Below are 112445 nucleotides of genomic sequence, written 5' to 3' on the forward strand. Positions count from 1 at the left end.
CGAAGCGGCACAAATGGCCGGTGGCGATCTTCTCTGGCGAGAAGGACGTCAAGCCGTTCCTGGCGCACGAGCTGATGACCGCATTCCTCGACAAGCCCCGCGAGGACTGGTCGATGGAGGAGAAGCTGAGAGCGACAGCGTTCGTTCAACGCTACTTCCAGTTCATCGACTACGACGACTCGATGGAGGGCGATATCGACCTGAAGTTCGTCCTGGACACGGCGGCTGCCGCTGTCTTCCGGGACGGCGTGAAGCTGCTGATCATCGACCCGTGGAACGAGCTGGAGCACAGCCGGCCGGCCAGCATGTCGCTGACAGAGTATGTTGGAAAGGCCATCAAGCAGATGAAGCGATTTGCCAAGCAGTTCGGTGTCTGCATCATCGTGGTTGCCCACCCGACGAAGCTGGACCCAAAGGTGACGCCCGGCCTCTACAACGTGTCGGACTCGTCGCACTGGGCGAACAAGGCGGATCTCGGCATTGTGGTCGCCACCGATCCTGAGCGCGTAGATGAAGCTCCGAACGAGCGGCAGATCATCATCCCGAAGGTGAGGCTGAAGCGGATCGCCGGCATGACCGGCACCGTGGATCTGACCTTCGACGATCGAGCCGGACTGTTCAGGCGGGTCGATTTTTGAAAAAGCGTTTGCATGAATGCAAACGCTATGGTAGTGCAAACTGGAAAAAGGAGAGACCATAGATGGCAGGTTCCGTTAACAAGGTGATCCTCGTCGGCAATCTCGGCAAGGATCCCGAGGTCAAGCACCTCAACAACGACAAGTCGGTCGCCAATTTCTCGATCGCGACGTCCGAGCAGTGGCGTGATCGCGATGGCGAGCGCAAGGAGAAGACGGAGTGGCACAACTGCCAAGTCTGGGGCGATGGCCTGATCAAGGTCGTCGAGCAGTACCTGTCCAAGGGTGACAAGGTCTACGTCGAGGGCAAGCTGCAAACCCGCGAATGGGAAGACCAGGACGGCAAGAAGCGCTATTCGACCGAGGTGGTCGTCCAGAACCTGACCATGCTGGTGACCAAGGGCGACGGCGGCGGTCGCAGCAACGACGACGATGATCGCGGTGGCCGTTCGCGTGGCCGCGATGACGATCGTGGTGGTCGCAGCAGCAGCCGCAGCCGCTCGCGTGACGATGTTCGCGGTGGTGATGATGACCGCGGTGGTAGCCGCTCGTCGAGCCGCAGCTCGTCTCGCGATGATCGGGGTCGGGATGACGACAGAGGGTCCTCGCGCTCGTCGAGCCGCTCCTCGTCGCGCAACCAGGACCTGGACGACGACATCCCTTTCTAAGCGAAGGGCGTGACTTCCTCACCCGCCTGAGGTGCGGTGAGTTCTACTGAGCTTCCCCGTTGAGCGGGGAAAATGCGGGGGCGCCCCCTACTTGGTTGGCGTGCAGGGGGCGCCCCTCTGTCCTTCTATTTGCATGAATGCCAACGGGAGCACTAAACGCAAATGAGAATCTTCCAGGTTACGCCGGATGGCATGGCTTCGCTGTCCGACGCGCATCACGCACAGGAAGCTGCCGAGCACGGCGAGTGCTCCTGCCCGCCTGGCATCTGCCTAGACGGTGCAATGCCGGTCGAGCCTGGCATAGACGCCTTCAAGTTCATCGAGACCGTCGTCGGTGACATCATGAGCACGCTCTCTGATGACGATCTCGATGACGAGGACGAGGATGGCGAGCTGACCGTCGAGTTCGAGCCTGACTTCGAGTTCGACGATGAGGACGAAGGCAACACCCTCTCCCGCGCCGAGCAGCTCGACCAGCTCGGCTCCATCGTCGAAGACGTGACGTCGCTCGCCGGCCTCTACGCAACCATGGTCCACGAGGACCGCAGCCGAGGCGAGGACTGAGGCGTGGCTCGCACAGTCCTGGACGTCTCTCCCGGCGCCCTCTCGGACTACTACGATTGGCTCAAGGAGGCCGCCTCCGGCGACGTCCTGGTCTACTGGAGCGGAGACCTCCAGTACGACCGCCAGGTGGTGATCCCCGAGATGGACGTGCTGCGCGGCAACGAGCGGCTCCGTCTGGCAACCCTCAACGTTCTGGCCGATCGCGTTCTGGAGGACGCCAAGAACGGCGATCTCCTGCTCACGCAGAAGCGCATCGGCACGAACATCTTCGAATACCGAGCAACACGCCGCCGGCGGATGATCTTCGGCAGCGCAAACACGGGCAAGAAGATCACGCCACATGACTTCCTCCTCGCATGAGGATCGCGAGAAGGCTCTCAGCTGGCTGGCCCATGGTGGCCAGCTGGCATGGGACCTGAAGGGCGATCAATCAAAGCACAGCGACGTCATCTGGCAGCTGCTGGTCGAGGCGATCGATGTGATCGACAAGACGCCCGACCAGGAACGCCGCTGGCTCACGTCCGGCAACCGCTCAGGCGGTTGGAACATGATCGGCATGTCTCGTGCCGAGTTGCTCGTGATCGAGCGTATCCGCCTCCTCAGTGCGATGAAGCCCTATGACGGACAGACCAAAGTCGCTCCTCAGAGAGACGATGTTGAACGATCCCTTGGCGTTCTGGCGTGGATGCGGTGGTGCAACGCTGCTCGCCTCCCAGACCGTCTCGTTAAAGCTGCCATCGCGCTGGCTCGCGGCGGGGAAGCCGAGGTTGTCCATCGCCTCTATTGCCCGACGCGGAAGTCCCGCAACCGGCAGGCTGTTTACGAAATCAGACAACGAACGGTCGGCTTCATCCTGACCGGTTTCAAGAACGATCTCGGCGTCGTGCCGGGTGATGGACTTTCATTCAAGGAGTTGCGCCATGCTGCATGATCTGCCGCTGCCGAAGAGAATTAACGTCGACCAGATCGTCGAGCACTCGTTCAAGGACTACCACACCAAGGGCTTCGACTATCTCTGCCTCCAGCGCTCGCCGGAGGAGACGGTGAAGCTGTACTTCTTCGACGGCGACATCTCTAAGCTGCCCGAGGTCGTAGCGCCGCACAATCACCGCTACGACTTCGAGACCTACGTTGCTGCTGGCCTCAGCGAGAACGCCTGGTTCACGCGCTCGGCGATCCGTCCTGAGCATCAGGGCCAGATCTTCAACTGGTTCGAGTATCGGACCCCTCTCAACGGCGGCGACGGCTTCACCTTTGCTGGCGAGGAAGAGCTGTTCGAGGCCAAGCGCGGCCGGTTCGGCATGGGCGACTCGTACTTCATGCACGCCGAGGATCTGCACACGATCCGCATCGTCCAGAACGAAACCCTGCTGATGCTGGTCCAGTTTGAGGACATCGTTCCGCTCGACAAGCCGACCTGGACCTACTGCAAGGGCAACGCGCCCTCGCTGGATGGCCTCTACGCCAAGTTCACGGCTGACGAGGTGATCAGCCGGCTCCGCAAGTTCGAGGAGCGCACCGGCCTGCTGTTCAAGACCGCCGGCGCCCGTGACGCGGCCTGATCTTCAACAGCGCGTCGTCGACGCCATGCTCGCCATGGAGGCTGCCACCAAGGTGGTGGCCTCTGTGGTCCAGATCTTCGAGGCAAAGGTCCTCAACGGACCGCCATCGGAGATCGAGCGATACCGTGACGGCGCTCGCGATGCGTTCGACACCTTTCTGGAGCGGACGCAAGAGCTGATCGAGGCGCAGATGCGCGCCCGAGGAATCGATCCGAAAACACGAAGGTTGCTGTGAAGCGCGAGATCATCATCGACACGGAGACGACCGGACTCGATCGGAAGACCGATCGGATCGTCGAGATCGGCTGCGTCGAGGTGATCGATCTGATCCCTACGGGCAAGACGTTCCACAAATACATCAACCCGACGCACCCGGTGCATCGTGAGGCCCAAAAGGTCCATGGCCTCACGAACGAGTTCCTGAAGAAGTTTCCGACGTTCCGCCGGACCGTCAACCAGTTCCTCACCTTCATCGAAGGTGCGACTCTGGTTGCGCACAATGCCAGCTTCGACGTCGGCATGATCAACGCCGAGCTGGACCGCCTCGATCTCCCGCCGTTGGAGAACGGGATCGTCGACAGCCTGGCGCTGGCACGTGAGAAGCGGCCGGGTGCCAGGCACACGCTCGACTCGCTGTGCAAGGCGTTCGGCATCAACCTCGCCAAGCGCGACAAGCACGGCGCACTTCTCGACGCTCAGCTGCTCGCGGAAGTCTACTGCGAGCTTCGCGGCGGCCGGCAGATGGGGATGACCCTGGAGCTGTTCGCAGAGTCCAGCGAGGTCGCTCCCGTCGCCATCAGACAGCGGCCCGTGCCGCTTGCACCCAGAGCCACAGACGAAGACCGCGCCCTGCACGCGCAGTTCATCAGCGAGATGAAGGACGCGATCTGGAACGACTATCGCGATCCAAAACTCGAGACCGCAGCTTAGAGCCAATCAGGAGAGAACGATGAGCGCACCCGCCCTTTACCGGCGCACTGGCCACCTTGGCATGAGCGCCGAAGCCCGAGCCGCCCGCAAGACCTCGATCGGCGGATCGGACGCCAAGATCATCATGTCCGGCGACCAGATGGCGATCGAGCGCCTCTGGGCCGAGAAGCGAGGCGAGATCGCGCCGGAGGACCTCAGCGAGGTCATCCTGATCAATCTCGGCAATCTGACCGAGCCTCTGAACGCAGACCTGTTCGAGAAGGACAGCGGCTGGTGGGTGACCAACGAGCAGGACAAGGTCTTCTACGAGGACTGGGATAAGGCGCACGCCACCCTGGACGGTCTCGTTCGCGAGACCGAGGACGGCCCGGTCATCTCGATGGTCGAGTTCAAGTTCATGTTCCCGTTCGGCTTCTCGGTCGAGTCGGCGATCGAGAAGTACTACCCGCAGTGCCAGCACAACATGATGGTGACTGGCCTGCCGCGCTCGTACCTCTGCATCCTGACCGGTGCGGCGGCATGGCACCGCGTCGAGATCGAGGCGGACATCTTCTACCAGGTGAAGCTGCTGGAGGCCGAGAAGGACTTCTGGCGCTGCGTCGAGACCGGCGAGACCCCGGGCACGCCCGTGATCGAGGTGCCGCTCGTTGAGCGCGTGAAGGTCGTCGACATGAACGACAACAACGAGTGGGGCGCCCAGGCGGCGATCCTGCTCCAGACCGCAACAGCCAACAAGAAGTTCGACGCGGCGAAGAAGGCCATCAAGAAGCTGATGCCGAAAGACGCCATGCAGGCTGCTGGCAAGGGCGTGACTATCAAGCTGTCGAAGGACGGCAAGATGCTGATCGACTGCGACAAAAATCAAGTCAAGGCGGTCGACGAGAAGCAGGCCTGGTTCGCGCCGGAGCCGAAGGCCGAGAAGAAGACACGCGGCAAGAAGAAGGCCGCGAAGGCCGACAACGACAACAACGAGGAAGCAGAGGCGGCTTAACCGCCCCTGCCCTCACCCTTCACCAAGAGGAAGACCATGAGCAACGCAACCGAAAATCTCGCGATCTGGAACGAGGTCGAGCAGACTGACCCGGCATTCACCAAGGCGTTCAATCGCGGCGGCGGCTTCAAGGGTACGGCGACCAACGCCACGTACCTGATCAAGAAGGCCACGAAGATGTTCGGCCCGATCGGCATCGGCTGGGGTTGGAACATCGTCGAGGAGAAGATCGTCGAAGGCGCGGTCCACAAGGACCATACCGATCTGATCCACGTGCTGAAGCTGAAGCTCTGGTACAAGTGGGAAGATCAGCGCGGCGAGATCGAGCACTTCGGCCAGACTCAGTTCGTCGGAAAGAACAGCCGTGGCGTGTTCACCGACGAGGAGGCGCCGAAGAAGTCCCTGACCGACGCGCTCACCAAGAGCCTGTCGACGTTGGGCTTCGCCGCCGACATCCACCTCGGCCTGTACGACGACAACCGCTACGTCAACGACCTGAAGCAGGATTTCCGTGGCTCCGATGAGTTCGACAACGCCAACGACAATCAGGACCGCGGCGATCGCAGTGGCAAGTCGGACAAGAGTGGAAAGTCGGACAAGGGCGGCAAGTCCAAGCGCGGGCCGTCCGTCTCGGTGGAAGAGCAGGACAAGATCCTCGATCACTGGGAGGACCAGCTCGCCCAGGCCGGCTCCGTCAAGGAGATCATGGAGATCATCGCCGAGAAGTCCTTCGCCGAGGACCTCGCGAAGCTCCATGAGGATGACGAGGCCCTGATCCGCCAGAAGGCCAGCGACCGCTCTCAGGAGCTGAAGTCGGCCAAGACACGCACAAATGCGGGCTAAGGCACGCGCGTACGTCCAGCTCGCCTTGCAGGTCATCCAGCTCGCTGAGAGCGCGGATGATCTGCGGGCCTGGTGGGCGGCCGAGAGCGATCACCGCTACGACTACAGCCTGACGGACGATCAGATCGAGAGACTCAAGCAGGCGTGTAAGGAACACGTCCTACGCCTCGGTGGACAGCTACGGGAATGAGCAGATGAGCAAGACATCGAGCAAGTCGAGCAACCCATGGATCTATGTCGTCAAGAACGAGGATGGTCACCTTGTTCCCTATGCGCCGTACGATCGCGAGAAGTTCGAGGAACTGCCGGTCAACAAGCTTCTGCGCGTCAACATCGTCCAGCAGCGCAACGCGCCGCGACATCGGCTGTATCGGGTGATCCTGCGCCTGGTCGTCAAGAACACCGACCTGTTCGTGTCGGAAGACAGCCTGCATAAGACCCTCCTGGTCGGCTGCGGCGTGGTCGAGCCTGTCCTGAAGGTGCATATTTTGCCGGGCGCAGAAGATGACGGCGAGATCATCATGGTCCCTTCGTCGACCGCGTACGACGCGATGGATGAGGATGTGTTCAAAGCCTACTTCGACAAGGCCATGGGCATCGTCGAGAGCAACATCATCCCAGGCATCGACCTGTCGCTCCTGCTGAAGGAGGCCAAGGCAGAGGCGAACTGGAAGGAAGAAAAGGAAGCAGCGTGATGGCGAATGTCGTTGAAGGTGAGCCGCGCAACAGCCAGGAATGGCACGGCTCCTATCTGAACGAGGACGGCGTCGTCGCCGATGTTCTGCGTCGCGTGTCGGCCGACGAGGTGGCCGTCAAGCGCTGGCTAGATCCGGTGAGCTGGAAGATGCCGGCCATCCGATCGTTTCACATGGGGAAATCCGAGACCCCGGAGCACGCCGGCTGTCTGATGTTCGCCGGCATGGCGATCCGCAACTTCTATGGCATGTGGCACGCGAGCAATCCCCACACCGCATTCGACATCAATGACCTCAGCGTGGAGACCGATGATTTCGGCGTCGTGAACGATCCGCGTCATCCGGACAACCTCTCGCACCGCGTGATCGAGCGCGTGAAGGCCGAGCTTGCGAAGCTGTCGGAGGCCGCGTGAAGGTCTCCGACCGATCATCAGCCTGCCGACCGGCTTCTGGGGCGCAGAATGGATGTTCCTCGCCAAATCCGAAGGGGACGCCTTCCGGATGCTCAAACGGCGCATCGAAGACGGCAAGGTGAAATGGACGCCGCATGAACAACGCTGACGATTTGGCCCGGAGGTGTGTGGAGAACATCAACTTCTCCACGGCACACAAGTGGCCCATCGAAGAGGCCATGGTCCTGATCACGACTCCGAAGGGATGGAAGGCTCCGCCAAAGTTCCCTCGGAGCGAGATCGTGAACGTCAACCCAAACACGGGCACGCGGGTTCGTCGCATCTCCGCGATGCGGCTGCTCGCCTACCTGATCGGCAACAACCTGACCACCATCAAGATCGAGATGGACACCCACGCCGCAGCGGACAACGACAATGCCGAGAGCGCCAAGACTGTCTAAGGCCCAGGCGAGGTTCCTGGACGAGCATGCACCAGCCTACCTGTGCTGGCAGGAGGACGCTGGCACAGCGATCCCGGTCGCGCCGCATAAGGGCCAAAAACGCACCTTCGATGCGATGATCCGCAAGGAGTTCCTAACCCCGGATGGCCACATGACCGAGCTGGGGAAGACGACCTGGCTCAAGACATTTGCTTGACCATTTGCTTGAATGCAACTACGTAATGATGGAATGCAAACCGTCCTCGATCTTGCCCCCCCGAAGGGCTTCCGGAAGGCCATTCCGGACAAGGTGAAGCTGCAGGTCATCCTGCAGCAGAACGCCGCCTGCACGAAGTGCAGTGAGCGCCTGGGCAAGATCGAGGATTGCGAGTTCGACCACGTCCCCGCGCTGCAGCTGCGGTGCTGGGACGCAGAGGCAAAGGACACGACGCCGAGAGCGAATGATCCGGCGTTCATCGAGGCCAAGCACACAGACTGTCACGCGAAGAAGACGTTCGGTTCGCACGGCGAGCTGACGCGCGGCGACGTCACCGAGATCGCCCGCACCAAGCGGATTGCGAGAGAGACCGAGCATTTCAGGCGTCGGATGCTGGCGAAGGTCGACCCTGATGCGGAGGTCGATGAGCCGCCGCGGCGCCCGAAGAAGAAGTGGGCATCACGTCCTTTTCCGAAGCGGGGCAAGAAGCATGAAGAGGCACGTCAGAGAGGTCCAGCAGGAAGTTCAGATCCTGAAGGATAGAGGCGAGATCGAGGACTTCAAGCTTGGTCACAACACCAAGCACCAGACCGTCGACTTCATGTTCCGGGGCATCTGGTACTCGACCTCTTTCCCCTCAACGCCTCGTACGCCCTACGCCAACAATTTCGTTCGTCAGCAGATTAGACGGCGCATTCAGCTGCTGCGGACACTCTAGTCCACCAAAGAGAGGAAGACATGGACGCTACCGTACGAGTCGAAGACACGTCGATGGGGCTGATGAAGGCGCTGCACTTCATCACCACGCAGGAGCAGAGACGGAAGGTCAAGCCGAAGTTCAAGTACGCCTCGGCTGGCAGCACGACCCGCGCAACGCGGTGTCTGAACCGCTTTGAGCGCAGCAATGTCACCGAGCTGGTGCAGCAGCTGGTGCTACTGGATCCGAAGACGCAGCAGGATCAGGTCAAGGAGATCATGCAGCAGCTGTCGAAGCTGCCGGTCGCCTTCTTCCCGGTCAAGCGCGAGATGCGGATCGACTATTCCAAGTCCTATCCCTACCGGTCGACGAAGCGCGGCGGATGATCAGGGACGCGCACCTCACCAAGGCCCAGCGAGTGAGTATGCCATCTGGCGGCTTCTCGCTGCGCGGTGTGATCCACGGCGACAACACCGGCAAGTATCGCGACGGCTGGTTCATCTACACCTCCAAGGTCAAGGAGGAGATCGAGCCTGACGTCTTCAAGACCGCGACCGGGAACATCTACCGCATCGACAGCTGGGCGCCGCCGTCAAAGCCGACGTCCGAATACGAATCCATCCCGGCCGATTGGCCAATTTACCGCAAGACGAGTGAGCCGAATGAGAATTGAGCGTCGATACACGACTGCCGGAGTAGATCCCTACAGCATGATCGAGTGGCGCAAAGGCGTCAGCGAGATCAAGAACCCGGACGGCTCCGTCGTCTTCCGCATGGAAGGCATCGAGGTGCCTGCGGCCTGGTCCCAGGTCGCCGTTGACGTGCTCGCGCAGAAATACTTCCGTAAGGCCGGCGTTCCTGCCAAGACCTACCCGGTCTACGAGGACTGTGTTCCGGATTGGCTGCGCCGCCGCGCGCCAGGCGACATGTCGCTCGACCTGAAGACTGGTCAGGTCACTGTTGAGATGGGGTCCGAGACATCTGCCAAGCAGGTGTTCGATCGCCTCGCCGGCTGCTGGACCTATTGGGGCTGGAAGGGCGACTACTTCTCACCTGGCACCATGAGCCAGTTCGTCACCCGTAAAGATCTCGACCAGTCCGCCGAGGAGAACGCCCGCGCGTTCTTCGACGAGCTGCGCTACATGCTGGCCACCCAGATGTTCGCGCCCAACTCGCCGCAGTGGTTCAACACCGGCTTGCATTGGGCTTATGGCATCGATGGTCCGGCTCAGGGCCACTTCTATGTCGAGGAGCTGGACGAGACATCGGCTGAACTCCTCGGCAACCAGGAATACATCGTTGCGCCATCGAGGTCGGCATACGAGCGCCCGCAGCCGCACGCCTGCTTCATACAAAGCATCCAGGACAACCTGATCCAGGACGGCGGCATCATGGACCTGTGGGTCCGCGAGGCTCGCCTGTTCAAGTACGGTTCTGGCACCGGCACCAACTTCTCCAACCTGCGGGCCAACGGCGAGAAGTTGTCGGGAGGCGGCAAGTCGTCTGGCTTGATGTCGTTCCTGAAGATCGGTGACCGCGCTGCCGGCGCGATCAAGTCGGGCGGCACCACGCGCCGCGCCGCCAAGATGGTGATCCTGGACGTCGATCATCCGGACATCGAGGAGTTCGTTAACTGGAAGGTCGAGGAGGAGCAGAAGGTCGCCGCATTGGTCGCTGGATCCAAGGCGGCCAAGAGCCTGCTGTGGAAGGTCTGGCAGGCGGCTGATCCGTCCCCACCAGTTCCGCAGGCACCGGATGCCCTGAAGAACGCTATCTTGGCAGCCAAGCGCGCCTTCATCCCGGACAGCTACATCAACCGGGTGATCCAGCTCGCGAAGCAGGACGAGCCGTTCTACTTCGACGAGTTCGATGTCGACTGGCAGTCCAAGGCGTATGAGACGGTCTCTGGCCAGAACTCCAACAACACCGTATCGTTGTCGAACGAGTTCCTGAATGCGGTCGAATACGATCGCAAATGGAGCCTCATCGCACGGACCGATCGCAAGATCGTTCGGACCATCGATGCTGCCTACCTCTGGGACCAGATCGCTCGGGCGGCGTGGGAGTCGGCAGATCCAGGTCTGCACTTCAACACGACCATGAACGAGTGGCACACATGCCCGGCCGGCGGCGACATCCGCGCCTCGAATCCGTGCTCTGAATACATGTTCCTGGACGACACGGCGTGCAACCTGGCCTCTGCGAACCTGCTCAAGTTCACGGTGACGGATGAAGGGTTCGATGCCGACTCGTTTATCCATGCCTGCCGGCTGATCGAGATCGTGCTCGAAATCTCGGTTTACATGGCGCAGTTCCCGTCCAGGGAGATCGCCAAGGTCTCCTACGAGTACCGCACCACCGGCCTCGGCTACGCCAATCTCGGCGGGCTGCTGATGACCATGGGACTGCCGTACGACTCGGAAGAGGCTCGGGCTCTGGCCGGCGCAATCAGCGCGATCATGACCGGCGTGGCCTATCTCACCTCCGCCGAGATGGCCCAGGAGCTGGGTCCGTTCGTCAAGTTCGAGGAGAACCGCGAGGCGATGCTGCGCGTGATCCGCAACCACTATGCGGCGGCGGAGAATGGCCAGACGGAGTTCGAGGGACTATCGATCGAGCCGGTGTCGCTGGATTGGGACAACTGCCCGCAGGCCGACCTGCCGGCGCGTGCGTCCTCCATCTGGTCACAGGTCGTAGACATGGGCGAGGCTTACGGCTTCCGTAACGCCCAGACCACGGTCATCGCACCAACCGGTACGATCGGCCTGGTGATGGACTGCGACACCACGGGCGTGGAGCCGGACTTTGCACTGGTGAAGTTCAAGAAGTTGGCCGGCGGGGGCTACTTCAAGATCATCAACCAGGCGGTACCAACGGCTCTCGAACGGCTCGGCTATCGGTCGACGGAAATTCCGGCAATCATCACCTATGCGACTGGCACGGGCACGCTGCCGAGCAAGTTCGAGCTGGCGCTGCGCTCAACCGGCACGTTGGACGAGAACGCGGTACGGACAGCCTTCGATATCCGCTTCCTGGCGGACTGGAAGAAGCTTGGCTTCAGCGACGAGGAGATCGAAAAGGCCAACATCCACACCTGCGGAACGATGACGTTGGAAGGCGCTCCGGTCCTCAAGCCTGAGCACTATGCGATCTTCGATTGCGCCAACAAGTGCGGCAAGCATGGCACTCGGTTCATCTCGACCGAAGGCCACATCCGGATGATGGCTGCAGTGCAGCCGTTCATCTCGGGCGCGATCAGCAAGACCATCAACATGCCCTCGGACGCCACGATCGAGGACGTGAAGAAGGCCTACATGCTGTCGTGGAAGCTGGGGCTGAAGGCCAACGCGATCTATCGCGACGGCTCCAAGCTGTCCCAGCCCCTGTCGTCAGCGCTGATCGAGGACGAGGAGATCGAGGAGACCAAGCCGGAGACGGTGGTCAAGGTGGTCGAGCGGATCATCCGCAAGCGGGAGAAGCTGCCGGCCAAGCGCCGCGGCTACACCCAGCGGTCAGTGGTCGGCGGCCACAAGGTCTACCTGCGAACCGGGGAGTATCCCGATGGTCGCCTGGGCGAGATCTTCATCGACATGCACAAGGAGGGCGCCGCCTTCCGGTCGATGATGAATGCTTTCGCCATCGCCGTCAGCATCGCCTTGCAATATGGCGTGCCGGTCGAGGAGTACGTTGATGCGTTTACATTCTTCCGGTTCGAGCCCGCAGGGTTCGTCCAGGAGCACGACCGCATCAAAAGCGCCAGCTCGATCATCGATTTCGTCTGGCGGGACCTCGCGATCAACTATCTCGGTCGCGATGACCTGGCTCACGTCACCCCTGAAGAGAGCGGTCACACCGCAATGGGAGATGGTGTCAAGGGGCAGGCTACCATCACCATCGAGGTGAAGGAGTCGGCAGTGCGAAGCGTGAGCGATACGCGCTTGATGGGAGATATCAAGCCTGACAAGCGGTCGATCGCCAAACTGAGCGGATACACCGGGGACACCTGCGGCTCGTGCGGCAATGTCACCATGGTCCGCAACGGCACCTGCCTCAAGTGCGACACGTGCGGCGAGACCACGGGATGCTCATGAGGTGGCTGAAGCGACTGCTCTGCGTCGTGTTTGATCACAAGCGGATCAGCGACAACCGCTGGGGCGGGTACGGATGGACCTGTCCTCGCTGCGGGAAGAACGACTATGGCATCCACGATATGTGAGCCGTAGGCGACGAAAACGGAACGGATCCACGGGTCCGTTCGCTTTTTTGCTTGCTTGAATGCAAATCATGACGTAATGCAAATCAACGCAGGCGGGCAGCCTGCAACCGAACCAAAGGACTGAAACATGGGCTTCCTCTCCAACCTCCTGAACCAGGCCGAGAAGGCGATCAACAGCTACACGGGCGACAAGCTATTCCTGGCTGGCGTTGCTGCTGCGGCTGCCAACGTTACCGCGGCTGATGGCTCGATCGATGACGCCGAGATCAACGCGGCCATCTCCGGCATGCTGGCGAATCCGATCGTGTCTGCCTCCTACACCGCATCGCAGATCGAGGAGGCTCTCAACGCCGCTCTCGCCCGCGCCAAGAGCCGCGCCGGCCGCATGGAGAACAAGCGCGCCATCGAGGCACTGATGACCCGCGATATCTCGGTCCGCCAGGACGTGTTCCTGATCGCCGCGGACGTCGCCGACCAGGACGGCATCGGTCAGCAGGAGCGCGTGGTGCTCGCCGACATCGGCAAGGCACTGAACGTCGACGACAACAAGCTGCTCGCCGCCTGATCGGCGCTTCGCCTGAACGGGGCGGTCCTTCGGGGCCGCCCTTTTTCTTGAACTGGAGATTTTTCATGGACCATCTGTTCTGGGCTGGGCTGTTCAGCATCCTGTGGGTTGACGTGCTACTATCCGGCGACAATGCTGTCGTCATCTCACTGGTGAGCAACCAACTCCCGCCAAATCAGCGGAAGTGGGGCATCATCGGCGGCACTGCGGCGGCGATCGTCCTGCGGGTCGTCATGTCGTTCTTCGCAGGCCTCCTGCTGAACGTCCCTGCCCTCAGTCTCCTCGGCGGCGTCTACCTCCTCAAGGTGGCGGCTGACCTCCTGATCGGCGGCGACGAAGCGGGCACACCGGATGTGGCCTCGACCCTGAAAGCGGCCATCATCACCATCGCGCTAGCCGATGCCAGCATGAGCCTGGACAACGTCATGGCGATCGCCGCGCTGTCTCACGGAAACATGCTCCTGATGGCCCTCGGCGTTCTGCTCTCGATCCCACTCGTGATCGCCGGCAGCGCCATCATCTCGATGGTCATCGGTCGCTTTCCGATCCTCACCTGGGCCGGCGCCGCTCTGCTGGGTTGGGTTGCCGGCGGCATCATCTCCGCCGATCCTCTCGCGAGTACCTACCTGAACCACCACGCGGCTTCGGTCGTGGGCCTGCTGATCGTGCTCGCTGTTGGCTGGTTCTACAGCCGCCGGGAGGAAGCCGAAGCGGTTGCCTGATGTTCACCGAGCTGGAGATCGTCGAGCGCTGTCTGCTGATGTTCTCCAAGCCTGGGCGCTGGACACAGAAGACACTCGCAAGGGACCGGCAAGGCAAGCCGGTTCCTGTATTCAGCGAGATGGCGCGGTCCTTCGACATCGAGGGCTGCATCAGAAGAGCCGCTGGAATCGAAGACCGAGGCGCGTACGCGCGCTTCGTTCCCCTCATCAAGAGCCAGGTCGGCAAGCAACCGTTCGACTGGAATGACCAGCGAGGCCGCATCCAGAAGGAAGTGGTCCGAATGTTCGAAGACCTGGCGGACGAACTGAGGTTTGGAAATGGACGTGGCGGTTGACCAGCTCTGGGACGCCCTGAAGCAGGTGTGCGGATCAAACCCGGACAAGTCGAAGATCAAGTCGCTCGTCGTCGTGCGGCGCGAGCACATCAAGGCCGCGATGGCCATCGTGAAGGAGAAGAAATGAGCATCGTGAATACCAATATCGACACCAAGGAGCCGATCAGAGCCGAAGAGCTGATCCGCGGCTTCGACCTCTACCAGGAGCAATCGATCAAGACGATCGCCTATCCGGACGACATGAAGCTCTGGTATCCGGCGCTAGGTCTCGGCGAGGCCGGAGAGGTCCAGAACAAAGTCAAGAAGATCTTCCGCGACGACGGCGGCATCCTCACCGAGGAACGCAAGAAGGCCATCGTCAAGGAGATGGGCGGAAACCTCTGGTATCTCGCGGCGCTGGCCCACGGCATGGGCATGAGCCTCGGCGAGATCGCCCTCGCCAACATCAGCGAGCTGCGCGGTCGCGTCGATCGCGGCACACTCCAGGGTGACGGCGACGACCGTTGACTTTTCGCTTGACCATTTGTTTGCTTGAATGCAAACAACCGTCCTGCAAACGAGGAGATGAACTTGGACGCGCAACAGGCGGAACGAAAGGCCTTCGAGCTGATCTTCGGCGAGATCAGCTTGCAGAATGAGATGCACGGCGAGGTCGACACACGCGCTGGCGACCAGAACGGCGAGCTGTTCGAGGCCGGCATGGGTCAGCTGGACGCTGTGTTCGACCGCCGCAATGGCGACGAGACCGCGTTCGACGAGCCCCCGATGATCTATCCGGAGAATTGGGACAAGCGCTGGTTTCGCAGCTACGGCGGCGACATCCCCAACATGGTCGTCGGCGTGACGTTCATGATCCAGGAGATCAAGCGTTTGCTGATGAACAGCGAGGACCCCACGCGCCTCGCTCGACAACGCCACCAACTGATCGAGGTCTGACATGCCAGTATTCGGTGTCTTTCTCGCCAACCACGTTCTCGATGCCTGCGGCCTCTATTTGGTCGTGACCGCAGCCGTCAAGATCTCCCGCGGCTATCCGATCAGCCGCTGGTTTTTCTAACGTTCAGGCGTTTGCTTGAATGCAATTTGCAAACGGAGGAAGTATGAAGAAGATCTATCTGCTCGCTGCCGTCGTGATGGGCGTCATGGCTGCCAGCTCGGCCCAGGCCGCTGAGAAGTTCCGGCTCTGCACCGGCAATGCCAAGCTGAACTACTACGCCGCAGGTCAGTACCTGAAGCGCCACGTTCCCTCGGTGGACGTCATCGAGTCCAAGGGTTCGCTCGACAACCTGGACAAGGTCACGGCCGGCGAATGCGACGGCGCCTTCGTGCAGTCCGATGCCCTGCTCGTCTATTCGGGCAGGAACGCCAAGGCGATCTCGGCGCTGCAGCGCTCCGGCGTGCTCTACCAGGAGCAGGCCAACCTGATCTGCAACCGCAAGGCCTACACCTCGTCACGCATGGTCGATCTGAACTCCAACTTCACGGTCGCGATCGGCCCTGAAGGTTCGGGCGCCAACACGACCTGGGCAGCCTTCGTGGCAGCCGACAAGGCCCGCTACGGCAAGGTCCGGACCTCCGACCTCACCGGCACGCTGGCGATCAGCGCCGTCGCCGATGGTTCGGAAGTGCAGTGCGCACTGATCATCACCGCGCTGAACGCTCCGTTCCTCAAGAACGAGGCGCCGAAGTATGCCAGCAGCGTGACGCTGGTTGCGACCGACGACCGGGATATGACGAAGAACGCCAAGGATAACCGCGGCAACCCGGTCTACACCTACGGCGAGATCCCGGCCGGCACCTACAAGGGCATCCAGCCCACCGGCCTGCTCGGCGGTTCGAAGTCGGTCGACACCATCCAGGTCGATGCCGTGTTCGTCGCCAACCGCGACTGGATCGCTGCCCACCAGGGCGACTTCGAGAAGATAGTCGACGGCTTCGCCAACGCCAAGCCGGACATCGAGAAGCTCGTTCAGCCGAAGTAACCGTCTAGCAATCGACGGTCGCCTACGGGCGGCCGTCCTCTTTTCATTTTGTCCGTTTTCGACGCGCGGAGCGAGGCATGAGCAGGTCTGGATACAGCGAGGATTACGACAGTGAGGACCGTTGGGGCTTCATCAGATACCGCGGCATGGTGGCAAGCGCCACGCGCGGCAAGCGCGGACAATCTCTCTTCAAGGACATTCTGATCGGCATGAACGGGATGATCTGCAAGCGCCTGATCGCCGACGAGCTGGAGCAGGAAGGCGCGGTCTGCGCGATCGGAGCTGCCGGCAAGGCGCGCGGCGTCGACATGTCTAGCCTCGATCCTGAGGACTACGACATCGTCGCCGGCAAGTTCGACATCGCCGATTGCCTCGCCCGCGAGATCGTCTGGATGAACGACGAAAGCGGCACGACCGGAGAGTGGATCGAAAACGAGCGGCGCTGGCGCCCCGAGAGCCCGGAAGAGCGCTTCATCCGGATGCGCAGGTGGGTCCGCTCGCAGATCAACGACCCGTTGTTCGACGTGGTCTGGTGCTGAAGGGGGAGGCCGTGAGCACGACGATCATCAAACACCTACCGGCTGAAGAGGTCGGCGAGGATCAGGCCGGATGGTGGATCCTCCACCTCGACATGAACGCCGATGGCACCGAGGCCGGCTGTTACGACGCTGCCGGTCCCTATGACAGCAAGAAAGAAGCTCTGCATTTTGCAGGTCCATTTATCAGGGAATATCAGGAGCAAGCCACAGCATGAAGCAATATCACGACCTGCTCCAGAAGATCCTAACCGAGGGTGTTAGGAAGGGCGACCGCACCGGCACCGGAACGCTGTCGATCTTCGGCCACCAGATGCGCTTCGATCTCAGCGAAGGCTTTCCGCTCCTGGCCACGAAGCGTCTGCCGTTCAAGGCCATCGCGGTCGAGTTGCTCTGGTTCCTCCGCGGCGACACCAACATCAAGTTCCTGCACAACCACGGCGTGACCATCTGGGACGAGTGGGCTGATGCCAACGGCGATCTCGGACCGGTCTATGGCAAGCAGTGGCGCAGCTGGCCAAATCCGATCGCGGTAATCAAGAACAGCGGACCTGAACTTCTCGACCGTCCGATCGACCAGATCGCCAACGTCGTCGAGCAGATCAGGCACAATCCCAATTCGCGTCGCCTGATCGTATCTGCTTGGAACCCGGCTGAAGTCGACGAGATGGCGCTGCCTCCGTGCCATTGCCTGTTCCAGTTCTACGTGGCGAACGGCAAGCTGTCGTGCCAGCTCTACCAGCGCTCGGCCGACGTCTTCCTCGGCGTGCCCTTCAATATTGCCTCCTACGCGCTGCTCACCATGATGGTGGCGCAGGTCACCGGTCTGAAGCCGGGTGAGTTCGTGCATTCGTTCGGCGACACGCACCTCTACCTCAACCATCTCGATCAGGCGCGACTGCAGCTGACGAGGGAGCCGCGCCCGCTACCGAAGGTCTTTCTCAATCTGAAGGTCAACGACATCTTTTCCTTCACCTACGATGATTTCGATCTCTGGGAATACGATCCTCATCCGGCCATCAAGGCGGACGTAGCTGTATGACGAGGGTCGCCAGCGCATTCTACGCTGCGGCGGTTCCTCACCCGGACACGGACGGTCTCTATTACTCGACCTTCGGCATTCCAGGCGATCCGCCGCAGTGGGTAAATGGTCAGGATGGCAAGCGTGACGTCTTCCGCTCTCACGACGCGGCTGTCCTGGCCGGTTTCAAGGTCATGGTGGCGAAGCTCAATCGAGCGCGCCAGGAGCAGACCTTCCAGGTGAAGGGGCATCCAGGGCCAAAGACCAGGAGCTGGACGGCACCGGTCGATACCCGGGAGCCGACCATCGAGCAGGTGTTCGGGAGCAAGAAATGAGCGCTCTACCAAAAATCGATGGGGTCGGTAATGTCGACCTCATCGGACCCCACACCCCGCTGAGATTGGAGACGGCAGCCAGACTTGCCTTTCCAGATGGGTCGATGAAGTTGGCCGGTCTGCGCCGAGAGATCGCTCGCGGCCGGCTCACCTATGAAGTTATCGCTGGCAAGCACTACACCACGCTCGCCAACATCGAAGCCATGAGAGAACTATGTCGCGTAGCAGCAAAGGCCCCTACCTCTACAAGCGGCCTGCCCGACGAGAGGGCGGCAAATTCAAGCCGGCAATGTGGGTCGTCCGAGACAAGCAAAAGGTTGTCTCCACAGGAATTGTTGCGGCAGCAACTGAAACTTCACCGCCAATCGAAGCGGAGCAGTTCCTCGGCAAATACATAGCCGAGAAGTTCGATCCGACTCGCCGCGCCAGGGACATCGCCGTGATTTTGATCGGCGACGTGCTCGGGATTTACTACCACGACAAGGGTGGCAAGAACTGCCCTGACCCCAACCTGATCGGGCACATCAACCGCCTCAACGAGTTCTGGGGCGACAAGACCTTGATCCAGGTCAACCCAAAGACCTGTCGGGAATACGTGGCCAGCCGCCCTGGTCAGGGCGGTGCCCGCCGCGATCTCGAAGTCCTGCGCGCGGCCATCAACAACCACTCGAACCAGAACCTCCACTTCGGCGAGGTGAACGTCACGCTGCCGCCGAAAGGTGCGGCGCGTCAGGAATGGATTACGCGCGACCAGGCCGCCGCCATTATCTGGGCCGCTTGGCGCTACCGCGAGGTGCAGACAATCCACAGCGGCCCACGGAAGGGCGAGGAGGTGGTCACCGAGAAGCGCTCTCTTCGTCACGTCGCCCGCTTCCTACTGATCGGCTGCTATACCGGAACCCGGGCCAGCGCGATCGCCTCAGCCTCGATCAAGAAGGAGATCGGCAAGTCGTTCGTCGACCTGGATACAGGCCTGTTCTACCGGCTCGCTATCGGCAAGCTGAGGACCAAGAAACAGCAGCCAACCGCCCCGCTGCCACCTCGGCTGCTCGCCCACATGCGGCGCTGGGTCGACCGTGGGATCGTTAAGGAGAACTTCGTCGAGTACCGCGGAGAGCCGGTCAAGCGCGTGAAGAAGGGCTTTGCCAGCGCGGTGCGTTTGGCCAAGGTCAACATCAAGGTCACGCCGCATACACTGCGCCACACGGCTGCGACCTGGCTTATGCAGGCCGGCGTCGACGAGTGGGAGGCTGCCGGCTATCTCGGAATGTCAGTTGAAGTGCTGCGTGAAGTCTACGGGCACCATCATCCGGACTACATGAAGGGCGCTGTTGAGGGAATTACGGCGAAGAAGCCGAAGGCTGCGAAACAGCCTCAATCTGTACCCCAATCTGTACCCCAGAAGAAGGCGAAGAAATCGGCGTAACAGAAAACACTATGTTTGCAGGGGTTTAAATGGTCGGAGCGGCAGGATTCGAACCTGCGACCCCTGCGTCCCGAACGCAGTGCTCTACCGGGCTGAGCCACGCTCCGACTTGGGAAGCCGGCTTATAGCGTCGGGTTTCGCGCTTCGCAAGGCGCTCGGCTCGCGAATTCTCAAGTAAAGCGTTGGTGGCGAGGGGCGAGTTAAGCCCTTGCCGCATTGAGGCTTTACCAGAAGGCCATTGGAGCGGACGCCGCGAAAGAGTACGGTCCGGCCGAAATCCGGCCCCCTCACCCGATTGGCGCCGCCGATCCATGCATCATCGGCACCGATCGACCTCTCCCCAACGATGGGGATAAACCCAGCTTGCGGAACAACCGCTGTCCACCATCACGCCCATTCATGTCGCCATCCGAAACCATTGCCCTCGAAACCAAGGTCCTGTCCGCCAATCCCGCCGGGATCGACGCCGCCGTGGCGACACTGTCACGTGGCGGGCTGGTCGCGTTCCCGACCGAAACCGTCTACGGGCTCGGGGCCGATGCGACCCATGCGGGGGCGATCGCACGGCTCTATGCCGCCAAGGGCCGGCCGGCATTCAACCCGCTGATCGCCCATGTCGCCGACCTCGCGGCCGCCCGGCGGATCGGCCGGTTCGATGCGACCGCGGAAAAGCTGGCGGCGGCGTTCTGGCCTGGGCCGCTGACCCTGGTGCTGCCGCAGACGGCCGGATGCGCGGTCGCCGATCTCGCCACCGCCGGGCTCGATACGGTCGCAATCCGCGTGCCGGCGCACCCGACTGCACAGGCCCTGCTCGCGGCTTTCGGCGGGCCGGTGGTGGCGCCGTCGGCCAATATCTCCGGCCACGTGTCGCCGACCATGGCCATCCATGTGAACGCTGACCTCGCGGGGCGGATCGACCTGATCCTGGACGGCGGACCCGTGCATGTCGGGGTCGAATCCACCATCGTCGGCTGCTTCGCGCAGCCGACCCTGCTGCGGCCCGGCGGGGTGCCGACCGAGGCGATCGAAGCCATGCTCGGCGAGAGGCTCGCGCGCCCCTTGGCGGAGGCAGCGAACGACGACGACCAGCCGGTGGCGCCGGGCATGCTGGCCTCGCATTATGCGCCGCGCGCCGCGGTGCGGCTGGACGCAAGGTCGGTGGCGCCGGGCGAGGCGCTGCTCGCCTTCGGTCCCATCGACCTGCCGGGCACAGACCGGGCGGCCGCGGTGCTGAATCTGTCCCCTGCCGGCGATCCGGCGGAGGCGGCGACGCATCTTTTCGGCTATCTTCGCGCGCTCGACGCAAGCGGCGCGCGCGCCATCGCCGTCATGCCGATCCCGCATGAGGGGCTCGGCGAGGCCATCAACGACCGGCTGCGCCGCGCCGCCGCGCCAAGATAACGCCGAGCTAACACTGGAAACGATCATTCGATGAACATCAGCCAGCCGCCAGCGCCGCCCTTGCCGCCCGACCTGATCGCCAAATTCGCCGCCATCGTCGGCGAGCGTCAGGCGCTGACGAGCGCTGCGGATATCACGCCTTACGTCACCGAAGAGCGCAACCTGTTCCACGGCCGCTCACCGCTGGTGCTGCGTCCGGGCTCGACGGCGGAAGTGGCGGCGATCTGCAAGCTCGCGAGCGAGCACCACATCGCGCTGGTGCCGCAGGGCGGCAACACGGGACTCGTCGGCGGCCAGACGCCGCACAATGGCGAGGTGGTGGTGTCCTTGAAACGCATGGACAAGATCCGCGAGATCGACACCGCCTCGAACACGATGATCTGCGAGGCCGGCGTGGTGCTGCAGGTGGCGCAGCAGAAGGCGGCCGAGGTCGAGCGGCTGTTCCCGCTCTCGCTTGGCGCAGAGGGCAGCTGCACCATCGGCGGCAATCTCTCCACCAATGCCGGCGGCACCGCCGCCCTGGCCTATGGCGTGGCGCGCGAGATGGCGCTCGGGCTCGAGGTGGTGCTGGCGGACGGCCGCGTGCTCAATGCGCTGTCGAAACTGAAGAAGGACAACACCGGCTACGATCTGCGCAACCTCTTCGTCGGCGCGGAGGGCACGCTCGGCATCATCACCGCGGCAAGCTTGAGGCTGTTTCCGAAGCCGCGTGCGATCGAGACCGCTTTTGTCGGCGTGAAATCCCCGGATGACGCGCTGAAGCTGCTGGCGATCGCGCAACGCGAGGCCGCGGGCAGCCTGACGAGCTTCGAGCTGATCGCCGAGATCGCGCTCGATTTCTCGATCCGGCACGCCGCAGGCAACCGCGCGCCGCTGTCGGGCCAGCATCCCTGGTACGTCCTGATGGAATTGTCGTCGTCGCGCGAGGACGCGCGCGCCACGCTGGAGACCATCCTCGAACAGGGCCTGGAGGACGGCATCGTCGACGACGCCGTACTCGCCGACAGCCTGGCGCAGCGCATGGCGTTCTGGAAGCTGCGCGAGGACATCTCGGCGGCGCAGAAGCCGGAAGGCGGCTCGATCAAACACGACATCTCGGTGCCGGTCGCGGCGGTGCCCGCCTTCATCGCCGAGGCCAATGAGGCCGTGGTGAAGCTGATCCCGGGCGCGCGGCCGGTGCCGTTCGGCCATCTCGGCGACGGCAACATCCACTACAATGTCAGCCAGCCGGTCGGCGCTGAGACGGCCGTCTTTCTTGCGCGCTGGCATGAGGTGAACGCGGTCGTGTTCGAGATCGTGCTGCGGATGGGCGGCTCGATCTCGGCCGAGCACGGCATCGGCGTGCTCAAGCGCGACGAGCTGCCCGACGTGAAAGACAAGACCGCCATCGCGCTGATGCGCTCGATCAAGGCACTGCTCGACCCGCTTGGCATCATGAATCCGGGGAAGGTGCTGTAACACATAGGCTCGCTGCCGCTGCTGACAGAAACCTGTCAGAAATCTGCGCTAAACACGCGCCTTCGATTCTGCGAGAGCAAGAGTTCCCATCATGAACGTGCCGGCAAGCCTGACGATTGCAACGATCGCCGACGACGACGTGCCCCCCATCATCGAGCTCTGGATCCGTTGCGGCCTGACGCGTCCCTGGAACGATCCGGGCTCCGACATCGCGCTCGCCCGCCGCGGCGACAATGCGACCGTCCTGGTCGGTCGGGAGGGCGGGAAGATCGTCGCCACCGTCATGGTCGGCTATGACGGCCATCGCGGCTGGGTCTATTACGTGGCTGTCGATCCCGATCATCGCGGCCGCGATCACGGCCGGACCGTCATGGCGGCCGCGGAGGACTGGCTGCGCCAGCGCGGCATCCTCAAGCTGATGCTGCTGGTGCGCGCGGACAACTTACAGGTGCAGGCGTTCTACGAGACGCTGGACTATGCCAAGCAGGACCGCGTTCTCTATGCCAAATGGCTCGACGGCCGCGAGGCGACACCGTAGCGCAGTGGCCCGACAGGATTTCTCATGAGCATTTCCGATCGCATCCGCGTCGAAGACGTCCGCGTGCTGTCGCAGAGCTACGGCAGGCTGACCGACAACAGGATCGCCTGGCGGCGCGATGACGGCACGTGGCAGGATCAGCATCGCGAGGTGTATGATCGCGGCAATGCGGCTGCGATCCTGCCCTACAATCTCCAGGCGCGGAGCATCATCCTGGTCAAGCAGTTCCGATATCCGGCCTTCGTCAACGGCCATGACGATCTTCTGATCGAGGCCGCAGCCGGTCTGCTCGATGAGGCCACGCCGGAAGAGCGCATCCGGCTCGAAGCGGAGGAGGAAACCGGCTACCGGCTCCATGACGTCAAGTTCGTGTTGGAGGCCTTCATGAGCCCGGGCGCCGTGACCGAGAAGATCCATTTCTTCGTCGCCGAATACGAGCCGCAGATGCGCGTCAGCGCCGGCGGCGGGCTCGCGCATGAGGGTGAGGAGATCGAGGTGCTGGAGCTCCCGATCGACGACGCGCTGGCGATGATCGACGACGGCCGCATCGTCGATGCCAAGACCATCATGCTGCTGCAGCACGCCGCGCTGAAGATTTTCGCGTGAGCGGGCCAACTCACTGGTCGCGCGCCCCGTTCCTCAGTCGTCACCCGCGAAGGCGGGTGACCCAGTATTCCGGAGACACCATTTCAATACGACAGGCCACGGCGTACTGGATACCAGCCTTCGCGGGTATGACGACCTTCTTGATTGAAACATCCCGCTTCAGAACAGGCTCCCCTGCCCGTCGTCTTGCGGCGGTGCTGCCGGCTTGCGCGCGGCCGGTTTCTTCGCAGGCTTGCGCTGCGCCTCTTCCGCCGCGCGCTCCTCGTCCGTGATCGGCAGCAGCAATTGCGCATCGTCATTGGCAGCCGAATTGACCCGCGTCGACACTTCGTACCAGATGAAGGTGCCCTTCTCCGGGCCCCTGAGCAGCGTCATCACCTCATCGACATCATGCGCGTTGCAGTCCAACCACAACGTGAAGTCCGCAGGAGTGATCGTCACCGGCACGCGGTCATGCAAGGTGGCGAGATCGGCGCTCGCCGCTGCCGTGACGATCGCGACCGTATCGACCTCTTCGCCATTGGGGCCGGCCCAGGTCTCAGCGAGCGCTGCAAACCCCATCGGCGCACCATCGCGGCGATGGATGAAGTACGGCCGCTTGCGCCCGTCCACGCTCTGCCACTCATAGTAGCCATCCGCGGGAACCAGGCACCGACGCCGCTTCAGCGCGTTCTTGAACGCGGGCTTGTCGCGCACGGTCTCGGCGCGCGCGTTGATCAGCAGCGTGAAATTACGGGGATCCTTGACCCAGGCCGGAACCAGGCCCCAGCGCAACAGACGAAAATGCCGTGCGCCATTGTCGAGCATGATGACGGGCACAGGTTGCGTCGGTGCGATGTTGTGGCGTGGCGGAAAATTCGGTAGCTCCTCGTAACCGAACATGTCCCGTAGTGCTGCGGGTGGTGAAGTAATGACGAAACGTCCGCACATAATCTCACTCAAATTATTTGCCCGTTCAGGACCTTTTAACCCCAAACGCCAACACTGCGGCCAATGACAGCAGCGGCTCTACCACCCGTGCAGACCGAGCCAGCGACGGGCGCCGTTGATCCGGCCCGCGCCGCCTTGATGCGCGCCGCCAACATCAATCCCCGCACCGGGCTCGCGACCGACTACCTGAATCACTTCAACGAAGCGGTGATGCTGTTGGAGATGATCCCGGACATGCCGGAATGCGCCGAGGACTTTCTGGCCTGGAAGCCGCTGTCCTATGAAGAGCATTTCACCGCGACCAATTTCAAGGCCCGCGATCTCGTCATCGAGGCTTATGAAACGGCGGATCCGGTGATCCGTGAACGGTTCGATCATCTCACCAAGTCCATGACCGAGATTCTGCTCGCGGTCGGCGCCGCGATGCGCGAAGCCAAGCAGGACGCGACCCGCACCAGGCTGGCCACCCAGGCCACCGGCTGGCTCAAGCCCCTGATCGCCCAGGCCGGCGGCATGATCAATGGCGACCTCGAGCCGGAACCTGTCCCCGACGAGGGCGAGGTCGACGAGGTCGATGCCGTCGACGCCATCATGGCCAGCTTCTGACCGAAGCAGGTTTGATCGAAGCAGATTTGGACTGCTTCCGGCATCGCGTAAGATCGCGGTACGCCGCTCCGGAGCTCTGCCGCAATGATCCCGACCGTTTCGCCCCGCCATCCCCAGCTCGCCGTCAGCGCCGCCATCTTCCGCGACGGCAAGCTGCTGCTGGTGCGGCGCGCCCGCAGCCCCGCCAAGGGCGTCTATACCCTGCCCGGCGGGCGGGTCGAGTTCGGCGAGCCGCTGGAGGAGGCCTTGCGGCGCGAGGTCGAGGAGGAGACCTCCCTGGCGATCGACATCATCGGGCTCGCCGGCTGGCGTGAGGTGCTGCCTGAGGCGATCGGCGGCGGCCATTTCGTGATCCTGCCCTTTGCGGCGCGCTGGCGCGGCGGTGAGATCAAGCTCAATGCCGAGCTCGACGATTTCAAGTGGCTGGCGCCGGATGCACTTGACGGCCTCACGCTGACGGCGGGCCTGCCCGAGATCATTGCGGCAGCCGTAAGGCTGGTCTGACAGACCCCTGTTCCGCCTTGCCTCCCGCACCATGCAAGGGCATATCACAAACCCTGATGTCGAAACGTGTCCTGGCCGTCCTTCTCGTCATTGCGGCGTGCGCCACTGCGCCTGTGCGCGCGCAGCAGGCGGCTGCGCCGTTCGATGGCGACCTGCAGCGCCTTTCCGAGATCCTCGGCGCCCTGCACTACCTCCGCGGCATCTGCGGCAGCAACGAGGGCGCCAAATGGCGCAACCAGATGCAGTCGCTGATCGACGCCGAGACGCCCACGGGCGATCGCCGCACCCGCATGATCGCGGGCTTCAACCGCGGCTATAACGGCTTTCAGCAGACCTATCGGACCTGCACGCCGGCGGCCATGGTTGCGATCCGCCGCTACATCGACGAAGGCTCCAAAATCTCGCGCGACCTCACCGCCCGCTACGCCAACTGAGGCAGAGCACTCTTGCACCTCTCACCCCGTGGGAACGGGAAGAAGGGAATGGGCGGTCGGCGCACGCCTGCACCTGAGGAGCCTGCACCTGGGGATTCGTTACCGCCGTTAACCTTTCCTAAAGAACTGGCCTAGGCGCGCGCCCATCGCGTGGTAAACAGCACCGGTCCGGCGCGCTTGCCCGGAGCATTGCACCAAAGATCCTGCCGACGTCATTCATTCATGAGCCATCCCGTGCCCTTCAGCCCCGTCCACGCCACCCTGCCCGATCACGAGCAGAAGCAGGCCGCGCTCAGCTATCTCAACGAAGCCTGGGCGGAAGCGCGCCATGACGGCGTCGACGGCGATTGTCTGGCGCAGGCCAGCCTGTTCGCCGCCCTCGCCGAGTTGGTCGGTACCTACGGTGAGGATGCAGTCGGCAAGTTTGCGGAAGGGCTGGCGACGCGCGTGCGCAATGGCGAGTTCTCGCTCACCCGCGCGACGCAGTAGAACTCCGCCGTCATCGTCCGGCCTGACCGGAGGACCCAGTACGCCGAGGCTTCTCGGATACCGACACCTGTCTCTGGAATACTGGATCGTCCGCCTGCGGACGATGACAGCGAGAGAACTCACGCCCGCAACGTCTCCAAGAACTGCACCGGCTCACCCGTGGCTGGCGTCAGCAGGTCGCCCTGCCACATCACGCGCTGGCCGCGCACGAAGGTCCCGACCGGCCAGCCGGTGACGCGCAGACCATCGTACGGCGTCCAGCCGGCGCGCGAGGCGACCCATTTGTTGGTGATGGTCTCGCTGCGCTTGAGATCGACGATGGTGAGATCGGCGTCATAGCCGGCGGCGATGCGGCCCTTGCAGGCGATGTTGTAGAGCCGCGCGGGGCCGGCGCTGGTGAGATCGACGAAGCGCTGCAGTGAGAGCCGGCCAGCATTGACGTGGTCGAGCATGATCGGCACCAGCGTCTGCACGCCGGTCATGCCAGAGGGCGAAGCGGGATAGGTCTTGGCCTTCTCCTCCAGCGTATGCGGCGCGTGATCCGAGCCCAGGATGTCGACGATGCCCTGCTCCACGCCCCACCAGATCGCATCGCGATGGTCGGCCGAGCGCACCGGTGGGTTCATCTGCGCATACGTGCCCAGCCGCTCGTAGCATTCGGGCGCAGCCAGCGTCAGATGATGCGGCGTCGCCTCGGCCGAGGCGACATCCTTGTGATCGCGCAAATACTCGATCTCCTGCTTGGTCGAGATGTGCAGCACGTGGATGCGCTTGCCGGTCTCGTGCGCGAGATTGACCAGCCGCTGGGTGGCGAGCAGCGCCGCCTCCTCGTCGCGCCAGACGGGGTGCGAGCGCGGATCGTTCTCGACGCGCAGACCCTTGCGATTGTTGAGACGGTATTCGTCCTCGGCGTGGAACGCCGCGCGGCGGCGGATCACCTGGAAGATGCGGCGCAGGCTGTCATCGTCCTCGACCAGCAAAGAGCCCGTGGACGAGCCGACGAACACCTTCACCCCGGCGCATCCTTCGGCGCGCTCGAGCACCGGCAGCTGGTCGACATTCTCGCGGGTGCCGCCGATAAAGAAGGCGAAGTCGCAATGCATGCGGTGCCGGGCCGCCTTCACCTTGGCGGTGAAGGCCTCCTCGGTCACCGTCAGCGGATTAGTGTTCGGCATCTCGAACACCGCGGTGACGCCGCCCATGACGGCGCTGCGCGAGCCGGTCTCCAGATCTTCCTTGTGCGTGAGCCCGGGCTCGCGGAAATGCACCTGGGTGTCGATGACGCCGGGCAGGATATGCAGGCCCTTGCAGTCGATCACCTCGGCGGCCGAGGCGGCACCCAGCGCGCCGATCTCGGCGATCCGCCCACCGGTGATGCCGACGTCACGCACGCCCTCGCCGTCCTGATTGACCACGGTGCCGGATTTCAGAATGAGGTCGAAGCGCTGGCTCATGATCCCTCGTAGGATGTCGTTCTCCACATGGCGAACGGAAGCAAACATTCATGCTTCATGCCTGCCCATTTGCTGGTCTGCCGCGCGCAGTTCAACTTCATCTTTAACATGAAGCCACCCTGCGACACCGTTTCCGCCTTGTGGTTTAGGCCAGGGCGGCTTACGTTTCGGTGCGGCGTGTCGCAAGAGGTTTTTGCAGAATGAAAGCGACCTTTCTCCCCGACCGGGGCGTAGTCCAGGTCAGCGGCGCCGACGCACGCAAGTTCCTGAACGGCCTTGTCACCACCGACGTCACCAAGCTTCATCCGGGCGCGGCGCGGTTCGGCGCCCTGCTGACGCCGCAGGGCAAGATCATCGTCGATTTCCTGATCACCCAGGTGCCTGCCGAGGACGGCGAGCGCTTCCTGCTCGACTGCCCGCGGGCGCTGGCCCAGGCGCTGACGGACAAGCTCAAGCTCTACAAGCTGCGGGCCCAGATCAGCATCGAAAATCTCTCGGAACAGGTCGGCGTGATCGCCGCCTGGGACGGCGCGCCCGCGGCTCGGCCGGCGCTGAGCTTTGCCGATCCCCGCCAGCCCGAGCTCGGCTGGCGCATCATCGCACCGCAGAGCGCGCTGCCGGGCGTGGCGTCCGAGCTCGGCGCCGAGATCGCCGATGTCAGCGCCTACGACGCCCACCGGATCGCCCACAGCATCCCACAAGGTGGGCTCGACTTCGCCTATGGCGATGCCTTCCCGCACGAGACCAATATGGACCATCTGAACGGCGTCGACATCGGCAAGGGCTGCTATGTCGGCCAGGAGGTGGTCAGCCGGATGCATCATCGCGGCACCACGCGCACCCGCGCCGCCCAGGTGGTGTTGGAGGGCTCGGCGCCCGCGCCGGGCACGCCGGTCATGGCCGGCGACAAGACGGTCGGCACCATGGGTTCGGCGGTCGCGCAGAAGGGCATCGCGCTGTTGCGCATCGACCGGACCACCGAAGCCATCGCGGCCGGCACCCCGCTGACGGCGGACGGTCGCGCCCTTCGTGTCGCTGATCTCGACGCCCTGCAGAGCGCGCCCAAGCAAACCGTGGCATGAGCCGAGCTGCGCGTCTTCACCCCGATGGCCTGACACGGTGCCCATGGCCGGGCGACGATCCGCTTTACGTCGCCTATCACGACACCGAATGGGGCGTGCCGGAATATGACGACCGCGCGCTCTATGAGAAGCTGATCCTGGACGGCTTCCAGGCCGGGCTGTCCTGGATCACGATCCTGCGCAAGCGCGACAATTTCCGTCGCGCCTTCGACGATTTCCGCCCGGAGAAGATCGCCCGCTACACCGACAAGAAGATCCATGCGCTGATGAACGATGCCGGCATCGTCCGCAACCGCGCCAAGGTCGAGGGCACGATCCTCAGCGCCAAGGCCTGGCTCAAGATCCAGGAGGACGGCGACGGGTTCTCGAAATTCCTGTGGGACTTCGTCGACGGCCGGCCCAAGGTGAACCAGTTCAAGACCACCGCAAGCGTGCCGGCCTCGACGCCGCTCTCGATCAAGATCTCCAAGGAATTGTCGACGCGCGGCTTCAAGTTCGTGGGGCCGACGATCGTCTACGCCTTCATGCAGGCGACCGGCATGGTCAACGATCATCTCGTCACCTGCTTCTGCCATGAGACCTGCAGCGGCAAGCGCCGCAGCCCCCGCCTCAAAGCCCTATGAGCACCCAAAAGGCTTCATCCGGCCAGACCCGGGTCTGGCAACGCATGCTATCGGGCCGCAGGCTCGATCTGATCGATCCATCCCCGCTCGATATCGAGATCGCCGACATCGCCCATGGGCTGGCGCGCGTGGCGCGCTGGAACGGCCAGACGCGCGGCGCGCACATCTTCTCGGTGGCGCAGCACACGCTGCTGGTGGAAGCCGTGATGCGCGCGCGCAATCCCAACATCGACGACCGGCTGCGACTCGCCGCCCTGCTGCACGACGCGCCGGAATATGTCATCGGCGACATGATCTCGCCGTTCAAGGCGGTGCTGGGCGTGGACTACAAGACAGTCGAGAAGCGACTGCTCGGCGCCATCCATATCCGCTTCGGCCTGTCGGCGGAGCTTGCGCCTGAGATCGAGCGCCAGATCAAGGCGGCCGATCGCGGCGCAGCCTATCTCGAGGCCACAGAGCTCGCGGGCTTCTCCGAGAGCGAGGCCAAGCGCCTGTTCGGCCGCGACCCGGAGCTGCCTGAAGCGACGCGCGTCGACTATCTGACGCCCTGGAACGCCGCGAAGGCCGAGAAGCGGTTTCTCGCGCGCTTCAATGCCGTGCTGGGACAATGATGCCATGCCGCTGACGCCCGACGATCGACGGAACGAGCGGCTGAAACTGCTGGCGAACTGGGCCAATACGCTGGCCACGGCCATCGTCTCGGTCGGTGTGTTCGTCCCGATCGGCCAAGAAATCTATGGGTTCCTGCCCCAGAGCACCGATCCGACCCTGGTCTATATATCGGCCCCCATTTGCTTTGCGGCCGGTTTGCTCCTACATTTAGGGGCGCAGTGGCTTCTGGGAGGCCTCCGATGACGATCGGCCAGATCTATGCTCTGAGCATGCCGTTGGCGCTGGTGGCCATGGTGTGGCTCGTCGCGCTGTTCGTTCGCCGTCCCTGGACCGAGAAGCCCGTGCAGCTGCCAGCCCAGCCCGCCCCCGTCAAACGAGAGCGGCTCCTGGATCGGCTTGAGCGGCTGAATGCCGAGATCGAAGGCAACGCCCAACTGGCGCGTCAGCAGCTGCGTCAGCTCAAGCGGCATCGGCGATCCTAAACCCGACGATTTTTTTCACGGATGATCCACGTCTGCTCGCTCGCCGCCCTGCCCGACACTGTCCGCCGCACCCGCGCCAGCCATGTGCTCACGGTCATGGCCAACGTCGATCAGGTGCTGACGCCTGAGACCATCCTGCCGCACAACCATCTCAAGGTCTCGGTGGACGACATCACCGAGGAGATCGAGGGCTTCGTCGCGCCTTGCGACCGCCACGTCGCACAGGTCCTGAACTTCGTCCGCGGCTGGGATCGCAATGCGCCGCTGGTGGTGCATTGTTACGCCGGGATCAGCCGCTCGACCGCCAGCGCCTTCGCCGCGGCCTGTATGCTCAATCCGCACCGCGATGAGCTTGCGATCGCGAAGGCCATCCGCGCCGCCTCACCCATCGCTTCGCCGAACCGCCTGATCGTCAGCCTTGCCGACGCGGCGCTCGGGCGCCAGGGGCGGATGATCCGCGCTGTCGAGGCGATCGGGCCCGGCGCGATGTCGATCGAGAGCCAGCCGTTCCGGATCGATCTGGACTGAGCGGATTGCGGCCGCCACGCTGCTCCGGGCCCCGATACCCCCGCAACGCCGTTTGAACTTTTGCCGGGCGGGTCGACACTTACGGGAACCCGCGATCGCCAGGCTTGCCGTGGTGTCCCTGGGACCGATGCGGGGCGGCTGACCACCGCGGTAACCACCGGCTCGCCGGTATCGCTTGCGGAAATCAGACCATGTTCGACTGGCCGATTGACTGGATTGCGCTTCTGATCGCGATCGGTGTGCTGCTGTTTGCCCGCAGGACCGCCGAACAACTTGCGCACCTGCGTGCACGGCTCGAACGGCTCGAGACGCGTGCCGCCGGGTCTGGCACCCCAGCAACTGCCGTGCCGCCGCCATTGACGCCCCTTGAGGAGGCGGTGGCCACGCTGGTGCCGGAAGCGACCATCGCGCCGGCGGCCGACCAGACCGACATGGGCGCGGCAACGTCCGATACGACGAGCCTTGCGGCCGAGGGGATCGACGACGAGGCGGGAGCTCCGCCACCGCCCCTGCCCCCATCTCCACCGTCGCAAGCCGCAAACTTCGAGGAAACGATCGGCACCCGCTGGGTGGTCTGGATCGGCGGACTTGCGCTCGCGCTCGGCGGCTTCTTCCTGGTGCGCTATTCGATCGAGGCCGGCCTGATCGGCCCGGCCGTGCGCGTGACCCTGGGCGGCCTGTTCGCGCTGGCGTTGCTCGGCGCGGGTGAATGGACGCGGCGCAAGGAGAGCGTCGCACAGATCGCGGCCTTGCCGATCGCCAACATCCCGGCGATCCTGACCGCGGCGGGCACCGCGGTGGCATTCGCCACCGTCTACGCAGCCTACGCGCTCTACGACTTCCTCGCGCCCGCCAGCGCCTTCGTCCTGCTCGGGATCGTTGCCCTCGGCACCTTGGCCGCCGCGCTGTTGCACGGTCCCGCACTCGCCGGCCTCGGCATCGCCGCCGCCTTCGTGACCCCCGTGCTGGTCTCCTCGGACCAGCCGAACTATTGGGCGCTCTACGTCTATCTCGCGGTCGTCACCGCCGCGGCCTTTGCGCTTGCACGCGTGCGGCTGTGGCGCTGGCTCGCGATCACCACGATCGTGCTCGCCTTCCTCTGGACCCTGCCGTGCCTGGATTGCGGCCTGCCAATGGTCGCGCCGCACGTGTTTCACGTCGTGACGGGATTCGTGCTGGCAGCCCTGATCGTGGTGTGCGGCTTCATGTTCGGCCCCGACATGGCCGACGACCAGCTCGAGCCGATCTCGTCGGTATCGCTTTCGATCTATCTGTTGGGCGCGATGCTGATCGTGCTCGCCAGCCTGCATGACGGCGTGGCGTTGATCGCCTTCACCGCGCTGGTCGCAGGCACCTTGATCGTCGCCTGGCGCGCGTCGGCAGCGGTCGGCGCCGTCGGCGCAGCAGCAGTGACGGTGTTCGTCGTATTTGCCGAATGGGCGGTGCGCGCCAATCTCGATATGCTCGTGCTGCCGGGCGGCGCGTTGCCCGAGATGGGCCCGAGCCCGACCGGGGAATCCGTCACCTCGCATCTGGTCATTGCGGCGATCTTCGCCGCGGCGTTCGGCGCCGCCGGATTCCTCGCGCAGGGCCGCAGCCGCAACGCCATCGTTCCCGTGATCTGGTCGGGTGCCGGCGTCTTCACGCCCGTTACGCTGCTCGTCGCGCTCTATGCGCGCATCGCCCATCTCGACCGCTCGATCCCGTTTGCGATTCTGGCCGTGCTGCTGGCAGCGGCTTTTGCAACGGCAACGGAAGCGCTGTCGCGACGCGAGCCCAGGCCGGGACTGTCGGTCTCGATCGCGCTGTTTGCGACCGGCACGCTTGGCGCGCTGGCGCTCGCACTGACCTTCGCCTTGGAGAAGGGCTGGCTGACGATCGCGCTCGCGCTGACATCGCTGGGCACGGCCTGGATCGCCACGCAGCGGCCGATCCCGTTCCTGCGGACGCTGGCGGCTGTCTTTGCCGGCCTCGTGGTGGCCCGGATCGCCTACGAGCCGCGCATCGTCGGCGACGACGTCGGCACCACGCCGATCTTCAACTGGCTGCTATGGGGCTATGGCGTGCCGGCTGCCTCGTTCTGGGGCGCGAGCTATCTGATGCGCCCGCGCGCCGACGATGCACCGCTGCGTGCGATCGAGGCGGCCGCGATCCTGTTCACGGTGCTGCTGGCCTTCCTGGAGATCCGTCACGCCGTCAACGGCGGCGACATGCTTGCCGTGCCGTCGCTCGCCGAAGCAGGTCTCGACGTCTCTGTCGCGCTCGCGCTTGCGATCGGTCTCGAGCGGCTGCGCCTGCGCAGCCGCAGCATCGTCCACAATGCCGGCGCGGTGCTGTTGACGGCGTTTGCCGTGCTCGGCAGCGTGTTCGGGCTGCTGTTCCTGGAGAACCCGATGGTCTTTCATGGCGAGATCAGAGGCAGCGTTCTCAACCTGCTGCTGCTCGCTTACGCCTTCCCGGCCATTCTGATGCTGCTGTTGTCCTACGCCGTCGCCGGTCGACGCCCGGTCGTCTATGCCAACAGCCTGGCCGCCGGTGCGCTCATCCTCGCCTTGAGCTACCTGAGCTTGGAAATCCGCAGGCTCTATCACGGCCCCAATCTGATCCTGGGCGGGACCAGCGGCGCTGAGCAATACACCTATTCGATCGCCTGGCTCGCCTTCGGCGTGATCCTGCTCGGGATCGGCATCCTCGTGCAATCGCAACGGGCGCGACTTGCTTCGGCGGTGGTGATCGCGCTCACCATCGGCAAGGCCTTCCTGATCGACATGTCCACGCTGACCGGGGTCTATCGCGCGCTGTCGTTCATCTGCCTCGGCCTGGTACTGGTCGCGATCGGCTGGCTGTACCAGAAGATCCTGTTTCGCAGGCGGCCACCGGAAGCAGCCGCCCCGACAGCGTGAACGTCAGGCGGCGCGCACGGACTGCAGGAACTGCGCCACCTCGCGTTTCAAGCGATCGCTGTCCTGCGCCAGCGACTTCGCCGCACTCAGCACCTGCGAAGAGGCGCTGCCGGTCTCGGTGGCGCCGCGCTGCACGTCGACCACGTTCGAGGAGACCAGCTCCGTGCCTTGGGCCGCCTGCTGGACGTTGCGCGAGATCTCCTGGGTCGCAGCCCCCTGCTCCTCGACCGCGGCGGCGATCGCGGACGCGATTTCGGACAGCTTTTCGATCGTGCCTGAGATCGCCTTGATGGCGCCGACCGATTCCTGTGTCGCGCCCTGAATGCCCGAGACCTGCTGACCGATCTCGTCGGTCGCCTTGGCGGTCTGCTCGGCGAGCGCCTTGACTTCGGTCGCAACGACCGCAAAGCCCTTGCCGGCTTCACCGGCCCGCGCTGCCTCGATCGTGGCGTTCAGCGCCAGCAGGTTGGTTTGACCGGCAATCGTGTTGATCAGTTCGACGACGTCTCCGATGCGGGCGGCGGCCTTGGTCAGTTCGCCGACGCGCTCATTGGTCATGCGCGCCTGCTCGACGGCGTCATGGGCCATGCGCGCGGAGTCCTGAACCTGGCGGCTGATCTCGGTGATCGACGAAGACAGCTCTTCCGTTGCGGACGCGACCGACTGGACGTTGGTCGAGGCTTCCTCCGACGCGGCCGCAACCATGGTCGAGATCTGCTGCGAGCGGTTCGCCGTTGACGACAGCGAGGCGGCGGAGTGCTCGAGTTCGGTCGAGGCCGATGAGACCGTGTTGACGATCTCGCCGATCGTAGCCTCGAACTGGCGGGTGATGCTGTCGACGCGACGGCCGCGCTCGATCTTGGCCTCGGCATCGTGCGCAGCAGCCTCGTCCGCGGCTTTCTTGGCGATCAGCGCCTCCTTGAAGACCTGCAACGTGTCGGCCATCGCACCGATTTCCGTCGGTTCGCCACGATTTGTGATCTCGGCCGAGAGATCGCCATTGGCGAGCTCCTGCATCGGCTTGATGACCGAGGCGATGCCTTGCGACACGCTCCGCACCAGCGAAACTCCGACCGCGATCCCCAAAATCATGGCGACCCCGATGATCATGAGCACGAGCCAGAATGCCTTGGCATAGCCGTCGGCCGCATCCCGGGTCGCCTGTTCCGCGCCCTTGTCGTTGAGCTCGATATCCTGCACGAAGTATTTGTCCGCGTCGCGCGCGATCACCGCGACCTGCTTATCCAGAAGCTCGGTCGCTTCATGCGGGATCCGGCCGACGCTCTTGTGCGACTCGTCCATGACCTGCCGGACACCGACGATGTATTTGTCCCACGCCTTCGACCAGTTGTCGTAGATGGCACGCTCTTCCGGCGAGGTGACCAACGGCTCGTATTTCTTGCGGTCTTTTGCAATCGTATCGAAGATGCCTGCGAGCCGCTTGTCGGCGGCCTGCTTGGCCTCCTCGGTTTCCGACATCACCTGGGCGCGCAACGCGATGCGCAGGAGATTGATATCGGCGCGCAGTTCGCCGATAGCACGTACGCTCGGCAGCCAGTTCTCGGCGATGTCGACCGTGTGCGCATTGATCGAACGCATGCTGTACACTGCGAGAAGCCCGAGGCCCGACATCGTGGCAAGCATGAAGACGATAACGGCGATGATCTTGGCACGAATGGACAGTTTGGCCATGTGGTGTCCTCACCAGTGAGTGCAGTCCGCTCCGGAGCCCCGCGACGACGAATGGCGCGCTGAGGTGCACGGTAACGGAGCACTCAAAATGCGAATGATACGATTGGAAATTCCAATCACCACACTGGGCCGGTTCCACAAAGGGTTCCTTAACCGACCCCCCCGGTCTACTACGGACAACACCGCGATACTGATCTGCTCACGGTACTATTGGGTAGCAGCGGTTTGCGCGACCTGCTGTCCGCAATGGTCCGATGGCAAGACCAGTTCGGCAGATATGATCTTGAGTGGCGCTCAGGCGCTGCACGGCTATCCAATGGACTCAGCCACCAACCGGATTCGAAATATCGGCTGCTTGGCTTCGTCCAGCAGTTCCATCCGCCACTCTGCATCCTCCTGCAGGGTGCGCGAGATACCGCCAATCAGATCAGCACAGACCGCCGTTAGTTCGGTCCACGCGGACTCGCGATTGACGAATTCGTAAGGCTGATCAGCCGCGCCCGAATAGCGACCGTGGCTGATGCGAAAAAAATAGAGCGACATTACGGACCCTTTCACGTGGGCCACCCCCCTCCTGCCAAACTGGATTGGAGTTGCTACCGCGACGTGAATCTACGCGTCCGGAAGACTACGGCGCAATGATGCGACCAGGCTGCGGGAACGTGAGATTTGTTGCAGAACGTTAAGAGGTCGCACCGCGGGCGTGCCGCTCCGGTCACCTCCGCGCAACGTCTGCTGGCTTCCGCTTGCTCAACGGCGCGGTGAGTCTTAGTCCGTCGAGCGGCGCAATTCCGGTGCGCCCTCTGACTTACCGGGCTGCCCTAGGCTCTCGCTCCTGACCGGCTCTGGCTTCACGGTCTCGGATTTGATCGGCTCGATCTTGCTGCTTTCGACGCGCGGTGTCTCGACCCGAGCGGTCACCTGCGACGCGTCGGTCCCAGCGGCGGCGCGGCGTCCACCATGCGGGCGTGCCACCGCCCGCGCCATCAGCATGGTCGCACCACCCTGGTGCTGGAAGTCGCAATAGGCAAAACCGAGGCCGGACACCGATCCGCGAAAGCTGCGGTCGTCCTTCTTGTCGAGATTGAAGCAGGGCTCGAACGGCAGACCCTTCAGCGAGGCGCAGACGTTCTCGCCTCGGATCTGCAGGGTGTTGCTGGGCAGACGGATGTGGCGCACCGGCCCCGAGCCGGAGAACTGCACCGCACCGGCGGCACCCATGTCATCAAGAATGCGGCCGGCTCCGCGAGTGCCATCAACGCAGGTGAAGGCGAACACCTTGCCGGCGACGAACCGGCGCGCCTCATCGGCCGACATCGACCCAGCGAGCGCGGGTGCAATGATGGCACCGACGGCGGCGGCTCCCAATACAAAACGCGCAAGCATGCTGAAACTCCGACAAACCCATGCAGCTGCAAGGCTAGTGCCCAATTCCAATCTGAAGTCCCGAAGATATCTCGCCGCGGCTGGGTCGGGGGCTTCAAATCGGCGGCACTAGGCTTTTACCCGATGCTTACCATACCAACCGTGGCAACATTGGAGCAGCTTGGTTGGCAAAGTCTGAACGTCCTCAGGATATTTTTACCACCACGCGGCCCCGGACCTGGCCGGCGAGGATCTGCGGGGCTAGGTCAAAGACCTGATCGAAGCCGATTTCCCTTGTTATTTCAGCGAGTTTTGCCCGATCCAGATCGCTGGCGAGCCGATTCCAGGCGGCCTTTCGGGCCTCCACCGGGCACATCACCGAATCAATGCCGAGCAGGCAGACGCCACGGAGAATGAAGGGCGCGACCGAAGCCGGCAGGTCCATGCCGGCCGCGAGCCCGCAGGCCGCAATGGCCCCGCCATATTTTGTCATCGACAGCAGGTTGGCCAGCGTGGTCGAGCCGACGCTGTCGACGCCACCGGCCCAGCGCTCCTTGGCGAGCGGCTTGGCCGGCGCAGACAGCTCATTGCGATCGATCACCTCGGCCGCCCCCAGGCTCTTGAGGTAATCGGCCTCCGCCGCCCGCCCGGTCGAAGCGATGACGTGATAGCCGAGCTTGGCCAGCACCGCGGTCGCCACCGAGCCGACGCCGCCGGCCGCTCCCGTGACCACGACCGGACCGCGGTCCGGGGTGAGGCCGTGCCGTTCCAGCGCAATCACGGCCAGCATCGCCGTGAAGCCCGCGGTGCCGATCGCCATGGCCTCGCGGGCCGATAATCCTTTCGGCAGGGCGACCAGCCAGTCGCCCTTGACGCGGGCCTTTTCGGCATAGGCCCCGAGATGGGTTTCACCCATGCCCCAGCCGGTACAGATCACCTGATCCCCCGGCTTCCATTGCGGATGCGACGACTGTTCGACGGAGCCCGCGAAATCGATCCCGGCGATCATTGGAAAGCGCCGGACCACCGGAGACTTGCCGGTCACCGCCAGCCCGTCCTTGTAGTTCAAGGTCGACCAATCCACCCGAACGGTGACGTCGCCATCCATCAACTCGGCTTCGTCGAACTGCACAAGAGCGGCCGTCGTGCCCTTGTCCGCCTTGTCGATTCTGATCGCCTTGAATGTCGCCATGGCGGCTCTCCCTGATCCGATTAACACCTTTGCCGCATGTTTAGCCGATCAGCCGGCCGGCGCAAATCAGGTTGCGGGCACGGCCCGGGCGACCGGCTTCTCCACGATCGGCAGGTTGATCAAGGCCGAGAGCACCCCGAACAGGATCGAGAGCCACCAGATCGGCGTATAGGAACCGAAGCGCTCGAACACGATGCCGCCCAGCCAGACGCCGAGGAAGCCGCCGACCTGATGGCTGACGAAGGCAAAGCCGTAGAGCGTCGCCAACCAGCGGGTGCCGAACATGATCGCGACCAGGGTCGAGGTCGGCGGCACCGTGGACAGCCAGGCGAGCCCCGAGACCGCGCCGAAGGCGACCGCGGAGAAGGCCGTCACCGGAAACGAGATGAAGGCGAGCGTGGCGAGCGCCCGGGTGAAATAGATGAAGGACAAGATGTAGCGCTTCGGCAGCCGGCTCTGCAGCCAGCCGACGCTGAGCGAACCGATGATGTTGAACAGGCCGATCGCCGCGATCACCCAGCCGCCGACTTGCGCGGACAGCCCGCGATCGACCAGGAACGCCGGCAGGTGCACGGTGATGAAGGCGAGCTGGAAGCCGCAGGTGAAAAAGCCGAGCACCAGCAGCACGTAAGAGCGATGTCCGAAAGCTTCCATCAACGCGGTCGTGAACGACTGCTGCTCGGCGTCCGTCGGCTTCGGCTCGGCCGCCGGCGGCGTTGCGATGGCGAGCGACAGCGGCACGATCAAGAGCATCAGCGTCGCGAACACCATCAGCGCGCTCTGCCAACCGAACTGACCGATCAGCGCGACACCGAACGGCGCGAACAGGAACTGGCCAAGCGAGCCGGCCGCCGTGCCAGCGCCGAGCGCGAGGCTGCGGCGTTCCGGCGGCAACAGCTTGCTGAACGCCGACAGCACCAGGTTGAACGAACAACCGGACAGGCCGAAACCGACCAGCACGCCGGCGCCGATGTTGAGCGACAGCGGCGTCGCCGAATAGCGCATCAGGACCAGACCGCCGGCATAAAGCAGCGCGCCGACGCACACCACGCGCAACACACCGAAACGGTCCGCGATCGCTCCGGCCAATGGCTGGCCGAGGCCCCACAACAGATTTTGGATCGCAACCGCGAGCGCGAACACGTCGCGGCCCCAGGCGAATTCGCGGCTCATCGGCTGCACGAAGAAGCCGAGGCTGGAGCGCGGACCGAAGCTTAAGAGCGCGATGGCGCAGCCGCAGACGATGATGACCAGCGGGGTGCGCCAGCTCGCGGCCGTGGTCGGCGAACCGAGTTCCGTTGTCTGGACCGACATTGCGTTTCCTTCCCTGCTCGCCATCGAGTGAATGCATTTGCATGAAATAGACCGAGAAGGCCAATTAAAAAAATCGATGCAGCTGCGGGGTGGTGATCCTCGATCGCGGCACGTGGTTGGACACGTCAAGATTACCTAAATACCGCAAAAACATCCTCTCGCGCGAAGGTCAAAACAGGTCCTCGCCCGATGCGCGAGCGACCATCAGGAAAGCCGCGTTTTGTCGCCAAAGACGCTTAAACAACGAACCTTGTTTCTGAAGAACGGCTAACCCGCGCTCCGTAGTCATAGGCAGCCTGCGCAAGCTGCGCAGACGAACGCTAAGGCGAAGCGGTTTCCCATGGACGATCGGGCTCATCATGTGATCGAGAGCAACGGCGATGTTGTGATCGTGGGTGGGGGCGTCGCCGGCCTGCTTTGCGCCCTGCAACTGGCGCCGCGGCCGGTCACTCTGGTCTCCGCTCAGCGCCTCGCCGACCAAGCTGCCGATTCGTGGATGACAGGCGGTCTCGCGGCCATCGGCAAAGGCGACAGCGCGGAGGCACTCGCGGCGGATATGATCGCGGCCAGCGGCGGCCTGGCCGACAGCGACATGGCGCTCGGGGTCGCACGCGAAGCGGAGCGGCGGATCGACGAGTTGCGTCATCTCGGCCTCGACCTCGATTGCGGCCGCGAGGACCGCCATGGACGCATCCGCGCGGTCGCCGCGCCGGTTCGGCGCCTCGTCCCGATCGGCGGTGACAGGACGGGAAGCACGATCCTGACCACGCTGAGCCGAGCGGTGCGCAACACGCCATCGATCCGCATCATTCAAGGCTATCAAGCTGAAGCGCTGATCATGGACGGCGATACCGTAGCGGGCGTGCAGGTGCGGGCCGGCGACGATGCGGCCGCACCGCCGGTCATCCTCGCAGCGCGCGCGGTGGTGCTGGCGACCGATGGCCTGGGGCGTCTGTACGCAACCACGACGAATCCGGCGCTGGCCAACGGCACAGGCCTTGCGATCGCCGCGCGTGCCGGTGCGGTCATCGCTGATCCCGAGTTCGTGCAGTTTCATCCCACCGCGATGATGATCGGCCGCGATCCGGCCCCAGCCATCACCGAAGCCCTGCGCGGCGCCGGCGCCATTCTGGTCAATCGGCGCGGTCAGCGCTTCATGCTGCCGCGCCATCCGCTCGCCGATCTCGCGCCACGCGACATCGTCGCGCGTGGCGTCTTTGCCGAAATCGCCGCCGGGCGCGGCGCCTTCCTCGACGCGCGCGACGTGCTCGACGACGATGTCGCTGCCGCCTATCCGATGCTCGATGCGAGTTGCCGCGCAGCCGGTATCGACCCGACCCGCCAACCGATTCCGGTGGCGCCTGCGGCCCATATCCACATCGGCGGCATCGCCGTCGACGCGCGCGGCCGGAGTTCGCTCAAGGGCCTGTGGGCGGCGGGCGAGGTCGCCGCATCAGGCATTCACGGCGCCAACTGCCTCGCCGGCCACTGCCTGCTTGAGACCGTGGTCATGGCGATGCGCGTCGCCGAAGACATCGCAGGCCAGATGCCGGCGCCCCTCCCTGCCCTGAGCGACATCACCATCGCGGAGTCGAGCGGGCCGCTGCCGCCCTTTGCGGAGAAGGCGTTGCGCGAAACCATGACCACCCAAGTCGGCGTGATCCGCGACGAGGAGCGGCTCGCCGAAGCGGTGGTGACGATCTCCACGCTCGAAGGCGAAAGCCCAAGCCTCGCGCTGCGCAACATGGCGACCGCGGCGCTGTTGATCGCCACAAGCGCCTGGAGCCGGCGCGAGAGCCGCGGCGCGCATTATCGCGCCGATCATCCGGCCGACAATCCGGCCTGCGCCCAACGCACCATGACCACGCTCGCCGCCGCACGAAAGGTGGCGGAGGAGATTGCGGCGAACCCGCCAAGCCGCAAACCGCGCGTGGCGAGTGCGTAGCTCGCCGGCCGAACGCATAAAGCTTGTGGCATCGACCTCTCAGCGTCATTCCGGGGCGATGCGACAGCATCGAACTATGGTGCGCAATTGCGCACCTGGGAATCTTGAGATTCCGGGTTCAGCCCTAACGGGCTGCCCCGGAATGACGGCGTTTATAACGAAGTAAGGCTAGCGCCGCGTCCAGTTCGGATTGATCTCGGCTTCGCTCTTGGCCTCTTCGGCCAGCTCTTCCGAGATTGCAGCGGTCTGCGCCGGCGAACCCCAGCTCGGGGCGTCGCTGCCGTCACCCCAGGCCTTCGGCCGGTAGAAGGTGTGGACGCCGAATTTGTACATCCGCTTCATCTCGGACACCCAGGACGGCCGCACCCAATAGGCGTGATAGTGCGTGGACTTGCCGACTTCCGGCAACCAGATCTGGCCATCGAGCATGGCCTTGGCGATTTTCCTGGCGCGCTCCCACATATCGGGTTCGCGGATCACGTCCGGCGTGCCGTCGCAGGCGAAGGTGAACTGGCAGGCATAGTGCCGGTACTTGTTCTGATACACCACCCCGCAGACCGTGGTCGGATAGTAGCCCGAGAAGGCGCGATTGAGCACGACCTGCGCCACCGCGATCTGGCCACGCACCGCTTCACCGCGGGATTCGAAATACACCGCTTCAGCGAGGCATTTCTCCGACTTCGCGCGCGCCTTGTCGTCGAACAGGCCGAGCCGCTCGGCGGGCGTCTTGGCGCGCTGATTGTCGGCATTGACCTCGCCCTTCGGCGCGATGCTCTCGCCGCTGTCGGGACGAGCTGCGGCATCGTTCGAGGTCGGTGGCAAAGCCGCCATCGGCTTCAGGTCGGGATCCGGCAGCACGATCAGCGGCGCCTCGCCCGGCTGCCAGCTTTCGATGCCGCCGGCGCTGCCGCCGAGCGAGGTCGTGCCAAAATACAGATTGGCCGTTTTGATATTCAGGCCGTCGTAGGAGACGGCGCCGTCGTCGGCAGGCGCAACGGCCGCGGCCTTGGTCTCGTCGGAGGGCTGCGACTGCGGGGACGAAGAAGCGCTGTATTGGGTCAGCGGCGGCGCGCGCAGCGCCTCCTGCAATTCCGGATCGAGCGTGGTGCGCGGCGCGACCGGCGTCTCAACTGGGGCTTCCGCCGTCTTTGCACCGAACACTGAGGAGTTGGAATTGGCAGGCTGCTCGGACGGTGCGCTTTGTGCCGGGGATGTCTGATCTGTGGGCGCCGCGTTCTCGGCCGGTGCTGCAGGCGGCGTAACCACGAGACGATCGCCTTTCAAGGTGCGATCGACGGTCGGGAAGTCGGAGGCCTGATAGCGCGGCGGCGTCTGCAGCACCGGATTGCGCGGCACCACCGTCCCTGTGACGTCCGCCTCGCGGCTGACGAGACTCGCAAGCTGATAGGCCGCGCTCTGCGGCGCAGAGGTGCCGATCGGGCGGCCAAAACTGTAGGTCGCGAGCTGAATAGAGGCCGCGGCGGAGAACACGCGCTTCTGCCAGCGCTCGGCGACGCCGGGCTGCCGGGCCAGCAGGGAGGCGATGTCTTGGTAACCGGTCTCCGTCGGCATCAATGCGAAGACGCAGAGACCGAATCCGAAGGACGCACATCGCGCGCCCTTCGGACCGGGACGCAGAACTAACATCGATACGCTCAACGCAACGCTTACTCAGGAACGACCGAACACAGTTCGTCCGTGCAATTCGATCGTCTTTCTTCGTAAACGGTTTAGGTTGCTGAGGCGTTAAAGCACGTTGCAGGTGTGAGACAGGCAAGCCGAGAAGTTGTAGCTGGTGTCGCGATCAAATGGCTTGGTAAACAGGGCGGCGACGAAAACAGTAAATATCAGGTCAACAAGCGCGGTGAAGAAAGTTTGTAGATCGCGGAAGTTCCACCATAGAAGGGAAGGCTATCGCATATGCATCTGAGGTTCGGGCCAGCACTCTTTCCACGTCGTCGTGGCCGGGCTCGTCCCGGCCATCCACGTCTTTGCTAGCTCTGAAAAGAAAAGGCCGGCAAGTTATGCCGGCCTGTTCGGAATGACTTTCAGTGGAGGACTTATGCCTGGCTCGCGATCTCCTTGCCCAGCGCGGCCTGCGCCGCGGCAAGGCGCGCGATCGGCACGCGGTAGGGCGAGCACGACACGTAGTTCATGCCGATCTGGTGGCAGAACGCGACGGACGCTGGATCACCGCCATGCTCGCCGCAGATGCCGACCTTCAAGGCAGCGCGCGTGGCGCGGCCGCGCTCGACGCCGATCTTGACCAGCTCACCGACGCCGGTGCGATCGAGCGAGATGAACGGATCGATCTCGAGAATGCCCTTGCTGATGTAGGTGCCGAGGAAGCTCGCGGCATCGTCGCGGCTGATGCCGAAGGTGGTCTGGGTGAGGTCGTTGGTGCCGAACGAGAAGAACTCGGCGGCCTTGGCGATCTCGCCGGCCAGCAGCGCCGCACGCGGCAGCTCGATCATGGTGCCGACCTGGTATTCGAGCTCGGCGCCGGTCTCGCGCATGACCTCCTTGGCGCTCGCATCGATGCGCGCCTTGACCAGATCGAACTCGGCCTTGGTCGCGATCAGCGGCACCATCACCTCGAGGCCGACGGCCTCGCCGGTGCGCTTCTCGGCCTCCACCGCCGCCTCGAAGATGGCGCGCGCCTGCATCTCGGCGATCTCAGGATATGCGATCGCCAGGCGACAACCGCGGAAGCCGAGCATCGGGTTGAACTCGGAGAGCTCGCGGGCGCGGTCGGCGAGCCGGCGCGGATCGGTGTTCATCGCGCGCGCGACTTCCTCGACCTCGGCCTGGGTGTGCGGCAGGAATTCGTGCAGTGGCGGATCGAGCAGCCGGATCGTGACCGGCAGCCCCCTCATGATCTCGAACAGCTCGACGAAGTCGGCGCGCTGCATCGGCAAGAGCTTCGCGAGCGCCGCGCGGCGCTCCTGCTCCTCCTCAGCGAGGATCATCTCGCGCACGGTGCGGATGCGGGTCTCCTCGAAGAACATGTGCTCGGTGCGGCACAGTCCGATGCCTTCGGCACCGAACTTGATCGCGGTGCGCGCATCCTCGGGCGTGTCGGCGTTGACGCGCACGCCGGTCTTGCGGACGTCATCGGCCCAGCCCATCAAGGTGCCGAACTCGCCCGACAGCTCCGGCTCGATCATCGGCATGCGCCCGGCAAGAACCTGACCGAGCGAGCCGTCGATGGTGATGACGTCGCCGGTCTTGAAGGTGCGCGGGCCGACGCTCATGGTGCCGCGGCCGTAATCGACGCGGATATTGCCGCAGCCGGAGACGCAGGGCTTGCCCATGCCGCGCGCGACCACCGCGGCGTGCGAGGTCATGCCGCCGCGGGTGGTCAAGATGCCTTCGGCGGCGTGCATGCCATGGATGTCTTCAGGCGAGGTCTCGATGCGGACCAGGATCACCTTGTGGCCGTCGGCCTGCAGCTTCGCAGCCTCCTCCGACGAGAACACGATCTCGCCGGACGCAGCTCCGGGCGAAGCCGGCAAGCCGGTGGCGATCACGTCGCGCTTGGCCGAGGGGTCGATGGTCGGATGCAGCAGCTGATCGAGCGAGGCCGGCTCGACGCGCAGCACCGCATCGTTCTGCGAGATCAGGCCCTCATTGGCGAGCTCGACCGCGATGCGCAGCGCAGCCTTCGCGGTGCGCTTGCCGCTGCGGGTCTGCAGCATCCACAGCTTGCCGCGCTCGACCGTGAACTCCATGTCCTGCATGTCGCGGTAGTGCTTCTCGAGCAGCTTGTAGATCCGCGTCAGCTCGGCGAAAGCGTCGGGCATCGCCATTTCCATCGACGGCTTGTCGGAGCCGGCCTCGCGCCGCGCCTGCTCGGAGATCTCCTGCGGGGTGCGGATGCCGGCGACCACGTCCTCGCCCTGCGCATTGATCAGGAACTCGCCATACAGCAAGGCTTCGCCGGTCGACGGGTTGCGCGTAAAGGCGACGCCGGTGGCCGAGGTGTCGCCCATGTTGCCGAACACCATGGCCTGCACGTTGACCGCGGTGCCCCAGGATTCCGGGATGTCATGCAGCTTGCGATAGGTCACTGCGCGCGCATTCATCCAGGATGAGAACACCGCACCGATCGCGCCCCACAGCTGGTCGTGCGGGTCCTGCGGGAAGTCCTTGCCGGTCTCGTGCGCGACCGCTTCCTTGTACTTGCCGACCAGGTGCTCCCAGTCTTCGGCCGTGAGATCGGTGTCGAGCGAATAGCCCTGGCCGTCTTTGTAGGTATCGAGGATGTCCTCGAAATGGTGATGCTCGAAGCCGAGCACCACATCGGAATACATGGTGATGAAGCGGCGATAGCTGTCATAGGCAAAGCGGCGGTCGCCGGAAAGCGCAGCCAATGCCTCGACCGTCTGATCGTTGAGGCCGAGATTGAGCACGGTGTCCATCATGCCCGGCATCGAGGCGCGGGCGCCGGAGCGCACCGAGACCAGCAGAGGATTCTCGGGATCGCCGAACTTCTTGCCGGTCAGCTTGCCGATGTAGTCGAGCGCCTTCTCGACCTGCGAGGTCAGCTCCTTCGGATAGGTCTTGTCGTTGGCGTAGAAGTAGGTGCAGACCGAGGTCGGAATGGTGAAGCCGGGCGGTACCGGAAGGCCGAGATTGGCCATCTCGGCGAGGTTGGCGCCCTTGCCGCCCAACAGATCGCGCAAGCCAGCTTTGCCCTCGGCCTTGCCGTCGCCGAACGTATAGACCCACTTGTTGGGCTTGATCGCGCTGGCGGCGCTCTTGGCAACGGACTTCGCGGCGTTGGCAACAGACTTGGCTGCCGTCTTGACGGCGGACTTCGGAGCAGCCTTTGGCGCCGTCTTGGCTGCACTCTTCTGTGTGGTCTTGGAAACGGGCTTCGCCGGCGGCTTCGCGACCGACTTGCCAATCGGCTTGGCGACGGATTTCGCCGGGCCTGCCTTCAGAGCCTTGCGCGCGGGCGCCAGCGGCGCAGCTTTTGCCTTGGCCTGCTTGGAAGGCTTTGATTTCGCTGCGACTTTCTTCGACTTCGCTACCGCTTTAGCCATGAGGTGCTTCGATCCGCAAGTAAGGAGGAGCAATCGCGCGCCTTACACCACTTTGGGGGCTGCGGCGCAAGCGAAAGGGTTCCAGAATCCGGTGTTTAGAGATGAATCCACTTCAACAGGCCGAGCCCGATCAGGCCGTTGAGGATCAGGAAGATCGCGACGATGAAGTTGAGAAGACGAGGCATGATCAGGATCAACACTCCGGCAATAAGCGACATGATCGGCGACACATGGGCGACGGTGAGGGTCATGTGAGACTCGGATTTTTGGGATGTGATGGCGGGACGAATCGAGCGGCTCAGACTTTATCCTTGCTCATCGTGGCGGAATAGAAGACGCAGGCGGGAACATTGGTTCCCGCGCCCGCCCAAATTGCTCAAAAAACCTGCCGATCAAACCGCGCTGTTCCCCGGAACGATGCGCCGCTGGCTGCATTGGGGAGGCATGTGCCGGCGCGAGCCGGCCTCACTTTGAAGGAGTTCGATCCAATGCGAAACCATCTCATCGTCGCGGCATTGTTGGCTGCGGTCGCGACGCCGATGGCTGCGCAAGCGCAGTCGTATGGCGTGGTCGTCGACGACGATGCGCCGCTGATCGCGGTGGAACAACGCCCGGCATTCCGCGAATATGTGGTGCGCGAACGCGTTCCCAACTATGTGATTCCGGATCGCGTGGTTGTTGGCGGCGTTCTGCCGGAGACTGGTGTTACTTACTACGACGTTCCGCAGCGTTTCGGTCCCACGCAGTATCGTTACACCGTCGTGAATGGCGAAACGGTGCTGGTCGAACCGCGAACCCGGCGGATCATTCAGGTCGTCGAGTAGTTATAGAGCTGCATTCGGTCGCCGACGCCCCCGCACGCGGCCGGATGTGAAGGCCCTGCCCGGTCCCCCCCGCCGGGCGGGGCTCTTTATTTTTGGAACACTGCTTCTCTCGGATAGCCTGCGCGGGTCAGCCGGCTTTTTTCGCGACCAACCGGTGGACGGTCTTGCCCGAGGAGATGCTGATCAACTCTTCATCGAGCAGCAGCTGGGCCGGCGACAGCTCGGCCAGCACGGATGCGGTATCGACGGAAGCGTAGAGCCGTCCCTGCGGATCGCGGACGTCATCGCCTGTGGTGACGCGCCAGCTCAGATAGAGGACACCACCGGGCCTTGCGATCGCCAGCATGCGCCGCACCGAAGCCGGCACAAGGGTGCGATCGAGATGCATGATCACGGTCTCACACAACACATTGTCGAAGGAGCCGTCCGCGATACCCGAGAGTGCCGGCAGTTCACTGCGACTGAATGCAAGGTGCGGATAGCGCGCGCGAGCTTCCATCAAGAGGCCCTCGGACGCGTCGAAACCCTGCGCCGGATAGCCATTGGCCTCGAGCCAGGCGACCTCGCGTCCACTGCCGCAGCCGATGTCGGCGGTGCGGCCTCCGCTGGTGAAGAAACGCGTGATAATGTCGTGCAGATCCTCGGGAGCTGGCTGGGTGTGCCAATCGGTCGCAAACGCCGCAGCAGCCTGATCGTACGCGGCGAGCGTCTGCTCGTCGGCCATCTTAGCCCTCGATCTTGGAGAAGTCCGCAACGGCACGCGTGGCGCTGCGAATCTCGTTCAGCAGCTTCAGGCGGTTCTCGCGAATCTTCGGGTCGTCGTCGTTGACCTTGACCTTGTCGAAGAAGGCGTCGACCGCGGGCCGCAGCTTCGCCATCGCGCTCATCGCGGCGGCGAAATCTTCCTTGGCAACAGCGGTGCCCGCTTCCGCCTTCACCTCGCCGATCGCTTTCGCCAGCGCCTTCTCCTCGTCGAGCCTGTAGAGCGAGGCATCCGGCGCGCCATCGAACGCGCGCTTGTCCTTTTTCTCTTCGATCGCGAGGATGTTGGAGGCACGCTTGGTGCCGGCGAGCAAATTCTTGCCGTCATCACTATCGAGGAATTTGCCGAGCGCCTCGACGCGGCGGACCACCATCAAGAGATCGTCCTGCCCGCCGAGCGCGAACACCGCATCGACCAGATCGTGCCGCGCGCCCTGCTCGCGGAGTTGGACCTTGAGACGGTCTGCGAAGAAGGAGAGCAGATCTCCAATCAACGCCGCCAGCTTTTCGCCGGACGCAGACGGGTGCTTCTGCAGGAACGAAGAATTAGCTCCCGGATTGCGAACCGCAGCCAAGATATTCTCGAACTGAGAGTCAGTGCCTCGCATAATCTGCAGGGCAAGTGCAGCCTGGAAGATCGAAGTCAGGGATACCCGCGTATTCTGCTCCAGCAGGATCCTAATCACGCCCAACGCCGCACGCCTGAGCGCATACGGGTCCTTCGAGCCCGTCGGCTTCTCGTCGATCGCCCAGAAGCCGACCAGCGTGTCGAGCTTGTCTGCGAGTGCCACAGCGACTGATACCGGGTCGGTCGGCACGCGGTCGTTCGGCCCCTGCGGCTTGTAGTGTTCTTCGCAGGCCGCGGCGACGGAGGCGTCCTCGCCCTGGGCCAGTGCGTAGTACTTGCCCATCAGGCCCTGCACTTCCGGAAACTCGCCGACCACCTCGGTGAGCAAGTCCGCTTTCGCAAGCTTGGCGGCGCGCTTCACCTTTTCGACATCAGCGCCCACGAGCGGCGCGATCTCGGCAGCAAGTCGCTCGATGCGTTTGATGCGTTCGGCCTGGGTGCCGAGCTTCTCGTGGAACACGATCTGCTCGAATTTCGGCAGGCGATCCTCGAGCCTGGTCTTCAGGTCGGTCTCGTAGAAAAATTTGGCATCGCTCAGGCGCGCGCGGATCACGCGCTCATTGCCGGCGATGATGGTCTTGCCACCGTCGCTCGCTTCGATATTCGCAGTGAGTATGAATTTCGGCGCCAGCCCTCCGGTCCTGGGATCGCGCACCACGAAGCACTTCTGGTTGTTGCGAATGGTGGCGCGGATCACTTCAGCCGGCGTCTTGAGGAAGTCCGGATCGAATGAGCCCATCAGCACGACGGGCCATTCGACCAGGCCTGCGACCTCGTCCAGCAGCGCGGGGTCTTCCACCAGTTCATAACCTTGCGCAAAGGCGAGCTGCTTGGCGTCGGTGACGATGGTGTCCTTGCGCCGATCAGCGTCGAGCACGACCTTGGCATCGAGCAGCTTCGCCTCATAGTCCTCGAAGCGGCGCACCGAGATCGCTGACGGCGCCATGAAGCGGTGGCCGAACGTGGTCTGGCCAGCTTCGATGCCGTCGACCGAGAAGCTGACGACGTCAGGCTCCTCGGTCTCGAGGCCGAAGGTGGCCGTGATCGTGTGCAGTGGCCGCACCCAGTTCAGCGCGCCCGGTCTTTCCGAGCGCCGGCCCCAGCGCATCGATTTCGGCCAGGGGAAGGTTCTGATGATCACCGGCAGCATCTCGGCCAGCACATCCAGCGTGGCGCGGCCCGGCTTTTCGATCAGCGCGACATAGAAATCGCCCTTCTTCGGATCGCGCTGGATGGTGGCTTCCTCGATCGAGGCAAGGCCGGTGGCTTTCAGAAAGCCCTGGATCGCCGCATCAGGCCCGCCAACGCGCGGGCCCTTGCGCTCGTCCTTCAGGTCGGCCTGACGCGCGGGGATGCCGTGGACAGTCAGCGCCAGCCGCCGCGGCGTCGCGAAGGCCTTCGCGCCTTCATAGACGAGGCCTTCGGCGACAAGTTTGTCGGTGACCATGCGGCGCAGATCATCCGCCGCCTTCGCCTGCATGCGCGCGGGGATTTCTTCGGAGAACAATTCGAGAAGGAGGTCGGGCATTAGTGATGCTCTTTGCGAGGACGGCGCGGCTGGGTTGCGAGCGACCCTCCCCCTCAAGGGGAGGGTGAAGACACCCCGCCTGCCTCAGTATGCAGCCAGGCCTCGCCGCAGGCTTTGGCGAGCTCGCGGACGCGCAGGATGTAGCTCTGCCGCTCGGTGACTGAGATGACGCCGCGGGCATCGAGCAGGTTGAAGACGTGGCTCGCCTTGATGCACTGGTCGTAGGCCGGCAACGCCATCAGATGCTCTTTCCGATTGCCTTCACGCCAACCGGCGGCGAGATATTTGCGGCAGGCGTCCTCGGCCATCCGAAACTGCTCGAACAGCATCGTGGTATCGGCATATTCGAAATTGTGCCGCGAATATTCCTGTTCGGCCTGCAGGAACACGTCGCCATAGGTGACCTTGGCGTCGCCGTCGCGGCCGTTGAAGTTGAGATCGTAGACGCGGTCGACACCCTGCACATACATCGCCAGGCGCTCGAGCCCGTAGGTGAGCTCGCCCGCCACTGGCGCGCATTCGAAGCCCGCGACCTGCTGGAAATAGGTGAACTGCGACACTTCCATGCCGTCGCACCAGCATTCCCACCCGAGACCCCAGGCGCCCAAGGTCGGGCTTTCCCAATCGTCCTCGACGAAGCGGATGTCGTGCACGGCGGCATCGATGCCGATTGCGCCGAGCGACTTCAGGTAGAGCTCCTGAAGGTTCGGAGGCGACGGCTTCATGATCACCTGAAACTGGTAATAATGCTGCATCCGGTTGGGATTTTCGCCGTAGCGGCCGTCCTTCGGCCGTCGCGACGGCTGCACATAGGCCGCATTCCACGGCTTCGGCCCCAGCGCCCGCAGGGTGGTGGCGGGATGGAAGGTGCCGGCACCCATCTCCATGTCGTAGGGCTGCAGGATCACGCAGCCCTGCTCGGCCCAGAACCGTTGCAGGGCCAGGATGAAGCCCTGGAACGAGCGTTCCGGGCGCATATGCAGAGGCAGCGAATCCATCGTCAATTTCGGTCTTTTGCGCAAAGCGGGGAAAAAGCGCGCGGACCGTATCGGCGGGTGGACCAGGAATCAAGGCGGCGACGGCAAACGTCGCCGCCTTTCAACGGCGCGTCAGAGCGGGCGATAGGCGCCGGTGACGGGATCGCGACGAAGCGTCTTGATCTCGCCGGCGTGCGCGGCTTCCGCCATGCGCGACAGCCGCGCCTCTTCCAGCTCGTGATTGATCCTTTGTGCGGTCTTATAGGCCCAGCGGACCATGGCAAGCCCGCCCAGCACACCCGCAACGGCGACAAACGGCGGCATCGGTCGTTCCTTCATCCTCGTGAGGACAGCCACCCCCGGCGCAATATTCGCTGATCCGGGTTCCCCAGGCAATTGGGATTGCTGGGACGAAATGGCGCGGATCAACGCTATTTACAGCCCGAATCTGGCCCAGATCGCCCTGGTCTCCACCGCCGAGATCAATTCCTCGGCAAGCCCAGCCCAGCCGCCGAAGGACCCGCCCAGGCTACCGGCCCCGGGCGCGCGGCGACCGAGCAGGCCGCCCAGCATGCCGCTCGCAGGCATCACCACCGGTGTCACCACCTCCTCGCCGAACCGGGTGCGCAAGGTCGAGCGCAGATCGCCGACCGCATCCGCAAGCCCGAGTCCGATCGCGCTGTCGCCGGCCCAATATTCACCGGTGAACAGCACATCGTCGGCCCCCTTGAGGCGGACGCCCCGGCTCTCCTTGACCAGCGAGATGAACAGCGCGTGGATCTCGCGCTGGATCTTCTTCAGCCGCGCCACATCGTCAGGGTTTTCGGGGAGGAAGGGATCGAGCATCGCCTTGTGCTCGCCCGCGGTATAGAGCCGGCGCTCGATGCCGATCTTCTTGATCAGCTCCTGCAGCCCGAACGAACCGCCGACCACCCCGATCGAGCCCAGGATGGAGGACGGATCGCAGAAGATCTCGTCGCCGGCGCAGGCGATCATGTAGCCGCCGGACGCAGCAACGTCCTCAACGAATACGAGCACCGGCAGCTTCTTCTCGGCGGCCAGCTGGCGGATGCGCAGATAGATCTGGCGCGATTGCACCGGGGAGCCGCCGGGCGAATTGATCACGAGCGCCACCGCCTTGGCGTTGCGCATCGAGAACGCACGCTCCAGCATCTTGGCGACGCCGGCCAGCGTCAATCCCGGGCGCAGCGGGGTCACCGCGCCAATCACGCCGGACAGGCGGACGACAGGGACGACCGGCGCCCCCCTCAGCCTTGCCGGCAGCATCGCCTTCCATCGCTCGAACAGGCTCGGCGTGCTGTCGGCTTGGGTCAAACTGTCCACCATCGACTTACCTCGAATTAACCATTTTTTATCCCGCCGCTGCCATCCAATCGGCCGGAACAAACGTTGGAATTGTGTGGTTAGCAGATGCAGGGGCGGCGGAGGAACACATGAAGATTTATTTGCTGATGCTGCTGCTCGGTAGCCTCCTGACCGCCATCCGCTTCACCGCGACTCCCGAGCGCCGCTCGGAAACGCTGCCGCAATAACGCTGATCCCGATCCAGCGTTCACGGACGGGCAAGCGGCAAAGTCCCCCGCCCCGCCATCACAGCCTCGACCACCTCACTTGCCGGCCCGCTTGGTGCGTTCAGTGCAATCCCCTCCAGAAGCACGAGCGGGGCACGTCCCCCTTTGACGGCCCGGACCAGGATCCGGATCGCAGGCTTTCCCGCCTCGCCATGAACCGGCAGCAATGCCAGGCTGCCGAAGCCGCGCGACAGCGCCGATAAGACCTCGCCCAGCCCGTCTGCCCGCCAGATCAAGGTGAGCGCACCGCCTGATTTCAGGATCCGCCGCGCCGCGTGCACCCAGGCCTCCAACGTGCTGGGTCCGGCCATATGCGCCGTGGCACGCGCAGCAGCAGGCGACGGCCGATGCCGGCCGGCGTCATTGAACGGCGGATTCATCAGGACGACGTCGGCGCTGTCAGGCGCAAGCCCGGCAGCCGCGAAGGCACTCGCCTCGCTTGTCACATCGAGCACGACGACATCGGCGGACAGCGCATTCGCTGCGGCATTATGGCGCGCGATCTCAGCGAGATCCGGATCGAGCTCGACCAGCGTCAGCCTGAGCCCGTCGACGCGCACGGCTACCGCCAGGCCCGCGGCGCCCACGCCCGCGCCGAGATCGATCACGCGGTCACCGGGACGCGCAGCAACCGCCGCCGCGAGCAGGATCGCATCATGGCCGCAGCGGTGGCCTGAGATCGGCTGGCGCAGCCGCAACCGGCCGCCGAGAATAGCATCGTCTGAAAAAGCGGCCGCCTCATTCATCGGGGCGCAGCTCATGCGCGAGACCGGCCTCGGTGAGCAGCCGCCGCGCCTGCAGATTGTCGTCCTCGTGCACCAGGATACGCCGCGGCAGGATGCCGAGCGAGCCCTCGATGACGCTCATGTTCTGGTCGAGCACCAGATGATCGATATTGGCGCCCTGGAGCAGCGCCTCGATTGCCGAGACCAATACAATGTCGTTGGTTCGAACCAATTCCCGCAAGCGTAAGGCCTCCGTGTCCGGCGCGATCAAGGTTCCGTGTCAAGCCTTGCCGCGTTGCGCCGCAGTTTCTATGGTGCGGCCGTATCCCTTCGGCCCTGACGTTCGTATGAGCGCTCGCTGCCATATGATACGAATACCGGAGCCGGAATACCAGTTTAGCAGGAGCGGAGACCAGCGTGGCGGTGATTGTACCTTTCGAAAGCCCATCGAACGCTTCGATCGACGGGCTGGTCGCGCTGGTTGCCGCCGACATGGAACGGGTCAACGCCACGATTCTGTCCCGCACCGGGTCGGACGTGACGATGATCCCGGAGGTCGCCAACCATCTGATCTCCTCCGGCGGTAAGAGGCTGCGGCCAATGCTGACGCTCGCCATGGCCAACCTCGCCGGCTACAGCGGCGACGGCCATATCAAGCTGGCTGCAGCGGTCGAGTTCATGCACACGGCGACGCTGCTGCACGACGACGTGGTCGACGAGAGCGAGATGCGCCGCGGCAAATTGTCCGCCCGGATGCTGTGGGGCAATGAGGCGAGCGTGCTGGTCGGCGATTTCCTGCTGGGACAGGCGTTCCGCATGATGGTCGAGGTCGGCTCGCTGCGCGCGCTCGACATTCTCTCTGCGGCTGCCGCCACCATCGCCGAAGGCGAGGTGATGCAGCTTGCCGCCGCCAAGAACACGGCGACCACGGAGGACGAATATCTTGCTGTCATCCGCGGCAAGACCGCAGAATTGTTCGCGGCCGCTTGCGAGGTCGGGCCCGTGCTCGCCAACCGGCCCAAGGCCGAGCAGACCGCCTGCCGCTCGGTCGGCATGAATCTCGGTATCGCCTTCCAGCTCGTCGACGACGTGCTCGACTATGGCGGCAAGTCGGCCAAGCTCGGCAAGAACATCGGCGACGATTTCCGTGAGGGCAAGATCACCCTGCCGGTCGTGCTGGCCTTCCGCCGCGGCAGCGACTCTGAGCGCGCGTTCTGGATCAAGGCCCTGGAGCGCGGCGAGATCAGCGACCACGATCTCGACCATGCGATCGGGCTGATGAACAAGCACCGCGCGCTCGAGGACACGATCAGCCGTGCCCAGCACTACGGCGCCATGGCGGTCGATGCGCTGGCGCTGTTTCCGGCCTCGCCGATGAAGACCGCGCTGGAGCAGGTCGTGGCATTCTGCCTCGCCCGCTCGCATTAGCTCGACATAAACAAGCCGTCATGCCCCGCGCAGGCGGGGCATCCAGTACGCCGCGCACTCACGATGTGACATCGCCGTCTCTGCAATACTGGATCGTCTGCTTTCGCGGACGATGACAGCTTACTGAAAACTAGGCTGTAATCGGACGAGGGAAGCACGATGACTTGCAGCAGCTTCAGTCTGTTCCTGGCAGCTGCCCTTCTCATCGCCGCCGTGCCCGGCCCCGGAATCCTGTACGTCGCGGCCAGAACACTCGCAGGCGGACGCGCCGCAGGCATGGCCTCGACGTTCGGCACTGCGTTCGGGGGCTTGGTCCATGTCGTCGCTGGCAGCGTCGGTATTTCGGCGCTTCTGCTCGCCAGTGCGCAGCTGTTCACGGCGGTCAAGCTCGCAGGCGCGCTCTACCTGATCTGGATCGGATGGCAGAGCTTCCGCTCGACGTCATCTCCCAAAAAGATGCCTGAAACTGCGCCCGATGCCCGACGCGCGTTCCGCCAAGGCATCCTTGTCGAGGCATTGAATCCGAAGACGGCGGCGTTCTTCCTCGCTTTCATCCCACAATTCATCGACCCAACCTCGATGCATCCAGGCGAGCAGTTCGTGTTGCTGGGATCGATCTCGGTGGCGCTCAACACGTTGGCCGACGCGACCGTCGTGATCATGGCGTCCACTGTCCGCAGAAATCTGACGCAAAGACCGGGTCTGCTCCGTCGCCTCCATCAGGGCTCGGGATTGTTCATGATGGGGCTGGGCGTTTCACTTGCGCTGGCGCGCCGTCCCGCGGCGTCCTAAAGCGCGATGAGATTAGAACGAATCGTCATAGCGCTTTAGGTTATTGTTTGAGCATGATCTTTTCGGAAAACCGCTTCGCACTTTTCCGGATCATGCTCTAACTCAGCGTCCCCGCATACACCCACCATTCGGGGTGATCGGTGCCGATCCGTCGGCCGGCGGCCTGCGCCTCTGTCGTGCTGCCGAAGATGGCAAAGCAGGTCGCGCCAGAGCCTGACATGCGCGCCAGCAGCGCGCCTGGGCAGGTGCCGAGCGTCGATAGCACGTCGGCAATGACAGGCTGCACTTTGAGTGCGGGCTTCTCAAGATCGTTCGGCACCTGCTCAAGCGCGCGGACCCAATCGGCCGTCGACGCCCCCGCCACGGGCCAAGCCGGCGCCCGAATGACATCGGTGACACCGACCCGCAGGTCGCCCGGCCTCAAGCCCAGTGCCTGGAACACATCCTTGGTCGCCACCGGCATGCGCGGATTGACCATCACGCAAGGCAGCGCGGGGAGGTCCAGCGGCAACAGCTTCTCGCCGACCCCGGTCATGTCGCAGGCTTGCGAGGCCAGGCACACCGGCACGTCCGCGCCGGTCTTCAGGGCCACGGCGACGAGGCGTGGATCCTCGAGCGCAAGGCCGTTCAGGCGTGCGAGCAGCCGCAAGGCGGCAGCAGCATCCGCCGAACCGCCGCCGATGCCGGCGGCCACCGGCAGCACCTTGTTCAGCGTGAACGCGCCGAACTTGAGCCCCGGCACGGCCTCCGAGAGGAGCCGCGCCGCTTTCAACACCAGATTGTCGGTGGTCTCACCGCAGGCTCCCGCGAGCGGCCCGGTGGTGGCGAGCGTCAATTCCGGGCCAGGCTCCAGGCGCAGCTGATCGGCACAATCGGCAAAGGCCACGATGCTTTCGAGGTCATGATAGCCGTCGGCCCGACGGCCGACCACGCGCAAGGTCAGATTGACCTTGGCGCGGGCCTGATCGCTGAGCGCGTTTGTCGCGCACGCTGCGCTGGTCGCCGACATCGGCGGAAGCCCCCAGGAAAATCAGGAAAGATCGCCGACTAGCCGCCCTTGTCGTCCTCTTTCTTCTTGTCGGCCGAGGCATCCTTGTCGGCAGAGGCCGCAGCCGGCGCCGGATCATCGGTCAAGCCGTTCTGGATCTTGGCCTCGATCTTCGGCAGATCGTCCGGCTCCGGCTTGAGATCACGCGCGTGCGCCCACTGGAACTTGGCTTCCAGCTTACGGCCGACACGCCAATAGGCATCGCCGAGATGGTCGTTGATGGTCGGATCTTCCGGCTTCAGGTCGATGGCGCGTTCGAGGTTCTTCACCGACTCCTCGTAATTGCCGAGGCGATAATAGGCCCAGCCGAGCGAGTCGACGATGTAGCCGTCGTCGGGCCGCTGCTCGACGGCGCGCTTGATCATCTTCATGCCCTCGTCGAGATTGGTACCCTGGTCGATCCAGGAATAGCCGAGATAGTTGAGGACATGCGGCTGATCCGGCTGCAGCTCGAGCGCCTTGCGCATGTCGGCTTCAGCCTTGGGCCACTGCTTGGACCGCTCCTCGCAGATGCCGCGATAGTAATAATAGATGCTGTTGGCCTTGTCGTTGTTGGGCGGCAGCGAGTCGATCCCGAGCGAATAGGTCTCGGCGCAGTCGGCGAATTTCTTGCGTCCGCGCTCGATATTGCCGAGCGCCATGATCGCTTCCAGATCCTTCGAATCCTGCGCGATCACCTCCTTGAGGATCTTGATCGCGTCGTCACCGCGATCGGCCGAATCGAGATCGGTCGCGAGCTGGATCTGCGCATTGCGCTTCAACGGCGACGACGCCGGCACCCGCTCATAGACCTTGATCGCCATCTGCGGCTTCTTCACGGTCTCGTAGAGATCGGCGAGCGACAACAGCGCCAGCGGATGGTTCGGCTGCAGATGCAGCGCGAGCTGCAGATAAACCAGCGCGAGGTCCTCGCCGCCGCGGCGGGTCAGGGTCGCGCCGATGCCATACAGCGCCTCGGCCGCACCGGCCTGCGGCGAATCGATCAGTGACGGCAGCTTCTTGCCTTCCTTGGTCTCGCGCAGGCCCTCCTGCACCAGCGGGTGCCGCGCGAGCTTCTTGTCGAAGGCCTCATAGATCGCGGTCGCAGACGCCGCGTCCTTGTTGCGCGACAGCCAATGCGCGTAGGCTTCGGTGATCCGCAGCATCGAATCGTCGAGCTTGTAGGCGCGCTCGAACCGCGCGCCGGCTTCCTTCTCCTTGCCGGCGAACTCGTAGATCATGCCGGCATGCAGATCCTTGAAGATCGGATACCATTCGGGACCGGCGAGCTTGTCGATCGTGGCCACCGCGGTCTTGGCATCGCCCGCACCCGCCGCAGCCCAGGCCGACAGCAGCGTCGCGACAAGATCGGTAATCGGACCGCGCACCGACTGATTGATGTTGCTCTGCGCGGCCGCATATTTCTTCTGCTTGATGTCCTGCACGCCGACCACGAGACGAGCGATCTTGTTGGACTTGTCGACCGTCAGGATGCGCTCGGCGAGCTTGACCGCCTCGTCGATGTCACCATCGGCCACCGACGAGATGAAGGCGCGGTCGAGCAGTTCGTTGTTCTTCGGATCGCTGCGCAGCGCGGAGCGGTAGAACGCGGCGGCGGAAGCGGCATCGCGCTCTACGCTGGCATGGCGCGCGGCCAGATAGCTGCCCGAGGTGGTGAGCGACTTCAGGTCGTGGCTGGTCGGGAACTGCGCGGCGTTATCGGTCGGACGGTCCGGCGTCTGCGCCGCGGCTGCAACCGGAAGCAGCAGAGCGGCAAGGGCGACGGCAGTCCAGCGATTGCAACGAGTTGATAACATCACGGTTCGCTCTGGTTGGTGGAAATGAAAAGGTCGTCGCAGACTCGACCCCAATCGGCGGCGCTTTCGAAGCGCCGACAATGCCGCGTTTGGCGGCCAATCGCAAGGATGGCCGGTCGCTTCAGTCGGACGGCCCCGTCGGACGGCCAAAAGGTGCTGCCTGAAACGCGTTCACTATGGCCGTATCGTGGCCGGGGCCTCTGGTTTCGGGCGACGGCTCACGCAATCGTGCACTACATCGCCTCGTAGTTCGGCCCGCCGCCGCCCTCCGGAGGAACCCAGGTGATGTTGCCGTTGGGGTCCTTGACGTCGCAGGTTTTGCAATGGACGCAGTTCTGGGCGTTGATGACGAAGCGCGGGCTCGCGCCGTCCTCCACCCATTCATAGACGCCGGCCGGGCAATAACGGCCGGACGGCCCCGCATAGACGTCATGCTCCGAGCTCTTCTGCAGGGCCATGTCGGCAACCTTCAGGTGCACCGGCTGGTCTTCCTCATGATTGGTGTTGGAGAGGAACACCGACGACAGGCGATCGAAGGTCAGCTTGCCGTCGGGCTTAGCCGCCGGGATCGGCTTATGCGCCCTGGCCGGATCGAGCGTGGCGCGATCGGGCTTGCCGTGCGACTGGGTGCCGAACAGCGAGAAGCCAAGGGTGTTGCACCACATGTCGATGCCGCCGAGCGCGACCCCCAGCACGGTACCAAACTTGGACCATAGCGGCTTGACGTTGCGGACCTTGTACAGGTCCTGGCCGACCGGAGAGCCGCGCCAGGCATTCTCGTATTCACCCAATTCGTCATTGGAGCGCCCGGCCGCGATTGCGGCGCTGACATGCTCGGCCGCCAGCATCGCGCTGCCCATCGCATTGTGCACGCCCTTGATGCGCGGCACGTTGACGAAGCCGGCCGCGCAGCCGATCAGCACACCGCCGGCGAAGGACAGCCGCGGCACCGACTGATAACCGCCTTCGGTGATCGCACGCGCACCATAAGCGAGCCGCTTGCCGCCTTCGAGCACGGCGCGGATCGAGGGATGCGTCTTGAAGCGCTGAAACTCCTCGAACGGCGACAGATACGGATCGCTGTAGTTCAGGTGCACGACGAAGCCGACGGCGACCAGATTGTCGTCATAATGATAGAGGAACGAGCCGCCGCCGGTCTTGCTGTCGAGCGGCCAGCCGAACGAATGCTGGATCAGGCCTTTCTGGTGCTTGGCCGGGTCGATCTGCCAGACTTCCTTCAGGCCGATGCCGAACTTCGCCGGCTCGCTGTTGCTGTCGAGCGCGAATTTCGCGATCAGCTGCTTCGACAGGCTGCCACGTGCGCCTTCCGCAAACAGCGTGTACTTACCGAGCAGCTCCATGCCGCGGGTGAAGGACGGCTTCGGCGAACCGTCCTTGGCAATGCCCATGTCGCCGGTGGCGATGCCGCGCACGGCGCCCTGCTCGTCATACAGCACTTCGGTGGCGGCAAAGCCCGGATAGATCTCGACCCCGAGCGCTTCGGCCTTGCGCGAAAGCCAGCGGCAGACATTGCCGAGCGAGCCGATGTAGCAATGATGGTTGTCCATCAGCGGCGGCATCATGAAGGCCGGCAGCGGGATCGCGCTGCTCTCGGTCATCCAGAAGAACTTGTCGACTTTGACTTGCGTCTTCAGCGGACAATCGTCGTCGCTGCGCCAGTCCGGAATCAGCCTGTCGAGTGCGGCCGGGTCGATCACGGCACCGGACAAGATGTGCGCGCCGACCTCGGAGCCTTTCTCAACGACCACGATGTTGAGGTCGGCATTGAGCTGCTTCAGCCGAATCGCCGCCGACAAGCCCGAGGGGCCTGCGCCGACGATGACGACGTCGAACTCCATGGATTCGCGCGGAGGTAATTCTTCGGTGCTCATGGTTTACGATCTCAGCCCTTTTGCGAGCGTTTCTTCCCTTGAAGTTCGGGTTGTTCGCCCTCTTGTTTCCGATTTTTCCCGGAAGAACAACCGCGGAAATGCATTCCGTCCTGGGTCAAGGCGGCGTAGAGTGGCATGGACCGACCATCGCCATGACACCCGAGCCCATCCCCGACATCAGGCAGCTGCTCGCCTTCTACGTGGAGGCCGGCGTCGACTGCGCGCTCGACGACGCCCCGGTCAACCGGCTGGCGGAACCGGAGCCTGCGCCTTTGGCCAGCGCTCCTGTAGCCCGTGAAGCACCGCCGCCGCAACCGTTCCGTGCAGCGCCCGCGATTATTCCGCCGCGCGCCGAGCCGCCGCCTCCGCCCGATGCCGCGATTGCCTCGGCGCGCGAAGCGGCGCGCACCGCGCCAAGCCTGGAGGCGCTCCGCGCCCTGCTCGAGACCTTCGACGGCTGTTCGCTGAAAAATACCGCCACACGGCTGGTGTTCGCCGACGGCAACCCGGAGGCCCGCATCATGTTCGTCGGCGAGGCGCCCGGCCGCGACGAGGACATTGAAGGGCTGCCCTTTGTCGGCCGTTCCGGCAAGCTGTTGGACCGCATGATCGGCGCGATCGGACTCGATCGCAGCAAGGCCTACATCGCCAACGTCATCCCCTGGCGCCCTCCGGGCAATCGCACGCCGACGCCGCAGGAGACCCAGATCTGCCTGCCGTTCATCCAACGGCAGATCGAACTGGTGGACCCGGACGTTCTGGTCACGCTCGGCAATCCTTCGACGCAAGCGCTGCTCGGCACCCGCGAGGGCATCATGCGCACCCGCGGCCGCTGGCTCGAATACGACACCGGCAGGCGGGTGATCCGCGCGATGGCGACCTTCCATCCGGCCTATCTGTTGCGCTCGCCGTCCTACAAGCGGCTGTCCTGGCAGGATCTGCGCGCGATCGCAAAGGTGCTTAGCAATTGATCCCTGTCATTCCGGGGGCGATGCGCAGCATCGAGGCCGGAATCTCGAGATTCCCCGATGCGCAATTGCGCATCTGAGGTCTGGTGCTTACGCGCCATCCCGGAATGACGGCAAGCTACTTCCCTTTCGGCCGCACGATCGCCCAGCCGATCCGCAGCAGCGGCTGCCGACCGTTGATCAGCCAATCAAACGAGCGCGGCACCTCGGGGACGATGCCCGGAAAACGCTGCGCGATCTCCGGCGGCGGCGTGCCGATGGTGTCCGCCGCACGCCAGACCACGACGCCACCGGTCTCGGCGAACTGCGCCGGCGTTTCCCACGGGGTCCGTTGCGGGGTTGCGTCCAGGAACAGATGCGGCCGGCTGCGACCGAGCGCGATCAGGCTCGCAAGCTCGGGATCACCGGCGACCGCGCGCAGCGGCTGATTGGTGCGGCGGGCAAAGCTCTCGACGAAAAACTGCGCGATCTGGCGCCTCGGCATCGCGGTATGCACTTCGCTGCCGCCGATCCAAGGCAGCACCATGGTCGCCCCAACCACGAGCACTGCGGGGGCCGCAATCGCGGCCGCCCAGACCGCGCGCAACAGCCGCTGCCGCCGCAGGCGAATGATATCGCCCGACGCGACCACCACGGCCAATCCTGACATCATCAAGGTGACGCCGGCGCCACTGATCACGGTATCGCGGCCGAACAGACCGGAGAGCAGGCTGAAGGCCAGCAGTGGTGCGAGCGCGAAGCAATAGACGAAGTCGCGTGCGAGCGGCGCAACCGGAGGCCGATAGATGATCGGCGCGTCGGTCTCATCGCGGCTGACCCGGTTCGAATTGAGTACGACCAGCAACAGGATGGCGGCCATCGCGAGCAACAGCCCGCCGAGCAGTGAGAGCCAGAGCTCGGCGCGCGCGCCGAGCTCTGCCAGCGCCGGCAATGCGGGCCAAATGGTGCTGTCGGCACGCAGCACGAAGATCAGATAGGGCAGCGCCAAGGCCAGCACGACCAGGAGCGCGAACAACGGATCAAAGGATGTCAGGACGCGCCGGCCTCGCCCGCTGGAGGCAGCAAAGCCAGCAATCAACAACAGCAGGCCGATGGCGGCCGACGTCGTCAGCAGCAACAGCCCGGCTTCGATCGACCAGGCAAACCAGGCGTTGCGCCGGTTCTGTCCGAGGATCTGCCACGTGTGCAGCAACAACAGCGCCCAGAGCGGCCGGGCCAGAATATCGGGACCGAATTCAAGGGTCGGTGCGCCGAATGCGGTCACCGTCATTGTCAGCAGCACCGCGAGGACGGCGTGCTGGCTGCCGACGATCGCGCGGGCCAGCAGAAAGATCGCCCAGAACGTCACTGCCGAGGAGAGCACGGCCAACAGGTGCACGCCGACCATGTGGTTGCCCACCGCGCGGTAGGCGATGTCGGCCAGCCAGAACGACAGCGGCGGTCCGAGGTCAGTACCGACCTGATATTCCCGGCCGAAGGCGAGCAACGTGGCGAGATCGCTCGGCGGGCTGCGGTAGAACAGGACTGCGACCGCGAGCCAAAGCACCGCCTGACAGAGCACCACGATCACCACGACCAGCCTCGGCCGGGCGCGGATCAGTTCGACGACCAGGGATGTGAAACGCATGAATAGCTGGATCGCTTGCGATCGTCTCTCATTCGGGTAATGCCGCTTGTCCGCTACCGGCAATCGATACCGCGCGGGCAAGGCGACCGACGATCCCTAGCGAGGAGTGACGCTTCGGACTGGTTGGCTGATCTAGCTCATAAGACGGTGGCGCCGCCGAGGCAATCGGGATCAGAGGCCGACCGAGATTTCCGACGTGACCACTGTCGTCTCAGCAAACAGATCAGGCTCTGGCATCACCGTCCAGGGCTGATGCTTCTGGCGCGCGGCCACTACAGGCGCGAACAGGCTGCGGTGATGAACGGACGGCCCGAGGCGGTCGAGCGCCGCCAAGTGCTCCGGCACCGCGTAACCCTTGTGCTGCTCGAAGCCGTAACCGGGGCAGTCCTGCGCCAGCGCGCACATCAGCCGGTCGCGCGTGACCTTGGCGACGATCGAGGCCGCCGCGATCGACATCACCAGGCCGTCGCCGCCGATCACCGCCTCGCAGTCGCAGGCCACGTCGATGCGGTCACGGCCATCGACGAAGACGTGCTTCGGCGGCTCCGGCAGCGCCCTGACCGCGCGCGAGAGCGCCCACAACGACGCCCGCAGGATGTTGTCACGATCGATTCGCTGAGGCGATGCAAAGGCCACGGCAAAGGCCGAGGTCTTGCAGATCTTCTCGAACAGCGCCTCGCGCTCCTCGGCTGTCAACCGCTTCGAATCGTCCAGCCCTTTGGGAATGCGCTTGGGGTCGAGCACCACAGCGGCCGCGACCACCGGACCTGCCAGCGGCCCACGTCCCGCCTCGTCGCAGCCCGCGACCGGCCAGATCCCCTGCTTCAACAGCGCGCGCTCGCGGCGGAAGCTCGGCGGCGCCACGGCGATGACGCCCTTGGCCGGCTTTGCCTCAGCGACGTCACGCGCCTTAGACGCGGCCTCGGAGCCGCTCTTTCCGGCTTTGGCAGGCGCGCCCGGCTTCTTGGCTTGATCCCGAATCATGGCCGGGATCGTGCTCAACGGATACCGCCAACGCAACCAGGAACTGCGCGCAATTCCCGCTATTCAACGCTCTTGCACTTCTCATTCGAGAGAGATGGTAGAGGCAGGCGGCTCAACGGCTTGCCCCTCTTTCCAATCACCGGGTAGTTCCTGCATTTTCGACCGCAACCGCCAGATGCAGATAGTCTCCTGTGACAGGCGGTAGATTACTATCCCGGCATCACTTCGCACTGCAAGCGCGCACGACCTACCGCGGCCGTTTCAACACAGATGCTCCGAAATGCTCAAAAGAGGCTGAGTTGCTGACCGCCGCCTTTCGGCCGGACGAAATGATCCGTCGTCAGCTTCGCGCGGCGCTTGTTCAGCCCCAGCTTCTCGCAGGCGATCTCGAAGCGGCGTCCGATCATCCAAGCCATCGGCCCTGTCCCCTTCATCCGGGTGCCCCATTGCGAGTCGTAATCACGGCCGCCGCGCATATCGCGGATCAGCGTGAAGACATGGCGATAGCGGTCGGGGTAATGTTCGAGCAGCCATTCCCGGAACAAGTCGCGGACCTCCAGTGGCAGCCGCAGCAGAACGTAGGCGGCTTCCTTGACGCCGGCATGGGCCGCCGCGTCGAGAATGCGCTCGATCTCGCTGTCGTTCAGCGCCGGGATCACCGGCGCCACCATCACCGTGGTCGGGATGCCGGCCTTGGACAGAAGCTGCAGCGCTTCCAATCGCTTCGATGGCGTCGAGGCCCGCGGCTCCATGGTCCGCGCCAGCTTCGGGTCCAAGGTCGTCACCGAGATCGCGACCTTGGCGAGATTTTTCTTGGCCATCCGCGCCAGGATGTCGGCGTCACGCACAACCAGCGCCGACTTGGTGACGATCCCGACGGGATGACCGACCCGCTCCAGCACCTCGAGGATGCCGCGCATGACCTTCCGCTCGCGCTCGATCGGCTGATACGGATCCGTGTTGGTGCCGATCGCGATCATCCGCGGCTCGTAGCCGGCCGCCGAAAGCTCCTTCTCCAGCAGCGCCGGAGCATCCGGCTTCACGAACAGTTTGGATTCGAAATCGAGCCCCGGCGACAGGCCGAGAAAGGCATGGGTCGGCCGCGCGAAGCAGTAGACGCAGCCGTGCTCACAGCCCCGATACGGATTGATCGATCGGTCGAAACCGATATCGGGCGAGTCGTTGCGGGTGATGACCTTGCGCGAGGTGTCGGTCGCGACCGTGGTCTTGAACGGCGGCAGGTCGTCCAGGCTCTGCCAGCCGTCGTCGAAGACGACCCGCGCCTCAGCCTCGTAACGGCCGCTGGCATTGGATTGTGCGCCCCGGCCCCGTCGCCGGCCGCGCTCGATGGCGACCGCAAGCTCGGGCAAATCGGCCGCAGCTTGGGACGCACCCGCCGGCTCGGAGGGCGCCTTGACCGGCGGGTGCTTGAGGGCATGTGAAGATGCTCGGCTCATGGGCCAAGACATAACACGACCTCCGAACAAATCAAGAACAAAACACAAACAAAGAACAAAAGATCGAAGCTCTGCGCCAGCGCAAGGCCGGCTATCACAATCCCGTTCTATCCTACCGTCACGATGGAACGAGGCGGTCCGCCGCCACTCTTTCCGTGTGCCACCCGAAACGGAAGAGGTCAGCGAGGTCTCATGCAAATCACCCCCACCGAGCAAAACATCCTGGCTGACGACCTCGACCTGCTCGACCGCTACTGGCGCGCGGCGAATTACCTGTCGGTCGGGCAGATCTATCTGTTGGACAATCCGCTGCTGCGCGAGCCGCTGCGGCCCGAACACATCAAGCCGCGCCTGCTCGGGCACTGGGGCACCACGCCCGGGCTCAACTTCATCTATGCGCATCTGAACCGGGCGATCCGCGCGCAGGACCTCAACGTCATCTATATCTGCGGCCCCGGCCATGGCGGGCCGGGCATGGTCGCCAACACCTATCTCGAAGGCACCTATAGCGAGATCTATCCGGACATCGCGCGCGATGCCGACGGCCTACGCAAGCTGTTCCGGCAGTTCTCCTTTCCCGGCGGCATTCCGAGCCATGCGGCGCCGGAGACGCCAGGCTCGATCCATGAGGGCGGCGAGCTCGGTTACGCGCTGGTTCATGCCTATGGCGCCGCGTTCGACAATCCCGACCTGATCGTCGCCTGCGTCGTCGGCGACGGCGAAGCCGAGACCGGACCGCTGGCAGCATCATGGCACTCCAACAAGTTCTTGAACCCGGCGCATGACGGCGCGGTGCTGCCGATCCTGCACCTCAACGGCTACAAGATCGCCAATCCGACCGTGCTCGGCCGCATGAGCGACACCGAGGTCCGCAAGCTGTTCGAAGGCTATGGTTATGAACCCTTGTTCGTCGAAGGCGACGAACCGAAGGCGATGCATCGGATGATGGCGGATGCGCTCGACGTCGCGCTCGCCAGCATCCGCTCGATCCAGCAGAGCGCGCGCCAGTCAGGCGCAGATGTGCATCGGCCGAAATGGCCCATGATCGTGCTGCGCAGCCCGAAGGGCTGGACCGGGCCGAAGGAGGTCGATGGGCTCAAGGTCGAAGGCTTCTGGCGCGCCCATCAGGTGCCGATTGCGGATCCGCGCGGCAAGGCCGAGCATCTCGCGCTGCTCGAATCCTGGATGAAGAGCTATCAGCCGGACAAGCTGTTCGACAGCGAGGGGCGGCTGGTGCCGGAGCTGCAGGCGTTGGCGCCGCGCGGACCGCGGCGCATGGGCGCCAATCCGCATGCCAATGGCGGGCTGCTCAAGCGCGAACTCAAACTGCCGGACTATCATGCGTTCGAAGTCAACGTCCCCTCACCCGGTCAGGTCGTGGCCGAAGCGACGCGCGAACTCGGCAAGCTCCTGCGCGACGTCGTCAAGCTGAATGCGGACGCTCGACACTTCCGCATCATGGGTCCGGACGAGACCGCCTCCAACCGGCTTGATGCGGTGTTCGATGCCACCGACCGGGTCTGGATGGAGGGCATCGAGCCCTACGACGTGCATCTCGCCCATGATGGCCGGGTGATGGAAGTCCTGAGCGAGCATCTCTGTCAGGGCTGGCTCGAGGGCTATCTGCTCACCGGACGCCACGGCTTGTTCTCCTGCTACGAGGCCTTCATCCACATCGTGGATTCCATGTTCAATCAGCATGCCAAATGGCTGAAGGTCTCGCGCCATCTGCCATGGCGCCGGCCGATCGCCTCGCTCAATTATCTGCTGACCTCGCATGTCTGGCGGCAGGATCATAATGGCTTCAGCCACCAGGACCCCGGCTTCGTCGATCTCGTCTCCAATAAGAAGGCCGACATCGTCCGCACCTACTTCCCACCGGATGCGAACACGCTGCTGTGGATCGCCGATCACTGCCTGCGCACCTATGACCGCATCAACGTGATCGTCGCCGGCAAGCAGCCCTCACCACAATGGCTGACCATGAAAGAGGCCGCGACGCATTGCGAGGCGGGCATCGGCATCTGGTCGTGGGCCGGTACCGAGCCCGCCGACCAGGAGCCCGATGTCGTGATGGGGTGCGCCGGCGACATCCCGACCTTGGAGACGCTCGCGGCCGTCGACCTGCTGCGCAAGGAGCTGCCGGATCTGAAGATCCGTGTCGTCAACGTCGTCGACCTCATGACCTTGCAGCCGAAGGACCAGCATCCGCACGGGCTCAGCGATCGCGACTTCGACAGCATGTTCACCACGACCAAGCCGGTGATCTTCGCCTATCACGGCTATCCGCATCTCATCCACCGGCTGACCTACAACCGCACCAACCATGCCGGCATGCATGTGCGCGGCTTCATCGAGGAAGGCACCACGACGACGCCGTTCGACATGGTGGTGCTGAACGAGCTCGACCGCTTCCATCTCGCCATCGAAGTCATCGAGCGCGTGCCGGGGCTTGCCGTCTCCGCCGCGCATGTGAAGCAGAAATTCCGTGACGCGCTGATCGAGCACACCCGTTACGTGCGCCAGCACGGTGAGGACATGCCGGAGATCCGCGACTGGGTGTGGCCGAACAGCGCCGACGGCCGCATGCCGCAGGACGCGGGAGAATGAGCTGGAGAGCGACTAATATGACAGCAGGATGAATGATCTAGCGCAACAGCCGGATCGTCTCGGTCGGTAAGAGTGGAGGCATCATTCCTCTGAAGCGATGCCGCCATGAAATCGCAGATCATCAAAGAGCTCGGCCAGGCCGGAATTCTGCTGCCGCAGCTGGTCGCGGACGGTCTTGCCGCCAACGACCGCATCAAGGTGCGCCTGAGCGCACTGCAGGCCGCGAGCCAGCACGCACAGGCCCCCGAACAAGCCCCGACGGATTTGTCGCCTGAAAGCCGCGCCGCAGGCATCGCATCGGCCGATCTCGCCGCGCTGATCAGCGGCGCGCATCGCACGACAAACGGACGCCTGGCCGCGCCAGGCCTTCCCAAGCTGATCAAGGACATCGAAGAGGACGCGCGCGCGATGATCCGCGCCGTGGCGGGCGGCCGGCCTGCCGAGGGCGACGCGGCCGAGAAGCGGCTCGCCGCCATTCGCAGCGCAGGACTCCTCGAGGCCGGCAACGATGTCGAATTCGCCCGGGTCGCACGGCTCACCAGCGCACAGGAAACCGCGGACAGCCTGCATCGGCTGGTGATGGATCTGCACAAGGCGCTGAACCGGATGGCCGCCGACTGCGCCGAGGAGGTGCTTGACGGCGCTCATGTCTATGGCCTCACTGACGCAGACCGTCCGACGGTTGCAGCCTTCATGCGCGGGCTCAACGCCACGCGCGCCCTGAAATTCGATCATCCGGGCCTCGACACCATGGCGACCCGCTCGGGCGATCGGCTGCTGATCCAGAATGATATCGGCACCACCGACGCCCATGTCATGGTGATCGCGGTCAAGGACAACGCGGTCACGGTGACCTACACCGACGTGCATCTGGTGCGGGCGAAATTCTTCATCCAGCTGTTCGATAGCTTTGCCGCGCATTGGAGCGGCCTCGACAGGCACAGCGCCGCCGGTCTCGGCGAGGAGAATGCCTTTTTCCTGGTGACCGGCCAATTCGAGGTTGACGGCGCGACAGCACGCGACGACTTCCTCGCCGCGCTTGGCGCGGCGCTGGTGTTCCTGATCGACTGGAACAAGGCGCGCAAGCTCTTGCGCAGCTGGGTCGCCAAGGATGACGCGACCCGCATTCTCGACTGGGCCGCCCGCCATCGCGTCGGCCATCGCGCCTTTCTCCAGCTCGGCGGCAATGAGCTGCTCGGCTCTGCTGTGCGCAACGCCGCTCCTAACCGGATCGGCTTCGGCGAGCGGCTGGACCAGGCGCTCGGCCGCAACGCAGCCGTCGATTTCTTGAAGGGCGCGCTGCGCGCCTCGACCGAGGGCCTCATGGCAGGACGCTCGGTGCGGCTGGTCCGCGATCAGATCGAGGCCGATCTGGTGCGTCATCTCGACCGTGCCGATAGCGGCCCGCTCGCGATCGTGATGCGCCAGCTCGGGCTTGCCCACGACGTCGCCGCCGCATTGGCGCGTCACCTCGCCGCGCTGCAAGCCGGGCGTCCCAGCGAAGGCAAGCTGCTCGCGGCGCGCGCCGGCCGGATCGAGCAGAAGGCGGATCGCATCGCGATCGAGGCCCGGCAGGAGGTGACCCGGCTCAACGCCAAGCCTGTGATCGAAGCGTTGGTCGATCGCGCTGAGGAGGCGATCGACGAACTGGAGCAAGCGGCCTTCATTGCCTCGCTGGCACCGGACCACATCGGCGGCAAACCGCTCGACGCGCTGTGCGAACTCTGCGCCGTCGCCATTGCCGCAATCGAGGCAGCGGCGAGCGGGCTGGCCGCTGCGGCCGAAGTGCCCGAGGGGCGCCAGGCCGATGCCGAGGATGCGCTGGCCGCCGTCGTCCGCCTGATGGATACCGAACACGCGGCAGATACCGGGGAGCGCGCGATCACCGCGCTGGTCTTCGCCGGCGGCTTCGACGTCGCGACGTCGTTATCGGTGCTGGAGCTGGCGCGCGCCATCGAGCGCGCGACCGATCGCCTCGCCGGCTTCGGTCATCTGCTGCATCAGCACATCATGACCGATCTCTCAGCGTAAGGACCTGCTCATGCCTATCGTCCGCATCGGCGGCATCGCAACCGAACAGCATTCGGCCGATATCATCGGCGCCAAGGCTGCCAATCTGGCACGAATGGCCGCGCTCGGCCTGCCCGTGCCGCCGGCGTTCGTGCTGCCGGTAGAGCTCTGCGCCGACATCATCGCCGGCAAAGCGCAGGCCGAACGGGAGCTGCGCGACGGATTGAAAGCCGGCATCACCTATCTTGAACAGGCGACAGGCAAGAGCTTCGGCGACCATCGCCGTCCCCTGCTCGTCTCGGTACGCTCCGGCGCTGCGCGCTCGATGCCGGGCATGCTCGACACCGTGCTCAATGTTGGCTGCACGTCGGCCGCAGTGCGTGGTCTGATCCGCGCCACCGGCCGACCGCGGCTCGCCTGGGACTGCCGCCGCCGCCTGATCGAAAGCTATTCGGAGACCGTGCTTGGCCTCGATCCGGCACCGCTGGCGGCCCGCGTGAGCGAGCTCATCGCGCGCGAAGAGGTCGCCACCGATCGCGAGCTCGACAGCGCGGCGATGGAGCAACTCGCGGCAGAGGAGCAGACGTTGGTTGAGATCGGCAGCGACGATTGGCTGGAGGATGCCGAAGCGCAGCTCGAGGCCGCCGCACGCGCGGTCTATCAGTCCTGGATGAGCGAGCGCGCACAGACCTATCGCAAGCTGCAGAACCTCGATCATCTGCGCGGCACGGCCGTGACGGTGCAGGCGATGGTGTTCGGCAATGGCGGCCTCGCCTCCGGTGCCGGCGTCGCCTTTTCCCGCGATCCCTCGACCGGCGCACCGCAGCCGATGGTCGATCTGGTGCTGGACGCCCAAGGCGAAGACGTCGTCTCCGGGCGCCGCACCCCCGACACCGAAGACACGATCGCGCGCGCCCTGCCCAAGCTCACCGCCGAACTCGGCACGGTGCTGAAGCAGCTCGAGCAGGCCTTCGGCGACGTCCAGGACGTCGAGTTCACGGTTGAGGACGGCAAGCTCTGGATCCTGCAGACGCGCGCCGCCAAGCGCACGCCGCGCGCGGCGCTGCGGATCGCGATCGATCTCGTGCACGAGGGCCTGATCGCGCCGCACGAGGCGCTGACGCGGCTCGCCGAGATCGACCTCGACGCCTTGGTCGAGACCCGGCTCGCCGGTGCCGGAGAGCCAGCCGCAACTGGCATCGGTGCCTCCGGCAGCATCGCAGCCGGCCGTGCCGCCTTCGACGCGGTCAGTGCGCAAAGGCTCGCCGCCGGAGGTGAGCCTGTCATCCTGATGCGGCCGGATACATCGACCGCCGATGTCGCGGGATTTGCGGTGGCCGCCGGCATCGTCACCTCGGTCGGCGCACGCACGTCGCACGCCGCATTGGTTGCCCGGCAGCTCGGTAGGCCCTGTATCGTCGGCTGCGAGGCGATGGAGGTCGAGCCCGAGGCCGACCGCGCGCGGCTCGGCGCAACCCAGATCGTCGGCGGCGACTGGGTCACCATCGAAGGTGATACCGGGCGGATCTATCTGGGTCGGCTTGAGATCGTCACCACCAGGCCGGAAGCCGAACTCGCGGAGGTCGCACGCTGGCGTAATGAGGATCAGGAGTCGACACTGACGCGGCAATCGGCGTGAGCCATCGCTCCGCATTTTTCGCGCCTGCCGCAAAATTCTGCAGCGCAGCGGGCTGTTTTGATTGTGACAAGGTGATAACAAGCCTCAACGGCGCTTGAACAACGATGCCAGCACCATGTTGAGTGTGATCATTCCGACGGAGGGGGTCGAGCAGCCTGCGGTCGCCACTCTGTCGGCGCTGGTCCCGGGCGCAGCGGCCGGGGTCATCAGCGAAGTCCTGCTGGTTGATCGTTCATCAGATCCCAGCGTGATGGAGCGGGTGGCCGACGTCGCCGGCTGCCATTTCCTGCAATTCGAAGGCTCTCACGCCGCCGCACTTGCTGCCGGCGCAGCCCAGGCCAAGGCACCCTGGCTGATGTTTTTGCCTGCAGGCGCCGTACTCGATCACGGCTGGATCGACGAGACCACGCAGTTCATCCAGAGCGTGGCAGCCTCGGGCCGGTCACGCGCCGGCGTCTTTCGCTATGCCCGCTCCCCCTATGCCGAGGTCAGCTTCCGCGACCGGCTGCAGGCGATCGCACGCGCGCTGATCGGGCCGCTCGGCGACCAGGGACTGTTGATCGCACGTGACCACTACCGGCAGCTCGGCGGTCACGCCCCGAATGCCCGGCGCGCCGAGACCCAACTGCTCCGTCAGCTCGGCCCTTCACGCACCATGCTGCGCAGCCGAATGGTCATGATCTGACACGCCAGATACTTGCCAAAGTCAATCAATTCATTGACAATGGCAAATATCGAGGTGCCCCATGCTCAATCCGCCATCCAACAGCCGGCCCTCCGAAGACCAAGTGTCCGCGGTGCGCGCGTTCAATCGGTTCTATACAAAGAAGCTCGGGGTGCTCGACCAGCATCTCCTGAACAGCCCGTTCTCGCTCTCCGAGGCGCGGGTGCTCTATGAGCTCGCCCAGCATGAGGGCATCTCCGCCAAGGAGATCGGCCTCACGCTCGGACTCGATCCCGGCTATCTCAGCCGCATCGTCCAGAGCTTCGATGAGCAAAGTCTGATCAGTCGCACACCACTGCCCTCCGACCGGAGGCAACAACAGCTCAGCCTGACCGCCAAGGGACGCCAAGCCTTCGCCAAGCTCGACCACAGCTCGCAGAGCGAGATCGCCGCGATGCTGCGCGGCCTCACCGGGCAGGATCGCGATCGGCTGATCGGGGCAATGGCAATGATCGAGGATATCCTGGAACCGGAGGCTCCATCGCGGCCGGCCTTCCTGCTGCGCAGCCATCGGCCCGGCGATATCGGCTGGGTGGTCTCCCGCCATGCCGCCGTCTACGCCGAGGAATATGGCTGGGACATCTCATTCGAAGCGCTGGCCGCGGAGATCACCGCGCAATTCCTCCGCAGGTTCGACCCCGAGCACGAGCATTGCTGGATCGCTGATATCGCGGGCGAACCGGTGGGTTCGATTTTCCTGGTCAAAGACAGCAACGAGGTCGCGAAGATTCGCCTGCTGCTGGTCGAGAAAAAAGCGCGCGGCCTCGGCGTCGGCCGCGCACTGGTCGAACAGTGCATCCGCTTCGCGCGCGAGAAGAACTACAAGAAGATCGCGCTATGGACGCAGAGCATCCTCGTTGCCGCGCGCGACATCTATCGCCGCGCGGGATTTGAGCTCGTGGCCGAAGAACCGCATCACTCGTTCGGCGTCGATCTCCTCGGCGAGACCTGGGAGCTGAAGCTGTAGTTGGGCTTAGGCCGTCGCGCCTTGCGCCTTTGGCCGGCGCAGATGCTCGTCGAGCCGCGGCATGATCTCGACGAAGTTGCAGGGACGCGTGCGATAGTCGAGCTGGGCGGCGAGAATGCCGTCCCAGGCGTCGCGGCAGGCCCCGGGCGAGCCGGGCAGACAGAAGATGTAGGTTGCGCCGGCGACGCCAGCAGTGGCGCGGCTCTGGATGGTCGAGGTGCCGATCTTGGCGTGGCTCAGCATGTGAAAGGCAATCGAGAAGCCGTCCATCCGCTTCTCGAACAAGGGCTCTACCGCCTCGGGCGTGACGTCGCGACCGGTGAAGCCTGTGCCGCCGGTGGTGATGACGACATCGACGGCGGGATCGGCGATCCAGCGCCTCACGACGGCACGGATCGCCTCGACATCATCGGTCACGATCTCGCGCGCGGCGAGCTTGTGGCCGGCCGCGGTCAAACGATCGCTCAATGTCGTCCCCGATTTGTCGTCGGCGAGCGAGCGCGTATCGGAGATCGTGAGCACCGCGATATTGAGCGGGATGAACTGCTTGGCTTCACCAGTCGACGACATCGCCACCTCTTTCATCGGGACCGGACGGAGGCGCGCATCACAACGAGCTTGCGCCGAACGTGTCGCAGGCCTTCACGGTACCTTGTTGGAACCCGGTCATGAACCAGCGCTTGCGCTGCGCGGCCGAACCGTGCGTGAACGAATCCGGCACCACGCGCCCCGTCGCCTCCCGTTGCAGGGTATCGTCGCCGATCGCCGAGGCGGTGGTGAGTGCGGAATCGATGTCGCCCTCTTCGAGATAGCCGGGCCGCTTCTTCAGTTCGCGATTGGCCCAGACGCCCGACAGGCAGTCCGCCTGCAGCTCGACCTTCACCTGCAGCGCATTGGACTCAGCCTTGCTGCCGGCCTGCTGCTGCAGCCGGGTCACGCGCGGCAGGACGCCGAGCAGATTCTGGATGTGATGGCCGGCTTCGTGCGCGATGATATAGGCTGCTGTGAACTTGCAGGCATTGCCTGAACAGCCGTGGAAGCGCGTCTCGACCTGGCGGAAGAAGTTGGTATCGAGAAAGATCTGGCGGTCCGGCGGACAATAGAACGGCCCCATCGCCGATTGCGCCATGCCGCAGCGTCCGCCATTGGTGGCGTTGCGAAACAGCACGACCTTCGGTCCGGTGTAGCTCTGGCCGCTGGCCTGGAAGATCTCGCTCCAGCGGTCGTCGATCTCGCCGAGAATCGCGGAGACCATGTCGCCCATCTCGTCCTTCGGCGCGCCGGTCTTGCCGGGCGAGCGACGATCAGCCTGATAGGTCTGCCCGCTGCGGCTGACCATCTCCGCGCCCCCGATCAGGATGCGCGGATCGATCCCGAACGCATAGCCGATCAGGCCGAGGACGATGATGGTGCCGATACCGAGCCCGCCGCCCCCCATCGGCAGACCCATACCACCCCCGCCCATTCCGCCTTCGTCGCGACGGTCGTCGATGTCGTCGCTGCGGCGAAAATCATCGTAACGCATGGCGGCCTTTCCTTGATCAATCGAGCACGGGCAAACGCGAGAACCTAACGCGGCAGACAGGTAGAATTTCCACTCCGTTAATCAATAACCCGGGCGGCAGATTTTGCCTAGCGCCGCCGAGAAATCATGCGGCGATTTGCGCCTGCGCCACGCACAAGCGCGGCGCAGCATCGGAAAAAGCGCTCACGAATCGCTGTCTTAGCAAACAGCGATCGGCCAAAACTGCCGCGCGACCCGCGCAGCCCGCATCTGATGAAACCGTGCGCAATGATGCGAAAAATTTTCCGGGTTAAGTCGATTTTTACTTTGCCCGATCAATGTAGCGCCAGTCGGTTGTTAGGTCCCGCGTCGCCGACAGCGTCGCCTGAGTCAGAGTTCTTGAGTCATGGTTGAGTCGCGTCGCGGGGCGTCTGCAAGGGCGCCCCGCACTAAATTTGAGACTCTCGAAACGTCCCGCATCATCGTCGGCGACTGCGTCGCGGAGATGTCGAAGCTGCCGGCTTCGTCGGTGGACCTGGTGTTCGCAGATCCGCCCTACAATCTGCAGCTTAAAGGTGAGCTCAAGCGTCCCGACGAATCGCATGTCGATGCGGTCAATGACGATTGGGACAAGTTCTCGTCCTTTGGGGCTTACGACGATTTCACGCGTGCCTGGCTGCTCGCCTGCCGGCGGCTGATGAAGCCGAGCGCGACCTTGTGGGTGATCGGCTCCTACCACAATATCTTCCGCGTCGGCGCCATCATGCAGGATCTCGGCTTCTGGATCCTGAACGACATCGTCTGGCGCAAATCCAATCCGATGCCGAACTTCCGCGGCCGCCGCTTCACCAATGCGCATGAGACCATGATCTGGGCGGCGCGCGACGAGAAGGCCAAGGGCTACACGTTCAACTACGAAGCGCTGAAGGCCGCCAATGAAGACGTGCAGGCGCGCTCCGACTGGCTGATCCCGCTTTGCACCGGCGAGGAGCGCCTGAAGGACAAGGACGGCAGGAAGGTCCACCCGACCCAGAAGCCGGAAGGTTTGCTCGCGCGAGTGCTGCTGTCGTCCTCAAAGCCGGGCGATCTCGTGATCGACCCGTTCAACGGCACCGGCACGACCGGGGCCGTGGCAAAACGTCTCGGCCGCCACTACATCGGCTTCGAGCGCGACCGCGCCTATGCAAAGGCTGCGGAACAGCGCATCGCCGCCATCGAGCCGTTGCCGGAAGCGACGCTGGCACCGTTCATGACGGCGCGTGATGCGCCGCGGGTCGCGTTCTCCGAATTGATCGAACGCGGCATGATCCCACCCGGCACCAAGCTCGTCGACGCCAAGCGGCGGCACGGTGCGCTGGTGCGCGCCGACGGCGCCATCATGCTTGGCGACAAGGTCGGGTCGATCCATCGCATCGGCGCGGTGGCGCAAGGCGCGCCCGCGTGCAATGGCTGGACTTTCTGGCACGTCGAGACCAAGAGCGGCTTGAAGCTGATCGACGAGCTCCGCGCTGAAATCCGCTCCGAGATGGCTGCTGGCTAAACTCCTTACGACCTGCGGCGATTCTGTCCCGAATAGCGCGCCAGCAGATCTTCGACCTGATATTGCTCGTCATACGGCATCTCATCCTGCGGAACGACCGAGAGCCGGGTCTGACGCCCGCGTTCGAGATCCTGCGGCCGCGGCAGCGACGGATAGTCGTCCATCGGCGCCAGTTGCATCCGATCGAGTTCGGGCTCGACGGGCCAACGCGGTCCGCGTCGCATGTTTGCAGGCGTGATCTGGATCCGCCGCCGGGCACGCGCCCGTGCAAACAAGACGCTGGTCGAAAAGCCGGCGATGGCGACAGCGCCCAGGAAAGCCAACAGCCGGGTGCGCGAGCCGTCATCTATCGTCAATGACGCAGAGGTGGTCGGCACGGTTTCGCTCACGCTCACGGGCGACGGCATTGCCGCCGGCGTGCTTGGCTCGGCCGCAACGGCAGGCACAGACGCCGCGGCAAGCTTGTACGAAGGCGGAGCCTGCACCGGCTCGGCAGGAGCTTGCGGCGAGCTGGTCGGATCGGGCCATCGGGACGCAACGGCGGATGCGTCAACCGCTGCCGTCACACCCTCAGGTCCGCGCTGGGTCGACGCCGCATCCTCAACAGGCGGAGCCGCCGGAACAGGCGCGGCGGGAACGGGCGCAGCGGCCGGAAATGCACCAGACGCACTGGATGGCGCCGGTGACGGCGCGGCCTTCACATCATCGTTACTGGCGCTGGTCACGGGCTCAAATTCAGCATGCGCATTGGCCATCGACGACGAAAGATTCGAACGCTCTTTCTGAGCAGCCAATTTCCGCGCGGCGAGAGAGGCGCCCTGCGTGCGGTCGTCGTCGCGCAGGTACCAGCACTGACGCTTCGTTGCGCGGTCGATTCGGTAGAACCAGTGTTTTCCTGCCACGCCCTCCTTCGGCTTCGCCAGGCATTCATCCGCCGATGCCGGCTGAAACTGGAGCGTTGCCATCGCAGCGCCTGCCAATACAGTCGCCGCGACACACGGCAACCTATTCGTCGCTCGATTCGTCATCAGACCTCCGACGATTCAACGCAACCCCCAGCGCCGTTTCGTCGAGGACTTCGTTCTCAATAAGGCTGCGACGGTTCCATTTGTCGAAAGGTTGTTATGATGACGGTCTTGTTTTGAAAACTTCTAACATCCTTTGTGCTGTTTTGTCGCAGTCGCCGCGGGAATATAACAAAAATGCAGATGTTTTGCCCTGTTCGGGTCGGCTGACGTGATCGCCTTATTATTGAGAATCCATCACCGCTGTGATCTGCACCGGGAATAGCAGCTATGCGAACGAGGTTCGAAGCTCACGCAATCCACGATCCCGAATCATGAGCGCCAGCGCCGCCTTCAATTGAATTTCACACCAACCGCGCTCACGATCCCTTGACGTCACGTCCGCTTGCGCCTGTCCGCCCCGCAAAATCATCGACTGAAAACAATCCAGAGGAATCGCCAATGCTCAAATTCTATTTCAACGGCTCGCCCAATCCGACCAAGGTTGCACTATTCCTCGAGGAATCAGGCCTCTCTTACGCGCCGATCGCCATCGACACCCGCAAGGGCGACCAGTTCAAGCCGGAGTTCTTGCAGATCAATCCGAATGGCAAAGTGCCGGCGATCGACGATGACGGCGTGGTCGTGTTCGACAGCAATGCGATCCTGCTCTATCTCGCCGAAAAGACCGGCAAGTTTCTGCCTGCTCATACGCCGGCGAGCCGAGCCGAGCTGTTGTCCTGGCTGATGTTCGTCGCGACCGGCGTCGGTCCCTATTCGGGTCAGGCGGTGCATTTCAAGCATTTCGCGCCGAAGGACCAGAACCATGACTACGCGCATAACCGCTACCAGTACGAAGGACATCGCCATTTCAAAATTCTCGACGATCGTCTGGCGAAGCACTCCTACATGGTCGGTGACACCTATACGATCGTCGACATGGCGCTGTGGGGCTGGGCACGCATGGCGCCGTTTGCGTTCGGCGATGACGCGCTGACGAAATATCCGAACCTCAAGCGCCTGGTCGACGAGATCTCGGCCCGCCCGGCCGCGCAGCGTGCGCTGGCGCTGAAGGACAAGTTCACCTTCAAGGCCGAGCTGGACGAGGAAGCGCGCGACTTCATGTTCCGCCACCTCAAGACCAAGGTGGCGTGAGGCGCGCGCGCCTATCGCATCACCCGCGCAAGCCAGTGATGCGACAGGCCCTCACTTCAGCTTCGAAAGCGCTTTCTCGACCACTTCGCGCGTATACGGCTTCTGGATCACCGGTGCGTGCGCGAGCTCGGCCGGAATCGGCGCGCGCTCGCCATAGCCGGTGGCGAACATGAAGGGGACGCCGAGTTCCGTCAGGCGATGTCCGACCGGAATGCTGCTTTCTGCGCCGAGATTGACGTCGAGCAGCGCAAAGCTCGGCACGGCACGCTCGATGGCCTTGAGCGCCTGGGTAACCGAGGCCGCGGTCTCGACATGACGCGCGCCGAGTTCGAGCAGGATCACCTCGGCCCCCATCGCGATGATCAGATTGTCCTCGACGATCAGCACGGTCCCGGACAGGCGCGGCGTCGCCTGCTCTTTCGCGGCGAGCCGCGACGGGGCACCCGCCATGGCCGGCACCATCTGCACGAAATTCGCAGGGATGACGAAGCGGGCCTGCACGCCGAGCAGGTCGAAGCGGATCTCGGCATCGCCCTTCAGATCGAACGGCACCGAGCGCTCGATGATCGTGGTGCCAAAGCCACGCCGCGACGGCGGCTGCACCGGCGGTCCACCGCTCTCTTTCCAGTCGATCACCAGCCGTGAGCCCTGGTCGACATGCCAGATCACCTGCACCTGTCCGGTGGAGTCCGCGAGCGCGCCGTATTTGGCGGAATTCGTCGTCATCTCGTGCACGACGAGCGCGAGCGTGGCGAACGCCTTCGGATCGAGCGCGACATCGGGCCCCTCCATCTGCACCCGTTTGGCGCGTGAACCGAGATAGGCGCCCGCTTCCGATTCGAACAACGACCGCAAGGCGGCCGGCGCCCAGTTCAGATTGGTGATCTGATCATGCGCCCGCGCGAGCGCCTGGATGCGTCCGCCGAGCACGGAAGCGAACTCTTCGGTCGAGCTTGCGGTGTCCTTGCTCTGCGCGACCAGCCCGCGCACCAGACTCAGGATGTTCCGGACGCGATGATTGAGCTCGGCGATCATCAATTCCTGTCGTTCCTGCGCGCCGCGGCGTTCGCGCGCAGCGAGCTCGGCGAGTTGCAGGATCACTTCCAGCAAGGTGACGCGGAGACTTTCGGCGATGCGCAGGTCGGCGGACGACCAGGGCTTGGACTGGCCGGCCACCGTCTGCTGCCAGATCTCGAAACTCTTCCGCGGTGTCAGGCGCGCGCCCAGCGGCCCCTCCGCGTAGGTCTTGTTGGGATCGCCGGCCCAGTTGACCGAGCGCAGCACTTCGCGCCGAAAGAAGATCAGGCAGTCGCGCGGCGTGCGCGAGATCGGAATGGCGAGAAAGCCCGCGGCGCGATCCCGAAAGGCCTCGCCGGCGGCGTAGACCTTCGCAATCTCGGCGCTGGCACAGATGCGACCCGGCGAGGTGCGGTTGATGAAGCCGATCAGGTCCTGCACCTCGGCTTCCGTCGGCGTCTCGCCCTCCAGCGTGATTTCGTCGTCCGACCACACCGCAATGCCGTCGCATTCGATCATCTTGCGATATTCGCCGATGAACTCCAGGATCGCACGCCTGCTGTGCGCCTGCGCCGCCGCCCGCTCGATCAGGCGTTCCTGGATCTGGTGCGCGCGGCTCTCATAGGCGATGTCGGTCTCGCGCTCACGCGCCTCCAACAGCCAGGAATACATCTGGCCGAACAGTTCGGACGCAGTGCGCTTCTCGAACGACAGATGATGAGGCGAATAATGATGGCAGGCGAACAGGCCCCAGAGCTTGCCCTCGCGCAGGATCGAGACCGACATCGATGCGGCCACGCCCATGTTGCGCAGATATTCGAGGTGGATCGGCGACACCGCGCGCAACACGCTCATCGACAGATCGAGCAGGCCGGCATTGTGTGTCGGTGTCGCCAGCAAGGCAGCGGGCTTGGCATCGATATCGGCGATGATCCGCAGCCAGTTGCGCTGATAGAGCGCGCGCGCCTGGCGCGGAATGTCGGAGGCCGGATAATGCAGGCCGAGAAACGGTTCGAGGCCGGCGCCGGCGACCTCGGCGATCACCTCGCCCGAGCCGTCGGGATGAAAGCGATACACCATGACGCGGTCGAAGCCGGTCAAGACCTTCAGCTGACGCGCCGCCTCCTGCGCCAGTTCAGTCAGCCCCTCGGTCTTGCGGATGCGACCGAGCATCAGGCGGACCAGTTCGCCCGAATTGACGCTGGGCTCGATCACGCTCGGCTCGGCCTCGACGACCAGATAGGCCCCGGAGAAATGAATGGCCAGATCGAACAGCCGACCGTCGCCTTGCAACTCGACCGCAAACACACGTTCGACGGCGTCGGGCGAGCTCAAATAGTCGACCCGCGAGCGGATCGCGTCGACCGCCGCGGGCGCCAGCACCTGCGCGACCGGCCGCTGCAGCAACCAGGACAGATCGCGGCCGAGAAAATCCGGCGCATTCTCCGAGGCCATGCAGATCGTGAAATCCGACACCAATGCCAGGAGAAAACCGAAGGGCTGGACGCTTGCGGGGATATGGATCGGTTCACGATCGCAATTGGTGAGGTCGACCTGCTCGTTCATGCCGCTGCCACAGCTTTCCCGAACATGGCAAAGGCCTGTTGCGCGCTTGCGATCATCCCGGACAGATCGACGGCAGTCACGGCTTCGCGCTCGAGCCGCGCGAGATAACTCCGCCAGAGCCCCTGCCCCGCACCATGGCCGAGATAGCGGGTCGCGCTCCGCACCCTCGGATCGGCAGATGCGGCCACGATGCGACGCAGGTAAGCCGCGCCGAGACGGGAGCCCTCAAGCACATAAAGCGTACCGAAGATGCCGATGCGATTGAGCGGCTGCGGCAACGGCAAAGGCGCAACCGCGCCACCGAGCCCGGCGAGATCGGCTGCGATGACGCCTGCGCGCGCCCGATGCGACCAGTCGGCGAACAGCTCCGCGACACCGGCCTGTTCGAGCGCGCATTCAAGCGGCAGAAGCGCCGCGGCACTCGCCTGGAGAAAGCGGCGATAGTGGTCGGTTTCGGTCAGGTCGAAAGCGCTGAGGCGCTCATCGAGCGCATGATGTGCGGCTGATGTCGCCGCCCGCAATTTCTCGCGGATTCCAATGGCGTGACTTGTGTGAGAAATGTCACCGGAAATGGCAGGCGGGGTCATCAAATGAGGCTCGCGGTCGGAGTCCAGGCCGCAAGAACGCAGCACAGCCCCCACGCAACGCCGCAACCAATCCGAAGTTCCCGGCCAGTTCCGGTTTGCTCGGGATCAGGTCAGCTGTTTGGCCGCCTCGCCAGGAGGGCCCAGCACCTTTTCGACCAGCAGGGTGTCACAATATTCGATCCATTCCTTGAACTGTCCCGCTTCGAGCCTGATCACGTTGCAATAGGTGTTGTCATAGGCCTTGCCCTCTCGGGTGGTATTGCGGCCGCGCGCCTCGACCACGACAAGATCGCCTTCCGCAACGAGTCGAACCGGGACGATCGTGATCCGGTCTGCGATCTTCTCTCGCAAGGGTGCGAACAGCTCGGCCAGCACCGCCGCCTTTCCTTCGAAGCTCCGTGACCATGAGCCCGTACCCATGATCACGAAACGGAAATCCTCGGCGAGCCGATCCAGCAGAGGCTGCGAGTTGCTCCTGGCGAGCTCGTCGAAAACATGCTGGACGATGCTCTTGTTGTCGTTTGGCTTGTGGTCCGTTGCTTTCATGGACGTCCTCCCTCCGGCTCATCAGCCACGCTGCTTCATCGAAGCCGGAAAAGGACCGAGCACGGCTTCGGTGAGCGCGTAGTCGCAATACTCCCTGATCTCGACGATCCTCCCTTTCTGCAGCCGGTAGATCAGGCAGTAATCGTTGTTGTAGGGAATACCTGCCTTGGTGCGCATCTCGCCCTTGGCTTCGACCACGACATGATCATCGTCGGCGATGAAGCGCAGCGGCACGGTGCGCCGTCCATCCGCCAGCAGCGTCGCGAGATAGCCGTAGAGATCCCGCACGAGCGCTTCCTTGCCACGAAAGGTCTGGGACCAGGAATTATGTCCGGTGACCTGCATCGTCACCTCGTCGGCGAGGTGGTCGAGGAGCGGCTGGCGGTTGCCGGCGGCGACGGCGGCAAAGATGTCTTGAAGCAGTTGCTTATTGGCGGCGGCGCTCATGGCGGGCTCTCCGTGTGTGATCAGCCTGATGCTGCCGCAGCCGCCGCCATTCTTCCAATCGATAGGCTATATGATATCTATTCACCTGATGAATTTGACCGCGCTCGATCTCAACCTGCTGATCGCCTTGGATGCGCTGTTGCGTGAGGCCAGCGTGAGCCGCGCAGCGCTTCGCATCGGCCTATCGCAGCCCGCGACCAGCCATGCGCTGCAGCGGCTGCGGGATCTGTTCGGCGATCCGCTGCTGGTCCGAACGGGCGCGCGGATGGAATTGACGCCACGGGCGCTCGCCTTGCGCGCGCCGCTCGCTCAAGCGCTGGAGCAGGTCCGCGGCCTGTTTCTCTCCGATGCGTTCGATGCCACACGGAGCGATCGGCAGTTCCGGCTGATGATGCCGGATCTCGCGGTCGAGTTGCTGATGCCCCCTCTGATGGCGAAGGTGGCACAAGCCGCACCCAACATCCGCATCGACGTCGTGCCCTGGCGCGGGTCAGCCATCTTCCATGCGGACTTCGCCCGCACCATCGACATGGTGATTTCGATCGGCAATGCCTTCAAAGGCTTTCACCGCCAGCTGCTCTATACCGACAGTGACGCCCTCGCGATCCGACGCGGCCATCCGATCGGGGCCAAGCTGAAGCGGCGCGACGCGTTCCTGCAGGCTCGCCATGTCGCCGTCATTCTGCGTGGACAGAGCGCGGATCTGATCGACATGTGGCTCGAAACCAAGGGCATCGAGCGGCGCATCGCCCTGGTCGTACCGGGCTATATCGAGGCGCTCAACGTCGCGGCGCGAACCGATCTCGTCGCCTTCGTGCCGCGCCGCCTGATCGCAGCGCTGGCCAAGCCACTATCGCTGGTCACGGTCTCGCCGCCGCTCGACCCCGGCATCGACGAGCAATACATGTTCTATCCGACCCGGGCGCAATTGGACCCGGGCTCGATCTGGCTGCGGAAGCTGATGCTGGAGACGGCGCGCGAGCTCGATCGCGGCAAGCGTAACGTCGTCTAACCTTGTTCAGCCAGGGCCTTCTTCACAGCCGGCCGCTCCGACATGCGGTCGAAATGATCCGCGATCTTCGGGAACGCTTTGATGTCGACGCTGTCGCCTGCGAGCCATTGCGCGATCGTAAAGAGATAGGGATCGCAGATCGTATATTGCCCGCCCATCACCCACGGTCCCCTGAACATGGCGCGTTCGATCAGCGCGAAGCAGCCGCCGACGGTCTCCGGCACCTTGCGCTTCATGTCGGCGAAGGAGGATTCCTCGCTCGCCCAGCGCGAGCCGCGCACCCGGTGCGCATGGGCGACATGAACGGTCGAGCACAGATAGCTATTGAACGACTGCACCTCGGCGAACGCGAACGCATCGTCCAATGGCGCGAGCTTCGCCTGCGGGAAGCTTTGCGCGATGTAGGCAAGCAGCGCCGGCGTCTCGGTCAGGACACCGCGATCGGTGATCAGCGCAGGCACCCGCCCCTTGGGGTTGATCGCGAGATAGTCGGAGCTGTTCTGCTGGTTGGTCTTGAAGTCGACCTTCTGCAGCGCGTAGTCCGCGCCGGCTTCGGCCAGCGCGATATGCGAGGCGAGTGCGCAGGTGCCGGGTGTGTAATAGAGCTTGAGCATGGCGTTTCCGATCGATGAGCCGCCAGCGTAGCGGCGCTTCTCCGGCCCGTCCATCCTCTATCAACCACAGCAGCAGCCCTATGCCGCTAGCGCAACGCTCGCGTGCTCTCGACCAGTCGCGCAGTGGCTGTTGCGGTCGCGATCAACGCACCGTCCGCGCGTGTGAGCCGACCCTCCATGAACGCAATCGTCCTGCCGAGCTGCGTCACGCGTCCCTCCCCTATCATGGGCCCAGGTTCGGCCGGGGCCATGAAATTCACAGTCATGGTGACGGTCACCGTGTAGAGCCGGCCTTCGGTCATGACGAACACAGCCGGGCCCATCGTGTCGTCGAGCATCGCCGACAGGATGCCTCCCTGGATGAACCCAGCCGGATTACAGAACTCGTGCTTGCCGTCGAAGCCGATCCGGATCCAGCCTTCGGCGGGTCTCGCATCCAACAGGTGCCAGCCTAACAGCTCCGCCGATTTCGGCGCTGGGATGTGATCGAGTGCGGTTTGGATCATAGGCGCGTCTCCGTCTCAGGCACGCCTCATTAGGGCGAGGCTGCTGCCAGCGCACTGTCAGCAGCCGGAGGAGATGCATGCCTCAGTCGCCGAGCCCGTGCGCAATCACCTTGCGCATGACGTTGGGCAGCGCTTCCTCGGCGAGTGTCGCGATCGCCACCCAGCGCATGCCTGACGGCGCGCGCGTCCGCGCCGGCACCTGGGCAGTGTAGACCACGAGCTCCAGCGGAAAATGCGTGAACACGTGCGTGACGACGCCGGCTTTGCGATGCCACCGGCCAATGCCGGCAAGCTGCGGTGCCTGCGCCAGTGCGGCTTTGTCGTCCTGATCAGCCCGCCACTCCGAGCCGGGCACCTCCGTCATTCCGCCGAGCAGACCTTTTTCGGGGCGTGAGCGCACCAGGAGCTCGTCACCACGCGTCACCACGAAAGCCGCGCCGCGCCTCAGCGCGCCGGTCTTCTTCGGCGCTTTGCGGGGAAAGGTCTCCTGGTCACCGCGCAGGCGGCCCGCGCAATCCTCGTTGAAAGGACACAGCGCGCAGGCCGGCTTCTTCGGCGTGCAGATCGAGGCCCCAAGGTCCATCAGCGCCTGCGCGCTGTCGCCGGCGCGCGTCTCCGCGTCGCTCGCCGTGGACGGCCCGAGCAGGCTTGCCGCCAGCTTCTGAATACGGGGTTTGGCCTGCGGGAGCGTCTCCTCGACGGCGAACAGCCGCGACACCACGCGCTCGATATTGCCGTCGACGGGCATGGTGCGGCGATCGAACGCGATCGCCGCGATCGCCGCCGCCGTATACGGACCGATGCCCGGCAGCGCGCGCAAGCGCTCTTCGGCATCGGGAAATTCGCCGCCATGGTCGCGCAGCACCGTCACCGCGCAGGCATGGAGATTGCGCGCCCGGGAGTAGTAACCGAGCCCGGCCCACATCCGCAGCACATCGTCGAGCGCCGCCCGGCCCAGCGCGGTCACGTCCGGCCACCGCGCCAGGAACTTCTCGAAATAGGGGCCGACCGCCTTGACGGTGGTCTGCTGCAACATGATCTCGGACAGCCAGACCCGGTAGGGATCGGCGCGCTCCCCCGCCGGCGCGCGCCACGGAAGGCGCCGGCGATGGCGGTCGTACCAGGCGAGCAGCAGCGCGGGGCGGTCGTCTCTACCTTCGAGTTCGGGCAACTTGGGTTTGGAGCGAAGTGCTGATGACATCATGGCTGCAATCTAGTACGTCAGACGCCATAGTCTCCGGTCACATCCGCGCCTCGCACGCGCATCCACGGCTTTCTTCTTTGCGCGGGGCAAGTTCCCCGACCGGCAGCGACGCGACAAACTGACCATGTCAAAAAACTGACCATGTCAAAGCCCGGCCCGATCAGCGCCAAGCCTCTGTCCGCCATGCTCGGGGACGTGTTCTCGGCGGCCTACGCCAAGCAGGGCTTTGCCTCCCGCGAACTCGTCACCCGATGGGCCGAGATCGCAGGGCCCGAGATCGCGGCCCACGCCGCACCCTTGAAGATACAATGGCCGCGGCCCGTGGAAGGGCAGCCGCAGGAGCCGGCGACGCTGGTGCTGAAGGTCGAGGGTCCGATGGCGCTCGAAATCCAGCATTCGTCTGACGTGATCCTGGAGCGGGTCAACCGCTTCTTCGGCTGGCATGCGGTCGGCCGGCTGGCGCTCCGCCAGGGCCCTTTGTTGCGCCGTCCGCGGCCCCGGCGACCGACCCCGCCTGACCCGAAATCGGTCGCGAAAGTGGCAGAGAGCCTGTCGGCGATCGAGGACGAGGCGCTCCGTGACGCGCTCGCCCGGCTGGGCGCCGCCATCAAGCGAAATTGACGCCGGCCGGATCATCGGTCCTCGCCCGCCAGCATTGCCAGTTGAGCGGTTTCAAGCTAGCGACATGCCCGCGTCTTTAGAGTTTATCGTGCGCAAAGATGCGCCAGTCCGGAGCAGAGCCTTGATCATCACCCGCCGCGCCTTCACCGCCACTTTGTCGCTGACCGGCCTCGCTGCACTCGCAGGCTTCTCGCCGCTGCGGTTGATCTCGGACGCGATGGCGCAGAGCGTCTCCGACGTGGCCAAGCCGGTGTCGCTGCCGGACATGGTGCTCGGCCCGGCCGACGCCGCCGTCACCATCACCGAATATGCCTCGATGACCTGCCCGCATTGCGCGGCGTTCAACAAGGACGTGTTCCCGAAGCTCAAGTCGGAATACATTGATACCGGCAAGATCCGCTACATCTTCCGCGAGTTCCCGCTCGACATCAAAGCCGCGGCCGGCTCGATGCTGACCCGCTGCATCGCCAATGGCGACGCGCAAAAATACTTCGCCGTGACCGACATGCTGTTCCGGTCCCAGAATGACTGGGTCGTGAAGAACACGACGGAGACGCTGACCCGGATCGGCAAGCAGGCCGGGCTCAGCCAACAGCAGGTCGAGGCCTGCCTCAAGGATCAGGCGCTGCTCGACAAGATCGCAGCCGACCAGAAATACGCCAGCGAAGTCCTCAAAGTGGATTCGACCCCGACCTTCTTCATCAACGGCGAGAAGATCAAGGGCGAGACCTCGATCGAGGAGTTCGAGAAGAAGATCAATCCGCTTCTCAAGAGCTGATCTGTCTTTCGGCGGATCCTCAGCGCCGCGTCGAGCCGGCCCGATAAGATTCTGAACGGCCGAGACAATCCGGCACTGGGCGATTTGCGCCAGAAAGCCTTCCTGCTCCAGAAAGGCTTGGAAAAGCAGGGCTCGCGGGTTGCCCTTATGCCCGCCCCTCGCCATTGTCCCGCCCTCATGAGCCGCATCAAGCGACTCGGGCCACATTGACATTGCCTTCTATGGTATTGTCGAGGCAGGGAGATTCGTCTCCTGCCAACAGAGAATCTGTGCATGAAGCTCACGCGTCTTCGTCTCCACGGTTTCAAGACCTTCGTCGAACCTACTGACTTCGTGATCGAACCCGGCCTCACCGGCGTGGTTGGACCGAACGGCTGCGGCAAGTCGAATTTGGTTGAAGCGCTGCGCTGGGCGATGGGCGAGACCTCGCACAAATCGCTGCGCGCGGCCGACATGGACGCGGTGATCTTCTCGGGCTCCAATAGCCGCCCTGCCCGCAACCATGCCGAAGTGGTGATGACGATCGACAACGCCGATCGCACCGCGCCGGCCGCCGTCAACGACCGGGACATCCTGGAGATCTCGCGGCGGATCGAGCGCGAAGCGGGTTCGGTGTATCGCATCAATGGCCGCGACGTCCGCGCCCGTGACGTGCAGATCCTGTTTGCGGATGCGGCGACCGGTGCGCGTTCGCCGGCCCTCGTCCACCAGGGCAAGATCGGCGAGATCATTCAGGCCAAACCCGAGCAGCGCCGCCGCGTGCTGGAAGATGCTGCCGGCGTCGCCGGCCTCCATGCGCGCCGGCATGAGGCCGAGCTGCGGCTGAAGGCGGCCGAGACCAACCTCACCCGCGTCGAGGATGTCATCGGCCAGCTCTCCGGTCAGATTGAAGGACTGAAGAAGCAGGCGCGCCAGGCGATCCGCTATCGCGAGGTCGCCGCCAAGGTCCGCAAGGCGGAAGCGACCCTTTATCATTTGCGCTGGATGGGGGCTCATGCCGACCTGAACGAAGCGGCGCACGTGCACGACGTTAGCGTGCGCGAGATGGCCGAGCGCACCCGCGAGCAGGCGGAATCGGCGCGCATCCAGGCGATCCGCGCCGCCGAGCTGCCCGCCTTGCGTGACGCCGAAGCGCGCGCCGCCGCGACCATGCAGCGGCTGAAGAATGCGCGCGATCTGCTCGATCGCGAGGAGCTGCGCGCCAAGGAGCGCACGGGCGAGCTCGATCGCCGGCTGATGCAGCTCACCGCCGACGTCGCGCGCGAGCAGCAGCAGACCCAGGACGCCCAGGTTGCGCTGCAGCGACTCGAGACCGAAGACGCCGAGCTGAAGGAAGAGATCAAGGCGCGCGTCGAGATGCGCAGCGGTGTCGACGAGCGCGTGGCCGAGGCCGAGGCCAGTCTCGCCGAAACCGAGCGTCAGTTCACCGAGCTGACGACCCAGCTGGCCGACCTCACCGCGCGTCGCAACCAGCTCGAAGCCAATGTCCGCAGTCACCGCGAGCGGCTGGCGCGGCTCGACCAGGAGATCGCCGGCGTCCAGGGCGAGGAGCAGAAGCTCGCGCAGGAGACGGCCCATCTCGGCGACCTCGACACGCTTGCCGCCGCGCTCGAAGCCGCCGAAGAGGTGGTGGCGCAATCGGAAACCACAGCCCAAGCGAGTGAGACCGCGCTGGCCGACGCCCGCCACAGGCTTGAAGCCTCCCGCGCGCCGCTTGCCGACGCTGAGAAGCGCGCGCAACGCCTGGAGACGGAAGCGCGCACCATCTCCAAGATGGTGAACAGCGAGACCAAGAATCTGTGGCCACCGATCATCGACGGCGTCACGGTCACGAAGGGCTTTGAAAAGGCGCTTGGCGCCGTGCTCGGGGACGACCTCGATGCACCGGTCGATCCGTCGGCGCCGATGCGATGGACGCTGGCCGGCGCCGATGGCACCGACCCGGCGCTGCCCGACGGGGTCGAGCCGCTTGCCGCCCATGTTCAGGCCCCGCCGGAGCTGTCGCGCCGGCTCGCGCAGATCGGCGTGGTGTCGCGCGAGCGCGGGGCGCAGCTCGTCTCGCAGTTGAAGACCGGCCAGCGGCTGGTGTCGCCGGAAGGCGACGTCTGGCGCTGGGACGGATTCGTCGCGGCCGCCCATGCGCCGACCGGTGCGGCCCGGCGCCTTGCCGAGCGCGCGCGGCTGATCGACATCGAAAGCGAGCTGGAGCAGGCGCGCATCGATGCCACCAACAAGCGCCAGGCGCTGGAGAGCGCCGAGGCCGATGTCAGGTCTGCCACCGCCGCCGAGAGCGCCGCCCGTGAGGCCTGGCGCGCCGCGCAACGTGAGGTCAACGCCGCGCGCGAGCGCCACGCCAATGCCGAGCGCGAGATCAACCGGCACGCGGCCCGCAGGTCCGCCCTCGTCGAGGCCTCCAGCCGCCTGACCAGCGATCGCAGCGAGATCGAGGCCACGCATCAGAGCGCGCTCGAGGCGATCGAGGAGCTGCCAGCGAGCACGGAATCCGAAGCAAGGCTCGGGGCCGTTCGCGCCGAGATCGAGACTAAGCGCCGCGCAGCCGCGCAGGTCCGCGCCGAGGCGCAGGCGCTGGCGCGCGAGGCCGAACTCGCCGACCGCCGTGTGCAGGCGATCATCAGCGAGCGCAACGACTGGTTCAACCGCGTCCGCGGCGCCGGCTCGCAGATCGCAACCATCGAGGCGCGTATCGCCGAGGTGAAGGACGAGCGCGCCGAGCTGGAGAACGCGCCGGCGTTTTTTGCCGACAAGCGCAGCGCGCTGATCGACGAGATCGGGATCGCCGAAGGCGAGCGCCAGGTCGCAGCCGATGCGCTCGCCGCTGCCGAGACCGCGATGGGCGATACCGATCGTGCAGCTAAGACTTCGCTGGAAGCCTTGTCGCGGTCGCGCGAAGCTGCCGCGCGCGCTGAGGAGCGCCTCGAAAGCGCCAAGCGCCGCGTCGCCGACGTCGAGCGTGAAATCCACGACATGCTCGAAGTCGAGCCGCAGGCGGTCGCGGGTCTCGCTGAAATCGGTCCGGACACCCAGCTGCCCCCACTGCATGAGATCGAGGACGGCCTGGAGAAGCTGCGGCGTGATCGCGAGCGGCTTGGCGCCGTCAACCTGCGCGCGGAAGAGGAGCTGACCGAGGTCGAGGGCCAGCACACGGCGCTGACCACGGAGCGCGACGACCTGGTCGAAGCGATCAAGCGGTTGCGCCAGGGCATCCAGAGCCTCAACAAGGAGGCACGTGAGCGCCTGCAGGCCTCGTTCGAGACCGTCAACGCCCACTTCAAGCGCCTCTTCACCGAGCTGTTCGGCGGCGGCGAGGCCGCGCTGCATCTGATCGAGAGCGACGATCCGCTCGAGGCCGGTTTGGAGATCATCGCCAAGCCGCCCGGCAAGAAGCCGCAGACGCTGTCGCTGCTGTCGGGCGGCGAGCAGGCCCTGACGGCGATGGCGCTGATCTTCGCGGTGTTCTTGACAAACCCGTCGCCGATCTGCGTGCTGGACGAGGTTGACGCGCCGCTCGACGACCACAACGTCGAACGCTTCTGCAACCTGCTGCATGAGATGAAGGGTTCGACCGAGACCCGCTTCATCATCATCACCCACAACCCAATCACGATGGCGCGCATGAACCGGCTGTTCGGCGTCACCATGGCCGAGCGCGGCGTGTCGCAACTGGTGTCGGTGGCGCTGGACGAGGCCGTGAAGATCCTCGACCAGCAGGTGGCGTGATCACTCCGGACCTTCCTGCCGCGGTCAAGGCCGCGCTCGAAGCCAAGCTGCAGGGCCAGTCGCGCCAGGACGCCGCTGCGCGCGCTGCCCGGATCTCGCAAGCCTATCGCGGCGGCGGCACCTCCGGCGGCATCGCCAGCGAGGCCGATGCGGTGGCCTACGCCGTGGTGCGGATGCCCGCGACCTATGCGGCCGTCGCAGCCTGCCTGAATGCGCTGATCGAGATGCGACCGGAGTTTGCGCCGACATCGCTGCTCGATGTCGGCGCCGGACCCGGCACGGCAAGTTTCGCCGCGGCGGAAGCCTTTGCTTCGCTGGCATCGTACCGGGCCCTCGACGCCAATCCGGTCCTGCGCGCGCTGGCGCTCGAGCTTGCCGCTGGCGCACACCGGTTGAACGACCTCGATTATACGTTCGGGCCCACGCGCACGCAGCTCGATCACGCCGCGCCGGCCGATCTCGTGATTGCTAGCTACATGATCGGCGAGCTGCCCGAGAGCGAACGCGAGACGCTTGCCGCGACCCTGTGGATGAAAACGCGCGACACGCTGCTGCTTGTCGAGCCCGGCACCCCCGCCGGCTATCAGCGCATCATCGCGGCGCGCGCGCAATTGATCGCTGCGGGGGCGCATGTCGCAGCCCCCTGCCCGCACGATCATGCTTGCCCGCTGGTTGCGCCGGACTGGTGTCACTTCGCGCAGCGCCTCGCTCGCTCCCGCGCGCACAAGCAGATCAAGGGCGTCGAGCTGCCCTATGAGGACGAGAAGTTCAGCTACGTCGCCCTGACGCGACAACCAGTCCCGCAACGTCCCGTGGCGCGGGTGCTGGCGCCGCCAGCTCTGGACAAAGCGGCTGTGGCCGCCAAGCTCTGCTGCACCGACGGCGTTGCGCGCACCGTCACCGTTCCCCGCCGGAATAAGACCGCCTTTGCCGCCGCGCGCCGCTGGGATTGGGGTGGCGCCGTCGAGCCCGCAAGCCTGCCGTAAATACCGCCGCAACATCCGGATGGTTAACGTCAGGTCGTGTCGGATCTTCATTTGTCCGGCTTTTCGAAACCTGGAACTAATCCGCGAGTGCTAGGGTGACTGCAACCAGCGCTTTTTGCGCGTTCACCATGGGGCATTCGGAATGTTTCGGACGATGATGATCGCTGCGGCTCTGTTGGCCACGGCGGAGACGGCTTTTGCTGGTGGCCACGGCGGCGGTCACGAGGCTTCGGCCCCGCCCCCGGCTGCGAAGCAAGAAGGGCCGCCGGCCAAGGCCATCATCGGCAAGCACGGTCCGATCCTGGTCGATCTCAAGGGCATGACGCTCTACACGTTCGAGCGGGACACCAGCGGCACCGCCTCGACCTGCGACGCCAAATGCGCCGAGACGCGCCCTCCGCTGACCGCGCCCGACAATGCGGTCGCCACCGGCGATTTCACTGTGATCACCCGTGGCGACGGCAAGAAGATGTGGGCCTATCGCTATCGTCCGCTCTACACCTCGCAACTAGACAGCTCGCCCGGCGACGTCAACGGCAACGATCCGACGCAGCTCTGGCGCATCGCCCGCCCCTATTGAGCCCGGCTGATCGCAGCGTCGTTGCCTGCGATCAGGTGATCCGTTGATCCAGCGAATGACGGGACGCGGTCTCCCGGGTCGAACGCGCGCACGGCCTGAAGCGACCAACGCACGCCGGATCGGGCGGGTCTCGCCCCGGCCGGCTGCGTCCGCTAAACTTGGTCGCGCCGCTTCCTTTCGCCCTCTTCCTCGGAGCCCTGCATGTCCGGCTGGATCGTCCTCGGCATCATCGTCATTTTCGTACTGTTCGCGCTCGGCGCCTACAACCGCCTGATCGCGCTGAGCCAGCGGGTCAACCAGGCCTTTGCCGACGTCGATGTGCAGCTGAAACAACGCCACGACCTGATCCCGAACTTGGTCGAAACCGTGAAAGGCTATGCGGCGCATGAGCGCGGCACGCTCGACGAGGTTATCAAGGCCCGGAATGCCGCAATGTCCGCGCAGGGTCCGGCACAGGTCTCGGCCGCCGAGACCCAGCTCACCGGCGCGCTCGGCCGGCTGATCGCGCTGTCGGAGGCCTATCCGGACCTCAAGGCCAACGCCAATTTCCAGCAGCTCGCGAGCGAACTCTCCGATCTCGAGAACAAGATCGCCGCCAGCCGACGCTTCTTCAACAATGCCGTGCAGGAGTACAACACCGGCATCCAGCAGATGCCGGCCGCACTGTTCGCCGGCATGCTCGGCTTCACCCGCAAGGATTTCTTCGATCTGGGCGCGAGCCGCACTGAGGTCGAAACCGCGCCCAGCGTGAAATTCTGAGCCTAGGCCCTCGTTTCGACAGGGCATCGCCACATGGCCGCCTACGGTCTCTATACCCATATCGCCTCGAACAGGTTCCGTTCGACGGTGTTGCTCGGCGGCCTGTTCCTGCTGATCTACGTGCTGGTCTATGCCGGAGCGCTGGTCGCGGAAGTGATGATCAACGGCGGCGGCAGCGCGGACTATTACCTGCGAGCTGCGCTGTCCGACCTGATCAAGGCCCTGCCCTGGGCCACCCTCGGCGCGGCCGCCTGGATCGTAATCGCCTATTTCTTCCACCAGTCGATCATTGACGCCGTGACCGGCGGCGAGGCGGTGACCCGGAAGGAGCAGCCCCGGCTCTACAATCTGCTGGAAAACCTCTGCATCTCGCGCGGCATCACCATGCCGAAGCTGAAGATCATGGACAGCCCGGCGCTGAACGCCTTCGCCACCGGGCTCAACCAGAAACAATACGCGATCACGGTGACGACGGGGCTGTTGAATGCCCTGAACGATCAGGAGATCGAGGCCGTGCTCGGCCACGAGCTCACCCATATCCGCAATGGCGACGTGCAGATGATGGTGGTCGCCGTGATCATTGCCGGTGTGGTCGGCTTCTTCGGCGAATTGTTCTTCCGCCTGTTCACCAATCTGAGCTGGAGCGGAGGCGGCGGCTCCTGGGGGTCTTCGTCGTCCTCGTCCTCATCTTCGTCGTCCTCCTCTTCGTCCTCGGATCGCAAAGGGTCCGGCGGTGGCGCCATCGTGGTCATCATCATCGCGGTGGTGCTGATCCTGCTCGCCTGGCTGTTGTCGCAGATCGTCAAGCTCGCACTGTCGCGCACGCGCGAATATCTGGCGGATGCCGGGTCGGTCGAACTGACCAAGAACCCGGATGCGATGATCTCGGCCTTGCGCAAGATCGAGGGCCGCGGTGAACTGCCCGGCGCGACGTCGGCGGTCATGGAACTGTGCGTCGACAACCCGCGCGAAGGCTTCGCCGATCTGTTCGCCACCCATCCCTCGGTCGAGTCGCGCATCCAGGCGCTGGTGAAATTCGCCGGTGGCCGCGACCCTGGTCCACTCGCGCTCCCTTCCGAGGAGGAGCAGCCGTCGGCGGCCGAGCCGTCCGATACCGAGACACCGCCCGCGCTGCCCGGCTCCGGGCCTTGGGGCGCGGCCGATCGCCCCGCCCCCGCTCCGGAACAGGATGCGCCACGGGGCCCCTGGGACGATCCAGCAAGCGGCCCGTGGGGCCGACACTGACAGCTCAGCATGACGATCAAGTCGCGTGCCGATGTCCTTGATTGCGCGCGCATTTCCGCCAATCACTCGCAGCTGGCAGGCTCGCCGCAACCGGAAGGCACGGAGACCTCCACTTAATCCTTCACGTTGACCAGCAGATGGGGAAATTTCACCGCCGCGTCGCTTCAATGAATTTGAATTCTCCGTTGTTTCTGCCATGTTCGCGCGCAACGCAGGATGCGAGGCGCCGGCCTGGGCCGGACCAGATTTCAAGGACATTCCATGGCGAAACCGGCAGTTGTTGTGGTGGGCGCGGACAAGGGCGGGGTCGGCAAGACCACGGTTTCGCGCACTTTGCTCGATTATTTCAGCGCCAATAACGTCCCGACCCGGGCGTTCGACACCGAGCATCCGCGCGGGACCCTGAAACGCTTCCACCCCGAGATCACCGAGATCGTCGACATGAACGCGACCTCGGACCAGATGAAGATCTTCGACACCTTGAGCGCGGTGGCGCCCTCGGTCACCGTGATCGACGTCCGCGCCGGCCTGATGTCCCCGACCCTGGCGGCACTCCGGGACATCGGCTTTCTCGATGCGGCGCGTTCCGGCCAGATCACCTTCGCGGTGTTCCACATCCTGGGCTCGTCGATCGCTTCGCTCGACGAAATCGCCGAAACCGCAAGCTACATGGTGGGCGCGAAATATTTCCTGGTGAAGAACTTCATCAACAACACGAGCTTCTTCGAGTGGGATCAGTCGACCTACGCCTCCTATTTCAACCGAATCAAGGATGCGACCGAGCTGACCATCCCCAAGCTCAACGAGATGGCCTACGAGCAGGTCGAGGTGGCCTCGGTCCCGTTCCTGAAATTCGTCGCCAACAAGGGTCCGCACGACGAGGCGGCCAACTACTCCTTCGTGCTGCGCGGCTACGTCCGGCATTGGCTCGCCAATGTCTGGAGCGAGTACGACCGGATCAAGCTGACCGACATCGTCGGCTCGTCCAAGCAGGTCGCCGCCGCGCGGCCCGCAGGGGAAAAATGACAGCTCCGCAAACAAGGGGGCTTTATCGAAGGCGCATTTGACCTGATATAGGTCAAATGCCTGCGACGCCCGTCTACATCGTCTGCTCGCCCCGACCCCAGATCGGCAAGACGCTGCTCGCGCGGCTTTTGAGCGAATTTTTGCTGCTCAAAAATGGGCAGGTACGTGCCTTCGACATCTCGGTCCGCGAGCCTGCGCTGATCGATTATCTGCCGGCGATCACTGAGACCGCGGAGATCGAGGACACGTACGGCAAGATCCAGCTGATGGATCAGGTGATCATCAACGATGGAATGGCCAAGGTCATCGACCTCGGCTACTACGCCTTTGGCGAGTTCTTCAAAATGTCCGAGGAGATCGGCTTTTTGAAGGAGGCCGCGCGGCGAAATGTCGTCCCCATCGTCCTGTTCTGCGCCGAGGGCGATCGGGTCTCGACCCGCGCCTTTGACAATCTGCGACGCCAGATCCCGATGTCCCAGCTGATCGCGGTCGAGAACGACCACGTCCTGCGTGAGGAACTGCCCGCGCTCTTCACCCGCGGCCGGGTCTTGCGCATTCCCGCCCTGCCGCTGTTCCTCAAGACCTATATCGACCGATACTCCTTCTCCTTCACCGGCTATCTGCGCCAGGAACGGGATCAGTCCACCGAGCTGTATCAGTGGATCCGGCGCAACTACTACGCGCTGCGGGAGATCGAAACGGGGCTTGTGATGCAGCGGTCGTGATCGCCCCTCTTTTCGCTCGAAGTCCCGTCCCTTTTCCCGGCCCGCCCGCTCCGTCAGCGATCAGTGCCCCTCGAACGTGACCAGGGTCCGGACCGGCACGTCCATGGCCCGCAGCTTGGCGGCGCCGCCGAGATCCGGCAGGTCGATGATGAAGCAGGCCGCCACCACCGTGGCGCCGATCTGCTTGAGCAGCTTCACCGCCCCCTCCGCTGTGCCCCCGGTCGCGATGAGGTCATCGACCAGGATCACCCGCTCGCCCGGCTGCACTGCATCAACATGCATCTCCATCTCGTCGGTGCCGTATTCCAGCGCGTAGGACATGCTGACCGTCTTGTGCGGCAGCTTCCCCTTTTTGCGGATCGGCACGAAGCCAGCCGAGACCTGGTGCGCCACCGCGCCGCCCAGGATGAAGCCGCGCGCCTCGATGCCGGCCACCTTGTCGATCTTCGAGCCGGCCCATGGATGCACCAGCTCATCGACAGCGCGGCGGAAGGCGCGCGCATCCGCCAGCAGCGTGGTGATGTCGCGGAACAGGATGCCGGGCTTGGGATAGTCCGGGATGGTGCGGATGGTGGACTTGATGTCCAGATCGAATGTCATCGGATGCTCACTCACGCCTGATGTTTTTCGTCATTGCGAGCGAAGCAATCCAGGTTCGATAGCTCAAAGACTGGATTGCTTCGCTTCGCTCGCAATGACGGATGATCTAGTTTGCCGGCTGCTTGAGCCGGAACGCATTCTCCACGATCTTCAAGCCCACGGCGTCGCCGAGCGACATCAGCGACTCCGGATGAAACTGCACGCCGCCGACCGGCAGGCTGGTGTGCTCGATCGCCATCGCCACCCCGTCTTCCGTGGAGGCCGTGACCGTCAGCACCTCCGGCATGCCCTCGCGCTCGACATAGAGCGAGTGGTAGCGGCCGATCACGATCTCGTTCGGCAGCCCCTGCATCAGCCGCCCGCCCCGCACCTGCACCCGCGACGGCCGGCCGTGTGCGGGCTGGCTGAGCTGGCCGAGATGCCCGCCGAAATATTCGCCCATCGCCTGGAGCCCCAGGCAGACGCCGAAGATCGGCAGCTTCTTGTCGAGCGCGGCGTCGATGGTCCTGGAGATCTTGAAGTCTTCCGGCCGGCCCGGACCGGGCGAGAGCACGACCAGGTCCCAGCTCCGCTCCTTCAACATCGTCAGCGCATGGACATAGCGGACCACGGTGACGTTGGCGCCGACCTGGCGGAAATAATCGGCCAGCATATGCACGAAACTGTCGTCATGGTCGATCAGGAGCACCTGTTTGCCCGAGCCGGTGGCGTCCGGCGCGGTCGACGACAGCGGCTTGGGTGGATCGCCGCGCAGCGCCTGGAACAGAGCGGCGGCCTTGACCTGGCATTCGCGGTCCTCGGCGGCCGGGTCTGAATCGAACAGGCAGGTGGCGCCGACCCGCACTTCGGCGAGGCCGTCCTTCATCCGGATGGTGCGGATGGTGAGCCCGGTGTTGATCGAGCCGTCGAAATTGACCACGCCGATGGCGCCGGCATACCAGCGCCGCGGCGAGCGCTCATGGTCCTCGACGAACTGCATCGCCCACAGCTTCGGTGCGCCGGTCACGGTCACCGCCCAGGCATGGGTCAAAAACGCATCGAGCGCGTCGAAGCCGGGCCGCAGCATGCCCTCCACGTGATCGACGGTGTGGAACAGCTTCGAATAGGTCTCGATCTGCCGCCGTGCCAGCACCTTGATGGTGCCGGGCACGCAGATGCGGGCCTTGTCGTTGCGGTCGACGTCGGTGCACATGTTGAGCTCGAACTCGTCCTTCTCCGAGTTCAGGAGCTGGCGAATCTGCTCGGCATCGCCAATCGCGTCGCGCCCGCGCGCAATCGTACCCGAGATCGGGCAGGTCTCGACCCGGCGGCCATCGGAACGGACGAACATTTCCGGCGATGCCGACACCAGAAACTCGCCCTCGCCCAAATTCATCAGCGCGCCATATGGCGACGGGTTGATCCGGCACAGCCGCTGGAACACCTCGGCCGGCGAGCGGTCGCAGGGCTCGCCGAACAGCTGTCCCGGCACCGCCTCGAACAGGTCGCCGCGGGCGAACGCCGCCCGCGCCAGCTCCACGGTCGCCTGGTATTCGCCGGGCGCGTGGTCGGCAAAGCCCTGGCGCGGCTCCTTCAGATAGATGCTGTCGTCGGTCTCGCGCGGCAGACCGGCCGTGGATTGGCCGTTCCAGGCAAAATCGTAGGACAGGATCACGCCGCGGCCGGTGGCGCGGTCATAAGCAAGCAGGCGATCCGGCACATAGAGCACGATGTCGCGCTGATCCTTCTCGCGCGGCCGCTTCTGCACGAGGTCCTCGATCTGGAACACGAGGTCATAGGCGAAGGCGCCGAACAGGCCGAGCAAGGAATCGTCGCCGGCCGAGAACGCCGCGATCAGAACCCGCACCAGCGACATCACGCTGGCGCGGCGGGTGCGCTGATCTTCCTCAACCGGCGCCGGTCCGCGGATGATGTGGCCGGCCAGCCGCGCCGGCGTATGTTCTGTGATGACGACGGCGGGGTCGCGCAAGGTGGCGCCGAGGAAGGCGATCAGCACTTCGCCGCGCCGGTTCAGCGCCTGCAGGGCGAAATCGGTGCCCATGGTCTCCAGCACCAGCGGCGGATCGGCAAAGCCGAGGTCGAAGCTCTCATAGCGCCCCGGCACCGTGGTGCCGGAGGACAGCACCACGCCGCGACGGCGGTCCAACAGGTTGATCAGGTCGTCGAGCCGGCTGGCGCCGCCGGAAAACTGCTCGGCCGCGCGCGTGACGGAAAGCCCGCCGCGGGTGCGGTACTCGCTCAAGGCCGGCAGGGAAAAAACTGTCCTGTTCATGGTGTCCTCTTACGAAACTTGCCGAGGAAACGCCACACAGGACAAACGGGAGGGCCGCCGCTGCGTGGCGGCCTCGAGCGATTGCATGTCAGAAAAATCGCACCGGCCACCTTTTACAAGGTGCGCCACCAGAGCTTTGCTGGGCGGACAACGGTGCACATGGCCGGCTAGAGACCACGGCGGAAGACGGAGGTCAAGGGCGGGACGGTTACGCACGAAACGATGGGTCACGGGCTTCAGCCAGATAGACCGGCCGGACGGGACACCATCACTTTTGCCCGGGCTCACCATCCTCGCTCCGCTGTCATCGCCCGGTTCAACCGGGCGATCCTGTATCCCAGAGGCATCCACGTTCCAATCGAGAAGCCGCGGCGTACTGGATGCCCCGCCGGAGCCTGTCGTCGGGCTCGCCGAAGGCGAGACCCGATGGCGGGGCATGACGACTGAATATGCAACTTCATTCTCGCGACACGACCTGCCCGAGTGATGAACTTCGCAACCGCCCTCTTCAAAGTCGAGGGCGCAGGGAAGGCCGGGAGCTCGCCGCCCCCATGGCCCGCCTGCAGAAAAAAAATGCAGGCGGCAGTCGCCACAGGTTCGGCCGAGACCTCCGGCCTTCCCTGCGCGATGGCTTTACGGCTTATACGTATTCTCCCCGGGGACCGGGCTTGATTGCCCCCGTGACCAGCGGATCATCATGACCACCGGCGTAGCCTCAGCGTCGGGAGACCAGGACCGTACGATTTCGCCGTGCGCCCGCGCCGTACGTCCGCACGACTAATGCCATGCTGCAGCCCGAAGCGCCCACCGCATCCCACCCCGCGTGTCGTGACGATCGCGATGCGCCCCTCGTGCCGGGCCGGGATGCGTCGACATAAGCACGATTACTGAAAAATAGAAATAAGAATATTTTCGAGGTGAGGACTGGACAGCCCAAATCAGCTTGATGCGGCTGATGAATTTAGTTTGTCTGCGCATGCACAGGCTGTAACCCTCATTCCCTTATCTCAACGTCACGAACTGACCGCCACCGGCCATACTTGTCTTCCGCCTCGCCTTCTCCTTCTTCAACCGGTAGCCGATCATCATCGCGAGCGGGTGTGTAAAGAAGATGCTGAAGACGTGCCATCGGCTATAGGTAAAGACGGCCGCGCTTACTTCGGTCAGCTTGCCTTTGTTTGCGAGATAGTAGTTTCCGCCAACCACCTTGCCGCTGACGGCATCACCGCCAAGTGCAATCGCAACGACAACGAATACTAAAAAGTTAAGTATGCACAGAACGCAGGTCAACTTCAGCGACCGATATTGAAAATCGGACATGGATGGGCACTCATGGACTTCGTCTAACGCTGCATCGGCTTGCGGTGATAGCATGTCTGTTCGACCATGGCGTCTGGCACCAGACCAGTTTCTTTTCGAGAGCGGCGCTTTTTCATGATGCACACCAAGTTGAGCTGCCCTCGCGGCGTTGCGGCGCTCATGCCCCCGGCCTCGTCAGCCCCAGCTCCTTGAACTTAAGCTCCGTCGCCTTGACCGCGTTATCGTAGACTTCGCCGCGCTCGACGAAGTAGTTGAAATAGCCGGCGGGCGTCTCCGGCTGGATCTCGATTAGATCGACCCTCTTGTATTTCGGATCGATGAGATGGCCGGCGGCGATCAGGTCGTTGATGCGCTTGAGCGTATCGACCTCGGCCTTGTAGCCGACCGAGAACCACATCTCATAGGTCCAGTCCTGCACCTCGAACCAGTTGGCCGGCACCTTGCCGGACCAGCCATTGGCGAGCGGCCGCACCGCGAAGATACGATCGAAGCCGTGCAGCTCGGAGATGATGGAGGACCTGTGATAGGCGCCGTCCATCTGTCCGCCCGGTAGATTCTTGAAGCCGTAGAGCGACAGCCACAGCGCCGATTTGATCGCCTCGATGGTGATCGGCAGGATCTTGCGCTCCTGCTCGGCATCGGTCGCGTAGCGCAGGTCGCGCTTGGCCAGCGAATGCAGCGCCGCGGCAGCGCGGGTGTTGGGAATCGCCTTCTGTTGCGGCAAGAGCCGGCGCGCGACGTCGTTGCCATAGAGCAGGCCTGCGCCCGAGCGCGGATCATAGCTGTTGAAGACGACGCCGACCGGGCTGTCGTTCAGCACCGTCATGACGTGGCCAAGCTCGTCATCCGACCGCACCGGGACATATTGCTGGGCCGGGAGCAGACGATCGGCCACCACATTCAGCAGCCCTTCGCTCCAATCCGGCACGGCCGCAAAGCGGAACAGCGCCTCGGCATAGGCCGGCCGAAACACGCCGGGATAGCCGAACAGCACGGTGCGGGCCTGGGCGACGGGATCACCGGCGCGCTCCGGCGAGATCAGCTGAGCGCGGAGGTCGTGCCCCTGCATCCACTCCGCCAGGACCATGATCTGGCCCGAGGTCGCCGTGACCAGATCCGGCGCGATGCCCCAGGCCCGGGCGGTGTCGAGAAAACCGGCGCCATGAGCGTTCATCCCGCCCAGGCCGGCCAGCGCGAAGGCCACGCTCATGTCCCACCTCCATCGGAAGTCGGAACACTACTGTCGATTGCAATCGCAGCGCAAATGGACCGGTGCGGAGAATTGGTGCGTTCGAGGGCAGCTCCCGATCCGCCGTCTCGGTTCCGCCGAATCGGCTGATGTCCACGAATCGGACGGCATCGCAACAGGCGCCAGCGCAGCCATGAGCTGCAGAGAGCACCCGACAACCTCATGTTGCGCGCATGTAACTCCGCCCGTTCACATACTTGTGGTTGCCAACAGATGCGGAAAGTACCGGAAATGCGGCGATATCCGAGCAACACTGTTGCCAATTTACGATAGGGGCGCAAAGAATGCCTTAACCATCTTCCGCTACCAAGAATTCACCATGGCTCGCGGCAAACAGCCTCCTGTGTCGCATGCGCTCCCGAAGCAGCAGACGCTGCTCGATTGCTTTCTCGAGGCCCAAGCCAACCGGCTGGGGCGTCGGTCCGCAAAACGACAAGCTGTGGGCGGCCCATCTGACGATGCCGCCCCGAGCGGCGATGAGACCCGCAACGTCGCCGACGAGGAGGCTGCGGAATGAGATGCTCCCTGGCAGTGGTCACCGCCTGCATATGACGGCCTGACGGGCTGCTCGCTCCAGCGTCTGCGATAACTTTCCTGTCTCCGCGCGCAAGCTCCATCCTCTGGAACCTGTGATCCGCGCATATCAGGCGCCCGTCTGCACGGGCTTCCCTCGGCGGATCGAGCGCCTCACATTGCGACGCAACATCAACGTCTGTCGGTGCGCGGTTCTGCGCCCGTCAATTCCCAAGGACTCCGCATGCCTCCTGTCATCGTGCCCGATCCCGGCCACCGCGCCGGGCACGCAGCGTCCATTGGCTGCTTTGCGCGCTGATCGCCTCGCATGGACATGATCGCTGAATCCCCCGCCGCGCGCGCGCCGGTGGCCAAACTCCATCATCCGGGCCTGGTCCTGCTGGCACTCGCGATCGGTGGCTTCGCCATCGGCACCACCGAGTTCGCCGCGATGAGCCTCGTGCCCTACTTCGCACCCGATCTCGGCATCGACGCCACCACCGCAGGCCATGTCATCAGCGCCTATGCGCTTGGCGTGGTCGTCGGGGCGCCGGTCATCGCCGTGCTCGCAGCGCGGCTGGCACGCCGCACGCTTCTGGTGTCGCTGATGCTGCTGTTCGCAGTCGGCAACGGGCTCTCAGGGCTGGCGCCGAGCTACGGTTTCCTGGTGGCGTTCCGCTTTGTCGCCGGCCTGCCGCACGGGGCCTATTTTGGCGTCGCCGCGCTGGTTGCCGCATCGCTGGTGCCGCGCGAGCGCCGCAGCCAGGCGGTCTCGCGCGTGCTTGCCGGGCTGACTGTCGCCACCATGATCGGCGTGCCACTGGCCAACCTGATCGGCCAGTATATCGGCTGGCGCTGGAGCTTTGGCTTTGCCGCGCTGCTCGCCTTGCTGACGGCGACCCTGGTGCGGCTTTATGCGCCCTATGGGGCGCCGCTGAAGGGCGCAAGCCCCCTGCGCGAGCTCGGCGCTCTCAGGCGCGGCCAGGTGTGGCTGACGCTGGCCACCGGCGCGATCGGCTTCGGCGGCATGTTCGCGGTCTACACTTATCTCGCGTCGACCCTGCTGGAGGTCACGCACGCGCCACCATCGGCAATTCCCGTGATGCTGACGGTGTTCGGCTTTGGCCTGACGATCGGCAATCTCGCCTGCGCCTGGGCGGCGGATCGCGGTGTCATGCGCGCGGCCGGCGGGACCCTGGTCTGGAGCGCGTTCGCGCTCGCCTTGTATCCGTTTGCGACCGGAAGTGTCTGGACGCTGGCAGCGGTCGTGTTCCTGATCGGCTGTGGCGGCGGGCTCGGCACCGTGCTGCAGACCCGCCTGATGGACGTCGCCGAGGATGCGCAGACTTTGGCCGCCGCGCTCAATCACTCCGCATTCAACACCGCCAATGCGCTAGGTCCCTGGCTCGCAGGACTTGCGCTATCAGCCGGGCTCGGCTTCCCCGCGACCGGATGGGTCGGCGCCGCGCTGGCGATCTGCGGCCTCATCATCTGGGGCGTGTCGCTGCTGACAGATCGGCCGAAGCGCACCGAAGAGAGGTTGTCGCGCGCGGCTTAGTCCCGGGCGATAAGACGAATTCGGCGCGGGGAGATGTCGTCGGCCGAAAGCCACACGATTGGTGTCGTCCCGGCCTTGAGCCGGGACCCAGAACCACTTGCGGCTGTGGTGAGAGCTGTGCTGTGGCTCTAGCATGCTCAAACGACTGTCGGCGGTGTGTATGGGTCCCGGCTCAAGGCCGGGACGACAGTTGAGATTGCCGCGCTAACGACACACACACACTGACTGCGCATCACCCCAGATGCTTGTGGAAATACGCCGTCGCCCGGCCCCAGGCCAGCTCGGCGCATTCGCGGTCATGCACGGAGACGCGCTGCTCGTTCGCGAAGCCGTGCTCGGCGTCGTAGCGATAGAGCTCGAGCGACTTGCCGGCCGCCTTCATCGCCTTCTCGAAAGCATCGACCGCGGCCGGGGTGCACCAATCGTCCTTGTTGGCGAAATGCCCCTGCAGCGGAATCTTCACGTCGGCCGGCTTGGCAGCCTGCTCCGGCGGAATGCCGTAGAACACGACGCCGGCGGTGAGTTCCGAGATCTTGGCGGCGCCGATGATCGTCACCGCACCGCCCATGCAGAAACCGGTCAGCCCGACCTTGGCGCCGTTGCGCGCGAGATATTGCGCGGCGCCACGGACCGTCTGCGTGGTCGCATCCATGAAGTCGAGCGAGTTCATCTCGCGGCCTGCGGCATCGGAGTCGTGATAAGGCACCACCTTGCCCTTGTAGAGATCGGGCGCCAGCGCATCGAAACCGGCCAGCGCAAAGCGGTCGCACATACCCTTGATCTGCTCCTGCAGACCCCACCATTCCTGGATCACGACCACGCCGGGCGCATTGCCACCGGCCGCATTGGCGAGATAGCCGCTCGCATCCTTGCCATCCGGACGCTTGAAGGTGATGACGGTGCCCATGGATGTCCTCCGGTTCTACGTTTCGAGGGGTACGGTTTGCCGGCATTCTGGCCGCTGCGGACGGATCAGGCAACCGCTGCCACGGTCACGTCCTCGCGCGGGTTAGCGGACAGGTGTGACAGGCCGACAACGGCGCGAGCGCTAAGCCGCCGCCGACGCGCCCCTGCGCGCGTGGACATCATTGAGCGACGCGCGCACCTGCGCGATCACCCCGGCCCAGTCGCGGCCCTCGCCCTGCCGGAACAGCCGCGCGGTCGGATACCAGGGGCTGTCGTCGCGGTCGAGCAGCCAACGCCAATCCGGCGCGTGGGTCAGCATGATCCAGACCGGCTTGCCGAGCGCGCCGGCAAGATGCGCAACGCCAGTATCGACCGCGATGACGAGATCAAGCTGGGAGATCAGCGCCGCCGTGTCGGCGAAATCATGCAGCTGATCGCTGACATCGAGAACGCCGTGCTGCACCAGCAGCTCGGCTTCGCCGTCACGAAGCAGTTTTTGCAGGCTCACGAAGGTCGCGTTCACCTCAAACAGCGGCAGCAGATGGCGAAGGTCCATCGACCGCTCGCGATCGCGAACATGGTTGGGATTGCCGGCCCAGGCGAGCCCGATCTTCAGTGGGCGCGCGTTGCCGAGCAGCGGCGCCCAGGCCTCCACGGCATGGTCCGGGGCCGACAGGTAAGGACCATCGGCGGGGATCGTGTCCACCCGGGTCTCGAACGCCAGCGGCAGGCTGGGCAGCGGACAGCGGATGTCGACATCCGGCAGCGGATCGCCCTTGGCGATGACCTCATGCGCGCCGCCAAGCGTCTGCATCAGGCGTGCGAGCGGCGTGTCGACCTCCAGCACGACGCGCGCGCCGCGTGCTTCGACCAGCGGGACATAACGGCAGAACTGGATCGAGTCGCCAAAGCCCTGCTCGCCGTGCAGCAGGATGGTTTTGCCGGCGATGTCCTCGCCGCGCCATGACGGCTGCGGCAGCGCGCGCGGGGTCAGCCGCGCGACGGGCGCCTGGTGCCGCCACTCATAGCCCGCCCATCCTTGCGCGAAATCACCGCTGACGAGACTGGCGAGGCCTTTGAGGAAGTGCGCATCGGCGTAATCCGGACGCAGCGCCAGCGCCCGATCGTAGCTCGCGCGCACCTCATCGAACCGCTTGAGGTCGTAGAGAATGATGCCGCGATTGACGAGCGCCTCGGGATAGTCCGGCCGTGCCGAGATCGCCTGGTCCTGGCTCGCCAACGCCTCTTCCAGCCGCCGCAGCTTGTGCAAGGTGACGCCGCGATTGTTCAGCGCCGCGGCATCGCCCGGCTGGATCGAGATCGCCTGATCGTGGTCGGCCAGCGCCTCACCATAGCGTGCCAGATCGTGCAGGACGACACCGCGATTGGTGAGTGCGTGGACGTTGTCCGGCTGGAGCGCCAGCGCGCGCTCGAAGCTCCGCAGAGCCTCGTCGTGGCGCCCGAGCTCGTGCAACAGGGCGCCGCGGTTGACGAAGGCGTCGACGTGGCCGGGCTGCAGCGCAATCGCGCGGTCGTAGTCGGCCTGCGCCTCGTCGGTGCGCTTCAAATCGTGCAGCGTGAGGCCGCGACTGACCAGGGCTTTCGGATCCTTCGGCCGCAGCGCCAGCGCGGCGTTATGGCTGGCCAGCGCCTCCTCCGGCCGCCCAAGCCGGCGCAGCGCGATGGCGCGGTTGTTCAACACATCGACATGCTTCGGCTGCAGGGCCAGCGCGCCGTCATAGTCCGCCAACGCCTCCTCGAAACGCGCGAGCTCGCTGTAGGTGAGACCGCGATTGACGAGCGCCTCGACGAAATCGGGGCGAAGCGCGAGCGCCTTCGCGTAGCTCTCCAACGCCTCGACATGCCGGCCAAGGGCCTGCAGCACCACGCCGCGATTGTTCAGCGCCTCGGGATAGGCCGGCTGCAACGCCAGCGCGCGGTCATAGTCAGCCAGCGCCTCGTCGAACCGCCCGAGCTCCTGCAGCACGCCGGCGCGGTTGTTGATCACACCGGCATGATCCGCGCGCAGCGCAAGCGCGCGATCGAAACTCTCCAGAGCGTCGGCCTGCCGTCCCATCGCCTTCAACAGCGCGCCGCGATTGCTCCAGGCCTCCACGAAATCCGGGCGCAACGCCAGCGCCCGGTCGTAATGCGCGAGCGCCAGCTGGTTGCGGCCGCGCGCCATATGGATCACGCCAAGCAAATTGAGAGTGATGGCGGAGGCCGGGTCCGCCGACAGGATCTTGAGGCAGGTCTTCTCGGCCTGGCCGAGCTTGCCCGCGGCATAGGCTTTCAGGGCGATATCGAAAACCTGCGAGACGGTGAGGGAGACGGTTTTCATGCCGAGGCGCCTGATCCGGATGGGATCACCCCGCTCTATCTGACTCGCGCGGATTCTGGCTAGTGCGGCCGCCTCGGAGAGAAATGCCCTGCCCCAAACAAAAAGCCCCCGCAGGGGCTTTTTCAGATCGTCTGAGGCTCGGTCCGGGCGCGTCAGTGCGCGGCTGCCCAGACCCGCTTCTTGGTGAAATACATCAACCCGGCGAAGATGATCAGGAACACGAAGACCTGATAGCCCAGCCGCTTGCGCGCTTCCATGTGCGGCTCCGCGGTCCACATCAGGAACGTCGCGACGTCACGGGCGTATTGCTGCACGGTCGCGGGCGAGCCGTCATCGAAGGTCACCTGGCCGTCGGACAGCGGCGGCGGCATCTTGATCGCATGGCCCGGGAAGTACTTGTTGTAGTACGAGCCCTCAGGGATCGTGACACCGGCCGGCGGAGTGCTCTCGAATCCCTGCATCAGCGCCGCGACATAATTCGGGCCCTGCTCCTGGAACTGGGTGAAGAAGTCGAAGATGAACCAGGGGAAGCCGCGCTCATAAGACCGGGCCTTGGCGATCAGCGACAGGTCCGGAGGCGCTGCGCCGCCATTGGCCGCGCGCGCCGCCTGCTCGTTCGGGAACGGCGATGGGAAGTAATCAGCGACCCGGCCCGGACGCTCGAACATGTCGCCGGCATCGTTGGGGCCATCCTTGATCTTGTAGTCCGCGGCGAAGGCGGCAGCCTGGGCCGGCGAGTAACCGGGGCCGCCGGGCTCGGACAGATTGCGGAACGCCACATAGGACAGCGAGTGGCAGTTCGAGCAGACCTCCTTGTAGACCTTCAGGCCGCGCTGCAGCGCGCCGCGGTCATAGGTGCCGAAGGGGCCGGCGAACGACCAGCTCAGCGAGGGCGGCGTCTCCTGGTTCTCGGCGGCGCGGGCCTGGCCGGTGCCGCCGACAAACAGCGTGCTGGCGACAAACAGTGCGATCAGCGTCGAGACCATCGGAGCCGTCGCGCGGCCGGTCTTGGCCAGCACGTCGTCAGCGATCGAGTTCGGCAGCGGACGCGGCTTCTCGATGCGGGCGAGCAGCGGCAGCACGATCAGGAAATAGGCGAAGTATACGATCGTGAGGATGCGGCCGGCGATGACATAGATGCCCTCCGGCGGCTGGGCACCGAGATAGCCGAGCAGGATGCAGGTGATCACGAAGATCCAGAAGAACTGCTTGGCCAGCGGCCGGTACTTGTTCGAGCGGGTCTTGGCGGAATCGAGCCAGGGCAGGAACACCAGCACGATGATCGCCGAGAACATCGCGATGACGCCCGCGAGCTTGTTCGGGATCGAGCGCAGGATCGCGTAGAACGGCAGGTAGTACCACTCGGGCACGATGTGGGCCGGCGTCACGCCCGGATTGGCCGGGATGTAGTTGTCGGCGTCGCCGAGATAGTTCGGCATGTAGAAGATGAACCAGGAATAGAGGATCAGGAAGCAGGACACGCCGAAGAAGTCCTTGATCGTTGCATAGGGCGTGAACGGCACCATGTCCTTCTCGGTCTTCGGCTCGACGCCGGCCGGATTGTTCTGGCCGACCACGTGCAGCGCCCAGACGTGCAGCACCACCACGCCCGCGATCAGGAACGGCAGCAGATAGTGCAGCGAGAAGAAGCGGTTCAACGTCGGGTTGCCGACCGAGTAGCCGCCCCACAGCAGGGTCACGATGCTCTCGCCGAAATAGGGCACGGCCGAGAACAGGTTGGTGATGACGGTGGCGCCCCAGAAGCTCATCTGGCCCCAGGGCAGCACGTAGCCCATGAAACCGGTCGCCATCATCAAGAGGTAGATGATGACGCCGAGGATCCACAACACCTCGCGCGGCGCCTTGTACGACCCGTAATAGAGGCCGCGGAACATGTGGATGTAGACGGCGAAGAAGAACATCGAGGCGCCGGCCGCATGCATGTTGCGCAGCAGCCAGCCGTAGTTGACGTCGCGCACGATCAATTCGACCGAGCGGAAGGCGAGATCGGCGTGCGGCGTGTAGTGCATCGCCAGGATGATGCCGGTGACGATCTGCACCCCCAGCATGATCGAGAGGATGGCGCCGAACGTCCACCAGTAGTTCAGGTTTCGCGGCGTCGGATAGGCGACAAAGGATGAGTGGACCAGGCTGATGATCGGAAGTCGCTGTTCCAGCCACTTCACGGCAGGATGGCTCGGCTGGTAGTCGGATGGTCCACTCATGATGCGTTCCTGAAGTATTATCTTGGCATGATCAGTAAAGCTGTCGGGCAAGGCGCCCGATCAGCCGATCTGGATCTTGGTGTCGGAAACGAACTGGTAGGGCGGAACGGGCAGGTTGAGCGGCGCCGGCCCCTGGCGGATGCGGCCCGAGGCGTCGTACTGCGAACCGTGGCACGGGCAGAAGAAGCCGTCGTAATTGCCTTCATGCGCGATCGGGATGCAGCCAAGATGAGTGCAGATGCCGATCACAACCAGCCACTGCTCGTGGCCGTCCTTGGTGCGGGACTGGTCGGTGGCGGGATCCGGCAGGTTGGAGAGCGGCACTGAGCGCACCTCCTCGACCTGCTTCTTGGTGCGGTGGGAGATGTAGATCGGCTTGCCGCGCCAGAACACCTTGATGTCCTGACCTTCGGCCACGGGAGCGAGATCGACCTCGATCGGCGCGCCGGCGGCGATGGTCGAGGCATCAGGGTTCATCTGGGAAATGAACGGCCAGAGCGTGGCCACTCCTCCGACGGCCGCCACCGCCCCGGTGGCGACGAACAGGAAATCCCGGCGTGTCGGATGGTCCACAGTAGACGCTGTCACGATTCCAACCCTTTCTTATCGTTGCAGCCGGTGGAACCGCCCCAAGCGACGTCCAAACCACGTCTTCGGGAGATGCCTGCCGGCGCCCGCGTCCCCCGCGGCGGCAGAAATAGGCGCGCTCCACCGCCCCTGGTGGAACACCCCGTCCAGAATCGTTCTATTGGCACCCTTGCGATACGAGCGCAAGCCCGCTATCGGCCCCTTCGCCCGCCATGCACCACATCCGCTGCGACAAGCGGATTTTCGGCATCATTTTTCTTAGAGCCCCTGAGATTCGTTCGCATGCAGATCGCGCTGTACCAGCCGGACATTCCGCAGAACACGGGTACGATTCTGCGGCTCTGCGCCTGCCTCGGCGTGGCCGCACATGTGATAGAACCGGCGGGTTTTCCGGTCTCCGACCGGCTTTTCCGTCGCGCGGGAATGGACTATCTGAACCACGTGACGTGGCTGCGACACGACTCCTGGACCGCCTTCGAAGCGTGGCGGGCCAAGCGGGGTCACCGCCTGCTGCTTTTCACGACCAAGGGCGCAAGATCGTACCTGGATTTCGGCTATCGGGCGGACGATATCCTGCTGTTCGGGCGCGAGAGTGCCGGCGTGCCGCCGGAGGTGGCGGAGATCGCCGATGCGCGGCTCTTGATCCCGCTGCAGCCGGGGCTGCGCTCGCTCAATGTGGCCATGGCGGCGGCGATGGCGGTCGGCGAAGCGCTCCGGCAGACACGGCATGGAGCGGCCTGATCTGCGCTCCATAGGGAGGGCGGAGGTGCCAGCGCCGTGGCCACCGCCTGCCAAGCTAGCGGATCAACGGTGGGCACGCTTCCGCCGTCGCCCTTCGGGCTATGGCGGACAGGTCGCTTGGCCCACCCGACCAAACGCTTGCGGCAGCGAGTTGCAAAACGCGGAGGAGTTTCGGTGAGCTACGCGGTCAAAGAGATCTTCATGACGCTGCAGGGCGAAGGCGCCCATGCCGGCCGCGCCGCCGTATTCTGCCGCTTCGCCGGCTGCAATCTCTGGAGCGGCCGCGAGCAGGACCGCGAAAGCGCCGTCTGCCGGTTCTGCGACACTGACTTTGTCGGCACCGACGGCACGCTCGGCGGCCGCTATGCGACCGCCGACGCGCTCGCCGAAACCATCGCGGCGCAATGGACAGGGGGCGAGGCCGAGCGCTATACGATCCTGACCGGCGGCGAACCGCTGCTGCAGGTGGATGCGGCGCTGATCGATGCCCTTCACGCCCGCGGCTTCGCGGTCGGGATCGAGACCAACGGCACGCTGGAGCCGCCTGCGGGCATCGACTGGATCTGCGTCAGCCCGAAGGCGGGCGCGGAGCTGAAGCTCCGTCACGGCCACGAATTGAAGCTGGTGTACCCGCAACGAGGCGCGGCGCCTGAGGAGTTCGAGCGGCTGTCCTTCGAGCGCTTCTCGCTGCAACCGATGGACGGGCCTGATGCGGCCGAGAACACCGCGCGCACGATCGACTATTGCATGCGGCATCCGCAATGGCGGCTCAGCCTGCAGACGCACAAGATGATCGGGATTAGATAGAGGATTTTGACGTTCACGATGTGGGAATTGACCAAATCGTTCACCTTCGAGGCCGCGCATACGCTGCCGATTACGACGCTCGGCGAAGCCAGCCAGGAGATCCACGGCCACTCCTTCCGCGCCGAGGTGACGGTGCGCGGCAATACGACCAATCCGGACACCGGCATGGTGGTCGATTTCGGCGTGCTGACGGAACGCCTAGCCGAGAT

112 protein-coding genes and 1 tRNA gene (2 of these 113 cut by a window edge) are annotated in these 112445 nt (G+C 64.4%); 71 read left to right on the forward strand and 42 right to left on the reverse strand.

Translation table 11 applies throughout. From position 1 onward, the window contains the following. The 29 genes from ACQR1W_RS31710 to ACQR1W_RS31850 all read left to right on the forward strand — a co-directional run. Positions 1-638, forward strand: partial view of a DnaB-like helicase C-terminal domain-containing protein gene (locus ACQR1W_RS31710; protein WP_434854458.1) — the 3' portion only. 937 nt of this gene lie to the left of the window's left edge; 638 of the gene's 1575 nt are visible here — the last part of the coding sequence; its start codon lies off the left edge, out of view; its stop codon occupies positions 636-638. 62 nt (positions 639-700) lie between these two features. Then, complete coding sequence (gene ssb / locus ACQR1W_RS31715) at positions 701-1303, forward strand: single-stranded DNA-binding protein (RefSeq protein ID WP_434854459.1); 603 nt, start codon at positions 701-703, stop codon at positions 1301-1303. A gap of 162 nt (positions 1304-1465) precedes the next feature. After that, the gene (locus tag ACQR1W_RS31720) at positions 1466-1867 is read left to right on the forward strand and encodes a hypothetical protein (protein WP_434854460.1); all 402 of its coding nucleotides are present in this window, start codon (positions 1466-1468) and stop codon (positions 1865-1867) included. Positions 1868-1870: 3 nt separating this feature from the next. Then, a complete protein-coding gene (locus ACQR1W_RS31725; RefSeq protein ID WP_434854461.1) occupies positions 1871-2227 on the forward strand; it encodes a hypothetical protein in 357 nt (118 codons plus the stop codon). A gap of 118 nt (positions 2228-2345) precedes the next feature. Next, a complete protein-coding gene (locus ACQR1W_RS31730) occupies positions 2346-2798 on the forward strand; it encodes a hypothetical protein (RefSeq protein ID WP_434854462.1) in 453 nt (150 codons plus the stop codon). Then, positions 2788-3429 (forward strand): hypothetical protein, encoded by a 642-nt coding sequence (locus ACQR1W_RS31735; protein ID WP_434854463.1) that lies wholly within the window; start codon positions 2788-2790, stop codon positions 3427-3429. Before ACQR1W_RS31730 ends, ACQR1W_RS31735 begins: the two co-directional genes overlap by 11 nt. Next, a complete protein-coding gene (locus tag ACQR1W_RS31740) occupies positions 3416-3664 on the forward strand; it encodes a hypothetical protein (RefSeq protein WP_434854464.1) in 249 nt (82 codons plus the stop codon). The genes ACQR1W_RS31735 and ACQR1W_RS31740 overlap by 14 nt, the downstream gene beginning before the upstream one ends. After that, on the forward strand, positions 3661-4359 hold the full coding sequence (dnaQ, locus tag ACQR1W_RS31745) for a DNA polymerase III subunit epsilon (RefSeq protein ID WP_434854465.1): 699 nt from the start codon (positions 3661-3663) through the stop codon (positions 4357-4359). Before ACQR1W_RS31740 ends, dnaQ begins: the two co-directional genes overlap by 4 nt. Positions 4360-4378: 19 nt before the next feature. Beyond that, positions 4379-5350: a YqaJ viral recombinase family protein gene (locus tag ACQR1W_RS31750; protein ID WP_434854466.1), complete on the forward strand. Its 972-nt coding sequence runs from the start codon at positions 4379-4381 to the stop codon at positions 5348-5350. Between the two features lie 36 nt (positions 5351-5386). Further along, positions 5387-6193, forward strand: coding sequence for a hypothetical protein (locus ACQR1W_RS31755; RefSeq protein WP_434854467.1), 807 nt, complete (start codon positions 5387-5389; stop codon positions 6191-6193). A gap of 194 nt (positions 6194-6387) precedes the next feature. Beyond that, positions 6388-6888 (forward strand): hypothetical protein, encoded by a 501-nt coding sequence (locus ACQR1W_RS31760; protein WP_434854468.1) that lies wholly within the window; start codon positions 6388-6390, stop codon positions 6886-6888. Further along, positions 6888-7301 carry a hypothetical protein gene (locus ACQR1W_RS31765; RefSeq protein WP_434854469.1) on the forward strand — a complete coding sequence of 138 codons (414 nt, stop codon included), beginning with the start codon at positions 6888-6890 and terminating at the stop codon, positions 7299-7301. The genes ACQR1W_RS31760 and ACQR1W_RS31765 overlap by 1 nt, the downstream gene beginning before the upstream one ends. Positions 7302-7582: 281 nt before the next feature. Next, entirely contained in the window at positions 7583-7741 is a 159-nt protein-coding gene (locus ACQR1W_RS31770; RefSeq protein WP_434854470.1) for a hypothetical protein, read from the forward strand. Positions 7742-7970: 229 nt separating this feature from the next. After that, positions 7971-8480, forward strand: a complete 510-nt coding sequence (locus ACQR1W_RS31775) for a hypothetical protein (RefSeq protein WP_434854471.1) — start codon at positions 7971-7973, stop codon at positions 8478-8480. Positions 8481-8675: 195 nt separating this feature from the next. Next, positions 8676-9020, forward strand: coding sequence for a hypothetical protein (locus ACQR1W_RS31780; protein ID WP_434854472.1), 345 nt, complete (start codon positions 8676-8678; stop codon positions 9018-9020). 32 nt (positions 9021-9052) lie between these two features. Next, the gene (locus ACQR1W_RS31785) at positions 9053-9307 is read left to right on the forward strand and encodes a hypothetical protein (RefSeq protein ID WP_434854473.1); all 255 of its coding nucleotides are present in this window, start codon (positions 9053-9055) and stop codon (positions 9305-9307) included. Continuing rightward, entirely contained in the window at positions 9297-12725 is a 3429-nt protein-coding gene (locus ACQR1W_RS31790; RefSeq protein WP_434854474.1) for an adenosylcobalamin-dependent ribonucleoside-diphosphate reductase, read from the forward strand. Before ACQR1W_RS31785 ends, ACQR1W_RS31790 begins: the two co-directional genes overlap by 11 nt. 252 nt (positions 12726-12977) lie before the next feature. Beyond that, positions 12978-13415: a Tellurite resistance protein TerB gene (locus ACQR1W_RS31795; RefSeq protein WP_434854475.1), complete on the forward strand. Its 438-nt coding sequence runs from the start codon at positions 12978-12980 to the stop codon at positions 13413-13415. Between the two features lie 65 nt (positions 13416-13480). After that, on the forward strand, positions 13481-14137 hold the full coding sequence (locus ACQR1W_RS31800; RefSeq protein WP_434854476.1) for a YjbE family putative metal transport protein: 657 nt from the start codon (positions 13481-13483) through the stop codon (positions 14135-14137). Continuing rightward, complete coding sequence (locus ACQR1W_RS31805) at positions 14137-14472, forward strand: DUF6197 family protein (RefSeq protein ID WP_434854477.1); 336 nt, start codon at positions 14137-14139, stop codon at positions 14470-14472. Before ACQR1W_RS31800 ends, ACQR1W_RS31805 begins: the two co-directional genes overlap by 1 nt. Further along, entirely contained in the window at positions 14456-14599 is a 144-nt protein-coding gene (locus tag ACQR1W_RS31810; RefSeq protein WP_434854478.1) for a hypothetical protein, read from the forward strand. Before ACQR1W_RS31805 ends, ACQR1W_RS31810 begins: the two co-directional genes overlap by 17 nt. Then, on the forward strand, positions 14596-14979 hold the full coding sequence (locus ACQR1W_RS31815) for a nucleoside triphosphate pyrophosphohydrolase family protein (RefSeq protein WP_434854479.1): 384 nt from the start codon (positions 14596-14598) through the stop codon (positions 14977-14979). Before ACQR1W_RS31810 ends, ACQR1W_RS31815 begins: the two co-directional genes overlap by 4 nt. 63 nt (positions 14980-15042) lie before the next feature. After that, positions 15043-15408, forward strand: coding sequence for a hypothetical protein (locus ACQR1W_RS31820; RefSeq protein WP_434854480.1), 366 nt, complete (start codon positions 15043-15045; stop codon positions 15406-15408). A 164-nt stretch (positions 15409-15572) separates the two neighbouring features. Beyond that, on the forward strand, positions 15573-16454 hold the full coding sequence (locus ACQR1W_RS31825) for a TAXI family TRAP transporter solute-binding subunit (RefSeq protein ID WP_434854481.1): 882 nt from the start codon (positions 15573-15575) through the stop codon (positions 16452-16454). A gap of 77 nt (positions 16455-16531) precedes the next feature. Further along, a complete protein-coding gene (locus ACQR1W_RS31830; protein ID WP_434854482.1) occupies positions 16532-16993 on the forward strand; it encodes a hypothetical protein in 462 nt (153 codons plus the stop codon). Between the two features lie 11 nt (positions 16994-17004). Beyond that, complete coding sequence (locus ACQR1W_RS31835; RefSeq protein ID WP_434854483.1) at positions 17005-17208, forward strand: hypothetical protein; 204 nt, start codon at positions 17005-17007, stop codon at positions 17206-17208. After that, positions 17205-18032 carry a thymidylate synthase gene (locus ACQR1W_RS31840; protein WP_434854484.1) on the forward strand — a complete coding sequence of 276 codons (828 nt, stop codon included), beginning with the start codon at positions 17205-17207 and terminating at the stop codon, positions 18030-18032. The genes ACQR1W_RS31835 and ACQR1W_RS31840 overlap by 4 nt, the downstream gene beginning before the upstream one ends. Beyond that, a complete protein-coding gene (locus ACQR1W_RS31845; RefSeq protein ID WP_434854485.1) occupies positions 18029-18346 on the forward strand; it encodes a hypothetical protein in 318 nt (105 codons plus the stop codon). Before ACQR1W_RS31840 ends, ACQR1W_RS31845 begins: the two co-directional genes overlap by 4 nt. A gap of 214 nt (positions 18347-18560) precedes the next feature. Continuing rightward, positions 18561-19772 (forward strand): tyrosine-type recombinase/integrase, encoded by a 1212-nt coding sequence (locus ACQR1W_RS31850; protein ID WP_434854486.1) that lies wholly within the window; start codon positions 18561-18563, stop codon positions 19770-19772. Positions 19773-19802: 30 nt separating this feature from the next. On the opposite strand, the gene ACQR1W_RS31855 is transcribed toward ACQR1W_RS31850, so the two are convergent. Continuing rightward, positions 19803-19879: transfer RNA gene (locus tag ACQR1W_RS31855), tRNA-Pro, on the reverse strand. Between the two features lie 292 nt (positions 19880-20171). Here ACQR1W_RS31855 and ACQR1W_RS31860 point away from each other — a divergent pair. The 4 genes from ACQR1W_RS31860 (at position 20172) to ACQR1W_RS31875 (ending at position 23775) form a co-directional block, all read left to right on the forward strand. Continuing rightward, positions 20172-21173 (forward strand): L-threonylcarbamoyladenylate synthase, encoded by a 1002-nt coding sequence (locus ACQR1W_RS31860; RefSeq protein ID WP_434854487.1) that lies wholly within the window; start codon positions 20172-20174, stop codon positions 21171-21173. Between the two features lie 30 nt (positions 21174-21203). Further along, complete coding sequence (locus ACQR1W_RS31865; protein WP_434854488.1) at positions 21204-22631, forward strand: FAD-binding oxidoreductase; 1428 nt, start codon at positions 21204-21206, stop codon at positions 22629-22631. A 91-nt stretch (positions 22632-22722) separates the two neighbouring features. Then, a complete protein-coding gene (locus ACQR1W_RS31870; protein ID WP_434854489.1) occupies positions 22723-23169 on the forward strand; it encodes a GNAT family acetyltransferase in 447 nt (148 codons plus the stop codon). A gap of 24 nt (positions 23170-23193) precedes the next feature. Next, positions 23194-23775, forward strand: coding sequence for an NUDIX domain-containing protein (locus ACQR1W_RS31875; RefSeq protein ID WP_434854490.1), 582 nt, complete (start codon positions 23194-23196; stop codon positions 23773-23775). A gap of 159 nt (positions 23776-23934) precedes the next feature. Here ACQR1W_RS31875 and ACQR1W_RS31880 read toward each other — a convergent pair whose 3' ends face one another. Further along, positions 23935-24705 carry an SOS response-associated peptidase gene (locus ACQR1W_RS31880; RefSeq protein WP_434854491.1) on the reverse strand — a complete coding sequence of 257 codons (771 nt, stop codon included), beginning with the start codon at positions 24703-24705 and terminating at the stop codon, positions 23935-23937. A gap of 63 nt (positions 24706-24768) precedes the next feature. Here ACQR1W_RS31880 and ACQR1W_RS31885 point away from each other — a divergent pair, with 63 nt between their 5' ends. The 4 genes from ACQR1W_RS31885 (at position 24769) to ACQR1W_RS31900 (ending at position 26738) form a co-directional block, all read left to right on the forward strand. Further along, on the forward strand, positions 24769-25311 hold the full coding sequence (locus ACQR1W_RS31885; protein ID WP_008970959.1) for a hypothetical protein: 543 nt from the start codon (positions 24769-24771) through the stop codon (positions 25309-25311). Between the two features lie 84 nt (positions 25312-25395). Then, positions 25396-25815 carry an NUDIX hydrolase gene (locus tag ACQR1W_RS31890; RefSeq protein WP_434854492.1) on the forward strand — a complete coding sequence of 140 codons (420 nt, stop codon included), beginning with the start codon at positions 25396-25398 and terminating at the stop codon, positions 25813-25815. A 56-nt stretch (positions 25816-25871) separates the two neighbouring features. Beyond that, positions 25872-26249 (forward strand): TIGR02301 family protein, encoded by a 378-nt coding sequence (locus tag ACQR1W_RS31895; RefSeq protein ID WP_434854493.1) that lies wholly within the window; start codon positions 25872-25874, stop codon positions 26247-26249. A 222-nt stretch (positions 26250-26471) separates the two neighbouring features. Next, a complete protein-coding gene (locus ACQR1W_RS31900; protein ID WP_008970962.1) occupies positions 26472-26738 on the forward strand; it encodes a hypothetical protein in 267 nt (88 codons plus the stop codon). Positions 26739-26857: 119 nt separating this feature from the next. Here ACQR1W_RS31900 and ACQR1W_RS31905 read toward each other — a convergent pair whose 3' ends face one another. Next, the gene (locus ACQR1W_RS31905) at positions 26858-28192 is read right to left on the reverse strand and encodes a dihydroorotase (protein ID WP_434854494.1); all 1335 of its coding nucleotides are present in this window, start codon (positions 28190-28192) and stop codon (positions 26858-26860) included. A 200-nt stretch (positions 28193-28392) separates the two neighbouring features. On the opposite strand from ACQR1W_RS31905, the gene ACQR1W_RS31910 reads away from it, so the two are divergent. The 7 genes from ACQR1W_RS31910 to ACQR1W_RS31940 all read left to right on the forward strand — a co-directional run bounded on the left by ACQR1W_RS31910 (position 28393) and on the right by ACQR1W_RS31940 (position 34422). Continuing rightward, on the forward strand, positions 28393-29274 hold the full coding sequence (locus ACQR1W_RS31910; protein WP_434854495.1) for a YgfZ/GcvT domain-containing protein: 882 nt from the start codon (positions 28393-28395) through the stop codon (positions 29272-29274). Then, a complete protein-coding gene (locus tag ACQR1W_RS31915) occupies positions 29271-29897 on the forward strand; it encodes a DNA-3-methyladenine glycosylase I (protein ID WP_434854496.1) in 627 nt (208 codons plus the stop codon). The genes ACQR1W_RS31910 and ACQR1W_RS31915 overlap by 4 nt, the downstream gene beginning before the upstream one ends. Further along, the gene (locus ACQR1W_RS31920; protein WP_434854497.1) at positions 29894-30508 is read left to right on the forward strand and encodes a YfbR-like 5'-deoxynucleotidase; all 615 of its coding nucleotides are present in this window, start codon (positions 29894-29896) and stop codon (positions 30506-30508) included. Before ACQR1W_RS31915 ends, ACQR1W_RS31920 begins: the two co-directional genes overlap by 4 nt. A 4-nt stretch (positions 30509-30512) precedes the next feature. After that, a complete protein-coding gene (locus tag ACQR1W_RS31925) occupies positions 30513-30752 on the forward strand; it encodes a hypothetical protein (protein WP_008970967.1) in 240 nt (79 codons plus the stop codon). After that, positions 30749-30991 carry a hypothetical protein gene (locus ACQR1W_RS31930; protein WP_008970968.1) on the forward strand — a complete coding sequence of 81 codons (243 nt, stop codon included), beginning with the start codon at positions 30749-30751 and terminating at the stop codon, positions 30989-30991. Before ACQR1W_RS31925 ends, ACQR1W_RS31930 begins: the two co-directional genes overlap by 4 nt. Positions 30992-31012: 21 nt before the next feature. Next, complete coding sequence (locus tag ACQR1W_RS31935; protein ID WP_434854498.1) at positions 31013-31519, forward strand: tyrosine phosphatase family protein; 507 nt, start codon at positions 31013-31015, stop codon at positions 31517-31519. A gap of 191 nt (positions 31520-31710) precedes the next feature. Then, positions 31711-34422 carry a DUF2339 domain-containing protein gene (locus tag ACQR1W_RS31940; protein ID WP_434854499.1) on the forward strand — a complete coding sequence of 904 codons (2712 nt, stop codon included), beginning with the start codon at positions 31711-31713 and terminating at the stop codon, positions 34420-34422. Between the two features lie 3 nt (positions 34423-34425). On the opposite strand, the gene ACQR1W_RS31945 is transcribed toward ACQR1W_RS31940, so the two are convergent. The 5 genes from ACQR1W_RS31945 to ACQR1W_RS31965 form a co-directional block, all read right to left on the reverse strand. Beyond that, the gene (locus ACQR1W_RS31945) at positions 34426-36114 is read right to left on the reverse strand and encodes a methyl-accepting chemotaxis protein (protein WP_434854500.1); all 1689 of its coding nucleotides are present in this window, start codon (positions 36112-36114) and stop codon (positions 34426-34428) included. A gap of 309 nt (positions 36115-36423) precedes the next feature. Further along, entirely contained in the window at positions 36424-36657 is a 234-nt protein-coding gene (locus tag ACQR1W_RS31950) for a DUF6894 family protein (protein WP_434854501.1), read from the reverse strand. 225 nt (positions 36658-36882) lie between these two features. Next, complete coding sequence (locus ACQR1W_RS31955; protein WP_434854502.1) at positions 36883-37500, reverse strand: hypothetical protein; 618 nt, start codon at positions 37498-37500, stop codon at positions 36883-36885. Positions 37501-37684: 184 nt separating this feature from the next. Further along, the gene (gene acuI, locus ACQR1W_RS31960) at positions 37685-38671 is read right to left on the reverse strand and encodes an acrylyl-CoA reductase (NADPH) (RefSeq protein WP_434854503.1); all 987 of its coding nucleotides are present in this window, start codon (positions 38669-38671) and stop codon (positions 37685-37687) included. Positions 38672-38737: 66 nt separating this feature from the next. Next, a complete protein-coding gene (locus ACQR1W_RS31965; protein WP_434854504.1) occupies positions 38738-39985 on the reverse strand; it encodes an MFS transporter in 1248 nt (415 codons plus the stop codon). 340 nt (positions 39986-40325) lie between these two features. On the opposite strand from ACQR1W_RS31965, the gene ACQR1W_RS31970 reads away from it, so the two are divergent. Beyond that, complete coding sequence (locus ACQR1W_RS31970) at positions 40326-41930, forward strand: L-aspartate oxidase (protein ID WP_434854505.1); 1605 nt, start codon at positions 40326-40328, stop codon at positions 41928-41930. Positions 41931-42098: 168 nt separating this feature from the next. Here ACQR1W_RS31970 and ACQR1W_RS31975 read toward each other — a convergent pair whose 3' ends face one another. From ACQR1W_RS31975 to ACQR1W_RS31985, 3 genes are all read right to left on the reverse strand, one after another. Further along, the gene (locus ACQR1W_RS31975) at positions 42099-43577 is read right to left on the reverse strand and encodes a cell wall hydrolase (protein WP_434854506.1); all 1479 of its coding nucleotides are present in this window, start codon (positions 43575-43577) and stop codon (positions 42099-42101) included. 413 nt (positions 43578-43990) lie between these two features. Then, positions 43991-46978 carry a pyruvate, phosphate dikinase gene (gene ppdK / locus ACQR1W_RS31980; RefSeq protein WP_434854507.1) on the reverse strand — a complete coding sequence of 996 codons (2988 nt, stop codon included), beginning with the start codon at positions 46976-46978 and terminating at the stop codon, positions 43991-43993. Positions 46979-47073: 95 nt separating this feature from the next. Next, positions 47074-47229, reverse strand: a complete 156-nt coding sequence (locus ACQR1W_RS31985; protein WP_008972966.1) for a DUF3096 domain-containing protein — start codon at positions 47227-47229, stop codon at positions 47074-47076. A 237-nt stretch (positions 47230-47466) separates the two neighbouring features. On the opposite strand from ACQR1W_RS31985, the gene ACQR1W_RS31990 reads away from it, so the two are divergent. Next, positions 47467-47802 (forward strand): DUF1236 domain-containing protein, encoded by a 336-nt coding sequence (locus ACQR1W_RS31990; protein ID WP_008972965.1) that lies wholly within the window; start codon positions 47467-47469, stop codon positions 47800-47802. 127 nt (positions 47803-47929) lie between these two features. Here ACQR1W_RS31990 and ACQR1W_RS31995 read toward each other — a convergent pair whose 3' ends face one another. The 7 genes from ACQR1W_RS31995 to ACQR1W_RS32025 all read right to left on the reverse strand — a co-directional run bounded on the left by ACQR1W_RS31995 (position 47930) and on the right by ACQR1W_RS32025 (position 54255). Next, the gene (locus tag ACQR1W_RS31995) at positions 47930-48526 is read right to left on the reverse strand and encodes a class I SAM-dependent methyltransferase (protein WP_434854508.1); all 597 of its coding nucleotides are present in this window, start codon (positions 48524-48526) and stop codon (positions 47930-47932) included. 1 nt (position 48527) lies between these two features. Next, positions 48528-50720 carry a glycine--tRNA ligase subunit beta gene (gene glyS / locus ACQR1W_RS32000; protein WP_434854509.1) on the reverse strand — a complete coding sequence of 731 codons (2193 nt, stop codon included), beginning with the start codon at positions 50718-50720 and terminating at the stop codon, positions 48528-48530. 53 nt (positions 50721-50773) lie between these two features. Beyond that, positions 50774-51718, reverse strand: a complete 945-nt coding sequence (locus ACQR1W_RS32005) for a glycine--tRNA ligase subunit alpha (RefSeq protein ID WP_434854510.1) — start codon at positions 51716-51718, stop codon at positions 50774-50776. Between the two features lie 111 nt (positions 51719-51829). Beyond that, the gene (locus ACQR1W_RS32010) at positions 51830-52021 is read right to left on the reverse strand and encodes a hypothetical protein (protein WP_008972979.1); all 192 of its coding nucleotides are present in this window, start codon (positions 52019-52021) and stop codon (positions 51830-51832) included. Positions 52022-52132: 111 nt separating this feature from the next. Continuing rightward, a complete protein-coding gene (locus tag ACQR1W_RS32015; protein WP_434854511.1) occupies positions 52133-53044 on the reverse strand; it encodes a S49 family peptidase in 912 nt (303 codons plus the stop codon). Between the two features lie 226 nt (positions 53045-53270). Beyond that, positions 53271-54035 (reverse strand): tRNA1(Val) (adenine(37)-N6)-methyltransferase, encoded by a 765-nt coding sequence (locus ACQR1W_RS32020; RefSeq protein ID WP_434854512.1) that lies wholly within the window; start codon positions 54033-54035, stop codon positions 53271-53273. Next, positions 54028-54255 (reverse strand): DUF2007 domain-containing protein, encoded by a 228-nt coding sequence (locus ACQR1W_RS32025; RefSeq protein WP_008972982.1) that lies wholly within the window; start codon positions 54253-54255, stop codon positions 54028-54030. Before ACQR1W_RS32025 ends, ACQR1W_RS32020 begins: the two co-directional genes overlap by 8 nt. Positions 54256-54431: 176 nt before the next feature. Between ACQR1W_RS32025 and ACQR1W_RS32030 the strand changes: the two genes are divergently transcribed. Next, entirely contained in the window at positions 54432-55442 is a 1011-nt protein-coding gene (locus ACQR1W_RS32030; protein ID WP_008972983.1) for a polyprenyl synthetase family protein, read from the forward strand. A 159-nt stretch (positions 55443-55601) separates the two neighbouring features. Next, a complete protein-coding gene (locus ACQR1W_RS32035) occupies positions 55602-56234 on the forward strand; it encodes a LysE family translocator (RefSeq protein ID WP_434854513.1) in 633 nt (210 codons plus the stop codon). A 97-nt stretch (positions 56235-56331) separates the two neighbouring features. Here ACQR1W_RS32035 and ACQR1W_RS32040 read toward each other — a convergent pair whose 3' ends face one another. From ACQR1W_RS32040 to ACQR1W_RS32050, 3 genes are all read right to left on the reverse strand, one after another. Further along, positions 56332-57243 (reverse strand): 4-(cytidine 5'-diphospho)-2-C-methyl-D-erythritol kinase, encoded by a 912-nt coding sequence (locus ACQR1W_RS32040; protein ID WP_434854514.1) that lies wholly within the window; start codon positions 57241-57243, stop codon positions 56332-56334. Between the two features lie 38 nt (positions 57244-57281). Continuing rightward, the gene (locus ACQR1W_RS32045) at positions 57282-59078 is read right to left on the reverse strand and encodes a tetratricopeptide repeat protein (RefSeq protein WP_434854515.1); all 1797 of its coding nucleotides are present in this window, start codon (positions 59076-59078) and stop codon (positions 57282-57284) included. 233 nt (positions 59079-59311) lie between these two features. Continuing rightward, on the reverse strand, positions 59312-60970 hold the full coding sequence (locus ACQR1W_RS32050; RefSeq protein ID WP_434854516.1) for an electron transfer flavoprotein-ubiquinone oxidoreductase: 1659 nt from the start codon (positions 60968-60970) through the stop codon (positions 59312-59314). Positions 60971-61122: 152 nt separating this feature from the next. Here ACQR1W_RS32050 and ACQR1W_RS32055 point away from each other — a divergent pair, with 152 nt between their 5' ends. After that, positions 61123-61941 (forward strand): uracil-DNA glycosylase, encoded by an 819-nt coding sequence (locus ACQR1W_RS32055; RefSeq protein WP_434854517.1) that lies wholly within the window; start codon positions 61123-61125, stop codon positions 61939-61941. A gap of 115 nt (positions 61942-62056) precedes the next feature. Here ACQR1W_RS32055 and ACQR1W_RS32060 read toward each other — a convergent pair whose 3' ends face one another. The 3 genes from ACQR1W_RS32060 to ACQR1W_RS32070 form a co-directional block, all read right to left on the reverse strand. Beyond that, on the reverse strand, positions 62057-63565 hold the full coding sequence (locus tag ACQR1W_RS32060) for a glycosyltransferase family 39 protein (protein WP_434854518.1): 1509 nt from the start codon (positions 63563-63565) through the stop codon (positions 62057-62059). A 171-nt stretch (positions 63566-63736) separates the two neighbouring features. After that, positions 63737-64549: a ribonuclease HII gene (locus ACQR1W_RS32065; RefSeq protein ID WP_434854519.1), complete on the reverse strand. Its 813-nt coding sequence runs from the start codon at positions 64547-64549 to the stop codon at positions 63737-63739. Between the two features lie 284 nt (positions 64550-64833). Then, on the reverse strand, positions 64834-66006 hold the full coding sequence (locus ACQR1W_RS32070) for a PA0069 family radical SAM protein (RefSeq protein ID WP_434854520.1): 1173 nt from the start codon (positions 66004-66006) through the stop codon (positions 64834-64836). Positions 66007-66198: 192 nt separating this feature from the next. Here ACQR1W_RS32070 and ACQR1W_RS32075 point away from each other — a divergent pair, with 192 nt between their 5' ends. From ACQR1W_RS32075 to ACQR1W_RS32095, 5 genes are all read left to right on the forward strand, one after another. Continuing rightward, positions 66199-68616, forward strand: a complete 2418-nt coding sequence (locus tag ACQR1W_RS32075) for a phosphoketolase family protein (protein ID WP_434854521.1) — start codon at positions 66199-66201, stop codon at positions 68614-68616. Positions 68617-68721: 105 nt separating this feature from the next. Further along, entirely contained in the window at positions 68722-70647 is a 1926-nt protein-coding gene (locus tag ACQR1W_RS32080; protein WP_434854522.1) for a hypothetical protein, read from the forward strand. 10 nt (positions 70648-70657) lie between these two features. Continuing rightward, positions 70658-72265, forward strand: a complete 1608-nt coding sequence (locus tag ACQR1W_RS32085) for a PEP/pyruvate-binding domain-containing protein (protein ID WP_434854523.1) — start codon at positions 70658-70660, stop codon at positions 72263-72265. 115 nt (positions 72266-72380) lie between these two features. Then, a complete protein-coding gene (locus ACQR1W_RS32090) occupies positions 72381-72950 on the forward strand; it encodes a glycosyl transferase (protein ID WP_434854524.1) in 570 nt (189 codons plus the stop codon). A 61-nt stretch (positions 72951-73011) separates the two neighbouring features. Continuing rightward, positions 73012-73956, forward strand: coding sequence for a bifunctional helix-turn-helix transcriptional regulator/GNAT family N-acetyltransferase (locus tag ACQR1W_RS32095; RefSeq protein WP_434854525.1), 945 nt, complete (start codon positions 73012-73014; stop codon positions 73954-73956). Positions 73957-73962: 6 nt separating this feature from the next. On the opposite strand, the gene moaB is transcribed toward ACQR1W_RS32095, so the two are convergent. Then, on the reverse strand, positions 73963-74526 hold the full coding sequence (moaB, locus tag ACQR1W_RS32100) for a molybdenum cofactor biosynthesis protein B (RefSeq protein WP_434854526.1): 564 nt from the start codon (positions 74524-74526) through the stop codon (positions 73963-73965). 37 nt (positions 74527-74563) lie between these two features. Beyond that, positions 74564-75481, reverse strand: a complete 918-nt coding sequence (gene ypfJ / locus ACQR1W_RS32105; RefSeq protein ID WP_434854527.1) for a KPN_02809 family neutral zinc metallopeptidase — start codon at positions 75479-75481, stop codon at positions 74564-74566. Positions 75482-75866: 385 nt separating this feature from the next. Here ypfJ and ACQR1W_RS32110 point away from each other — a divergent pair, with 385 nt between their 5' ends. Continuing rightward, entirely contained in the window at positions 75867-77000 is a 1134-nt protein-coding gene (locus ACQR1W_RS32110) for a site-specific DNA-methyltransferase (protein ID WP_035981333.1), read from the forward strand. Between the two features lie 5 nt (positions 77001-77005). Here the strand turns inward: ACQR1W_RS32110 and ACQR1W_RS32115 are convergent, their stop codons facing one another. After that, positions 77006-77377, reverse strand: coding sequence for a hypothetical protein (locus ACQR1W_RS32115; RefSeq protein ID WP_244425234.1), 372 nt, complete (start codon positions 77375-77377; stop codon positions 77006-77008). A 1089-nt stretch (positions 77378-78466) separates the two neighbouring features. On the opposite strand from ACQR1W_RS32115, the gene ACQR1W_RS32120 reads away from it, so the two are divergent. Beyond that, positions 78467-79159, forward strand: a complete 693-nt coding sequence (locus tag ACQR1W_RS32120; protein ID WP_434854528.1) for a glutathione S-transferase family protein — start codon at positions 78467-78469, stop codon at positions 79157-79159. A 51-nt stretch (positions 79160-79210) separates the two neighbouring features. Here ACQR1W_RS32120 and ACQR1W_RS32125 read toward each other — a convergent pair whose 3' ends face one another. The 4 genes from ACQR1W_RS32125 to ACQR1W_RS32140 form a co-directional block, all read right to left on the reverse strand. Continuing rightward, positions 79211-81742, reverse strand: coding sequence for an HWE histidine kinase domain-containing protein (locus ACQR1W_RS32125; protein WP_434854529.1), 2532 nt, complete (start codon positions 81740-81742; stop codon positions 79211-79213). Continuing rightward, entirely contained in the window at positions 81739-82329 is a 591-nt protein-coding gene (locus tag ACQR1W_RS32130) for a biliverdin-producing heme oxygenase (RefSeq protein WP_434854530.1), read from the reverse strand. Before ACQR1W_RS32130 ends, ACQR1W_RS32125 begins: the two co-directional genes overlap by 4 nt. A gap of 105 nt (positions 82330-82434) precedes the next feature. Continuing rightward, complete coding sequence (locus tag ACQR1W_RS32135) at positions 82435-82875, reverse strand: nuclear transport factor 2 family protein (RefSeq protein ID WP_434854531.1); 441 nt, start codon at positions 82873-82875, stop codon at positions 82435-82437. 21 nt (positions 82876-82896) lie between these two features. Then, positions 82897-83322, reverse strand: a complete 426-nt coding sequence (locus ACQR1W_RS32140; RefSeq protein WP_434854532.1) for a nuclear transport factor 2 family protein — start codon at positions 83320-83322, stop codon at positions 82897-82899. 88 nt (positions 83323-83410) lie between these two features. Here ACQR1W_RS32140 and ACQR1W_RS32145 point away from each other — a divergent pair, with 88 nt between their 5' ends. After that, positions 83411-84334: a LysR family transcriptional regulator gene (locus ACQR1W_RS32145; RefSeq protein ID WP_434854619.1), complete on the forward strand. Its 924-nt coding sequence runs from the start codon at positions 83411-83413 to the stop codon at positions 84332-84334. Here the strand turns inward: ACQR1W_RS32145 and ACQR1W_RS32150 are convergent. From ACQR1W_RS32150 to mutY, 3 genes are all read right to left on the reverse strand, one after another. Then, complete coding sequence (locus ACQR1W_RS32150; RefSeq protein WP_434854620.1) at positions 84331-84948, reverse strand: glutathione S-transferase family protein; 618 nt, start codon at positions 84946-84948, stop codon at positions 84331-84333. The two genes, ACQR1W_RS32145 and ACQR1W_RS32150, sit on opposite strands and share 4 nt — an antisense overlap. A gap of 86 nt (positions 84949-85034) precedes the next feature. Continuing rightward, positions 85035-85454: a PaaI family thioesterase gene (locus ACQR1W_RS32155; protein WP_434854533.1), complete on the reverse strand. Its 420-nt coding sequence runs from the start codon at positions 85452-85454 to the stop codon at positions 85035-85037. A gap of 82 nt (positions 85455-85536) precedes the next feature. Continuing rightward, complete coding sequence (mutY, locus tag ACQR1W_RS32160; RefSeq protein WP_434854534.1) at positions 85537-86658, reverse strand: A/G-specific adenine glycosylase; 1122 nt, start codon at positions 86656-86658, stop codon at positions 85537-85539. 141 nt (positions 86659-86799) lie between these two features. Here mutY and ACQR1W_RS32165 point away from each other — a divergent pair, with 141 nt between their 5' ends. The 9 genes from ACQR1W_RS32165 (at position 86800) to ACQR1W_RS32205 (ending at position 97116) form a co-directional block, all read left to right on the forward strand. Then, entirely contained in the window at positions 86800-87279 is a 480-nt protein-coding gene (locus tag ACQR1W_RS32165; protein WP_008968805.1) for a DUF721 domain-containing protein, read from the forward strand. Positions 87280-87400: 121 nt separating this feature from the next. Beyond that, positions 87401-88057: a DsbA family protein gene (locus ACQR1W_RS32170; protein WP_434854535.1), complete on the forward strand. Its 657-nt coding sequence runs from the start codon at positions 87401-87403 to the stop codon at positions 88055-88057. Between the two features lie 273 nt (positions 88058-88330). Further along, complete coding sequence (gene smc / locus ACQR1W_RS32175; protein WP_434854536.1) at positions 88331-91795, forward strand: chromosome segregation protein SMC; 3465 nt, start codon at positions 88331-88333, stop codon at positions 91793-91795. Beyond that, entirely contained in the window at positions 91792-92781 is a 990-nt protein-coding gene (locus tag ACQR1W_RS32180) for a small ribosomal subunit Rsm22 family protein (RefSeq protein WP_434854537.1), read from the forward strand. Before smc ends, ACQR1W_RS32180 begins: the two co-directional genes overlap by 4 nt. 142 nt (positions 92782-92923) lie before the next feature. Beyond that, positions 92924-93361 carry a COG4315 family predicted lipoprotein gene (locus ACQR1W_RS32185; RefSeq protein ID WP_434854538.1) on the forward strand — a complete coding sequence of 146 codons (438 nt, stop codon included), beginning with the start codon at positions 92924-92926 and terminating at the stop codon, positions 93359-93361. A 201-nt stretch (positions 93362-93562) separates the two neighbouring features. Beyond that, positions 93563-94120, forward strand: coding sequence for a LemA family protein (locus tag ACQR1W_RS32190; protein ID WP_434854539.1), 558 nt, complete (start codon positions 93563-93565; stop codon positions 94118-94120). Between the two features lie 33 nt (positions 94121-94153). Further along, positions 94154-95365, forward strand: a complete 1212-nt coding sequence (locus ACQR1W_RS32195) for a M48 family metalloprotease (protein ID WP_434854540.1) — start codon at positions 94154-94156, stop codon at positions 95363-95365. Between the two features lie 261 nt (positions 95366-95626). Further along, complete coding sequence (locus ACQR1W_RS32200) at positions 95627-96391, forward strand: hypothetical protein (RefSeq protein ID WP_434854541.1); 765 nt, start codon at positions 95627-95629, stop codon at positions 96389-96391. Between the two features lie 56 nt (positions 96392-96447). Beyond that, entirely contained in the window at positions 96448-97116 is a 669-nt protein-coding gene (locus tag ACQR1W_RS32205) for a hypothetical protein (protein ID WP_434854542.1), read from the forward strand. 60 nt (positions 97117-97176) lie between these two features. On the opposite strand, the gene ACQR1W_RS32210 is transcribed toward ACQR1W_RS32205, so the two are convergent. The 4 genes from ACQR1W_RS32210 to ACQR1W_RS32225 all read right to left on the reverse strand — a co-directional run bounded on the left by ACQR1W_RS32210 (position 97177) and on the right by ACQR1W_RS32225 (position 102518). Then, positions 97177-97716, reverse strand: coding sequence for an adenine phosphoribosyltransferase (locus ACQR1W_RS32210; protein ID WP_008970106.1), 540 nt, complete (start codon positions 97714-97716; stop codon positions 97177-97179). A gap of 106 nt (positions 97717-97822) precedes the next feature. Further along, complete coding sequence (locus tag ACQR1W_RS32215; protein ID WP_434854543.1) at positions 97823-99988, reverse strand: anthranilate synthase component I; 2166 nt, start codon at positions 99986-99988, stop codon at positions 97823-97825. Positions 99989-100990: 1002 nt separating this feature from the next. Further along, complete coding sequence (locus tag ACQR1W_RS32220; protein WP_434854544.1) at positions 100991-101308, reverse strand: hypothetical protein; 318 nt, start codon at positions 101306-101308, stop codon at positions 100991-100993. A gap of 157 nt (positions 101309-101465) precedes the next feature. After that, on the reverse strand, positions 101466-102518 hold the full coding sequence (locus ACQR1W_RS32225) for a hypothetical protein (RefSeq protein WP_434854545.1): 1053 nt from the start codon (positions 102516-102518) through the stop codon (positions 101466-101468). A 295-nt stretch (positions 102519-102813) separates the two neighbouring features. On the opposite strand from ACQR1W_RS32225, the gene ACQR1W_RS32230 reads away from it, so the two are divergent. Further along, the gene (locus ACQR1W_RS32230) at positions 102814-103074 is read left to right on the forward strand and encodes a hypothetical protein (RefSeq protein WP_434854546.1); all 261 of its coding nucleotides are present in this window, start codon (positions 102814-102816) and stop codon (positions 103072-103074) included. A 324-nt stretch (positions 103075-103398) separates the two neighbouring features. Beyond that, positions 103399-104628, forward strand: coding sequence for an MFS transporter (locus tag ACQR1W_RS32235; protein ID WP_434854547.1), 1230 nt, complete (start codon positions 103399-103401; stop codon positions 104626-104628). Positions 104629-104860: 232 nt separating this feature from the next. On the opposite strand, the gene ACQR1W_RS32240 is transcribed toward ACQR1W_RS32235, so the two are convergent. From ACQR1W_RS32240 to petA, 4 genes are all read right to left on the reverse strand, one after another. Continuing rightward, a complete protein-coding gene (locus ACQR1W_RS32240; protein ID WP_008974705.1) occupies positions 104861-105535 on the reverse strand; it encodes a dienelactone hydrolase family protein in 675 nt (224 codons plus the stop codon). A gap of 141 nt (positions 105536-105676) precedes the next feature. Then, positions 105677-107875, reverse strand: a complete 2199-nt coding sequence (locus ACQR1W_RS32245) for a tetratricopeptide repeat protein (protein WP_434854548.1) — start codon at positions 107873-107875, stop codon at positions 105677-105679. Between the two features lie 152 nt (positions 107876-108027). After that, on the reverse strand, positions 108028-110100 hold the full coding sequence (locus ACQR1W_RS32250) for a cytochrome c1 (protein ID WP_008974703.1): 2073 nt from the start codon (positions 110098-110100) through the stop codon (positions 108028-108030). 60 nt (positions 110101-110160) lie between these two features. Next, positions 110161-110691 carry a ubiquinol-cytochrome c reductase iron-sulfur subunit gene (gene petA, locus ACQR1W_RS32255; RefSeq protein ID WP_434854621.1) on the reverse strand — a complete coding sequence of 177 codons (531 nt, stop codon included), beginning with the start codon at positions 110689-110691 and terminating at the stop codon, positions 110161-110163. A 279-nt stretch (positions 110692-110970) separates the two neighbouring features. Here petA and ACQR1W_RS32260 point away from each other — a divergent pair, with 279 nt between their 5' ends. The 3 genes from ACQR1W_RS32260 to ACQR1W_RS32270 all read left to right on the forward strand — a co-directional run. Further along, entirely contained in the window at positions 110971-111429 is a 459-nt protein-coding gene (locus tag ACQR1W_RS32260; RefSeq protein WP_434854549.1) for a tRNA (cytidine(34)-2'-O)-methyltransferase, read from the forward strand. A 174-nt stretch (positions 111430-111603) separates the two neighbouring features. After that, complete coding sequence (gene queE / locus ACQR1W_RS32265; RefSeq protein WP_434854550.1) at positions 111604-112236, forward strand: 7-carboxy-7-deazaguanine synthase; 633 nt, start codon at positions 111604-111606, stop codon at positions 112234-112236. 18 nt (positions 112237-112254) lie between these two features. Further along, positions 112255-112445, forward strand: the 5' portion of a protein-coding gene (locus tag ACQR1W_RS32270) for a 6-pyruvoyl trahydropterin synthase family protein (protein ID WP_035984181.1). 178 nt of this gene lie beyond the right edge of the window; only the first 191 of its 369 coding nucleotides appear in the window; it begins with the start codon at positions 112255-112257; its stop codon lies beyond the right edge, outside the window.

This window comes from Bradyrhizobium sp. HKCCYLS1011 (genome assembly GCF_051167795.1).
Classification (GTDB): domain Bacteria; phylum Pseudomonadota; class Alphaproteobacteria; order Rhizobiales; family Xanthobacteraceae; genus Bradyrhizobium.

Excerpts from the sequence above, each read along its gene's own strand:
- ACQR1W_RS31970 (WP_434854505.1), top strand. The coding sequence starts at position 40,326 with ATGGACGATCGGGCTCATCATGTGATCGAGAGCAACGGCGATGTTGTG.
- ACQR1W_RS31870 (WP_434854489.1), top strand. The coding sequence starts at position 22,723 with ATGAACGTGCCGGCAAGCCTGACGATTGCAACGATCGCCGACGACGAC.
- ACQR1W_RS32070 (WP_434854520.1), bottom strand. The coding sequence starts at position 66,006 with ATGAGCCGAGCATCTTCACATGCCCTCAAGCACCCGCCGGTCAAGGCG.
- ACQR1W_RS32120 (WP_434854528.1), top strand. The coding sequence starts at position 78,467 with ATGCTCAAATTCTATTTCAACGGCTCGCCCAATCCGACCAAGGTTGCA.
- ACQR1W_RS32220 (WP_434854544.1), bottom strand. The coding sequence starts at position 101,308 with ATGTCCGATTTTCAATATCGGTCGCTGAAGTTGACCTGCGTTCTGTGC.
- ACQR1W_RS31930 (WP_008970968.1), top strand. The coding sequence starts at position 30,749 with ATGACGATCGGCCAGATCTATGCTCTGAGCATGCCGTTGGCGCTGGTG.
- ACQR1W_RS31910 (WP_434854495.1), top strand. The coding sequence starts at position 28,393 with ATGAAAGCGACCTTTCTCCCCGACCGGGGCGTAGTCCAGGTCAGCGGC.
- ACQR1W_RS31875 (WP_434854490.1), top strand. The coding sequence starts at position 23,194 with ATGAGCATTTCCGATCGCATCCGCGTCGAAGACGTCCGCGTGCTGTCG.
- ACQR1W_RS31805 (WP_434854477.1), top strand. The coding sequence starts at position 14,137 with ATGTTCACCGAGCTGGAGATCGTCGAGCGCTGTCTGCTGATGTTCTCC.
- ACQR1W_RS31885 (WP_008970959.1), top strand. The coding sequence starts at position 24,769 with ATGACAGCAGCGGCTCTACCACCCGTGCAGACCGAGCCAGCGACGGGC.
- ACQR1W_RS32125 (WP_434854529.1), bottom strand. The coding sequence starts at position 81,742 with ATGAACGAGCAGGTCGACCTCACCAATTGCGATCGTGAACCGATCCAT.
- ACQR1W_RS31950 (WP_434854501.1), bottom strand. The coding sequence starts at position 36,657 with ATGTCGCTCTATTTTTTTCGCATCAGCCACGGTCGCTATTCGGGCGCG.
- ACQR1W_RS32155 (WP_434854533.1), bottom strand. The coding sequence starts at position 85,454 with ATGATCCAAACCGCACTCGATCACATCCCAGCGCCGAAATCGGCGGAG.
- ACQR1W_RS31765 (WP_434854469.1), top strand. The coding sequence starts at position 6,888 with ATGGCGAATGTCGTTGAAGGTGAGCCGCGCAACAGCCAGGAATGGCAC.
- glyS (WP_434854509.1), bottom strand. The coding sequence starts at position 50,720 with ATGCCCGACCTCCTTCTCGAATTGTTCTCCGAAGAAATCCCCGCGCGC.
- ACQR1W_RS32015 (WP_434854511.1), bottom strand. The coding sequence starts at position 53,044 with ATGGTGGACAGTTTGACCCAAGCCGACAGCACGCCGAGCCTGTTCGAG.
- ACQR1W_RS32240 (WP_008974705.1), bottom strand. The coding sequence starts at position 105,535 with ATGGGCACCGTCATCACCTTCAAGCGTCCGGATGGCAAGGATGCGAGC.
- ACQR1W_RS32195 (WP_434854540.1), top strand. The coding sequence starts at position 94,154 with ATGGCCGCCTACGGTCTCTATACCCATATCGCCTCGAACAGGTTCCGT.
- ACQR1W_RS32210 (WP_008970106.1), bottom strand. The coding sequence starts at position 97,716 with ATGACATTCGATCTGGACATCAAGTCCACCATCCGCACCATCCCGGAC.
- ACQR1W_RS31905 (WP_434854494.1), bottom strand. The coding sequence starts at position 28,192 with ATGAGCCAGCGCTTCGACCTCATTCTGAAATCCGGCACCGTGGTCAAT.
- ACQR1W_RS32065 (WP_434854519.1), bottom strand. The coding sequence starts at position 64,549 with ATGATTCGGGATCAAGCCAAGAAGCCGGGCGCGCCTGCCAAAGCCGGA.
- ACQR1W_RS32045 (WP_434854515.1), bottom strand. The coding sequence starts at position 59,078 with ATGTTATCAACTCGTTGCAATCGCTGGACTGCCGTCGCCCTTGCCGCT.
- ACQR1W_RS32010 (WP_008972979.1), bottom strand. The coding sequence starts at position 52,021 with ATGCCGCCGTTTGTCGCCGTTGCGGGTGTGCTGGGCGGGCTTGCCATG.
- ACQR1W_RS32260 (WP_434854549.1), top strand. The coding sequence starts at position 110,971 with ATGCAGATCGCGCTGTACCAGCCGGACATTCCGCAGAACACGGGTACG.
- ACQR1W_RS31795 (WP_434854475.1), top strand. The coding sequence starts at position 12,978 with ATGGGCTTCCTCTCCAACCTCCTGAACCAGGCCGAGAAGGCGATCAAC.
- ACQR1W_RS32060 (WP_434854518.1), bottom strand. The coding sequence starts at position 63,565 with ATGCGTTTCACATCCCTGGTCGTCGAACTGATCCGCGCCCGGCCGAGG.
- ACQR1W_RS31940 (WP_434854499.1), top strand. The coding sequence starts at position 31,711 with ATGTTCGACTGGCCGATTGACTGGATTGCGCTTCTGATCGCGATCGGT.
- ACQR1W_RS31965 (WP_434854504.1), bottom strand. The coding sequence starts at position 39,985 with ATGTCGGTCCAGACAACGGAACTCGGTTCGCCGACCACGGCCGCGAGC.
- ACQR1W_RS31850 (WP_434854486.1), top strand. The coding sequence starts at position 18,561 with ATGTCGCGTAGCAGCAAAGGCCCCTACCTCTACAAGCGGCCTGCCCGA.
- ACQR1W_RS31955 (WP_434854502.1), bottom strand. The coding sequence starts at position 37,500 with ATGCTTGCGCGTTTTGTATTGGGAGCCGCCGCCGTCGGTGCCATCATT.
- ACQR1W_RS31790 (WP_434854474.1), top strand. The coding sequence starts at position 9,297 with ATGAGAATTGAGCGTCGATACACGACTGCCGGAGTAGATCCCTACAGC.
- ACQR1W_RS32055 (WP_434854517.1), top strand. The coding sequence starts at position 61,123 with ATGACACCCGAGCCCATCCCCGACATCAGGCAGCTGCTCGCCTTCTAC.
- ACQR1W_RS32080 (WP_434854522.1), top strand. The coding sequence starts at position 68,722 with ATGAAATCGCAGATCATCAAAGAGCTCGGCCAGGCCGGAATTCTGCTG.
- ACQR1W_RS31780 (WP_434854472.1), top strand. The coding sequence starts at position 8,676 with ATGGACGCTACCGTACGAGTCGAAGACACGTCGATGGGGCTGATGAAG.
- ACQR1W_RS31920 (WP_434854497.1), top strand. The coding sequence starts at position 29,894 with ATGAGCACCCAAAAGGCTTCATCCGGCCAGACCCGGGTCTGGCAACGC.
- ACQR1W_RS32235 (WP_434854547.1), top strand. The coding sequence starts at position 103,399 with ATGGACATGATCGCTGAATCCCCCGCCGCGCGCGCGCCGGTGGCCAAA.
- ACQR1W_RS32200 (WP_434854541.1), top strand. The coding sequence starts at position 95,627 with ATGGCGAAACCGGCAGTTGTTGTGGTGGGCGCGGACAAGGGCGGGGTC.
- ACQR1W_RS32090 (WP_434854524.1), top strand. The coding sequence starts at position 72,381 with ATGTTGAGTGTGATCATTCCGACGGAGGGGGTCGAGCAGCCTGCGGTC.
- ACQR1W_RS31720 (WP_434854460.1), top strand. The coding sequence starts at position 1,466 with ATGAGAATCTTCCAGGTTACGCCGGATGGCATGGCTTCGCTGTCCGAC.
- ACQR1W_RS31895 (WP_434854493.1), top strand. The coding sequence starts at position 25,872 with ATGTCGAAACGTGTCCTGGCCGTCCTTCTCGTCATTGCGGCGTGCGCC.
- mutY (WP_434854534.1), bottom strand. The coding sequence starts at position 86,658 with ATGATGTCATCAGCACTTCGCTCCAAACCCAAGTTGCCCGAACTCGAA.
- ACQR1W_RS32140 (WP_434854532.1), bottom strand. The coding sequence starts at position 83,322 with ATGAGCGCCGCCGCCAATAAGCAACTGCTTCAAGACATCTTTGCCGCC.
- ACQR1W_RS31915 (WP_434854496.1), top strand. The coding sequence starts at position 29,271 with ATGAGCCGAGCTGCGCGTCTTCACCCCGATGGCCTGACACGGTGCCCA.
- ACQR1W_RS32225 (WP_434854545.1), bottom strand. The coding sequence starts at position 102,518 with ATGAGCGTGGCCTTCGCGCTGGCCGGCCTGGGCGGGATGAACGCTCAT.
- ppdK (WP_434854507.1), bottom strand. The coding sequence starts at position 46,978 with ATGGCTAAAGCGGTAGCGAAGTCGAAGAAAGTCGCAGCGAAATCAAAG.
- ACQR1W_RS32130 (WP_434854530.1), bottom strand. The coding sequence starts at position 82,329 with ATGACCCCGCCTGCCATTTCCGGTGACATTTCTCACACAAGTCACGCC.
- ACQR1W_RS31985 (WP_008972966.1), bottom strand. The coding sequence starts at position 47,229 with ATGACCCTCACCGTCGCCCATGTGTCGCCGATCATGTCGCTTATTGCC.
- ACQR1W_RS32190 (WP_434854539.1), top strand. The coding sequence starts at position 93,563 with ATGTCCGGCTGGATCGTCCTCGGCATCATCGTCATTTTCGTACTGTTC.
- ACQR1W_RS32050 (WP_434854516.1), bottom strand. The coding sequence starts at position 60,970 with ATGAGCACCGAAGAATTACCTCCGCGCGAATCCATGGAGTTCGACGTC.
- ACQR1W_RS31865 (WP_434854488.1), top strand. The coding sequence starts at position 21,204 with ATGAACATCAGCCAGCCGCCAGCGCCGCCCTTGCCGCCCGACCTGATC.
- ACQR1W_RS32075 (WP_434854521.1), top strand. The coding sequence starts at position 66,199 with ATGCAAATCACCCCCACCGAGCAAAACATCCTGGCTGACGACCTCGAC.
- ACQR1W_RS32020 (WP_434854512.1), bottom strand. The coding sequence starts at position 54,035 with ATGAATGAGGCGGCCGCTTTTTCAGACGATGCTATTCTCGGCGGCCGG.
- ACQR1W_RS31735 (WP_434854463.1), top strand. The coding sequence starts at position 2,788 with ATGCTGCATGATCTGCCGCTGCCGAAGAGAATTAACGTCGACCAGATC.
- ACQR1W_RS31750 (WP_434854466.1), top strand. The coding sequence starts at position 4,379 with ATGAGCGCACCCGCCCTTTACCGGCGCACTGGCCACCTTGGCATGAGC.
- ACQR1W_RS32145 (WP_434854619.1), top strand. The coding sequence starts at position 83,411 with ATGAATTTGACCGCGCTCGATCTCAACCTGCTGATCGCCTTGGATGCG.
- ACQR1W_RS31825 (WP_434854481.1), top strand. The coding sequence starts at position 15,573 with ATGAAGAAGATCTATCTGCTCGCTGCCGTCGTGATGGGCGTCATGGCT.
- ACQR1W_RS32215 (WP_434854543.1), bottom strand. The coding sequence starts at position 99,988 with ATGAACAGGACAGTTTTTTCCCTGCCGGCCTTGAGCGAGTACCGCACC.
- moaB (WP_434854526.1), bottom strand. The coding sequence starts at position 74,526 with ATGTCGTCGACTGGTGAAGCCAAGCAGTTCATCCCGCTCAATATCGCG.
- ACQR1W_RS32005 (WP_434854510.1), bottom strand. The coding sequence starts at position 51,718 with ATGGATTCGCTGCCTCTGCATATGCGCCCGGAACGCTCGTTCCAGGGC.
- ACQR1W_RS31815 (WP_434854479.1), top strand. The coding sequence starts at position 14,596 with ATGAGCATCGTGAATACCAATATCGACACCAAGGAGCCGATCAGAGCC.
- smc (WP_434854536.1), top strand. The coding sequence starts at position 88,331 with ATGAAGCTCACGCGTCTTCGTCTCCACGGTTTCAAGACCTTCGTCGAA.
- ACQR1W_RS32150 (WP_434854620.1), bottom strand. The coding sequence starts at position 84,948 with ATGCTCAAGCTCTATTACACACCCGGCACCTGCGCACTCGCCTCGCAT.
- ACQR1W_RS32135 (WP_434854531.1), bottom strand. The coding sequence starts at position 82,875 with ATGAAAGCAACGGACCACAAGCCAAACGACAACAAGAGCATCGTCCAG.
- ACQR1W_RS31830 (WP_434854482.1), top strand. The coding sequence starts at position 16,532 with ATGAGCAGGTCTGGATACAGCGAGGATTACGACAGTGAGGACCGTTGG.
- ACQR1W_RS32110 (WP_035981333.1), top strand. The coding sequence starts at position 75,867 with ATGGTTGAGTCGCGTCGCGGGGCGTCTGCAAGGGCGCCCCGCACTAAA.
- ACQR1W_RS31860 (WP_434854487.1), top strand. The coding sequence starts at position 20,172 with ATGTCGCCATCCGAAACCATTGCCCTCGAAACCAAGGTCCTGTCCGCC.
- ACQR1W_RS31845 (WP_434854485.1), top strand. The coding sequence starts at position 18,029 with ATGACGAGGGTCGCCAGCGCATTCTACGCTGCGGCGGTTCCTCACCCG.
- ACQR1W_RS31975 (WP_434854506.1), bottom strand. The coding sequence starts at position 43,577 with ATGTTAGTTCTGCGTCCCGGTCCGAAGGGCGCGCGATGTGCGTCCTTC.
- acuI (WP_434854503.1), bottom strand. The coding sequence starts at position 38,671 with ATGGCGACATTCAAGGCGATCAGAATCGACAAGGCGGACAAGGGCACG.
- ACQR1W_RS31775 (WP_434854471.1), top strand. The coding sequence starts at position 7,971 with ATGCAAACCGTCCTCGATCTTGCCCCCCCGAAGGGCTTCCGGAAGGCC.
- ACQR1W_RS31935 (WP_434854498.1), top strand. The coding sequence starts at position 31,013 with ATGATCCACGTCTGCTCGCTCGCCGCCCTGCCCGACACTGTCCGCCGC.
- ACQR1W_RS31900 (WP_008970962.1), top strand. The coding sequence starts at position 26,472 with ATGAGCCATCCCGTGCCCTTCAGCCCCGTCCACGCCACCCTGCCCGAT.
- ACQR1W_RS31890 (WP_434854492.1), top strand. The coding sequence starts at position 25,396 with ATGATCCCGACCGTTTCGCCCCGCCATCCCCAGCTCGCCGTCAGCGCC.
- ACQR1W_RS31880 (WP_434854491.1), bottom strand. The coding sequence starts at position 24,705 with ATGTGCGGACGTTTCGTCATTACTTCACCACCCGCAGCACTACGGGAC.
- ACQR1W_RS32250 (WP_008974703.1), bottom strand. The coding sequence starts at position 110,100 with ATGAGTGGACCATCCGACTACCAGCCGAGCCATCCTGCCGTGAAGTGG.
- ACQR1W_RS32165 (WP_008968805.1), top strand. The coding sequence starts at position 86,800 with ATGTCAAAGCCCGGCCCGATCAGCGCCAAGCCTCTGTCCGCCATGCTC.
- ypfJ (WP_434854527.1), bottom strand. The coding sequence starts at position 75,481 with ATGCGTTACGATGATTTTCGCCGCAGCGACGACATCGACGACCGTCGC.
- ACQR1W_RS32040 (WP_434854514.1), bottom strand. The coding sequence starts at position 57,243 with ATGTCGGCGACCAGCGCAGCGTGCGCGACAAACGCGCTCAGCGATCAG.
- ACQR1W_RS32205 (WP_434854542.1), top strand. The coding sequence starts at position 96,448 with ATGCCTGCGACGCCCGTCTACATCGTCTGCTCGCCCCGACCCCAGATC.
- ACQR1W_RS31800 (WP_434854476.1), top strand. The coding sequence starts at position 13,481 with ATGGACCATCTGTTCTGGGCTGGGCTGTTCAGCATCCTGTGGGTTGAC.
- ACQR1W_RS32245 (WP_434854548.1), bottom strand. The coding sequence starts at position 107,875 with ATGAAAACCGTCTCCCTCACCGTCTCGCAGGTTTTCGATATCGCCCTG.
- ACQR1W_RS31995 (WP_434854508.1), bottom strand. The coding sequence starts at position 48,526 with ATGGCCGACGAGCAGACGCTCGCCGCGTACGATCAGGCTGCTGCGGCG.
- ACQR1W_RS31990 (WP_008972965.1), top strand. The coding sequence starts at position 47,467 with ATGCGAAACCATCTCATCGTCGCGGCATTGTTGGCTGCGGTCGCGACG.
- ACQR1W_RS31755 (WP_434854467.1), top strand. The coding sequence starts at position 5,387 with ATGAGCAACGCAACCGAAAATCTCGCGATCTGGAACGAGGTCGAGCAG.
- ACQR1W_RS32095 (WP_434854525.1), top strand. The coding sequence starts at position 73,012 with ATGCTCAATCCGCCATCCAACAGCCGGCCCTCCGAAGACCAAGTGTCC.
- ACQR1W_RS31810 (WP_434854478.1), top strand. The coding sequence starts at position 14,456 with ATGGACGTGGCGGTTGACCAGCTCTGGGACGCCCTGAAGCAGGTGTGC.
- ACQR1W_RS32085 (WP_434854523.1), top strand. The coding sequence starts at position 70,658 with ATGCCTATCGTCCGCATCGGCGGCATCGCAACCGAACAGCATTCGGCC.
- ACQR1W_RS31840 (WP_434854484.1), top strand. The coding sequence starts at position 17,205 with ATGAAGCAATATCACGACCTGCTCCAGAAGATCCTAACCGAGGGTGTT.
- ACQR1W_RS32035 (WP_434854513.1), top strand. The coding sequence starts at position 55,602 with ATGACTTGCAGCAGCTTCAGTCTGTTCCTGGCAGCTGCCCTTCTCATC.
- ACQR1W_RS32185 (WP_434854538.1), top strand. The coding sequence starts at position 92,924 with ATGTTTCGGACGATGATGATCGCTGCGGCTCTGTTGGCCACGGCGGAG.
- ACQR1W_RS31945 (WP_434854500.1), bottom strand. The coding sequence starts at position 36,114 with ATGGCCAAACTGTCCATTCGTGCCAAGATCATCGCCGTTATCGTCTTC.
- ssb (WP_434854459.1), top strand. The coding sequence starts at position 701 with ATGGCAGGTTCCGTTAACAAGGTGATCCTCGTCGGCAATCTCGGCAAG.
- ACQR1W_RS31760 (WP_434854468.1), top strand. The coding sequence starts at position 6,388 with ATGAGCAAGACATCGAGCAAGTCGAGCAACCCATGGATCTATGTCGTC.
- ACQR1W_RS31925 (WP_008970967.1), top strand. The coding sequence starts at position 30,513 with ATGCCGCTGACGCCCGACGATCGACGGAACGAGCGGCTGAAACTGCTG.